The 112415-nt window shown below is 64.0% G+C and carries 110 protein-coding genes, 2 tRNA genes and 1 pseudogene (2 of these 113 cut by a window edge); 60 read left to right on the top strand and 53 right to left on the bottom strand.

Annotated features, from left to right (window positions below):
• On the bottom strand, positions 1–275 hold the 5' portion of the coding sequence (locus HMP06_RS07725; protein ID WP_176496572.1) for a UrcA family protein. 79 nt of this gene lie to the left of the window's left edge; the window shows 275 of its 354 coding nt (coding positions 1–275); it begins with the start codon at positions 273–275; its stop codon lies off the left edge, out of view.
• 115 nt (positions 276–390) lie between these two features.
• Between HMP06_RS07725 and gcvA the strand changes: the two genes are divergently transcribed.
• The 3 genes from gcvA (at position 391) to HMP06_RS07710 (ending at position 5444) form a co-directional block, all read left to right on the top strand.
• Positions 391–1317, top strand: a complete 927-nt coding sequence (gcvA, locus tag HMP06_RS07720; RefSeq protein ID WP_176496571.1) for a transcriptional regulator GcvA — start codon at positions 391–393, stop codon at positions 1315–1317.
• 45 nt (positions 1318–1362) lie between these two features.
• Entirely contained in the window at positions 1363–3609 is a 2247-nt protein-coding gene (gene parC / locus HMP06_RS07715) for a DNA topoisomerase IV subunit A (RefSeq protein ID WP_176496570.1), read from the top strand.
• Between the two features lie 95 nt (positions 3610–3704).
• Positions 3705–5444, top strand: coding sequence for a putative bifunctional diguanylate cyclase/phosphodiesterase (locus HMP06_RS07710; protein WP_176496569.1), 1740 nt, complete (start codon positions 3705–3707; stop codon positions 5442–5444).
• Here the strand turns inward: HMP06_RS07710 and HMP06_RS07705 are convergent.
• Genes HMP06_RS07705 through HMP06_RS07690 form a run of 4 tightly spaced genes read right to left on the bottom strand, consistent with a single transcriptional unit; the run spans position 5414 to position 8342 of the window.
• Entirely contained in the window at positions 5414–6628 is a 1215-nt protein-coding gene (locus tag HMP06_RS07705; RefSeq protein WP_176496568.1) for a CCA tRNA nucleotidyltransferase, read from the bottom strand. The genes HMP06_RS07710 and HMP06_RS07705 overlap by 31 nt on opposite strands.
• On the bottom strand, positions 6616–7215 hold the full coding sequence (locus HMP06_RS07700; protein WP_176496567.1) for a CoA pyrophosphatase: 600 nt from the start codon (positions 7213–7215) through the stop codon (positions 6616–6618). Before HMP06_RS07700 ends, HMP06_RS07705 begins: the two co-directional genes overlap by 13 nt.
• Complete coding sequence (locus HMP06_RS07695; RefSeq protein ID WP_176496566.1) at positions 7212–7793, bottom strand: DUF1285 domain-containing protein; 582 nt, start codon at positions 7791–7793, stop codon at positions 7212–7214. Before HMP06_RS07695 ends, HMP06_RS07700 begins: the two co-directional genes overlap by 4 nt.
• 36 nt (positions 7794–7829) lie before the next feature.
• Positions 7830–8342 carry a GNAT family N-acetyltransferase gene (locus HMP06_RS07690; protein WP_176496565.1) on the bottom strand — a complete coding sequence of 171 codons (513 nt, stop codon included), beginning with the start codon at positions 8340–8342 and terminating at the stop codon, positions 7830–7832.
• A gap of 99 nt (positions 8343–8441) precedes the next feature.
• On the opposite strand from HMP06_RS07690, the gene HMP06_RS07685 reads away from it, so the two are divergent.
• Genes HMP06_RS07685 through HMP06_RS07675 form a run of 3 tightly spaced genes read left to right on the top strand, consistent with a single transcriptional unit; the run spans position 8442 to position 9825 of the window.
• Positions 8442–9074, top strand: a complete 633-nt coding sequence (locus tag HMP06_RS07685; RefSeq protein WP_176496564.1) for a glutathione S-transferase family protein — start codon at positions 8442–8444, stop codon at positions 9072–9074.
• 59 nt (positions 9075–9133) lie between these two features.
• Positions 9134–9505, top strand: coding sequence for a dihydroneopterin aldolase (locus tag HMP06_RS07680; protein ID WP_176496563.1), 372 nt, complete (start codon positions 9134–9136; stop codon positions 9503–9505).
• Complete coding sequence (locus HMP06_RS07675; protein WP_176496562.1) at positions 9502–9825, top strand: Rossmann fold domain-containing protein; 324 nt, start codon at positions 9502–9504, stop codon at positions 9823–9825. Before HMP06_RS07680 ends, HMP06_RS07675 begins: the two co-directional genes overlap by 4 nt.
• A 9-nt stretch (positions 9826–9834) precedes the next feature.
• Here the strand turns inward: HMP06_RS07675 and HMP06_RS07670 are convergent, their stop codons facing one another.
• Positions 9835–10545 carry a hypothetical protein gene (locus tag HMP06_RS07670; RefSeq protein ID WP_232089913.1) on the bottom strand — a complete coding sequence of 237 codons (711 nt, stop codon included), beginning with the start codon at positions 10543–10545 and terminating at the stop codon, positions 9835–9837.
• Positions 10546–10911: 366 nt separating this feature from the next.
• Here HMP06_RS07670 and HMP06_RS07665 point away from each other — a divergent pair, with 366 nt between their 5' ends.
• The 5 genes from HMP06_RS07665 to HMP06_RS07645 all read left to right on the top strand — a co-directional run bounded on the left by HMP06_RS07665 (position 10912) and on the right by HMP06_RS07645 (position 14005).
• Entirely contained in the window at positions 10912–11574 is a 663-nt protein-coding gene (locus tag HMP06_RS07665) for an energy transducer TonB (protein ID WP_176496561.1), read from the top strand.
• 64 nt (positions 11575–11638) lie between these two features.
• A complete protein-coding gene (locus tag HMP06_RS07660) occupies positions 11639–12427 on the top strand; it encodes a MotA/TolQ/ExbB proton channel family protein (protein WP_176496560.1) in 789 nt (262 codons plus the stop codon).
• A 95-nt stretch (positions 12428–12522) separates the two neighbouring features.
• Positions 12523–13005: an ExbD/TolR family protein gene (locus tag HMP06_RS07655; protein ID WP_176496559.1), complete on the top strand. Its 483-nt coding sequence runs from the start codon at positions 12523–12525 to the stop codon at positions 13003–13005.
• Between the two features lie 30 nt (positions 13006–13035).
• Entirely contained in the window at positions 13036–13464 is a 429-nt protein-coding gene (locus tag HMP06_RS07650; RefSeq protein WP_176496558.1) for an ExbD/TolR family protein, read from the top strand.
• A gap of 181 nt (positions 13465–13645) precedes the next feature.
• Positions 13646–14005, top strand: a complete 360-nt coding sequence (locus HMP06_RS07645; RefSeq protein ID WP_176496557.1) for a tetratricopeptide repeat protein — start codon at positions 13646–13648, stop codon at positions 14003–14005.
• A 43-nt stretch (positions 14006–14048) separates the two neighbouring features.
• Here HMP06_RS07645 and dcd read toward each other — a convergent pair whose 3' ends face one another.
• From dcd to HMP06_RS07610, 7 genes are all read right to left on the bottom strand, one after another.
• The gene (dcd, locus tag HMP06_RS07640) at positions 14049–14603 is read right to left on the bottom strand and encodes a dCTP deaminase (RefSeq protein WP_176496556.1); all 555 of its coding nucleotides are present in this window, start codon (positions 14601–14603) and stop codon (positions 14049–14051) included.
• A gap of 109 nt (positions 14604–14712) precedes the next feature.
• Positions 14713–15870, bottom strand: coding sequence for a serine hydrolase domain-containing protein (locus tag HMP06_RS07635; RefSeq protein ID WP_176496555.1), 1158 nt, complete (start codon positions 15868–15870; stop codon positions 14713–14715).
• Between the two features lie 10 nt (positions 15871–15880).
• Positions 15881–16345, bottom strand: coding sequence for a cytidine deaminase (locus HMP06_RS07630; protein WP_176496554.1), 465 nt, complete (start codon positions 16343–16345; stop codon positions 15881–15883).
• A complete protein-coding gene (locus tag HMP06_RS07625; protein ID WP_232089912.1) occupies positions 16342–17031 on the bottom strand; it encodes a GH25 family lysozyme in 690 nt (229 codons plus the stop codon). The genes HMP06_RS07630 and HMP06_RS07625 overlap by 4 nt, the downstream gene beginning before the upstream one ends.
• A gap of 28 nt (positions 17032–17059) precedes the next feature.
• Positions 17060–17542, bottom strand: a complete 483-nt coding sequence (locus HMP06_RS07620; protein WP_176496553.1) for a UPF0262 family protein — start codon at positions 17540–17542, stop codon at positions 17060–17062.
• A 120-nt stretch (positions 17543–17662) separates the two neighbouring features.
• Positions 17663–17974, bottom strand: a complete 312-nt coding sequence (locus HMP06_RS07615; RefSeq protein ID WP_176496552.1) for a hypothetical protein — start codon at positions 17972–17974, stop codon at positions 17663–17665.
• The gene (locus HMP06_RS07610; protein ID WP_176496551.1) at positions 17971–18168 is read right to left on the bottom strand and encodes a hypothetical protein; all 198 of its coding nucleotides are present in this window, start codon (positions 18166–18168) and stop codon (positions 17971–17973) included. Before HMP06_RS07610 ends, HMP06_RS07615 begins: the two co-directional genes overlap by 4 nt.
• 90 nt (positions 18169–18258) lie before the next feature.
• Between HMP06_RS07610 and HMP06_RS07605 the strand changes: the two genes are divergently transcribed.
• Both HMP06_RS07605 and HMP06_RS07600 read left to right on the top strand, forming a co-directional pair.
• Complete coding sequence (locus HMP06_RS07605; RefSeq protein ID WP_176496550.1) at positions 18259–18876, top strand: S24 family peptidase; 618 nt, start codon at positions 18259–18261, stop codon at positions 18874–18876.
• Positions 18877–19122: 246 nt separating this feature from the next.
• Positions 19123–20661, top strand: a complete 1539-nt coding sequence (locus HMP06_RS07600; RefSeq protein WP_176496549.1) for a PAS domain-containing sensor histidine kinase — start codon at positions 19123–19125, stop codon at positions 20659–20661.
• Positions 20662–20756: 95 nt separating this feature from the next.
• On the opposite strand, the gene HMP06_RS07595 is transcribed toward HMP06_RS07600, so the two are convergent.
• Complete coding sequence (locus tag HMP06_RS07595; protein WP_176496548.1) at positions 20757–20939, bottom strand: hypothetical protein; 183 nt, start codon at positions 20937–20939, stop codon at positions 20757–20759.
• Positions 20940–21122: 183 nt separating this feature from the next.
• Here HMP06_RS07595 and HMP06_RS07590 point away from each other — a divergent pair, with 183 nt between their 5' ends.
• From HMP06_RS07590 to HMP06_RS07580, 3 genes are read left to right on the top strand one after another with little or no spacing between them, the layout of a single operon-like run.
• A complete protein-coding gene (locus tag HMP06_RS07590; protein WP_176496547.1) occupies positions 21123–21335 on the top strand; it encodes a hypothetical protein in 213 nt (70 codons plus the stop codon).
• A gap of 44 nt (positions 21336–21379) precedes the next feature.
• A complete protein-coding gene (locus tag HMP06_RS07585) occupies positions 21380–23368 on the top strand; it encodes an autotransporter assembly complex protein TamA (RefSeq protein WP_176496546.1) in 1989 nt (662 codons plus the stop codon).
• Entirely contained in the window at positions 23365–27531 is a 4167-nt protein-coding gene (locus HMP06_RS07580) for a translocation/assembly module TamB domain-containing protein (RefSeq protein ID WP_176496545.1), read from the top strand. Before HMP06_RS07585 ends, HMP06_RS07580 begins: the two co-directional genes overlap by 4 nt.
• Here the strand turns inward: HMP06_RS07580 and HMP06_RS07575 are convergent.
• From HMP06_RS07575 to HMP06_RS07565, 3 genes are all read right to left on the bottom strand, one after another.
• Positions 27525–27929, bottom strand: a complete 405-nt coding sequence (locus HMP06_RS07575) for a PIN domain-containing protein (RefSeq protein ID WP_176496544.1) — start codon at positions 27927–27929, stop codon at positions 27525–27527. The genes HMP06_RS07580 and HMP06_RS07575 overlap by 7 nt on opposite strands.
• A 301-nt stretch (positions 27930–28230) precedes the next feature.
• Positions 28231–29070: an ATP-grasp domain-containing protein gene (locus HMP06_RS07570; RefSeq protein WP_176496543.1), complete on the bottom strand. Its 840-nt coding sequence runs from the start codon at positions 29068–29070 to the stop codon at positions 28231–28233.
• Between the two features lie 2 nt (positions 29071–29072).
• The gene (locus HMP06_RS07565) at positions 29073–30497 is read right to left on the bottom strand and encodes an aldehyde dehydrogenase family protein (protein ID WP_176496542.1); all 1425 of its coding nucleotides are present in this window, start codon (positions 30495–30497) and stop codon (positions 29073–29075) included.
• Between the two features lie 119 nt (positions 30498–30616).
• Between HMP06_RS07565 and HMP06_RS07560 the strand changes: the two genes are divergently transcribed.
• Positions 30617–31591, top strand: a complete 975-nt coding sequence (locus tag HMP06_RS07560) for a quinone oxidoreductase family protein (protein WP_176496541.1) — start codon at positions 30617–30619, stop codon at positions 31589–31591.
• 208 nt (positions 31592–31799) lie between these two features.
• On the top strand, positions 31800–32681 hold the full coding sequence (locus HMP06_RS07555; RefSeq protein ID WP_176496540.1) for a DMT family transporter: 882 nt from the start codon (positions 31800–31802) through the stop codon (positions 32679–32681).
• A 54-nt stretch (positions 32682–32735) separates the two neighbouring features.
• Here HMP06_RS07555 and HMP06_RS07550 read toward each other — a convergent pair whose 3' ends face one another.
• On the bottom strand, positions 32736–33542 hold the full coding sequence (locus HMP06_RS07550; protein WP_269473426.1) for a restriction endonuclease: 807 nt from the start codon (positions 33540–33542) through the stop codon (positions 32736–32738).
• 125 nt (positions 33543–33667) lie between these two features.
• On the opposite strand from HMP06_RS07550, the gene HMP06_RS07545 reads away from it, so the two are divergent.
• Complete coding sequence (locus tag HMP06_RS07545) at positions 33668–35020, top strand: IS1380 family transposase (protein WP_176495742.1); 1353 nt, start codon at positions 33668–33670, stop codon at positions 35018–35020.
• Between the two features lie 611 nt (positions 35021–35631).
• Here the strand turns inward: HMP06_RS07545 and glnA are convergent.
• From glnA to map, 3 genes are all read right to left on the bottom strand, one after another.
• On the bottom strand, positions 35632–37053 hold the full coding sequence (gene glnA / locus HMP06_RS07540; RefSeq protein ID WP_176496538.1) for a type I glutamate--ammonia ligase: 1422 nt from the start codon (positions 37051–37053) through the stop codon (positions 35632–35634).
• Positions 37054–37166: 113 nt separating this feature from the next.
• Positions 37167–37505 (bottom strand): P-II family nitrogen regulator, encoded by a 339-nt coding sequence (locus HMP06_RS07535; protein ID WP_176496537.1) that lies wholly within the window; start codon positions 37503–37505, stop codon positions 37167–37169.
• 291 nt (positions 37506–37796) lie between these two features.
• Entirely contained in the window at positions 37797–38621 is an 825-nt protein-coding gene (gene map, locus HMP06_RS07530) for a type I methionyl aminopeptidase (protein ID WP_176496536.1), read from the bottom strand.
• 65 nt (positions 38622–38686) lie between these two features.
• Between map and HMP06_RS07525 the strand changes: the two genes are divergently transcribed.
• Complete coding sequence (locus HMP06_RS07525; RefSeq protein ID WP_176496535.1) at positions 38687–39442, top strand: competence/damage-inducible protein A; 756 nt, start codon at positions 38687–38689, stop codon at positions 39440–39442.
• A 17-nt stretch (positions 39443–39459) separates the two neighbouring features.
• Positions 39460–39804 carry a hypothetical protein gene (locus HMP06_RS07520; protein WP_176496534.1) on the top strand — a complete coding sequence of 115 codons (345 nt, stop codon included), beginning with the start codon at positions 39460–39462 and terminating at the stop codon, positions 39802–39804.
• A gap of 37 nt (positions 39805–39841) precedes the next feature.
• On the opposite strand, the gene HMP06_RS07515 is transcribed toward HMP06_RS07520, so the two are convergent.
• From HMP06_RS07515 to HMP06_RS07500, 4 genes are all read right to left on the bottom strand, one after another.
• Entirely contained in the window at positions 39842–40393 is a 552-nt protein-coding gene (locus HMP06_RS07515) for a surface lipoprotein assembly modifier (protein ID WP_269473425.1), read from the bottom strand.
• Between the two features lie 33 nt (positions 40394–40426).
• Complete coding sequence (locus HMP06_RS07510; protein WP_176496533.1) at positions 40427–41161, bottom strand: tetratricopeptide repeat protein; 735 nt, start codon at positions 41159–41161, stop codon at positions 40427–40429.
• 18 nt (positions 41162–41179) lie between these two features.
• On the bottom strand, positions 41180–42706 hold the full coding sequence (locus tag HMP06_RS07505; RefSeq protein WP_176496532.1) for a transferrin-binding protein-like solute binding protein: 1527 nt from the start codon (positions 42704–42706) through the stop codon (positions 41180–41182).
• 147 nt (positions 42707–42853) lie between these two features.
• The gene (locus HMP06_RS07500; RefSeq protein WP_176496531.1) at positions 42854–43741 is read right to left on the bottom strand and encodes a hypothetical protein; all 888 of its coding nucleotides are present in this window, start codon (positions 43739–43741) and stop codon (positions 42854–42856) included.
• A 254-nt stretch (positions 43742–43995) separates the two neighbouring features.
• Between HMP06_RS07500 and HMP06_RS07495 the strand changes: the two are divergent.
• A pseudogene (locus HMP06_RS07495) lies at positions 43996–45144 on the top strand (IS3 family transposase).
• A 90-nt stretch (positions 45145–45234) separates the two neighbouring features.
• On the opposite strand, the gene HMP06_RS07490 reads toward HMP06_RS07495, so the two are convergent.
• Positions 45235–45308: transfer RNA gene (locus HMP06_RS07490), tRNA-Gly, on the bottom strand.
• 123 nt (positions 45309–45431) lie between these two features.
• On the opposite strand from HMP06_RS07490, the gene HMP06_RS07485 reads away from it, so the two are divergent.
• Genes HMP06_RS07485 through HMP06_RS07475 form a run of 3 tightly spaced genes read left to right on the top strand, consistent with a single transcriptional unit; the run spans position 45432 to position 48450 of the window.
• Positions 45432–46583 (top strand): acyl-CoA dehydrogenase family protein, encoded by a 1152-nt coding sequence (locus HMP06_RS07485; protein WP_176496530.1) that lies wholly within the window; start codon positions 45432–45434, stop codon positions 46581–46583.
• Between the two features lie 13 nt (positions 46584–46596).
• Positions 46597–46845 carry a hypothetical protein gene (locus HMP06_RS07480; RefSeq protein ID WP_176496529.1) on the top strand — a complete coding sequence of 83 codons (249 nt, stop codon included), beginning with the start codon at positions 46597–46599 and terminating at the stop codon, positions 46843–46845.
• 3 nt (positions 46846–46848) lie between these two features.
• Positions 46849–48450 carry a carboxyl transferase domain-containing protein gene (locus HMP06_RS07475; protein ID WP_176496528.1) on the top strand — a complete coding sequence of 534 codons (1602 nt, stop codon included), beginning with the start codon at positions 46849–46851 and terminating at the stop codon, positions 48448–48450.
• A gap of 17 nt (positions 48451–48467) precedes the next feature.
• Here HMP06_RS07475 and HMP06_RS07470 read toward each other — a convergent pair whose 3' ends face one another.
• Positions 48468–48887: an endonuclease domain-containing protein gene (locus HMP06_RS07470; RefSeq protein ID WP_176496527.1), complete on the bottom strand. Its 420-nt coding sequence runs from the start codon at positions 48885–48887 to the stop codon at positions 48468–48470.
• A 98-nt stretch (positions 48888–48985) separates the two neighbouring features.
• On the opposite strand from HMP06_RS07470, the gene HMP06_RS07465 reads away from it, so the two are divergent.
• The 4 genes from HMP06_RS07465 to HMP06_RS07450 are packed head-to-tail and all read left to right on the top strand — an operon-like array spanning position 48986 to position 53306.
• Entirely contained in the window at positions 48986–49459 is a 474-nt protein-coding gene (locus HMP06_RS07465) for a nuclear transport factor 2 family protein (RefSeq protein ID WP_176496526.1), read from the top strand.
• Between the two features lie 41 nt (positions 49460–49500).
• The gene (locus HMP06_RS07460) at positions 49501–50109 is read left to right on the top strand and encodes a lysophospholipid acyltransferase family protein (RefSeq protein WP_176496525.1); all 609 of its coding nucleotides are present in this window, start codon (positions 49501–49503) and stop codon (positions 50107–50109) included.
• A gap of 42 nt (positions 50110–50151) precedes the next feature.
• Entirely contained in the window at positions 50152–52107 is a 1956-nt protein-coding gene (locus HMP06_RS07455) for an acetyl/propionyl/methylcrotonyl-CoA carboxylase subunit alpha (RefSeq protein WP_176496524.1), read from the top strand.
• Positions 52104–53306, top strand: coding sequence for a CaiB/BaiF CoA transferase family protein (locus tag HMP06_RS07450; RefSeq protein ID WP_176496523.1), 1203 nt, complete (start codon positions 52104–52106; stop codon positions 53304–53306). Before HMP06_RS07455 ends, HMP06_RS07450 begins: the two co-directional genes overlap by 4 nt.
• Before the next feature lie 178 nt (positions 53307–53484).
• Here HMP06_RS07450 and HMP06_RS07445 read toward each other — a convergent pair whose 3' ends face one another.
• The 4 genes from HMP06_RS07445 to hflK form a co-directional block, all read right to left on the bottom strand.
• Positions 53485–55152, bottom strand: a complete 1668-nt coding sequence (locus tag HMP06_RS07445) for a helicase HerA-like domain-containing protein (RefSeq protein WP_176496522.1) — start codon at positions 55150–55152, stop codon at positions 53485–53487.
• Positions 55153–55255: 103 nt separating this feature from the next.
• Positions 55256–56800, bottom strand: a complete 1545-nt coding sequence (locus tag HMP06_RS07440) for a Do family serine endopeptidase (RefSeq protein ID WP_176496521.1) — start codon at positions 56798–56800, stop codon at positions 55256–55258.
• 111 nt (positions 56801–56911) lie between these two features.
• Complete coding sequence (hflC, locus tag HMP06_RS07435) at positions 56912–57775, bottom strand: protease modulator HflC (protein ID WP_176496520.1); 864 nt, start codon at positions 57773–57775, stop codon at positions 56912–56914.
• Positions 57772–58920, bottom strand: coding sequence for a protease modulator HflK (gene hflK / locus HMP06_RS07430; RefSeq protein ID WP_176496519.1), 1149 nt, complete (start codon positions 58918–58920; stop codon positions 57772–57774). The genes hflC and hflK overlap by 4 nt, the downstream gene beginning before the upstream one ends.
• A gap of 70 nt (positions 58921–58990) precedes the next feature.
• Here hflK and HMP06_RS07425 point away from each other — a divergent pair, with 70 nt between their 5' ends.
• From HMP06_RS07425 to HMP06_RS07415, 3 genes are read left to right on the top strand one after another with little or no spacing between them, the layout of a single operon-like run.
• Positions 58991–59953, top strand: coding sequence for an Mrp/NBP35 family ATP-binding protein (locus HMP06_RS07425; RefSeq protein ID WP_176496518.1), 963 nt, complete (start codon positions 58991–58993; stop codon positions 59951–59953).
• Complete coding sequence (locus tag HMP06_RS07420; protein ID WP_176496517.1) at positions 59953–60381, top strand: CoA-binding protein; 429 nt, start codon at positions 59953–59955, stop codon at positions 60379–60381. The genes HMP06_RS07425 and HMP06_RS07420 overlap by 1 nt, the downstream gene beginning before the upstream one ends.
• A gap of 8 nt (positions 60382–60389) precedes the next feature.
• On the top strand, positions 60390–60953 hold the full coding sequence (locus tag HMP06_RS07415) for a hypothetical protein (RefSeq protein ID WP_232089909.1): 564 nt from the start codon (positions 60390–60392) through the stop codon (positions 60951–60953).
• 123 nt (positions 60954–61076) lie between these two features.
• On the opposite strand, the gene HMP06_RS07410 is transcribed toward HMP06_RS07415, so the two are convergent.
• The 4 genes from HMP06_RS07410 to HMP06_RS07395 form a co-directional block, all read right to left on the bottom strand.
• The gene (locus HMP06_RS07410) at positions 61077–62363 is read right to left on the bottom strand and encodes a homoserine dehydrogenase (protein WP_176496516.1); all 1287 of its coding nucleotides are present in this window, start codon (positions 62361–62363) and stop codon (positions 61077–61079) included.
• Positions 62364–62465: 102 nt separating this feature from the next.
• A complete protein-coding gene (locus tag HMP06_RS07405) occupies positions 62466–63434 on the bottom strand; it encodes an isopenicillin N synthase family dioxygenase (RefSeq protein ID WP_176496515.1) in 969 nt (322 codons plus the stop codon).
• An 84-nt stretch (positions 63435–63518) separates the two neighbouring features.
• A complete protein-coding gene (locus HMP06_RS07400) occupies positions 63519–64022 on the bottom strand; it encodes a hypothetical protein (RefSeq protein WP_176496514.1) in 504 nt (167 codons plus the stop codon).
• A gap of 64 nt (positions 64023–64086) precedes the next feature.
• The gene (locus tag HMP06_RS07395) at positions 64087–64455 is read right to left on the bottom strand and encodes a DUF3597 domain-containing protein (protein ID WP_176496513.1); all 369 of its coding nucleotides are present in this window, start codon (positions 64453–64455) and stop codon (positions 64087–64089) included.
• A 158-nt stretch (positions 64456–64613) separates the two neighbouring features.
• Between HMP06_RS07395 and HMP06_RS07390 the strand changes: the two genes are divergently transcribed.
• The 4 genes from HMP06_RS07390 to HMP06_RS07375 all read left to right on the top strand — a co-directional run bounded on the left by HMP06_RS07390 (position 64614) and on the right by HMP06_RS07375 (position 67741).
• A complete protein-coding gene (locus HMP06_RS07390) occupies positions 64614–65819 on the top strand; it encodes a multidrug effflux MFS transporter (RefSeq protein ID WP_232089908.1) in 1206 nt (401 codons plus the stop codon).
• A gap of 97 nt (positions 65820–65916) precedes the next feature.
• On the top strand, positions 65917–66276 hold the full coding sequence (locus HMP06_RS07385) for a DNA primase (RefSeq protein ID WP_176496511.1): 360 nt from the start codon (positions 65917–65919) through the stop codon (positions 66274–66276).
• Positions 66277–66536: 260 nt separating this feature from the next.
• Positions 66537–66971 carry an ExbD/TolR family protein gene (locus HMP06_RS07380; RefSeq protein WP_176496510.1) on the top strand — a complete coding sequence of 145 codons (435 nt, stop codon included), beginning with the start codon at positions 66537–66539 and terminating at the stop codon, positions 66969–66971.
• 92 nt (positions 66972–67063) lie between these two features.
• Positions 67064–67741, top strand: coding sequence for a hypothetical protein (locus tag HMP06_RS07375; protein ID WP_176496509.1), 678 nt, complete (start codon positions 67064–67066; stop codon positions 67739–67741).
• A gap of 71 nt (positions 67742–67812) precedes the next feature.
• Here HMP06_RS07375 and HMP06_RS07370 read toward each other — a convergent pair whose 3' ends face one another.
• Entirely contained in the window at positions 67813–67953 is a 141-nt protein-coding gene (locus tag HMP06_RS07370; RefSeq protein WP_232089907.1) for a hypothetical protein, read from the bottom strand.
• Between the two features lie 120 nt (positions 67954–68073).
• The gene (locus HMP06_RS07365; protein WP_176496507.1) at positions 68074–68253 is read right to left on the bottom strand and encodes a hypothetical protein; all 180 of its coding nucleotides are present in this window, start codon (positions 68251–68253) and stop codon (positions 68074–68076) included.
• A gap of 58 nt (positions 68254–68311) precedes the next feature.
• Between HMP06_RS07365 and HMP06_RS07360 the strand changes: the two genes are divergently transcribed.
• The 6 genes from HMP06_RS07360 (at position 68312) to proC (ending at position 72613) form a co-directional block, all read left to right on the top strand.
• Positions 68312–69022, top strand: coding sequence for a Crp/Fnr family transcriptional regulator (locus HMP06_RS07360; RefSeq protein ID WP_232089906.1), 711 nt, complete (start codon positions 68312–68314; stop codon positions 69020–69022).
• Positions 69023–69505: 483 nt separating this feature from the next.
• Positions 69506–70258 carry a TlyA family RNA methyltransferase gene (locus HMP06_RS07355; protein ID WP_176496506.1) on the top strand — a complete coding sequence of 251 codons (753 nt, stop codon included), beginning with the start codon at positions 69506–69508 and terminating at the stop codon, positions 70256–70258.
• A gap of 77 nt (positions 70259–70335) precedes the next feature.
• Positions 70336–70893: a TspO/MBR family protein gene (locus tag HMP06_RS07350; protein WP_176496505.1), complete on the top strand. Its 558-nt coding sequence runs from the start codon at positions 70336–70338 to the stop codon at positions 70891–70893.
• Positions 70894–70912: 19 nt separating this feature from the next.
• Positions 70913–71179 carry an accessory factor UbiK family protein gene (locus HMP06_RS07345; RefSeq protein WP_176496504.1) on the top strand — a complete coding sequence of 89 codons (267 nt, stop codon included), beginning with the start codon at positions 70913–70915 and terminating at the stop codon, positions 71177–71179.
• A 109-nt stretch (positions 71180–71288) separates the two neighbouring features.
• A complete protein-coding gene (locus HMP06_RS07340) occupies positions 71289–71801 on the top strand; it encodes a YbjN domain-containing protein (RefSeq protein WP_176498414.1) in 513 nt (170 codons plus the stop codon).
• A gap of 32 nt (positions 71802–71833) precedes the next feature.
• Entirely contained in the window at positions 71834–72613 is a 780-nt protein-coding gene (proC, locus tag HMP06_RS07335; protein ID WP_176498413.1) for a pyrroline-5-carboxylate reductase, read from the top strand.
• A 153-nt stretch (positions 72614–72766) separates the two neighbouring features.
• Here the strand turns inward: proC and HMP06_RS07330 are convergent, their stop codons facing one another.
• On the bottom strand, positions 72767–73255 hold the full coding sequence (locus HMP06_RS07330) for a MarR family winged helix-turn-helix transcriptional regulator (RefSeq protein ID WP_176496503.1): 489 nt from the start codon (positions 73253–73255) through the stop codon (positions 72767–72769).
• Between the two features lie 66 nt (positions 73256–73321).
• On the opposite strand from HMP06_RS07330, the gene HMP06_RS07325 reads away from it, so the two are divergent.
• Both HMP06_RS07325 and HMP06_RS07320 read left to right on the top strand, forming a co-directional pair.
• Complete coding sequence (locus HMP06_RS07325; RefSeq protein WP_176496502.1) at positions 73322–74455, top strand: branched-chain amino acid aminotransferase; 1134 nt, start codon at positions 73322–73324, stop codon at positions 74453–74455.
• A gap of 96 nt (positions 74456–74551) precedes the next feature.
• Positions 74552–74626 (top strand) — tRNA-Gln (locus HMP06_RS07320).
• 150 nt (positions 74627–74776) lie between these two features.
• Here HMP06_RS07320 and HMP06_RS07315 read toward each other — a convergent pair.
• Positions 74777–75790: a YncE family protein gene (locus tag HMP06_RS07315; RefSeq protein ID WP_232089905.1), complete on the bottom strand. Its 1014-nt coding sequence runs from the start codon at positions 75788–75790 to the stop codon at positions 74777–74779.
• A 185-nt stretch (positions 75791–75975) separates the two neighbouring features.
• On the opposite strand from HMP06_RS07315, the gene HMP06_RS07310 reads away from it, so the two are divergent.
• The 5 genes from HMP06_RS07310 to HMP06_RS07290 are packed head-to-tail and all read left to right on the top strand — an operon-like array spanning position 75976 to position 83302.
• The gene (locus tag HMP06_RS07310; protein ID WP_176498411.1) at positions 75976–76653 is read left to right on the top strand and encodes a response regulator transcription factor; all 678 of its coding nucleotides are present in this window, start codon (positions 75976–75978) and stop codon (positions 76651–76653) included.
• A complete protein-coding gene (locus tag HMP06_RS07305; RefSeq protein WP_176496501.1) occupies positions 76646–77977 on the top strand; it encodes a HAMP domain-containing sensor histidine kinase in 1332 nt (443 codons plus the stop codon). The genes HMP06_RS07310 and HMP06_RS07305 overlap by 8 nt, the downstream gene beginning before the upstream one ends.
• Positions 77941–79254 (top strand): TolC family protein, encoded by a 1314-nt coding sequence (locus tag HMP06_RS07300; RefSeq protein WP_232089904.1) that lies wholly within the window; start codon positions 77941–77943, stop codon positions 79252–79254. Before HMP06_RS07305 ends, HMP06_RS07300 begins: the two co-directional genes overlap by 37 nt.
• Complete coding sequence (locus tag HMP06_RS07295; RefSeq protein WP_232089903.1) at positions 79251–80285, top strand: efflux RND transporter periplasmic adaptor subunit; 1035 nt, start codon at positions 79251–79253, stop codon at positions 80283–80285. The genes HMP06_RS07300 and HMP06_RS07295 overlap by 4 nt, the downstream gene beginning before the upstream one ends.
• Positions 80282–83302: an efflux RND transporter permease subunit gene (locus HMP06_RS07290; RefSeq protein ID WP_176496500.1), complete on the top strand. Its 3021-nt coding sequence runs from the start codon at positions 80282–80284 to the stop codon at positions 83300–83302. Before HMP06_RS07295 ends, HMP06_RS07290 begins: the two co-directional genes overlap by 4 nt.
• Here HMP06_RS07290 and HMP06_RS17900 read toward each other — a convergent pair.
• From HMP06_RS17900 to HMP06_RS07255, 7 genes are all read right to left on the bottom strand, one after another.
• On the bottom strand, positions 83299–83991 hold the full coding sequence (locus tag HMP06_RS17900) for a phosphatase PAP2 family protein (protein WP_232089902.1): 693 nt from the start codon (positions 83989–83991) through the stop codon (positions 83299–83301). The genes HMP06_RS07290 and HMP06_RS17900 overlap by 4 nt on opposite strands.
• A complete protein-coding gene (locus tag HMP06_RS07280) occupies positions 83991–86288 on the bottom strand; it encodes a TonB-dependent receptor (RefSeq protein WP_176496499.1) in 2298 nt (765 codons plus the stop codon). Before HMP06_RS07280 ends, HMP06_RS17900 begins: the two co-directional genes overlap by 1 nt.
• A gap of 226 nt (positions 86289–86514) precedes the next feature.
• Positions 86515–88830, bottom strand: coding sequence for a TonB-dependent receptor domain-containing protein (locus HMP06_RS07275; protein WP_232089901.1), 2316 nt, complete (start codon positions 88828–88830; stop codon positions 86515–86517).
• Between the two features lie 49 nt (positions 88831–88879).
• Positions 88880–89848, bottom strand: a complete 969-nt coding sequence (locus HMP06_RS07270) for a FecR family protein (RefSeq protein ID WP_176496497.1) — start codon at positions 89846–89848, stop codon at positions 88880–88882.
• Positions 89838–90362 carry an RNA polymerase sigma factor gene (locus HMP06_RS07265; RefSeq protein ID WP_176496496.1) on the bottom strand — a complete coding sequence of 175 codons (525 nt, stop codon included), beginning with the start codon at positions 90360–90362 and terminating at the stop codon, positions 89838–89840. The genes HMP06_RS07270 and HMP06_RS07265 overlap by 11 nt, the downstream gene beginning before the upstream one ends.
• A gap of 169 nt (positions 90363–90531) precedes the next feature.
• Positions 90532–91410 carry a glycosyltransferase gene (locus tag HMP06_RS07260; protein WP_176496495.1) on the bottom strand — a complete coding sequence of 293 codons (879 nt, stop codon included), beginning with the start codon at positions 91408–91410 and terminating at the stop codon, positions 90532–90534.
• A gap of 149 nt (positions 91411–91559) precedes the next feature.
• The gene (locus HMP06_RS07255) at positions 91560–92768 is read right to left on the bottom strand and encodes a hypothetical protein (RefSeq protein ID WP_176496494.1); all 1209 of its coding nucleotides are present in this window, start codon (positions 92766–92768) and stop codon (positions 91560–91562) included.
• Between HMP06_RS07255 and HMP06_RS07250 the strand changes: the two genes are divergently transcribed.
• Positions 92704–93306, top strand: a complete 603-nt coding sequence (locus tag HMP06_RS07250) for a class I SAM-dependent methyltransferase (protein WP_176496493.1) — start codon at positions 92704–92706, stop codon at positions 93304–93306. The two genes, HMP06_RS07255 and HMP06_RS07250, sit on opposite strands and share 65 nt — an antisense overlap.
• 345 nt (positions 93307–93651) lie before the next feature.
• Here the strand turns inward: HMP06_RS07250 and HMP06_RS07245 are convergent, their stop codons facing one another.
• Positions 93652–93792 carry a hypothetical protein gene (locus HMP06_RS07245; protein WP_176496492.1) on the bottom strand — a complete coding sequence of 47 codons (141 nt, stop codon included), beginning with the start codon at positions 93790–93792 and terminating at the stop codon, positions 93652–93654.
• Between the two features lie 213 nt (positions 93793–94005).
• Here HMP06_RS07245 and HMP06_RS17980 point away from each other — a divergent pair, with 213 nt between their 5' ends.
• Entirely contained in the window at positions 94006–94131 is a 126-nt protein-coding gene (locus HMP06_RS17980; protein ID WP_269473409.1) for a hypothetical protein, read from the top strand.
• Between the two features lie 467 nt (positions 94132–94598).
• A complete protein-coding gene (locus tag HMP06_RS07240) occupies positions 94599–97574 on the top strand; it encodes a TonB-dependent receptor domain-containing protein (protein ID WP_176496491.1) in 2976 nt (991 codons plus the stop codon).
• A gap of 64 nt (positions 97575–97638) precedes the next feature.
• Here the strand turns inward: HMP06_RS07240 and HMP06_RS07235 are convergent, their stop codons facing one another.
• Positions 97639–98700: a hypothetical protein gene (locus HMP06_RS07235; RefSeq protein WP_232089900.1), complete on the bottom strand. Its 1062-nt coding sequence runs from the start codon at positions 98698–98700 to the stop codon at positions 97639–97641.
• A gap of 37 nt (positions 98701–98737) precedes the next feature.
• On the opposite strand from HMP06_RS07235, the gene HMP06_RS07230 reads away from it, so the two are divergent.
• The 3 genes from HMP06_RS07230 (at position 98738) to HMP06_RS07220 (ending at position 103204) form a co-directional block, all read left to right on the top strand.
• Positions 98738–100018 (top strand): aspartyl/asparaginyl beta-hydroxylase domain-containing protein, encoded by a 1281-nt coding sequence (locus tag HMP06_RS07230; RefSeq protein ID WP_176496490.1) that lies wholly within the window; start codon positions 98738–98740, stop codon positions 100016–100018.
• Positions 100019–100071: 53 nt separating this feature from the next.
• Positions 100072–101544: a tetratricopeptide repeat-containing sulfotransferase family protein gene (locus HMP06_RS07225; protein WP_176496489.1), complete on the top strand. Its 1473-nt coding sequence runs from the start codon at positions 100072–100074 to the stop codon at positions 101542–101544.
• A gap of 199 nt (positions 101545–101743) precedes the next feature.
• Positions 101744–103204 (top strand): amino acid permease, encoded by a 1461-nt coding sequence (locus HMP06_RS07220; protein WP_176496488.1) that lies wholly within the window; start codon positions 101744–101746, stop codon positions 103202–103204.
• On the opposite strand, the gene HMP06_RS07215 is transcribed toward HMP06_RS07220, so the two are convergent.
• Entirely contained in the window at positions 103201–103590 is a 390-nt protein-coding gene (locus HMP06_RS07215) for a type II toxin-antitoxin system death-on-curing family toxin (RefSeq protein WP_176496487.1), read from the bottom strand. The two genes, HMP06_RS07220 and HMP06_RS07215, sit on opposite strands and share 4 nt — an antisense overlap.
• 3 nt (positions 103591–103593) lie before the next feature.
• A complete protein-coding gene (locus HMP06_RS07210) occupies positions 103594–103839 on the bottom strand; it encodes an AbrB/MazE/SpoVT family DNA-binding domain-containing protein (protein ID WP_176496486.1) in 246 nt (81 codons plus the stop codon).
• A gap of 89 nt (positions 103840–103928) precedes the next feature.
• Here HMP06_RS07210 and HMP06_RS07205 point away from each other — a divergent pair, with 89 nt between their 5' ends.
• The 3 genes from HMP06_RS07205 (at position 103929) to HMP06_RS07195 (ending at position 107024) form a co-directional block, all read left to right on the top strand.
• Positions 103929–104879: a cation diffusion facilitator family transporter gene (locus HMP06_RS07205; protein WP_176496485.1), complete on the top strand. Its 951-nt coding sequence runs from the start codon at positions 103929–103931 to the stop codon at positions 104877–104879.
• Between the two features lie 242 nt (positions 104880–105121).
• Positions 105122–106287, top strand: a protein-coding gene (locus HMP06_RS07200) for an IS3 family transposase (RefSeq protein ID WP_176496016.1) whose coding sequence is annotated in 2 segments (ribosomal slippage) — positions 105122–105374 and positions 105374–106287 — 1167 coding nt in all. Because the reading frame shifts where the segments join, the coding sequence is not laid out codon by codon here.
• Between the two features lie 254 nt (positions 106288–106541).
• Positions 106542–107024, top strand: coding sequence for a hypothetical protein (locus HMP06_RS07195; protein WP_176496484.1), 483 nt, complete (start codon positions 106542–106544; stop codon positions 107022–107024).
• 292 nt (positions 107025–107316) lie between these two features.
• Here HMP06_RS07195 and HMP06_RS07190 read toward each other — a convergent pair whose 3' ends face one another.
• The 3 genes from HMP06_RS07190 to HMP06_RS07180 all read right to left on the bottom strand — a co-directional run bounded on the left by HMP06_RS07190 (position 107317) and on the right by HMP06_RS07180 (position 110051).
• Positions 107317–107994, bottom strand: a complete 678-nt coding sequence (locus HMP06_RS07190; protein WP_176496483.1) for a DUF4893 domain-containing protein — start codon at positions 107992–107994, stop codon at positions 107317–107319.
• 74 nt (positions 107995–108068) lie between these two features.
• On the bottom strand, positions 108069–108854 hold the full coding sequence (locus HMP06_RS07185; protein WP_176496482.1) for a 3-hydroxybutyrate dehydrogenase: 786 nt from the start codon (positions 108852–108854) through the stop codon (positions 108069–108071).
• Positions 108855–108875: 21 nt separating this feature from the next.
• On the bottom strand, positions 108876–110051 hold the full coding sequence (locus HMP06_RS07180; RefSeq protein ID WP_176496481.1) for a patatin-like phospholipase family protein: 1176 nt from the start codon (positions 110049–110051) through the stop codon (positions 108876–108878).
• Between the two features lie 137 nt (positions 110052–110188).
• Between HMP06_RS07180 and ypfJ the strand changes: the two genes are divergently transcribed.
• Positions 110189–111103, top strand: a complete 915-nt coding sequence (gene ypfJ / locus HMP06_RS07175; RefSeq protein ID WP_176496480.1) for a KPN_02809 family neutral zinc metallopeptidase — start codon at positions 110189–110191, stop codon at positions 111101–111103.
• 37 nt (positions 111104–111140) lie between these two features.
• A protein-coding gene (locus HMP06_RS07170) for a hypothetical protein (protein ID WP_176496479.1) crosses the window boundary here: on the top strand, positions 111141–112415 show its 5' portion. Its footprint extends 210 nt past the window's final position; 1275 of the gene's 1485 nt are visible here — the first part of the coding sequence; its start codon is at positions 111141–111143; the stop codon falls past the right edge of the window.

Genomic DNA, 112415 nt, shown 5'->3' with positions numbered 1-112415 from the left:
GCGAGGACCTGCGCGCGCTGTACCGACACTTGCGCGGTTGCGGCGCGCAGGCAGCGGATTTCCTGCAGCCGCGTGAAGAGGCCGAGTTGCTGGTCCTCTGCGCATAGCGCGCGCAACGCTACCTTGATGCGCCGGTCGAGTTCCTCCTTCCCGGCGTATCGGGTCAAATCTAGGTCGGCATAATGGATCCGGGCGGTCCGCGGGATATCGCGCTCGGACGCAGCCAGCGGCGCGGACACTGACAATGCGGCGAGGGTGAAGAGCAACTTCGACATGAGGCATATCCTTGCAATCGAGGAGTGTTTGGCGCCGCCGCCCCAATGCGCCCGGCAAAGTCGTTACGCCAACAAATCGTTTTGCATGATATACAAGCCTTGCTTATAAGAGCGCGTGCGCAACCTTCCGCCCCTTGCCGCCGTTCGCGTGTTTGAAGCCGCTGCGCGCCACGGTAATTTCACGCGCGCCGCCGAAGAGTTGGGGATGACGCAGGCGGCGGTTAGCTATCAGATGAAGCTGCTGGAGGAGCGACTCGGCGCGCCGCTGTTCATGCGCGCTGGGCGGGGCATTGTGTTGACCGAAGCGGGTAGCCGCGCGGCACCGCATATCACCCGCGCGTTCGATGCGATTGATGCCGCGTTCGGGTCGGTTCGGGCCGATGATGCCGCAGTGCTGACGATCTCTACCTTTAACAGCGTCGCCAATAGCTGGCTGGCGTGGCGGTTGGGCGGATTTCAGATGGAGCATCCGGCGATGGCGGTGCGGCTGACGACGTCGGATGCGGTGGTCTCGTTCGCGTCGGAGGAGGTCGATGTCGCAATCCGTTCGGGGGCGGGTGGATGGCCCGATCTGGTTGCGCACCGGTTATTTCCGATGGATTTTACCCCGATGTGCAGCCCGGGTTTCCTGGCGCAGCACGGCCCGTTGACACCGCGCGACTTGATCGATTTGCCGTTGATCGATCGGCAGAAGCGGCGCTGGAGCATCTGGTTCGAACAGGCCGGCGTGCCCGCCCCGGCACAGGCACCGCGCGCCGGGATCCGGCTCGATACCGAAGCGAATGAAGGCCATGCCGCGATGGCGGGGCAGGGGATTGCGTTGCTGACCCCGTTCCTGTGGCATCACGACGTCGCGCAAGGGCGGCTGGTGCGGCCGTTCGATCAGGTGTCCGAACGGGGAAGCTGGTGCTGGCTGGTGTATCCTGAACGGCGGCGCACTGTCGCCAAGGTCCGGCAGTTTCGCGACTGGTTGCTAGAAGAGGTCGCGCGCAACGCCCCGCCGCGGCCGCTCGGCGCGCGGCGCGATTCGGATGTTGCCTAAGCGGAAGGATAGACGCGGCTGCCCGCGGCCTGCTACCCGAATGCCATGCCGACCGACCTGACCGATCCGTTCCAAGCCATTGTCGATGCCCCGTTCGATAGCGCGCTCAGCGACCGCTACTTGGTCTATGCGCTGTCGACGATCACGGCGCGGTCGCTGCCCGATGTGCGCGACGGGATGAAGCCGGTGCATCGCCGCTTGCTTTGGGCGATGCGGCAGCTGCGGATGGACCCGAGCACGCCGTACAAGAAATCGGCGCGCGTCGTCGGCGAAGTGATCGGTAAATATCATCCGCATGGCGACAGCTCGGTCTATGACGCGATGGTCCGGCTCGCGCAGGATTTCTCGGTGCGCTACCCGCTCGTTGAGGGCCAAGGCAATTTCGGCAATATCGACGGCGATAACGCCGCCGCCTTCCGCTATACCGAGGCGCGTCTGACGCAAGTCGCAATGGATTTGATGGCCGGGCTCGACGAAGACGCCGTCGGCTTCAAACCGACCTATAATAATGAAGAGCAGGAACCCGAGCTCTTCCCCGGAGCCTTCCCCAACCTGCTAGCAAATGGTGCGGCGGGAATCGCGGTCGGCATGGCCACGAATATCCCGCCGCACAATGCCGCCGAACTGTTCGATGCGGCAATCATGCTGATCGACCAGCCCGAGGCGGACAACGCGGCGCTGCTCGAGCATATCAAGGGCCCGGATTTCCCGACCGGCGGCCTCGTCGTCGATAGTCCGGCGGCGATTGCCGAGGCCTACGCCACCGGGCGTGGCGGTTTCCGCTTACGCGCGCGCTGGCATGTCGAGGATTTGGGCCGGGGCACCTGGAATGCGATCGTCACGGAAATTCCGTACGGCATCCAGAAGGGCAAATTGATCGAGCAGATCGCGGCACTCGTCAACGACAAGAAACTGCCGATCCTGGCCGACATTCGCGACGAATCGGACAGCGAGATCCGCATCGTGATCGAACCGCGCAGCCGCACGGTCGATGCCGACATGCTGATGGAAAGCCTGTTTCGGATGACCGATCTGGAAGTGCGCTTCAGCCTCAACCTCAACGTTCTGGATGCGACGCGCACGCCGCGCGTGATGAGCTTGCGGCAAGCGTTGCAGGAATGGATCGCGCACCAGTTCATCGTGCTGCAGCGGCGCACCGCGCATCGGCTGTCCAAGATCGCCGACCGGATCGAGCTGCTCGACGGGTATATCGTCGCCTATCTCAATCTCGACCGCGTGATCGAGATCATTCGTACCGAGGATGAACCCAAGCCGGTGATGATCGCCGAGTTCGAGCTCAACGACCGCCAGGCTGAGGCGATTCTCAACATGCGGCTGCGCAGCTTGCGGCGGCTCGAGGAAATGGAGTTGCGCAAGGAGCGCGAAGGACTGGAGGCAGAACGCGCCGGGCTCGACGCCCTGCTCGGCAGCGATGCGCGGCAGCGGACGCGGCTGAAGAAGGATTTCGCCAAGCTGCGCGAGCGCTACGGCCCCGAAACCAAACTCGGCAAGCGGCGCACGACGGTGGCGGAGGCGGCCCCGGCGCGCGACATCCCGCTCGACGCGATGATCGAGCGCGAGCCGATCACCGTGATCCTGTCGCAACGCGGCTGGATTCGAGCGATGAAGGGGCATCTCGATGCGGCCGGCCTTGCCGCACTAAAGTTCAAGGATGGTGACGCGGCGCTGTTCGATTTTACCGCGCAGACCACCGACAAGATCGTGATCGCGGCGGAAAACGGGCGGTTCTTCACACTGGGTGCCGATAAATTGCCCGGTGGGCGCGGGTTTGGCGAGCCGGTGCGGCTGATGATCGATCTCGACGGCGATGTCGGTATCGTCGGCATTTTCCGCGCGAGCATCGCCGAGAAACTGCTCGTCGCAGCGAGCGATGGGCGCGGTTTTCTCGTGCGCAGCGCCGATATTCTTGCCGAAACCCGCAAGGGTAAGACCGTCGTTACGCCAAAGCTCGGCGCGAGGCTCAAGATCGTTCGTCCGGTCGATCCGGAGGCGGATTATGTTGCGGCGATCGGCGACAATCGGCGCTTGCTTGTGTTCCCGCTCGCCGAGCTGGCCGAATTGTCACGCGGGCAGGGCGTGCAACTGATGCGTTTCCGCGATGGGGGCCTGTCGGATGCGACGACCTTCGTTTTTGCCCAAGGGCTAAGCTGGCCGATGGGGGGGGACAGCGGGCGGACCCGGACCGAGACAGACCTCGGCCCGTGGCGGGCCGCACGCGGGGCTGCGGGGCGGATGCCGCCCAATGGCTTCCCCCGCGACAATCGCTTCTGACGCAAAATCGCTAGGACCTGTGTCAGGTGACACAAGTCCCTGAGAAACCTGTGCGTTGAGCGGGTTCTTAACGAATCGCGGGTAACGCAGGGGAAATGGCGCTCAAGTCGCATCCTGCTTTGGCCTCCTCGACTGCAGCGTTCGCGCTGACAGGCGATGATTCGCAGGCTGCGACGGTGATGATGGCATCGCGCGCAATCAATCTGTTGCCGATCCCAGCCGCGCTGATCGCATTGGCGGACAGCGGCAGCGTCACCGACGCCAAACCGGCGGTCGTTATCCTCACGGCGAACCGCGCGCACGATATCGCAGGCCTGGGCGGCGGTGAGCGCCGCCGCTCGTTGGTTTCGCAGATCGAAGCCCGGATCATCACCTTCATCCACGGCGACTCGCTCCGCGCGGAATTTCAGGTCGAGTATGGCGATGCGGTGGAATGCCGCTATTATCAGGCGACACTCGCCCGCCTGACGCGCAATCCGGAGCAGCGCTGCATGCTGGTGCTGATCGATCAGACGGCCGAGCTGCGCACCGAGCACAATCTCCGCCGCGAGATGCTGACCGACAGCCTGACCGGACTGCCCAATCGCGCCGGGTTCAGCGATCGTCTTGAGACCCTTCTGGCCGATCCAGAGCGGCGCGCGTGCTATGCGGTGCTGGTGGTCGATCTCGACCGGTTCAGTCGCGTCAACGCCTGCCTTGGATCGATGACGGGCGACGAGTTGCTCATCACCGTGGCACGACGGCTGAAGGGGGCGTTGCGCTCGCAGGATGTGCTCGCGCGCACCGGTGGCGATGAATTCGGCATCCTGCTGACGCTGGACGACGGCGTGGGCGATGCGGACCAGGTCGCACGACGCCTACAGGCTGCGCTCGCGACACCGTTCCGCCTTTCCGATTTCGAGATTCGCGTTGCGTGTTCGATCGGCATCGCCTTTGGCGGACCCGCGATCGACGACAGCGAAGAATTGATTCGGCACGCCCAGTTCGCGGTCAAACGTTCCAAGGGCACCGGTAAGACCGAGGCGTACCAGACCCAGGCGTTCGACCTTGCACGCGAACAATTCGGCATGGAAACCGCACTGCGTCGCGCGATCGAGCGTGGGCAGATGCGGCTGACCTATCAGCCGATCATCGATCTTTCCACCGGCCAGCTCGTTGCATTCGAATCCCTTGCGCGGTGGCGTGGCGAGGATGGCACCGAACATTCACCTAACGATTTCATACCGGTAGCGGAGGAATCGGGCCTGATCGTGCCGCTCGGGCGCTGGGCAATCCAGGAGGCGGCCGCGACGCTGGCGCAATGGGATGCGCGGCTGGGCGGCAATTGCGGGGCGAAGCTTGCGGTCAATCTGTCCGCCATTCAGCTTCAGCGCGACGTGATCGCACCGGTTGTGCAATCGGCCCTGGCGGTCAACGGGCTCGATGGATCGCGCTTCACGCTCGAATTGACCGAGAGCGCGCTAGTCTCCGATCCGGATCGTATCGCCGGGATCATGCACGCCCTGAAAGACCTCGGCACGACGATTGCCATGGACGATTTCGGTACTGGCTATTCGAACCTCGCCTATCTGCAGAAACTGCCAATTGACGTGCTCAAGATCGACCGCAGCTTCGTGACGGGCATGTTGTCGGACCGCGACAAGATCGCCATCGTTCGCGCCATTTTGTCGCTGGCGCAAGCGCTCGGCATGCAGACGACGGGGGAGGGTATCGAAAGCAACGAACTCGCGCAGACGCTGGCGGCACTCGGCTGCACCTACGGCCAAGGCTATCTCTACGCGCGGCCGCTCGAAGCGGAAGCGGCCTATGCTATGGTGGTGGAACGCTTGAACTGAGCGACCGCATCGTCGGCGATTTGGTTTGTACGATCGGCATCGGGAAAGCCTTCGGCGATCCATTGATCTTCGACCAGCTTCAACAACCGCGCGACATCCGGTCCCTTGTCGACTCCGCGCGCGACGATGGCGCCGCCACCGAGCGGAAAACCGGGGGCGGTCCAATCGCGGATGAACTGCGCACGCTCCGCATCCGCGGGATGGGCGATCAGCCAGCGGTCGAGCGCGCGCTCTCGGCCCAGACGGTACACGAGCTCTTGGGGCGCGGGCACGTCGGGGAGCAGGGCCGAGACGATTCGCTTGCGCTGCAGCGTAGACAGCTTCAGCCGCGCCGCGACATCCTCGCCGATCTTGGCATCGCGTGGCAGGATAGCGGCGAGGCGGCGGATCGGGTCGCGATCGACACCCGCCGCCAACTCTCCTGCCGCGACACGCGCGAACGCTTCTACTCCGGTGAGCACGATTTCAGGCAGTACCGGCAGCAAAATACCGCGCCCGACCATGAGCATCAGCGTCGCCACTGCGCCGGGGGCGACCAGCAATTTGAGCAATTCCGCAGCGATCCGCTCGCGCGACAAGGCCATTAGATCGTTCGCGCGGGTAGCGCAGGCTTCCAGTCCTGCGGCATCGGGCACATCGCCGAACCGCGCGTGGAAACGAAAGAAGCGCAGGATACGCAAATGATCCTCGGCGATGCGCTGCAACGGATCGCCGATGAAGCGCACGCGGCCTGACGCCAAATCCGCGCGCCCATCAAAATAATCGAACAGCTCGCGTGTCACGGGATCGGCATACAGCGCGTTGATCGTGAAATCGCGCCGCGCCGCATCCTCGCGCCAATCGTCGGTGAAGGCGACCGTCGCGTGGCGCCCGTCTGTCGCGACGTCGCTGCGCAGCGTGGTGATTTCGACCGGTTTGCCGTCGGCGAGGACCGCCGTAATCGTCCCGTGGGCGAGGCCGGTCGGCACTGCCTTGATCCGCGCGCCACGCAAACGGTCGAGCACCTCTTCGGGGGAATGCCGCGTTGCCAGATCGACGTCGGATACTTCGATTCCAAGCAGCGTATCGCGCACCGCGCCGCCGACGAAGCGCGTCTGGCCATGCGTCGCGCCCAGTACATCGCAAAGTTCGCTCAGGCCCGGCCGCGTCTGCCACGTGGCATCGGGCAGGGTTAGGTGCTCCATCGCAGCCGTCGCGAGAGATTGACGATCATCGCCGCGGTCGCGCCCCAGATGCGGTGTTCGTCCCACAGGATCTCATAATAATGGCGGTTGCGGCCCTGCCATTCCAGGCTCGCTTCGACATGGTTGCCCGAATCGAGCAGGAAGCCGAGCGGCACTTCGAAGACTTGGGCGACTTCCGCGGCGGCGGGCGTGAAGATCAGATCGGGCGGCACGACGCCGATCACCGGCGTCACTTCGAACCCGGTGATCGTGCGATAGCGATCGGCCTCGCCGACCAGCGTTACGCGGTCGCGCGGCAGGTCGATTTCCTCCTCCGCCTCGCGCAAAGCGGCGGCGGACGGGCTGGCATCGCCCGGATCGATCCGACCGCCCGGAAACGCTACCTGACCGGCATGGCGCGACAGTGTATCGGTACGCCGCGTGAGGATCACGCCGGGTTCCGTGCGATCGGTGACTGCAACCAGCACCGCCGCCTGCGCCAGCGGGGTGACCACCGTGTCGAGATCAGCATGATCGCCGGTCAGCAACACCGTGTCCCCTTCATGCGCAAGGTCGAGCGCATGCCGTAGCCGATCGACCAGCGTCACGCAGGAGCGTCCGTGGCGGTCGGCTCGATCGCAAAGAATTGTCCAGCGCTCCACACGCCCGGGGGCGTGTCGGCCCCATCGATCGCGCGCTGCGCCAGTTCGTAATAGACCGTTCGCGCGATCACGGCGTCGAGCCCGCCGCGCACATGCAGATAGGGACGCGGGCCGTCCTCGCCTGCTTCGAACCGCAAGGGGTGCGCGGCATCCGCTGTAACGAGATCGCCGGTGTTGAGCCGGAACGTGAGCGTGCCGTCCTGCCCGGTGCCGCTCGCCTTCAGTTCGACCGCGACGAACGGGGCATCCTCGACCACGATGTCGAGCTTCTCGACCGGGGTGACCAGAACGTACGTGCCATCGGCCTCGCGCCGCAGGATCGTCGAAAATAGCCGCACCATCGCCTCGCGCCCGATCGGCGAACCCTGGTGATACCAAGTCCCGTCGCGCGCGATGCGCATTTCGCTATCGCCGCAATGCGTGGGGTTCCAGCGCTCGATCGGCGGCAGTTTGCGCTCTTCGGCGAGGCGCGCGATGTCGGCGAGCGACAAAGCGGCAAGGTCGGGGATCGGCTCCATCGGCATCCGCTCGCGGTAGGGCAGGCGGCATGCGAGGTAAAGTCAGGCAAGTACCGTAATTCGTGGCCCCAGCAATCCTGCGCCTTCCGGCACAGCGCGCCCACGCGCGAGCAGGCGGTGGCGCTCGACTGGGCCGGGGATGCGCCACTGTGCGGTGCGCGACGCGTCGAAGCCGAAGAACCGCCCATAATATTCAGGATCACCGATCAGGGTGATGGCCTCGGCCAACCCCGCCGCCTCGGCCGAATCGAGCGCATGAGCGGTCAGTGCGCGGCCGATGCCGCCTTGTTGCCGGGCAGGCTCGACCGCGACCGGCCCGAGCTGGATCATCGGCACATCATTTCCGTCATCGCCCTCGAAGCGGATCGGCCAGCATTGGATCGTGCCGACCAGCGCGCCGCTCTCCATCGCCGCAAAGCTGAGCTCCGGTATGGCCGCCACGCCGGCCCGGATCTGATACGCAGTGCGCAAATGTCGATCAGCACCAAAGGCTCGGTCGAGCAACTGCTCCACCAGATCCGGGGCGATATCGGCAATCGGCACGAATTCGATCACGGGCGTTTCCTTTTCCGCGATTGGCCGGCCCCATAGACCGCGCGGGCCGCGCGCTTTAGCCTGCACGCCTGTTAACGCAAGCCGAATGGAGGTGCCGCCATGAAACTCTATGACGCCGTCTGGGCCCCGAGCCCGCGCCGGGTGCGGCTCTACCTGGCGGAAAAGGGGATCGAAATCGAGCGCGTGATGGTCGATCTGCGCAGCGACGAGCAACTCGGCGACGCCTATTTGCGGATCAATCCGCGCGGCGCGGTGCCCGCCCTCGAACTCGATTCTGGCGAAGTGATTTGCGAATCGTCGGCAATTTGCCGCTATTTCGAGGCGTTGCAACCGCCGTCTCCGCTGTTCGGCGAGACAGCGCTGGACATTGCGCGGATCGAATCGTGGACCCGCCGGATCGAGCAGGAGGGCTATGCCTCGGTCGTCTACGTCCTGCGCAACCAGCGTGAGGCGTTTCGTGATCGTGGAGTCGCGGGCAAATGGCCCGCCGTCCCGCAAATCCCCGAACTGGCGGAGCGCGGCACTATCCTGTGGCATGCCTTCATCACTGCGCTCGACAGGCATTTGGCCGGGCGCGCGTGGATCGCGACCGATGCCTATAGTTTCGCGGACATCTCCGCGCTCATCACGGTAGACTTCGCCAAAGCGGCCAAGCTGGCGGTGCCCGAGGGCCACGCAAACCTCCACCGCTGGTATAAAGCGGCGGCGGCGCGACCGAGTTCTGCCGCGTGACGGTTTCCCTTCCCGGTACATCTGCTATGGCGCGCGCCGATACCGATGGAAGGCTCGCTTTGAACGACCGATTGACGCTGAACGTACACGACCTCGAAGTGCTGGTCCTGACCGGCATCTATTCGGAGGAGACGCACCTGCCGCAGCCGCTGCGGATTTCGCTGACGGTCGATCTCGACGTGCCCGCGCGATTCGAGCCTGATACGCCACTCAGCGAATCGAAGAATTACCTCGACCTCAAACATGCCGCGACCACCGCGCTGCCCGTGGGCGTGCATTTTAAGCTGGTCGAAGCGGTCGCCGATCACATTTGCGAAACGCTGTTTCTGCAGGACAAGCGCGTGGCGCGGGTCGAGTTGACGATCGTCAAGCTCGCCATTGCCGAGGCCGGCGAAGCGATCGGCATCACGCTGGTGCGGAACCGCCGTTGAGGGACGCGCTTGAGGCGGTGCTGGCGGGCAGGGCGGCTTTGGCGTTCCCGCGCGCCGCCGCGGATCTTGCGGGACTGCGTGCAGCGGCGGGCGAGTCCGAGTTGCTGCTGCTGATCATCACGCCTGATGTTCCCGCCATCGACCGAGCGATGTTGCTCGCGGCGGTCGGTCCGCTCGCGGTCGATCTCGCGCCTGATGTGCGGATCGCCGCAATTGTTGTTGCGCCGGATGCTACGGTTGCCGACGTGGCGGAGGCGGCCGGGTTTCTGGCGACCGCCGAATCGACGACCGGCCAGACGGTGCGCATCACGCCGCGTTAAGGGATGGCGCTACTGCCGCTCGCCGCGATCACAGGCGCCCAGCGATTGCACCACCAGCGCATAATCCTCCCGCGCGATGTCCGCGTCGGGGCCGGTCGACTTCACCACGGCGTCGGGCAGGGCCGGGGGCAGGGTGCAGGCCAGCCGATACCATAACAACGTATCGCGCGGCGGCGGCGGACTGCCTTCGCCCGCCACTTCGCCAAGCGCGACCCACCAGCGCGGCGGCTGGCCGTTCTGGCGGACGATGCCGAGCGAGATCGGGCGGCCATCGGCAGTCGACAGGAAAATTTGGGTTTCACCCTCGCCCGGAATATTGCCGGGCGTGTGGAAAGCGTTGCCGATTCCCGTGATCGTCTGCGGCGCATCGGGGGCGAGCGTTTCGCGCACGATTCGGCGGGTGAGCACGTCGCCACCCGGCGTCCAGCCGCGTTGCCCGTCGGAGCGCACGAGCTGCATCTGGCCGACTGTACCAGCGACGCTGCGCGCAAAGAGGAGAACGCGGGACTTGCGATAGCGGGGCGGACGGCCGCGCGCGTCGAGCGGAACGTCGATCGTATAGCCAACCCGTGTGGCAACCGCATTAGGCGCGCGAATCAGCGCCAGCACGTCGGCCTCTATATAAAGTCTCGCTTCACCAGGCTGAAGATCGGGGGCGTTGATCGGTTTTAGCCGGATTTCGCTGCGGACAGTCGCGTCGATGACGACAGGTGCCGCCACGACGAGGTCGGCATAGTCCGCATACGGCGGGGCAGGCAGTGCAGATTGTTGTGGTATTGTAACAGTTTGCTGGCCACAGAGGGCGCTTGTGGGAAGGGCCGCGAGAAGTGCCGCCAGCGCTGATTTAGGAACGTAGATCATTGCTAAGCGTTACTCGTCCGTGGAATTTTTATATAGAAATAATTCTGCCACGCGCTGGTTGTACGTTTGTTGCGTGAGACAAAGCGTTTGCGTCGTGGTTTTGAGCGCGATAGAGGTTGGGCCTGTCCAGGATATAAAGTCGCCCAAGTGACAAGCCGGATTACGATAGAACGTGACGGATCGGCCTTGAGCCGTCGTGCCGGAAAAGAGGAGTTTCGTTTCTGAATGGCTTACGCTGATCGCAATACAGGTGGCAGCCGCATCGTCTCGATCGTGATCGTCTCGATCGTCGTTGCGGTGCTCTGCTATGGATTCGTCAACGGTTTGACCTTCTCCTACGTGAAGAAGATGACCGAAAAGCTTAACACGTTCGACGTGGTCGAGCCTCCACCCCCGCCGCCGGAAACGCCGCCGCCACCGCCGCCGGAGCAGCCTCAGTTGCAGACTCCGCCGGTTGTGTCGCCGCCGCCGATTGTGCGGGTGCAGTCGCCACCACCGCCGGTGTTTAACCAAACCCAGATTCCGCCGCCGTCTCCACCCCAGCCGCTGGCTGCGGCGCCGGCCCCGGTTCCTGTTCCCGCTCCGCCTGTTATCAGCCGGGCGGCAGGCGCAAAGGGTGACCCGTCTGCGTGGGTTACCACGGACGATTATCCCTCCGACGCCCTTAGCGCCGAAGCCCAGGGTACGTCGCGGATCAAATGGGAAATCAACACTGCCGGGCGTGTCGAAAATTGCGTCGTCGTCGCTTCGAGCGGCAATTCGTCGCTCGATCGTGCAGCGTGTTCGAACATTACCCGCCGCGGTCGATATACGCCCGCCCAGGATGCATCGGGCAAGCCCATGCGATCGTCTTCCGGCCGTAACGTCGTTTGGCGTCTGCCCGAGTAATTAATGCCAGTTGTGCGGTACGCCCGTCGGCTGCCCCAATTTTTTCGAGAAGGAACCACCTCTGATGTCCACGCAAATCCTCGCCGCCGGTGCCAGCGCCGCCGACCAATTCGGCGTTTTCAACGCTCTCGCCCAGGGTGGCGCGCTGACGATCGTCACCGCCAGCATCCTCGGCATCATGCTGTTCGGTTCGCTGTACATCCTGTTCACGAAGCTGTTCGAGCAGCAGAAGATCATCAACCAGGGGCAGCGCGTTCGCTCGACCTTCTGGACCGCAAACTCGCTGCGGGAGGGTGCTGCCAAGCTCGAGAAGAATTCCGCTTACAAGCAGATCGTCGACGACGGCATCTATGCGCAGGAGCAGCATTCGCGTCTGACCGATCCGGTCGAAGCGCATGATTGGGTCCACGGCTCGCTCGCACGGTCGGAAGCCGCGATCAACTCGCAGCTCGGTGGCGGTCTTGCCTTCCTCGCGACCGTCGGCGCAACCGCACCGTTCATCGGTCTGTTTGGTACCGTCGTCGGCATTCTGCGCGCTCTGATCAAGATCGCACAGTCGGGCGATGCTTCGCTCGATAAGGTTGCAGGCCCGGTCGGTGAAGCACTGATCATGACCGCAGTCGGTCTGGTCGTCGCGGTTCCCGCAGTGCTCGCCTACAACTTCCTGCAGCGCCGCAATAAGGGCATTTCGGAGCGCCTCAGCGCCTTCTCGAACGACGTGCTCGGCTATCTCGCATCGGACGGCGCAGTTCGTCCGGTTGTTGCCGGCAAGCCTGCTGCTGCCAAGCCCGCTGTTGCAAAGCCCGCGACGACGACCGCTGGCCAAGCCGGTGGTGTGCAGACGCGCGTATAACAGCCTATGAACGGGGTCGCCGAGCCGGCGACCCTGCTTCCCTCGTTGTCCGGATCGACCGGGCGGCATGAACGACACGAATAGGATGGCCTTTCATGGCGATTAGTGCAGGCGGCGGCGACGACGACGCCCCAATGTCCGACATCAACACCACGCCCCTGGTGGACGTCATGTTGGTGATGCTCATCATCTTCCTGATTACGATCCCTGCGATCGTTCAGACGGTGAAGGTGAAGCTGCCAGATGTCCGCTACATTCCGACGGAAACCAAGCCGGAGAACGTCTCGCTTTCGATTACGAAGGATGAGGGCGGCAATTGCTTGGTTTTCTGGGGTGAGACGCGCGTGACGCATGAGGAACTCCTCAAGCGCTCGACTGACAAGCTCAAGGAAATCGTCGACAAGGCTGGCGGCGCGGACAAGCTGACCACCGATGATCTGCCCGAGGCACACATCCGTGGTGACGTCGATACGCCGTACCGCTGCATCGGTGGCGCGATCTACACGATGCAATCGGCTGGTTTCGCCAAAGTCGGCTTCATTTCGCAGCCGCCTGCCGTTGGCGGTACCCCATCGTAATGCGTGCGCTAGCACCAAGGAGTAATTGATATGGCAATCAGCACCGGTCGCGGTGATGACGAGCCAATGATGGACATGAACACGACGCCGTTGATCGACGTCATGCTCGTGCTCCTCATCATGTTCATCATCACCATCCCGATCCAGACGCACGCGGTGAAGGTCGATCTGCCGATCAATGACCCGAACCAGGTGAAGCCGCCGATCGACCCGCAAAAGAACAAGATCGTCATCCAGCCGGACGGCGTCGTCCTGTGGAATGGTGCTCCGACCGACGGTGCGACGCTGCAGCAATATCTTGTTGCGACCAAGGCGTTGAACCCTGAACCGGAGCTGCACTTCCAGCCCGATCCCGCGGCGCGGTATGAGAAGGTCGATCAGGTCCTGGCGATCATCAAGCGGTCCGAAGTGACCAAGCTCGGCTTCATCGGCAACGAGCAGTTCCGCAACGATTTCTAATCGTCAGCGTCCCATATCTGCAGATCAGGGCGGTCCTTCGGGGCCGCCCTTTTTGTTTGTGCGGTGCTCCTCCGGGCTAAGGAGAAGTCCTGATCCAAAGGCTCTTGCCTCCTTTTCATATAAGTGACACAACACTGTCACAAATATGAAACCGTATCGTCACGGAAGGATTGGAGGCTTTATGAAAATCGCTCGCTTTGGCTGCATCGCCGTCGCCGCCGCACTTTTCGGCTCCACCGCCGCTATGGCCGATGAAGGCAATGGCGCGGTCCAGATCATGCAGGGTGATTACGCGTCCGCAGAGCGGATCATCCAGGCGCAAGCCAAGATCTTCCCGGGCGACCCGGACCTGCTGCTGAACCTGGCGTCGGTCTATCGCCACACCGGACGGGCGAGCGAAGCGCGTGTGCTGTATCGCGCGGTGCTGGCGCGGCCCGATGAATTGATGGACCTGGCCAACGCCGCAGAGCCGCGCACGGCGCATACGCTGGCCAAGGTTGCGCTTGGCAACATGGACACGACGCAGCTTACCGCACGCTGATGCAGCGACGCCGCGCGCGTGTCGCGCGGCGGATTGCCGTGTGTCAAAGCCGGGGCAAGGTTACGCCACGTTGGCCCATATACTTCCCCGCCCGGTCGGCATAGCTAACCTCGCACGGCTCATTGCCCTGCAGGAACAGGAACTGGCAGGCACCCTCATTGGCGTAGATTTTCGCGGGCAGCGGCGTGGTATTCGAGAATTCGAGCGTGACGTGCCCCTCCCAGCCTGGCTCGAGTGGGGTCACGTTGACGATGATCCCGCACCGCGCATAGGTCGATTTGCCGAGGCAAATGACCAGTACGTCGCGCGGCACCCTGAAATATTCCACCGTACGCGCCAAAGCGAAGCTGTTCGGCGGGATGATGCACACGTCGGTCTTGCGGTCGACAAAGCTGTTGGCGGCGAAGTCCTTCGGATCGACGATGACGCTGTCGATGTTGGTGAATACCTTGAACTCGTCCGAGACCCGCGCGTCATAGCCGTAGGAGGACAGGCCGTAGCTGATGCAGCCGTCACGTTTCTGGCCATCGACGAACGGCTCGATCATGCCGGTTGCGAGCGCCTGCTCGCGGATCCAGCGGTCGGACAGGATGGACATTGATGGGGCTCCCTCTGGCTACGGCTTTTTGCCGTTGCGGGACGATTGGGCAAGCGCAGTTTATCGATGATCCGCGCGATGGGGTCGACGGACGTTCAGGAGGGTCGCATCAGGGGCGCGTCCAAGGTTGATCGCCATATTCCCAACGCCAGGGCGCACCGGTTTCGCCAAGGATGCGGCGCACCAGCGCCGGAAACATCGCCTCCGCCCGGACATCATTCGACAGGATGACGACGCAGCGCGCGCCGCGTTCCAGACAAACCCAGATGTTGCCGGTCGAGTCATTGTGCCCGCCCTTGTAGAATCCCGCGCCCTGCGGCCCGGTGAAGGTAACGACGCCGAGTCCTGCAGCGAGGCCCTTGACGCGCGCGGCTGGTGGCAGCTCGGGCTGCAGTGTCGGGAACTGGCTCGCGGTTGTGATCGCCAAGTGCGGCCGCAGCATCTCGGCCCGACGCGCCTTGCTCAACCCTTGTGAGCGCATGAAGGCGGCGGCGAAGCGTGCGAAGTCGGCGATCGTCGTGTCCATCGATCCCGCCGCGCGCACCTTGCTGCGCGCGTCATGCGGCTCGACCGTGCCATCTGTCGTCCAGCCATCGGCCAGGTTTGCCGTGAAATCGGGCCGCCAGACCATGCTCGTCGTCTTCATGCCGAACGGCGTGAACACGCGGGTCTGCATTTCCTTGCCAAGGTCGAGGCCAAGCCCCTGTTCGAGCACGAATTGCAGCAGGATCATCCCATCGCCCGAATATGCGTAGCGGCTGCCGGGCTCGAAATGGATGTGGAGCTTGCGGTCGGGTTCGAGAAAACCGAAATTGGCGAAGCCGGCCCCGTGTTGCAGCAGGATGCGCGGGGTCAGTTTGCGCCAGCGCTCATCCCCCTTAAGCCCGCTCCAATCGGCGTAGCGCTCTCCTGCGTCGGCATAGTCGGGCAGCGGTTTCTTCAGATAGGTGGCGATCGAGGCGTCGAGGTCGATGCGCTTTTCCGCAGCCAATTGAAGAACGGTATAGGCGAACACCGCCTTGGTGAGCGAAGCACCGTACATTACGGTATCCGACGTCAGCGGGTCGCCCGTGGCATTGCGCGCGCCCCAGGTCCTGACCGAGACGATCTTGCCACGATCGATCAGGGCGAGCGCAATGCCCTGCGCGCCCGTCTCCGCCATGCCGGCACGCACCTCTGCATCGAGCGTGGCGAGCCGGACTTGCGCGCCGACAGCGATGGGCGAGAGCAGGAGTGCCGCCACGAGAAATGCCGCCGATACCCGCATGTCTTCCCCCCTACAGAATGGCGCCCAGTCCCAGATCGGCCGGACCGAAAGCGTGCGGCAACAATTCCGACAGGGCGTAGCGTTCGATCGCATCGCCCTCAGCCGCGCCACAATAGACTGTCACGTCGCGGCCGCCCATTTGCGCTGCTTCGTTGATCACCTGGCGGCAGCGCCCGCACGGGCCGACCGGGGCGGTGCCGGTCGGACGCCCTGCATTGTCCATCGCCCCGCCGATCACCCCGATCGCGACCACGCTGCGCAAATCACCTGCGCTGCTGACGGTGGCAAGCGCGACCGTCTCGGCGCAGAGCGACAGGCCGTAGCTGGCATTCTCGAAATTCGCCGCCGTCACGATCCGCCCGTCGGCCAACAGCACCGCGGCACCCACCGCGAAGCGCGAATAGGGGGCGTGGGCGTTCAGCGCCGCGCCGCGTGCCGCCGTGATCAGGGTCCGGCCGATTTCGTCTTCAGTCATGGTGCCACCACATTCCAATGGACCGGCCCTTCGATCCCGTCGATTCGCCGGATGCCACTCGCTTGCCACATCCGCCACGGTCGTGCCGGATATTCCGGCGGGAAGAAATCCTGCACCGCCCAGACCGGGCGCGGCAACGCCGCCGTCACGCCGTACGCCGCCTCGAATGGCTTGCTGACCTTGAGCAGCACGGGCTTGCCGGTATGCGCCTCGACCATCGTGAGATAGCGGCGGAGCTCATCGAGCACGACGCGCGGTTCGGGGCGCGAGGTGCAATCCATTGCGAAATCCACCTCGACCGCAGCGGGCAGGGCGTCCGGCGTGCGCGGTACGGTGGTGTTGAAGTTATTGGCCTGGTCGGCAGCAAGCTTGCAGAGCGAGTAGCTGTGGATCGCACCGCGGCGCATGCCGGTTTCATACACTCCGGCCCAATTCGCCTCGAACCGCGGATCGCGGATGTTGGCCCCGCTGGTCGCGCGGACATACGCGAAATCCGCACCGCCCTTGTGCACCGCCCACCAATCGACCGGGCCGTTTGCGTCGGATACGTCGACGCCCTGGAACGGAAAACGGTCCGACGGACGCCAGCCATGGACCAGCGTCATCAGCGCGACGACGGCCAGCGCGGCGGCTACGATCACCGCCAACACCAGGCCGAGCCGGCTGTTCCACAGGCGGACACTCACCGCTTCGACCCCCGCATTCCGACCCAAATCACGCTTTGATGTGCAACACGCAGATCAGCGTGAACAACCGGCGGGCGGTGTCGAAATCGATCTCGATCTTGCCCTCCAGCCGCTCCTGCAACAGCGCCGCCGCTTCGTTGTGGATGCCGCGTCGCGCCATGTCCACCGTCTCGATATGGTCGGGTGTCGCATTTCGAATCGCCTGGTAATAGCTGTCGCAGATCGCGAAATAGTCTTTGATCGGGCGGCGAAAACGCCCCATTCCAAGCACATAGGTTTCGAGGTGCGTATCATCCTCGCGGTGGATCGCGATGCCGAGCCGCCCTTCCTCGACCGCGAGCTCGATCTTGTACGGCCCGGTATAGCCATCAGGATACGCCTTTTGCGGCGCGAATTGATTACCCTCGATCAGATCGAAAATCGCGATCCGGCGCTCTTGCTCGATATCGGCCGAGCGCCACAGGATGGTACGCTCGTCGAGGGTCACGGCAATGATGCGCGGATCGGACATCGCATAGCCGTAGCGGGGGCGGGCGCGGGGGACAATCCATCCGTAAAGTCGCATGAGTCACATCATCGGCGGGTGGTGCGGGCGCTAAACTCACATAGAGTCGCACCGTCGGGATGTTTGTCAGGTCTCGACGGTCAGTGCCTCCACGTGCGCGGTGGCGCGTCCGGCGGCGCGGATGACCGATACGATCGCGAGATCAGCGACGAGATGCCCGCGAATCGGCAAGTCCGCTTCGGGGAGGCCCGCGAGCCAGTGCGCGAAGGCATCGTCGTCGGGGCTGTCGAGCGCGAGGCGGTGACGGGCACCGATAAAGGTGGCGCTTGCCCAGCGCGAGGATTCGGCCAGCAAGAGCGTGACCGCGCACCCGGCCCGGCGCGCATCGCGCTCGATCGCGCGGCGGACCAGCGTTCCGGCATCGGGTCCGCGGCTCATGGCCGTTGCTCCGGCGGCGCGGCAACGTGCGCGGCGAGGAACGCCTCGATCCGCCGCACCATGCGCGGCCCCGGCTCGCGCCCGCGCCGCAGATCGTCGACCAACCGCGGATCGCTTACTGCCAGACGCCCGAACTTGGTCCGCGGCATTGCGGTGGCCTTTAGATAGCGATCGATCTTCACCAACACCGACATGCCCTTCGCTCCTTCGATTCGCTCTATTGTTCTTGATCTGTTCCATTTTCCAACTTGTCTAGGAAATTTCCTATTGCTATCGTGTCGGATATGGACGGGAGCGATCCTCGCGCGCGATTACAGGCGCTGATCGATGCCGACGGGGTCGGCTATGCCGCGCTGTCGCGGATGCTGCGGCGCAACGACGCCTACCTGCAGCAATATGTGAAGCGCGGCACCCCGCGCGTGCTGGCCGAGCGCGACCGGGCGTTGTTGGCGGCCTATTTCCGGGTGGACGGGGCCGAGTTAGGCGGACCGGCGACGCCGCGCATGACGACGATTCGGCGGCTGGATGTCGAAGCCTCGGCCGGGCCGGGGGCGCTGTCGGGCGATGATCCGAGTGCCGCGCCGATGCTGCTCGACCCGCGCCTGATCGAGACGCTGGGGCTGGACCCGGCGCGCGCGGCGATGCTGCGCGCGCGCGGCGATTCGATGGAGCCGACGATCGCCGATGGCGATCATATCGTGGTCGATGAACGCGATGTGCGGGTGACGGCGAGCCCGGCAGTGTTCGTGCTGCGGGTTGAGGGCGCGCTTTTGGTGAAGCGGGTCTCGCGCGGGGTCGGAGTGTTGCACGTCGTGAGCGATAATGCGGCCTATCGGCCGTTTGTGACCGCCAGCGCCGATATCATTGGTCGCGTGGTGTGGCTGTCGCGGGTTTTGCGGTGAGAGCGTTGTTGTCTGGTGGTGGGGAGCATGCCTGCGTGACGCCCAGGCACGGGCTCGCGACTGGCAGAGAGTGGCGGGATCTCAGATCAAGATGCTGCAGCCACAATATTGTTACGCAACTGTTATGATCCTCTTGAAGGCATGATCGGTGCAATAGCCTCGTGCAGCGCGAATTTGGCACGTTAGGCGAATACCTGCCAGGTACCACCGATGGACAGTGTACCAGTTTATGCCTATCGGTGTATTATGGTCACGAGTGATAGCAGCATCGAAGCCGTTTCAGAGGTCGACGACTTAAAGCAGCGGCTTGATACGTTTATTGTTGCTGGCGAAACGACTCATATGGCAATGACGTTGACTAACGCTAAAGTAAAAGACAGTCCTATTGTCTTTGCAAATGATAGTTTCTTGAAGCTGACCGGTTACACGCGTGAAGAGGTGCTGGACCGCCCGATTATCGAGATCCTTACGGATATGACCGATTCGGCGGCGACCAAGAGAATCGAGACTGCGCTAGCGCAGGGGTTTGATGGCACTTTGGAAATAGAGTGCCGGAGAAAAGATGGTAAAATCTTTCTCGCTGCAATTTACATGAGCGCCATCCGCGATAAAGCCGATAAAATCGATCAACACTTTATTTCGTTGGTCGACTTATCGCGGCATGTTGAAAAACTGGTTCAGCAGCGGAATGATTTGTACGCAGTTTATCGGCATGCTCCGGGATTTATTTCGACATCCAACGGGCCAGACCATCGATTTACCTTCGCGAATGAATCCTATTTAAAGCTCGTGGGTCGGCGGGGGTTGGACGGGCAGACCGTGGTCGAAGCGCTGCCCGAGATCGTCGAGCAAGGCTTCGTCGCCTTGCTCGACGAGGTCTATACTACGGGGCGACCGTTCAACGGCCGGGATATGCCGATCTCGCTCCAGCGCAGTGTCGGCGAGCCGCTTGAAATACGCTATGTCGATTTTGTCTATCACCCGGTGCGCAACGCGCAGGGCGTCATCGAGGGCCTGTTCTGCGAAGGACAAGACGTTACGGATCGTCATCGCGCGCTGGACGAAGTCACCGCGCTCCAGAATGAACTGATCCACATGTCCAGAAACAGCGCCATGGAAACGATGGCGAGCACGCTGGCGCATGAACTTAATCAGCCCTTGGCCGCAATCGCCAATTACACTGCCGCCTGTCGACACCTGGTCGATAACTCCACAGAGCGCGCTGGCGCTCTTGTCAATGCGTTGGTCGCCATCGGCGAAAGTACGATGCGAGCGGGCGACATCATTCGTCATTTGCGGGACATGACCAAGCGAGGCCACACCGAAAGAACGCTCTTCGACCTTAAGGAAGCCATCCGCGAGTGCCTCCAGTTCGTTCGTGTTAGCGCTGGAGAGGGTGTCATCCTCGACGACCAGAGTGTCGGAGGCGTGGAACTCGAGGCTGACCGTATTCAGGTCCAGCAGGTCGTAATGAATCTTTTGCGGAATGCCTGCGAAGCGGCGGTGTCCTCGCCACAAGCGCGGGTCACAATCTCGACGACGATCGCTGGAGGTGTTGTGACCGTTTCGGTCCACGATAACGGACCCGGGGTGCCGGACTCGGTGGCTCGGTCAATGTTTAACGGTGTTCAATCCGCCAAGAACGACGGGATGGGTATAGGCCTTTCGATCTGTCGGACAATCATCGAAGCGCACAATGGCCGCATCTGGCTGCAATCCAGCGGCAGCGGCGGCTCCTGCGTGTCCTTTGCGCTACCGCAAAAAGTTGCACAAGCGATCGCGTAACGGACGGGGATGGTGCGACATCTGGTTGCACACGGGACGGGCCACTGAAAGTGGGTCAGCATCCAAGATCGGCGGCCGAACCCCCGAATTCGGCGTCATTTTCGCAAATCCAGCAACCACATTAAACACGAAATCACTACGCCAGCCCCAAGCCCGATCAGAAACCCGCGCGTCGGGCCGATCACGGTGAACAGGCCGATGGCGGTGCCGAGGATCGAGCCGATCGCGATGAGCGCGCCGCCGGCGAGGGGGTAGCGGGGTGGGGAGGTGCGTGCCATGATTCGCGCTCTGCCATGTCCCGCAGCAGGACGCCAGCGTCCCATGGCGGGAGCGGCGGGCCATGCTGCGAGAGGGCATTAACCGCTACGACCCGCCGCTCCGCGTGATTTCCCGCGATCTGGCATGAAGCGTGATGGACTGCCCGCGTCGCCCACGCCCGGGCGCGTTCTCGCGGAGTTTCAATGTCGTACATGCCGTATCTCGCCGACCGGGCCGAACTGACCGATGCCACCGATTTGATCACGATGTTTGGCGACGAAGCCGGGCTGGAGGCGGCGGCGCGGGCGGACCGGAGCCGCGATCTGGGCAATTACCTGCATTTCTGTCGCTGGCGGCAAATCGAGCGGCTGATCATCCTGCTCTCGGTCGAGCGCGCGGTCGGCACGGTTCATTGATCCGAAGCATTGCCGGAGTCGCGCCGTCCCCCTAGGACGGGGGCATGGCGTTGTCGGTCGAGCGGCGGGGCGCGTTGCTGGTCGCCGTCGGAATTTTTTATGTTGGATGCGCCCCGATCGGTGCCGCGGCGCAAGTGCGCCCGGCCGATCCGTCTGCTGCGCGGCCTGCGGCGACCCCTTCCACATTGGGCCAGCTCGATCCGCAATCGCCGATGGCGGCGTTGCCGGGGCTGGGCGTCGCCTGGCCCGATCTGTCGAAGGCACCCGAGGAACCCGTTGATCCGCAGGCGCAGACCGCGCTGACCGGCGACACGCGCTATGACTATCGCGTCGACGGCATCGATGCGGTGGCGAGCAGCTTGCTCAAGGACCGTTTCGCACAGCTTTCGACGTTGAAGGCCAATGTGAAAGAGAGCGCCAACGCCGCGCAGCTCGACCGCCGTGCACGCGAAGATGCCACGCTGCTGACGACGCTGCTGCGATCCGAGGGCTATTATGACGCACGGGTGGCGACGCGGATCGAACCGAACGCAACGCGGCCGCTGGTTGTGCTCGATGCCGAACCGGGCGTGCTCTATAAATTTCAGGGTGTGACCGTCGCAGGGATAGAGGCGGCAGGGGACAAAGCCGACGCGTTGCGTAAGTCCTTTGGCGTGGCGGCGGGCGATGCGGTCAATTCGGATGCGGTTGCCGCGGGCGAGACGAGCTTGCGCAACAGCATTGCCGATGGCGGCTTCCCCTTCGCGGTGATCGGCGATTCGCAGATCGTGGTCGATCGCGCCGCGCGCACCGCGACGCTCGACATGGCGGTGGTGCCGGGCGGGGTTCGGCGCTTCGGAATGGTAACGATGACGTCGGGCAGCAAGCTGTTCGATGCGCGGCACGTGCAGGACATTGCGCGCTTCACGCCGGGCCAGCCGTATGATGCGTCGGCTTTGGTCGATTTGCGGCGCGCGCTGATCCAGACCGGGCTGGTCTCGACGGTCAAGGTCGAGCCGGTCGAGGGCAAGGAAAGCGGCACGGTCGATATCGCGGTCGGGCTCGAACCCGCGCCGCCGCACACGATTGCGGGGCAGCTCGGCTATGGCACCGGCGAGGGCGCGCGGGCGGAGGTGAGCTGGACGCATCGCAATCTGTTCCCGCCCGAGGGTGCGCTGACGCTGCGCGGGGTGCTCGGCACGCGCGAGCAGCTTGCCAGCGTGATCTTCCGGCGTAACAATTTCCATGGGCGCGACCGGATTTTGACCGGGTCGCTGACCGCGTCGAACCTGACGCGCGATGCCTATCAGGCGCGCACCTTTGCGCTGGCGGGGAGTCTGGAGAAACAGACCAACATTTTCTTCCAGAAGAAATGGACGTGGTCGTTGGGCGGCGAAGTGCTGGCGTCGGAGGAGCGCGACGTCGACGCCTCGACCGGCGCGCCGCGGCGGCGGACCTATTTCATCGGCGCGTTGCCGACGACGCTCAGTTATGACGGATCGGACGATCTGCTCGATCCGACGCGGGGGTTCCGGCTCAGCGGGCGGTTGTCGCCGGAGCTGTCACTGGAGGGCACTGCATTCGGCTATGCGCGGGTGCAAGTCGATGCGAGCGCGTATCGCACGGTGGCGACCGGTGCGGTGCTCGCCGGGCGTGTGCGGCTGGGGACGATCGCGGGCGCGCCGCGCGATGCGGTGGCGCCGTCGCGGCGGTTCTATGCCGGTGGCGGGGCTTCGGTGCGCGGTTATAGCTATCAGGGGATCGGCCCGCGCGACCCCAACAACGTGCCGATCGGCGGGCGCAGTCTTGCCGAATTCTCGATCGAGGCGCGGGTCAAGGCGTTCGGCAATTTCGGCCTGGTACCGTTCCTCGACGGCGGCAACATCTCGACCGGCACCTTGCCGAGTTTCAGCGACCTGCGCTTCGGCGCGGGTGTCGGCGTGCGCTACTATTCCAATTTCGGGCCGATCCGCATCGATGTCGGCACACCGCTCAACCCGCAACGCGGTGATGCGCGCGTCGCGGTCTATGTATCGCTGGGTCAAGCGTTTTGAGCGAGGACGCGGCCCCGCCCGCACCGGCGCCGATCAAGCGCCGCCGCTGGGGGCGGATTGTTGTCGCAGTGCTGGTGGCGCCATTGCTGCTGGCGCTCGCCGCGCTGGGCCTGATGGACAGCAGCATCGGCCACCGTTTCCTGACCGACAGCATCGCGGGCATGAAGCCGTCCAACGGCTTGCGCTACAGCATCGGGCGGATCGACGGATCAATCTACGGTAAGGCGGCGCTGATTGATGTGCGCGTGCGTGATCCCAAGGGGCTGGTGTTCTCTGCGCCGCGCGCCGAGCTCGACTGGGCACCGCTGCGGTACTTCGTCAACCGGCTCGATATCACGAGCCTGCACGTGCCGCGCGCGACGCTGGCGCGGCTGCCCGAGCTGGTGCCATCGGGCAAGAAAGGCCCGATCCTGCCGGGCTTCGACATTCGCATCGGATCGCTGGCGATCGACCGGTTGATCGTTGCGCCTGCCGTTACGGGCGTACAGCGTACCGGGCGCATCCGTGCGCGCGCCGACATCCATGCTGGCCGCGCCTTGGTCGATCTGGCGGCGGTGGTGGCGGGGAGCGACATGCTGCGCGTTAAGCTCGACGCGGAACCCGATCGCAACCGGCTCGAACTCGACGCGCACGCGCGCGGCAGCGCTACGGGCGTGCTTGCGAAGCTGTCGGGCTTTGCCAAGCCGATCGCGCTCGATGTTTCGGGCAAGGGGACTTGGGCGGCGTGGCGGGGGGCTGCGGTGGCCGATGTCGGTACAGTGCGACTGGCCGATCTGACGGTGTCCAATCAGGCGGGCCGCTATGCCTTGTCGGGCGTGCTGACGCCATCGCCGCTCGCCAAGGGCAAGCTGCAACGGCTGACCGCGCCGCGCGTGCTGGTGCAGGGCGGCGGTACGCTGGTCGAGCGGCAGTTGACGGGGACGTTGTCGCTGCGGTCCGCCTCGCTCGCGGTGACGGCTGACGGGACGCTCAACCTGGCGGAGAGCGCCTTTCGCACCGTGCGGCTCCACGCGACCTTGCTCCAACCGTCCGCACTGTTCCCCAACATGACCGGGCGCGCGATCGAATTGCGCGCGATCCTCGACGGGACGTTTGCGACTTCCGCGTTCGATTACCGCCTGACCGCGCAACGCTTCGCGTTCGATAATACCGGTTTCGAGGATGTGCGCGCGGCGGGGCGCGGGCGTTTTTCCAAGGCACCGGTGCTGGTGCCGATCCGCTTCACCGCTGCGCGCGTGACGGGGGTGGGTGACGTGGCGGGCGGGATTTTACGCAATTTGACGCTCGACGGCGTGCTGCGCGTGACGTCGAAGCTGGTCACCGGCGATGATCTGAAACTGTCATCGGACAAGTTGAACGGGCGGATCAACTTGCTGCTCGATCTCACTGATGGTCGCTATGATGTTGGAATCAATGGCGGTCTTGGCCGGTACATGATCCCCGGCCTGGGCCTGGTCGAGGTTAAGACCACGCTCAAGGTCGTGCCGGGCCCGGGCGGGCGGGGGACGCGCGTGATCGGGCAGGGCACCGCGCAGATGCTGACGCTCGAAAACGCCTTTTTCCGCTCACTGGCGGGCGGGCTGCCCAAGCTGGTGACCGGGCTGGAGCGCACCCCCGATGGCGTGCTGCACCTCAACAATCTGGTGCTGACCGCGCCGCAGATCCGCATCACCGGCAACGGTATCCGGCGGCGCGACGGGACGTTCCATTTCGAGGGCGTCGGGCAGCAGGCGACCTATGGCCCGCTCACGCTCAAGCTCGATGGCAAGATCGATCGGCCGACGCTCGATCTGGTGTTCAAGCGGCCCAACGAGACGATGGGGCTGAGCGATGTCGTCGCGCATCTCGATCCCACCGCAGAGGGTTTCGCCTTCACCGCGCGCGGCGGATCGCGGCTGGGGGATTTTACCGGCAATGGCGCGATCCTGCTGCCCAAGGGGGGCGGCGGGACGATCGCGATCGCCGATCTGGCAGTGAGCGGCACGCACGCCAAGGGTGCGCTGGCGATCGTGCCCGGCGGGTTCGACGGGCGGCTGGCGGTGGCGGGCGGTGGCCTTGGCGGCGAATTGCTGTTCCGCCCGGTCGACGACAATCAGCGGATCGAGGCGCATCTCGACGCGACCGCCGCCAAGCTGGCCGACGCTGTGACGGTGCGGCGCGCGCATCTCGATATGGTGGCGTTGCTCGATCCGGCGGGGACTTCGATCGAGGCGAGCCTGACCGGTGGCGGGTTGCGACGCGGGGCGCTCGTCATCGGGCGCTTCGCGGCGCGCGCGAGCCTGCGCGGCGGGCGCGGCACCGTCACCGCCTCGATCGCGGGATCGCGTGGCCGGGCGTTCGATATTCAGTCGGTCGTCCAGGTGACGCCCGACCGGTATGAAGTGTCGGCGCAGGGGACACTCGACCGCCGACAGTTGAAGCTGGTGACGCCGGCGGTCTTCACGCGCGACGGCGATGGCTGGCGTCTGGCCGCGACCGAGCTCAGCTTCGCCGGTGGTGACGCCAAGCTGTCGGGACGCTTCACCGGTCGATCGAGCGCGATCGATGCTACGCTCGCGCGGATGCCGCTGTCGATCCTCGACATCGGCTATCCGGGGCTTGGCCTCGGCGGCAATGCATCGGGGACACTGTCTTATGCCCAAGGCGGCGGGGCGGCACCGACGGGCAAGATCGAGATGACGGTGCGCGGGCTGACGCGATCGGGGCTGATCCTGTCGTCGCGGCCGGTGGATGTCGGGATATCGGGGCTGCTATCGGCCGACCGGATGGCCGCGCGGGCGATTGCGGCGACGGGCGGCAAGACCGTCGGGCGGGCGCAGATGCTGCTGACCTTGCCCGGCGGGGGCGATCTGGCGACGCGGGTGGAGAATGCCGGGGTGTTCGGGCAGCTCCGCTATGACGGCGCGGCCGATACACTGTGGCGGCTGACCGGGGTCGAACTGTTCGATCTGACCGGACCGGTCGCGATCGGCGCAGACGTCGGTGGAACGGTCGCGAACCCGCAGATCAAGGGCGTGGTGCAAGCGAATGGTGCCAAAATCGAAAGCACGGTGACGGGCACGGTGCTCACCAACGTGCAGGCGAGTGGTGAGTTCGCCGGATCGCGCCTGACACTCAGTCGTTTTGCGGCGGACGCGGGCAAGGGTGGGCGCGTGACCGGCACGGGCAGCTTCGATTTTGCCGCACCCAAAGGGATCGGGCTCGACCTGACGGTGCAGGCCGACCGCGCCGTGATGATCGCGCGTGACGATATCGGCGCGACCGTCACCGGGCCGCTGCGCTTCCAGTCGGATGGGGCGGGTGGCACGATCTCGGGCGATTTGCGGCTCGACAAGAGCCGCTACCGGCTCGGCCAGGCAAGTGCGGCGAGTGCGGTGCCGCAGCTCAACATTCGCGAAATCAACCTGCCCGGCGGCGGTGGCGTCGAGGAGGACGACAGCCCGCGCGTGCCGTGGACACTGGCGATCAAGGCGCGCGCGCCGAACCAGTTGCTGGTGACGGGGCTTGGCTTGCGGAGTGAATGGTCGGCCGATTTGACGATCGGCGGCGCGCCGGACAACCCGGCGATTACCGGCCGCGCCGATCTGGTTCGCGGCAATTATGACTTTGCGGGGCGGACCTTCGCGCTCGAACGCGGCAAGATCCTGTTCGCGGGTGAAGTGCCGGCCAATCCCGCGCTCGATATCGTCGCGAATGCCAATGCGACCGGGCTGAACGCGTCGATCAACGTCACCGGCCCGGCGATCAAACCCGAAATCACCTTCTCCAGCGTGCCGGCTTTGCCGCAGGACGAACTGCTGTCGCGGCTGTTGTTCGGCACCTCGATCACCAAGCTGTCCGCGCCCGAGGCGTTGCAACTCGCCTCGGCGGTGGCGGCGTTGCAGAACAGCAAGGGCGGGCTCGACCCGATCAACGCAGTGCGGCGGGTAACCGGGCTCGACCGGTTGCGCTTCGTTTCGGCCGATCCGACGACGGGGCAGGGGACGTCGATCGCGGCGGGCAAGTACATCACGCGGCGTTTCTATGCCGAGATCGTGACCGACGGCGCGGGCTATTCCGCGACGCAGGTGGAGTTTCAGGTGACGCGCTGGTTATCGGTGTTGTCGAGCATCTCGACGCTCGGGCGGCAGAGCGCCAACGTGCGGGTGTCGAAGGATTATTGAGCGGCGGGGGCGGGCCAGATTTCGAGCTTAAGGCCGGGAATGTCGCGGAAATCGGGGCCGTTGATCGTGATAAGGGTCAGGTCGTGCGTGAGCGCGGTCGCGGCGATGAGGCGGTCGAGGATACGTCTGCGCGAGAAGCCCGTCGCGGCAATGATGTCACGATATCGGTCGGCGACTGGTGCGTGAAGATCAAGCACCGGCAGTATCGTGAGCAACTGGTCCAGCCGACTTCGTCGTAACGCGGCATGGGACGGATCGCGATAGACACCGCCCTCCAGCTCGATCCGCGTGATGATCGAGATGAGCGGAGGTTCGGCCAGTTTCGAGATGGCATCGACTATCGCGGGCGTCCCGTCGCGCCATTCGATGGCGACGTTGGTGTCGATGAGGAACGGCAAAACTATCGCGGGCCGTAGAGGCCCGGGCGGTCTGGGAAAATGTCGGGGTCTCGTATTTCCACCTCACCCACCGGTCCGATCTCTGCCAGCCTTTCAAGAACTTGGGCCCACGTCCGCTTCGTTTCCACATCTTCGGCCGCTGGGCGCATCGTTACAGTCCGACCGTCCCACTCCAGTCGGACCGCTAAACCGACCGGAATGCCAAGCGCATCCGGCAGTACGACTGCTACGTGGTCGCCGCTCTTGAACGTCCTGCTTTCGATCACGCCCATGTCGGCCTCCGTCTGGGCCGAAGTATACGCTAGCGCAGGGCATCCAGCAACGCCGCGGCCAGACGGGCCGGGACCTCGGGTTCGATCCCGACGTACAAATCGGGCTCGATCGCCTCGACCTCAATCAGCGCTAACTCGCCGTCGGCGCGGCGGAGCAAGTCGATGCGGGCGTAGAGCGGGGCGTGGGGCAGGGCGGCTAGGGCCGCGTCGAACACGGCCAGCGCTTCGGTATCGGGCTGGTAACGCGTGAAGCGTCCGCCGAATTGCGGCTGGATGCGGAAGTCGCCGCCGGTCGCGACTTTGCGCGCGGCGTGGCTGAAACGGCCGCCGATTGCGAAGAGCGACAGCTCGCCTTCATCGGCGATGGCGGGGAGAAACGGTTGCAGGATCGCATCGCCGAGCGGTTCCACCGCCTCGCCGCGGCGCAGTCGCACGGTCTGGTGGCTGCCCGCCGAGATTTGCGGCTTCACGACCAGTTCGTCGCAGTCGAACGCATCGAACGCCGCCGCGACGCTGGCATCGTCGGCATGGCCGAAGTGGCTGAGCACGACCGGCACGCCCGCTGCGGCCAGTTCGAGCAGATAGGTTTTGCGTGTGTTCCAGGCGAGCAGCGCGGGCGGGTTGAACAGGGGATGGTCCCCCGGCCACCCCGCGAGCATCGCATCCCAGCGTGTCACATCGAAATGATAGCCCCAGGCGAACAACGCGAGCGTCGCATCGCCTTCCCCCGGCCCCAAGTTCCACGGGCGCGGGCTGAGTGTGATCCCGGCGCTTGCGAACGCCGCGTGGAACGGCTTCGCAAGATCGGTGGCGTCCGCGTCGTAGTGACTGCCCGCGACGGGCATCAGCAGATCGACGCGGGCGCCCACGGTCAGGCGGGCTCGCCGATGATCGCCTTCACTTCCATGAAATCGGCTAGGCCGTATTTGCCGCCCTCGCGGCCATTGCCCGACTGCTTATAGCCGCCGAACGGCGCGCCGCCGCCGCTGGCCCAGCCATTGATCGTGACCATGCCCGCGCGCAGCCGTGGCGCGACTTTCGCCGCCGCCGCCGGATCGCCCGAGATCGTTGCGGACAGGCCGTATTCGGTGTCGTTGGCCATTGCGATCGCCTGTTCGCCGTCGCTGTAGCTGGTGATCGTTGCGACCGGCCCGAAGGTTTCCTCGCGGTAGATGCGCATTTCCGGCGTCACGTCGGCGAGCAGCGTCGGCTTGATGAAGTACCCGGCATTGCGCCCGTCGGGCCGCCCGGTGCCGCCCGTGACGAGCGTTGCGCCTTCGTCGATCGCCGACTGGATCAGGCCCTGGATCTTGTCGAATTGCGCCTTGTTCACGACCGGGCCGATATGCGCCCCCATCACGCTGGCGGCATCGACCGTGGTCGCTTCGAGGATCGACTTCACGACCTGCGTGGCATCTGCAACTTGGCTGGTGTGGACGAGCAGGCGGGTGGGCGCGATGCAGCTCTGCCCGCTATTGGCGAGCACGCCGTGGATCGTCGGGGGCAGGACGGCGGCGAGATCGGCACCCTCCAGCACGACGTTGGGCGCCTTGCCGCCAAGCTCCTGATGGACGCGCTTGACCGTTGCGGCGGCGGCTTGCGCGACCGCAATTCCGGCGCGAGTCGATCCGGTGAAGCTGACCATGTCGACATCTTTATGGCTCGACAGCGCAGCACCGACGCCGGGGCCGTCGCCATTGACGAGGTTGAATACGCCTGCGGGTACGCCCGCTTTGTCTAGGATTTCGGCGAGGATCATCGCACAGCCGGGTGCCTCTTCCGAAGGCTTCAGCACCATCGTGTCGCCCGCCGCGAGCGCGGGGGCGATCTTCGCGCACATCTGGTTGAGCGGCCAGTTCCACGGCGTGATCATCGCGACGACGCCGAGCGGCTCATGCACGACGCGCGCCTTGCCGACCTTTTCCTCGAAGCTGAATTCTTTCAGCGCGGCGAGCGTGCCGATGAAATGGCCGAGCCCGGCGGGGGCCTGCGCGGCGGTGGCAAAGCCGATCGGCGCGCCCATTTCCTCGCTGGTCGCCGCCGCAAGATCGGGGATGCGGAGCTTATATTCGGCGATAATGCGTTCGAGCAGGGCGACGCGGTCCTCGACGCTGGTTTGCGAATAGCTCTCGAACGCCTTGCGTGCCGCGGCGACCGCCTTGTCGACATCGGCCGCCGAGCCGAGTGTGATTTCGCTGACCGGCTGTTCGGTCGAGGGATCGATCACCGCGTGGCGCGTGCCGCCCTCACTCTCGACCCAGGCGCCGTCGATATACTGCTTGAGGTAGCTTTTCATGGCGGCTCTCCTGGTTTCGAAGGTTCGGTACGTGGCCGCTAGATGGCGTGCGGCAGGATCGGTTGCAACCCGAAACGCATAATGGCTAGGGTGCGGCGACAGGTCATGGAGACGAGATGATGGCGCGCGCAGTTTCGATCGAGCGGACCGGTGGGCCGGAAGTGATCGCCTGGGTCGATCTGAATCTGCCCGATCCGGGGCCGGGTGAAGTGCGGATGCGGCACACGGCGGTTGGGCTCAACTTCATCGACATCTATCACCGCAGCGGCGTCTATCCGCTCAAGCTGCCGAGTGGCCTCGGCACCGAGGCGGTGGGCGTGATCGAGGCGCTGGGCGAGGGCGTCAGCGGGGTCGCGGTGGGCGACCGCGTGGGAACGTTTGGTCCGGCGCTCGGCGCCTATGCCACCGCGCGGAACGTGAGCGCGGCGGCGTTGCTGCCGTTGCCCGACGATGTCGATGATACCACTGCCGCCGCCTTGCTGCTGAAAGGCTGCACCACCGAGTTCCTGGTCGAACGCTGTGCGAAGGTGCAGGCGGGGCAGACCGTCTTGGTTCATGCCGCGGCGGGCGGGGTCGGGCATTTGCTGGTCGGCTGGCTCAAGGCGATCGGCGCGACGGTGATCGGTACGGTCGGCAGCGCGGAGAAGGCCGCGCAGGCGACAGGAGCGGGGGCTGACCATGTCATCCTGCACAAGAGCGAGGATGTCGCGGCGCGCGTCCGCGAGATTACCGGCGGTGCTGGCGTGCCGGTGGTGTTCGACGGGATCGGCATGGCGACGTGGGACATATCGCTGGCGAGTGCCGCCGCGCGTGGGCTGATCGTCAGTTATGGCAATGCCGGCGGGCGGGTGACCGGCGTGGACATCGGGTCGCTGGCGACCAAGGGATCGCTGTTCGTGACGCGCCCGACGCTGTTCCATTATTATGCGACACCCGAGGAGCGCGCGGCGGGGACGGCGCGGTTGTTCGAGATGTTGCGCAACGGGGCGATCGTGCCGGAGATTGGGCAGACGTATCCGCTCGAAGATGTGGCTGATGCGCACCGCGCGCTCGAGGCGGGGGAGACGCGTGGGGCGACGGTGCTGACGGTTTAGGCGCGGATTGGGGTGAGCGCGGGTGCGTTTGAGAGGTGCACCACATCCCGTTGGCCCTGAGCCTGTCGAAGGGCTGCGTGCCACACTGACGGCACCGGTTGTGGAGCGAAGGGCTTCGACAGGCTCAGCCCGAACGGGGTTGGGACGGCGACCGATTTCGAGTCCTACGCTCTAGCCAAGCCGCCCCCCATCCCGCAGAGGCACGCCAATGCGCTTTCGTGATTTCCTCTTGCTCGTGTTCGTGTGCCTGACCTGGGGCTTCAGCAACGTGCTGAGCAAGGTGGTGGTCGGCACGTGGCACATTCCGCCGCTGTTTTTTGCGGCGGCGCGCTTTGCGATCGTACTGGCGGTTACGCTCCCGTGGCTGTGGCCGATGCCGCGCCCGGCGTGGCGGATCGTGCTCGTCGGCGCGTTGATGGGCGGCGGGAATTTCGCGTTGCTGTTCCTGGGGCTGAAAACCGCCTCGCCGTCGAGCGCGGCGGTGGTGCTGCAGGCGGGCGTGCCGATCACCACCCTGTTGTCGATCCTGATCCTGGGCGAGCGAATCCACTGGCGGCGCGGGGTCGGCATCACGCTGACGCTGGCGGGGGTGTTGCTGGTTGTGTGGCGGCCGGGCTTTGCGGTGTCGTCGGGGCTGCTGCTGGTGCTGAGCGCGGCGTTTGCCGGGTCGCTCGGCGCGATCCTGATGAAGCAGATGGAGCATGTCGCGCCGTTGCGCTTTCAGGCGTGGGTCGGGTTGACCGCGGTGGTGCCACTCACGCTAGCCTCGGCGGTGTTCGAGCAGGACCAATGGGCGACATCGGTGGCGGCGGGGTGGCCGTTCGTCGCGGCGCTGTTGTTCTCCGCGCTGATCGTGTCGGTGTGCGCGCACACGCTCTATTACGGGCTGATCGCGCGCTATGAGGCGACGCTGCTCGCGCCGCTGACGCTGATGACGCCGCTGACGACAATCGGGTTGGGCGTGCTCATCACCGGCGACCAGCTTGATGCGCGGATGATCGCGGGGGCGGCGCTGGCGCTGCTCGGCGTGCTGGTCGTCGCGGTGCGGCCGAGCCGCGCGCCGATCGTGGAGGCGCAGGAGCGGGGGTGAGGGGGGCGAGACAGCCGAAGCCTTTGGTGCGAACAAGCAGTGCCGCGGAACTGATTACCCAGCTTCTTCCGCAAAATACCCCTCGTCAATGTTTTGCACGATGTATGTGGTTCGCGTCCGCACGCCGACGCCATGCTGCACCATCAGTTGCACCAAGCGCTGCCCGTTAATCAGGACGACGCGTTGCTGCACTCGATTGAGGTAATCGCGGGCCTCACGCGAAAAATCTGACGTCGTTACAAAAACGCCTTTGGTCGCACTCTCCCCTGTCAGGGATCCAATAAATTGCTGTATGTCCGGCCGACCGACAGTATTCTCAGCCGCGTAACGTTTCGCTTGTATATACACAGCATCAAGGCCGAGAGCGTCCTCACTGATCACGCCATCGATGCCTCCATCGCGGCTGGCCTTCGTCAATGTCGACGAACTAAGCTGCCCCCCGCCATATCCCATTGCATTGAGAAGATCCAAAATAAGGCGCTCAAAACGAGTAGGAGAGATTTGACGCAAAATCGCTAAGAGATCGTCTTGCAAGGCTAAATTGAGCAGCGCGCTGGCGCGTTCCATCGTATCTTCCGGAGTTCCGCCTTGCTCGATCGGTTCGATCAGCTTGGCTCTATCTGTAGCGACCCCGCTATTTTCTGAATCTATCCTCGTTCGGTTCTGCCAATTCGAAAATTGGTCGAAACGTCTCAAGTAACTATTGTCGATTCGGATAGGGTTCTCGCCGAGCACTTGCTTGCCCAGAGGAGTAATCACGTGCTGATTGCGGCTTGGCGACGTAAGCAAACCCGCCTTTGACAAATATGTCCGAGCCCAATGGGTCCGGTTTGACAAAAGGGTAACGCGACCACTGGGTATTAGCCCGGATTATTCATCGGGAGCGATAATCGGTGGTGGCGATCGTGGTCTAAGTCTTTGGTTTGGAGTAGAGAAAGGGTGCTTACGCCATCCCTCTGCTCCAGACAGAAAGTGCCACGACCGCCATGGCCGACGATAGTGGGTTCTCCTTCACCTTCCCAGCCATTCGTGGTCGAAAAATCACCGCCGCGTTCGACGGCGGTCGGCTGACGTCGGACGGCGGCGTGCTACTGCTCGCACAGGCCGAGCGGCGGTTGGGGATCGCGGATCGGCTCGCCGCCTGCATCGCTGATCCGCGCGATCAGGGTCGGGTGATCCACCGGGTCGCCGACATCTTGCGCGCCCGCATGCTCGCGATCTCGTGTGGGTATGAAGACGCCAATGATCTCGACGCCCTGCGGCATGATCCAGGGTTCAAGCTGGCGCTCGGCAAACTGCCGGGTGATCCGTTCGGGCTGGCCAGCCAGCCGACGATGAGCCGGTGGGAAAACGCGCCGACTACGCGCGAGTTGATCCGTCTGACCGGTACGCTGGTCGACCTTTATTGCGCGAGCTACCCCGTGCCACCTGCGGCGGTGACGCTCGACATCGATGATACCGTCGACGTCGTACACGGCGCGCAGCAGCTCTCTTTCTGGAACGGCCACTACGGCGAGCGCTGCTTCCTGCCGATCCATGTCTACGACACCGCTACCGGGCGGCCGGTTGCGATGCTGCTGCGCACCGGCAAAACGCCGTCGGGCAAGGAAGTCGCCGGCCATGTTCGCCGGCTCGTGCGACGTATCCGTCGCCACTGGCCCGATACCCGGATCACGCTGCGCGGCGATGGTCATTACGGTCGGCCAGAGCCGATGGCCTGGTGCGAGGCGAACGGAATCGACTACATCTTCGGGCTGCCCGGCAACCGCACGCTCCACGCCGATCCCGTCATCGTTCGGGAAGGCGATGCCTGCGCGACCGACCGGGCATTGCAGGGACTGGTCGAACTAAGGCGTTACGCAGAGACGCGCTACGCTGCGAAAACCTGGGGGAATACCGAACGTCGCGTCGTTGCTCGCATCGAGGCGAGCAGCCTCGGCCTCGACATCCGCCTCGTTGTCACCTCGCTTGCCGAGGGCAGCGCTGAACGGATCTATGACACGCTTTACTGCGCCCGCGGCCAGGCGGAAAACTTGATCAAGCTGCATAAAACGCAGCTGAAGAGCGACCGAACCTCCTGCTGCTCGGCCAACGCCAATCAGATGCGGCTCATCCTTCACACCGCCGCCTACTGGCTGATGTGGGCCGTGCGGCACGCTATGCCCGCAACCGCCACGCTCCGCACCGCCGAGTTCGCGACCATCCGCCTGCGGCTGCTCAAGGTCGCCGCGCGCGTCGTCGAAACCACCAGCCGCATCCGCATCGCCTTCGCAAGCGCCTGTCCCGATGCCGCGCTGTTCCGATCCATCGCGCTCAACTTGCGCACCACGGGACCATGATCGATGCGGCAGTGGCCGCCAAACGAACCCCGCCCATCAACTCCGCCCCAAACTGTGAACCCGCGATGAGACAGGCGCTTGGGACCCATGCGCCCTGCCTGCGGCTACACGACGCCTGCGCTGACCCATCGGCTGAGAAACGCTGCCGGTGAATAGATCAGGTTAGCTGCTCGGCTTCGTCGTCTGTAATTTGAAACTGCGCTTTGATGTGGGGAAGGCAATCAGTTACATTTTTAGCGCCATCGTCAAACAATTTGAGGACGGGGAACATAAGCGTCTCATAATCAGGAATAGGCATTTGGTTGGCGAACCTTCCGCTCTTTGAGGACGTCTGGCGCTGAGTGTGCCGAACTGCTTGAAACGTAGCAACACAGCGTCGTCATTTAGCGCGGCAATTTAAGGCGCGGTGGGACGTCTGTGGCGCAAACCTGAGAGGCGGCAGCTGCGACCCGCGAGAAATAAGAAAGGCGCCCGGATCGCTCCGGACGCCCTTTCTCAAATCAGCGCCGTGGCAAAGCCACGTCGTCGGTCCTCGCTTTGGCGAGGCCGGCCGACAGCTCCTGTGGGGACTTGGCTTCGCCTTGTCCCCACCGGCTGCCGGCGCGGCAGCCTCAGTAGCTGTAGTACATATCGAACTCGACGGGGCTCGGCGTCATTTCCCACCGTGCCACATCGTGCATCTTCAGCTCGATGTACGACTCGATCTGGTCCTTCGAGAACACGTCGCCCTTGAGCAGGAAGTCGTGATCCGCCGCCAGGCAATCGAGCGCCTCGCGGAGCGAACCGCAGACGGTCGGCACTTCGGCCAGTTCTGCGGGCGGCAGGTCATAGAGGTTCTTGTCCATCGCCTCACCCGGGTGGATGCGGTTCTGGATGCCGTCGAGACCCGCCATGAACAGCGCCGCGTAGCAGAGATACGGATTTGCCATCGCGTCGGGGAAGCGCACTTCGACGCGCTTTGCCTTGGGGCCGGTGCCGTACGGAATGCGGCATGAGGCCGAGCGGTTGCGCGCCGAATACGCCAGCAGCACCGGTGCTTCGTACCCCGGAACCAGGCGCTTGTAGCTGTTGGTCGTCGGGTTGGTGAAGGCATTCACCGCCTTGGCATGCTTGATGATGCCGCCGATGAAATACAGGCACATGTCCGACAGACCGGCATAGCCGTTGCCAGCGAAGAGCGGCTGGCCCTTGTCCCAGATCGACAGATGCGTGTGCATCCCCGAGCCGTTATCTTCCTTGATCGGCTTGGGCATGAAGGTGACGGTCTTGCCGTACGCCTGCGCGACATTGTGGCAGACATATTTGTAGATCTGCATGCGATCGGCCGTGACCGTCATCGTGCCGAAGGTCAGGCCGAGCTCGTGCTGCGCGGCGGCCACTTCGTGGTGATGCTTGTCGCAGGGAAGACCCATTTCGAGCATGGTCGAGACCATCTCGGCGCGGATATCGACGGCGCTGTCGACCGGTGCGCACGGGAAATAGCCGCCCTTGGCGCGCGGACGGTGGCCGAGATTGCCGCCGTCATAGCTGGTGCCGGTGTTGGTCGGCAGTTCGATATCGTCGATCTTGTAATAGCTGGTCGAATAGCTGTTTTCGAACTGGACGTTGTCGAACATGAAGAATTCGGCTTCCGGCCCGATGAAGATCGTGTCGCCGATGCCGGTGGTCTTGAGATACGCCTCGGCGCGCTTGGCGGTCGAGCGCGGATCGCGGGCGTAAAGCTCGCCGGTCGAGGGCTCGACGATGTCGCAAACCAGGATCAGCATCGGGGTGGCGGAGAACGGATCGGTCCACACCGCGTCGAGATCGGGCATCAGAATCATGTCGGATTCGTTGATCGCTTTCCAGCCCTCGATCGAGGAGCCGTCGAACATGAAGCCGTCGGTCAGCTCATCTTCGCCGACGACGCCAGCGACCATCGTCAGATGCTGCCATTTGCCCTTGGGATCGGTGAACCGCAGATCGACCCACTCGATCTCCTGGTCCTTGATCATCTTGAGCACGTCGCTCGCCGTGTTCGGTTTGTCAGCCATAGTCCCCACGCCCTTTCGTTATCGATCGTACGCCCGACGGAATCGGGAATCACATTTCACCCGGAGGCCCTTGCTGTCACACTTTGTTGCAGTGCGTCAAACGGGCGGGGCGGTTAAATTGCATCCTCGTCGCGCTCGCCGGTACGGATGCGCAGCACGGTCTCTACGGGTATGACGAAAATCTTGCCGTCGCCGATGCGGCCGGTCTGCGCGGCGGCGGCGATCGCCTCGACCACCTTGTCGGCCATCGAATCCTCGACCACGACTTCCAATTTCACCTTGGGCAGGAAATCGACGACATATTCGGCACCGCGGTACAATTCGGTATGGCCCTTCTGGCGGCCGAACCCCTTCGCCTCGGTAACGGTGATGCCGCTTACCCCGACTTCGTGCAGCGCTTCCTTCACTTCATCGAGCTTGAACGGCTTGATGATCGCTTCGATCTTTTTCACGCGTGCGCAACTCCCATGATGTCGCCGCACCTTACAACAACCGTGCCAGCCACGCGAGGGGCGGAAACGGACGATGCGACAGGTTTACGCCGGGCGCAGGTGCCTAAGTGGCGCGCACCGGGCCGAGTGCTGCTGCATTTTAGGGCAGGGTTGGCGCTTTGGATTATCGATCGACGGCGTGGGCGATGTGTCGCGGCAACGCCGCGCTGTCGGTCGCGGCTGCTGGCCGCGCCGGCCATCCGCGCCGCGATCACGCGGATTTGGCTTTCGCTAAATCCTTGGGCGGCGCGATCAATAAGGCGGCTTGTCGAACCCGCCGGGGCTGAGCGTGAAGATTTCGCAGCCGGTCTCGGTAATCCCGATCGAATGTTCGAACTGCGCCGACAGTGACCGGTCGCGCGTCACCGCCGTCCAGCCATCGTCGAGCAGCTTTACGTCCGGGCGGCCGATGTTGATCATCGGCTCGATCGTGAAGATCATGCCGGGCTTCAGCTCCGGACCGGTGCCGGGCTTCCCGACATGGACGACTTCGGGCGCGTCGTGGAACAATTGGCCCAGGCCATGCCCGCAGAAATCGCGCACCACGCCGTAGCGATGCTTTTCGGCGTGGCGCTGAATCGCGTGGCCGACATCGCCGAGATGATTGCCGGGCTTGGCCGCCTCGATGCCGAGCATGAGGCATTCATACGTCACCTCGACCAGACGCTTGGCCTTGATCGGCACGTCCCCGATCAGATACATTCGGCTGCTGTCGCCGTGCCATCCGCCCAAGATCGGCGTCACGTCGACATTGACGATATCGCCGCTTTTCAATGTCTTGTCGCTAGGGATGCCGTGGCACACGACGTGGTTGATCGAAATGCAGCTCGAATGCGTATAGCCGCGATAGCCGAGCGTGGCGGGGATGCCGCCGCGATCCGCGATGAAGCGGCGGACCAAATCGTCGATCTCGCCGGTCGTCACACCCGGCACCATATGCGGTACCACCATGTCGAGTGCTTCCGCCGCCAATTGCCCGGCAGCGAGCATCCCGTCGAACGCCGCGCGTCCATGAAGTTTGATCGCGCCGGTCCGGCCCGAAGGCGCGTCGGCGGTTACGGTCACATATTCGGTCATGCCGCGCGATATAGCGCAGCGCTTTGCGGTTTGCGAGGGGGCGCGGCGGGTCTATGGGATGGGGTATGACCACACGCATCTGGACGGCCGCGCTCGCGGTGATCGGCGACGAAATCCTGTCGGGCCGCACGCAGGACAAGAATATCGCGCAAATCGCGACCTGGCTCAACGTGCAGGGCATCCGCCTCGCCGAAGTGCGCGTGGTGGCGGACAAGACCGATGCGATCGTCGAGACGGTGAACATCTTGCGTGCGCGCAACGATTATCTGTTCACGACCGGCGGCATCGGCCCGACGCACGACGACATCACCGTCGATGCGATTGCCGAGGCTTTGCAAGTCCCGGTGGTGTTCCACCCCAAGGCGCTCGAAGTGCTCGATTCCTATTATGCGAGTCGCGGCGGGCTGACCGAGCCGCGCAAGCGCATGGCGCGTGTGCCCGAGGGTGCCGACCTGATCGAGAACCGCATGTCGGGCGCGCCGGGGATCCGTGTCGGCAACATCTTCATCATGGCGGGCGTGCCGCATATTACAGCGGGGATGCTCGACGCGCTGACCGGTACGCTCGAGGGGGGGCTGCCGGTGCTGTCGCGCACGATCGGCTGCTGGGTCGCGGAAAGCGAAGTCGCCGATCTGCTGCGGAGCGCCGAAAAGAGCCACGAGGGCGTCTCGATCGGGAGCTACCCTTTCTTCCGCGAAGGCCGCGTCGGCGCGAATTTCGTCGTACGCGCGACCGATGCCGCGCTCGCCGACACATGCATCGCCGATCTGACGCGCGCGTTGGAAGAGATTGGCCGCCCGGTTGTCGCGGGCGGCATTTGAGCCGCAGGAGCAGGACCATGACACGCATTCTGATTGCCGGGATCGCCGCACTGATGCTGACCGCGTGCGACGGTAGCTCGATCGTCAACGGTCCTCCGCCAAAGGCGGATGCCACGCCCAACCCGATGGAAGCGAAGATCGACGCGCTGTCGCCAGCGTTGCAGCAAATGACGATGTTTCGCGCGATCCAGGACGGCAATTTTACCTGCCAGAAGATCGTCCAGATGAAGAAGCGCCCGTCGACCGGCGGCAAGCCGGTGTGGGACGCCGAATGCGACGATCAGGGGCGCTATGTCATCGAGCTCCAGCCCGGCGGCATTTTCTGGGTGAGCGGGGTGCCGCAGCCGAAGAAGCGGTTTTAGTTGAAGCAGCCGCTAGCTTGCAATCGCACCGTTCGGGTCAAAACGCCCGTGTAATGCCAATATCGGCAGCGACCAGACGGTAGTCGTAAATGCTCACGCTCGAGCGATTGCGTTCGTAACTGAAGCGCACAATAGGCGCGAAGCCCCGCACGGAAAACTGCCGGAGCGTCGCGCCGACGGTGGTGCCCAGCCGCCATTCCTCACGCCGGTCGCGGAACAGGCCGAGCCGTGCATCGGCACCGAGGTAGGATATGCTGGCGGTGGTGAACAGCGACGTCCTGCCTGCCTCGCGCCAGATCAACCCCTGCAGCGTGCCCGACGCGGTCGCAAAGCCGGGATCGGCGGCGTTCTGGCGTTCACCCGATACACGCAGGCTGCCGCCCAGACGCTGCGAAAAAGCCCGCTCGAAACCGATCGCGGCGGTGTAGATCGATCCGTCCTGCAGATCGTTCAAACGGTAGTCGGCACCACCATAGCCTGCTTCCACCTCGATTTGGCCGCGTTTCCCGATCGGGCGCAACGCCGAGACCGAGCCGGTGTCGGTGGTGGCGTAGAGCGCATTGCCGTACCAGCGGTAACTGCGTCCGATCGATGGGCGCAGCAGCGTCTTGCCGAGGCCGATCTACAACCCGATCTGCCCGGCGCCCGATATGTCACTGAACGAGGTGTCGCGGTACAGCGTCCCTTGGCCCGGCAGCCGTGCTGTGACACCGAGGTGCGGACGCAGCGGCGCCCGAGCGAAGACTTGCCCGCCCAGCCTTACCCCGATCCCCGAACGCGCGCGCGCATCGTCGGACAGTTCGAACGGCGCGATGATGGTGTCGAGCGTCGTAGCATTCGTCGCGCGGTTGACGTTCGTGCTTGGCGCGAGCGCGACTTCGAGCGATGCCACCAGCGGCTTCGCGGACCGCAGTGCGGCGGCATATTGATCGACGGCCAGGGCAACCTGCGGCGGCAATTTGCCAGCCTGAGCCTGACGCAAGGCGCGGCGGGCACCCGGCAGGTCGTTCAGCCGGGCAAGCACTGCCGCCAGTTCGAGCCGGACCCGCGTCGCATCTGGGCGCTCGTCGAGAATCGCGCGGTAGAGCGTTGCCGCCGCTGCGAGCTTGCCGCGCCGGGTCAGCAACTGTCCGTGGCGAAAACGGGCCTCCTGCCGCACATCAATGTCGGGATCACCCGCGAGCGCGACATAGATCGCCTCGGCATCGGCATCGCCACTGGCGTTGTCCGCCGCCTCGGCGCGGCGCGCAACGTCGAACAAGGATTCGGCGCTCAGCCCGCTGATGCTTTGCGTCGAACCCTGTGCGGGCAAGGACGACGCGGCAAGAACCGCGCCTGCAAGACAGGCGACAAACATTGCGATCGCGCTTGAGGCTTAGCGTTTTTTGCCGACGGCGATGCCCGTCACGCCAAGCGTGCCAAGCGTCGGATCGGTGACGTTGCGGCTGAAAAACGCGCCAAACTCGGCGGCATTCTGGCCATAAAAATTGCCTGTGAAGGTGTTGAAGGTATCGGCGAAACCGGTTCCGGTAATGCTGCCTGAAAAAGTAAGCGGGGCAAGCGTGGTGACCACGCTGGTCGTGCGATCACGCGCGGCGATGGAGAGCGCGCTCGTGAAGGTGCCAGAGCCAAAATTGGCGTCCAGCGTGCTGGTCCCGTCGAGCGACCAGTTACCAGTTGCCGATTGGCCACGACCATAGACGATCCCATCATAACTCGCGCTGCCGGTTCGCGGCATTTGCGCGCTCGGTGTCCCTATGCCGAACACGGCATAGCTCTGGTTGCTTACGCCACGCGCCTCGGTCACGATCACATCAGCGAAGCTGGTATAAGTGAGCGCGAGTTTGGTATTGCCAGCCCCCGGATTGAAGAAGGTCGCGGCGACAGTGTCGGTGGCGTTGAACTGTCCGGCTGGGCCGGTTGTCGCATAGGCAGTGGTGACTGCGTTGCTGTTTGCCGCCACGATCTGGCCCGGCCCGAATTTATACGCCAGGGCCGCAGCATTGGTCGGATTGGACGGGAAGTAACTATAGGTCTGCGTAGCGGGATCGTAGACGATGTATGTGTCGCGATTTGGCCCGGCGAGAAATTGTGGGGCATAGACGATCCCGTCGAGCCTCGTCGTTGCCGTTAGCGTCGCAAGGCCGGGCACGGTCGCAAAAATCGCCGGGTCCCTGATGCCGGTCAGCACACCAGTGGCGTAGCCGCCGGTTCCATCCGATGTAGCGAAGGCGGCGCCGACCTCTTCGCCGGTCGGACCATAAAAGCGCCCGTTCAGTGCGCCCGAATAGGTGCCGAAGCCGGTGAGGTTGATCGTCCCTGCGAAAACGTTGGCACTGCTCGACAGTGTTGCGGCGATCGAAAAGGTGCCCGAGCCGGTGCGGACCGGGCGGCCAGCAATGTAATAATCCTCACGGTAATCGAGCGTGCCGCTCGCGCTGATCGCGCCGGTCGCGAGGTTGACCGTCATCAACCCGCGGCCACCGAAATCGGTTAGATTGGGAAGGTCCGCGTCGGCGGCCGACCCGAACATCGCGACATTGTATCCGGCCATGCCCGTGCGCGGCAGTGCGGCATCGGCGGTGCGAATACCGAAGGCGGTGTCGGTGAAGACATAGCCCGATCCCCCGGCAACGTTCCGAACCGAATACCAGCGCCTGCCCTGGACATATTGCGTGGTCGGCAGGACGCGGTCGTAAAAGAAGGTGTTGCGGTTGGGGCCGGCGAAGGTGTCGCCGCCCGGAATGCCGCCGAAAGACGCCGAGCGGTCGGCAGCGACCAGCGTGTAAGCGCGCGTGGTTGCATCGTAATTGACGACCAGAGGCGTGGCGCTGGCGCTGCTGTCGGAAAAGGTGCCGGTGGTAGCGTTTGTCCCCGATCCGCCGGTAAGCAATGTCCGCAAGGTGGCGGCATCATTGTCGAAAAAGGCGTTGACCGTTGGGGCGGTGACCGTGGTGTTCAGCGTCGTGACGCTGCCCCCGCGACCGGTTAGCGCGCCAACAACGACACGGCCGTCGCTTTGTCGCGCGGAAAAGGCTGCGCCGATCTCCTACGCGGCGGGGCCATAGAGCTTTCCGTCGATCTGGCCGATGAAAACGCCGAAATCGTTGAACTGGAAGTTCCCGGTGAAGCTGTTCGAGGCACTCGAGAGACGCGCCTGGCTCGAAAATGTGCCCGATCCGCTGATCGCCGCCGTCGAGGTTCCGTTGGTGAGGACGGTGCCGCTCGGGAAGTCGATCTGGGTCAGGCCTTGGCCGGTAATGCCGAAAACGTTGTTACCCGTCGTCTCGACCCCAAGCAGATCGACGGCATATTCGGCGCGGCCGGTACGCGGTACCGCCGTGTCGGGCGTCCGCACCCCGAATGCCGTCGCATCGAAACTGCCCGAGATCGTGCTCGTACCATTGATGGTGCGCTGCCAGAAACCGCCTGCGACATATTGATAGGTGAAACGCCCCGAGGTGCCCGGCTTGGTAACCGTCAGCGAATCAGTGGTCGAGCCGTTGCGCTTCACATAGACTGCTGTCGTCGCGTTAGATTGTGCGGCGTCGAGATCAGCCGGCAGGAAGGATTGGCTCCGCCCGGCGACCGTGACGGTATAGCCGCGCGACGCCAAATCGTAACGAACGGTCGCGGTCGCTTGCGCAGCGGTATTGGTCGGTGCCGCGCCGCTGGTCGGGAAACTGACGGTACCGGTCGCGGCATCGTTCGCGAAATCTTCGCTTGCGACCAGCGTGATGAGCGATGGATTCGACGTAGGACCCGATGGGGTAGGCGTTGGAGTAGGAGCGGGCGTTGGTGACGGAGCGGGCGTGGGTGTCGGTGACGTCGGTGGCGTCGGGGTGGAATTGACGGGGCCGGCACCGCCGCCACTGCCACTGCACGCGGCCAGCTGCATCACGAGAAGCGAGACGCCCGCCAGCTTGATCACCTTCATGTGTCCCCCCCGGGAAACGCTTGAATTTACGGCACAATGATATTGCCGAAGCGAGCGTCTCTCAACCAAATTAATGGGGATAGCGAAAATAAATGTCGGGCTGTGGGAGGGCGTGTGCCCAGTAGAGTCGCATCGCGCCCCTAACCGAGCGGCGTTGCTCTACGTCGCGCGATCGTAGCGCGTCTTTGACAATCTGAGCTGCTGCCGGTTTCGTGGACACCGAGATAAGGTGTTTTCGGAACCGGAGGGTGTAAATGCAACGACGGAAGTTCAGCCGAGAGTTCAAACTCGAGGCGGTGAAGTTGGTCCGCGATCGGGGCGTGGCGGTGGCCCAGGCTGCCCACGACCTGGACCTGCACGAGAACGTGCTGCGCAAATGGGTCCGCGAAGCGGAAGCCGATCCCCAATCGGCATTCCCCGGCAACGGCCAGATGAAGCCGGAGCAGCAGGAGATTGAGCGGCTGCGCCGCGAGTTGGCCCGGATGAAGGCCGAACGCGACATCCTAAAAAAAGCCGCGGCCTACTTTGCGAGGGACTCGATATGAGGTTCGGGTTCATTGCAAAGCATCGAGGGGATCTGGCCGGTGTCGTGGATTTGCGAGGCGCTCGATGTCTCGCGCAGTGGCTTCCACGCCTGGCTTGTGCGGGCGCCGAGCGCCCGGTCGCGCAGCGATGAAGAGTATGCAGGGAAGATCCGCGCCAGCTTCATCTCCAGCTACCGGACTTATGGTGCGCGTCGCGTCTGGCACGATCTCTTGGCCGAAGGCCTCGTCTGTGGCCTGCATCGTGTCGAGCGGCTGATGCGCCTGCACGGGTTGATGGCACGCCCGCGCCGCCGGGGCCTTCCCAAGGACGATGGTGTGCGCTCGGTTATTGCCGGCAATGTGCTCGATCGGCAGTTCAACGCCGACGCGCCCAACCAGAAGTGGGTTGCCGACTTCACTTACATCTGGACCGCCGAAGGATGGCTGTACGCAGCCGCGGTGATCGACCTGTTCTCAAGGCGGGTGGTCGGCTGGTCGATGAGCGACACGATGACGGCGCAGCTCGTCACCGACGCGCTGGTCATGGCGATCTGGCGGCGTGGCAAGCCCGATGCGCTGCTGCACCACTCGGACCAGGGCAGCCAATATACCAGCGAGCAGTTCCAGCGACTGATGGCCGACAACGGGGTCACATGCTCGATGAGCCGCTCCGGCAATGTCTGGGACAACGCTGCGATGGAGAGCTTCTTCTCCTCGCTGAAGACCGAACGGATCGCGCGCAAAACCTACCGCACGCGCAATCAGGCAAGGCAGGACGTGTTCGATTACATCGAACGCTTCTACAATCCCACGCGCAGGCACTCGACCTTGGGTTATCTCAGCCCCATGGACTTCGAGAAGCAGGCTCATGTAGCCTAACTCGGTGTCCATGGGACCGGCAGCAGCTCAATCCGCCGTTTTCGGTACGTGGTCACCTAACTGTTCGGCCGGGACACCAACGTATGCGCTTGGAGCGGGTGAAGGGAATCGAACCCTCGTCACTTGCTTGGGAAGCAAAAGCTCTACCATTGAGCTACACCCGCGATTGGGGGCGCTTGCCACATTCAACGCCGGGTCGTCAACGCAGCTGTAGTGCTCTTACGCTTTGCCGTGACACACGCTATCGAGGGCGAAAGGCCCGCAGCAAGGGCGCGTTGGAGAGTGTGATGATCGCCGAGATGGACTTTGCGTTGGGCGAAACCGCCGACATGATTCGCGATACGACGCAGCGTTTCGCGACCGACCGGATCGCGCCGATCGCGGCGAAGGTCGATGCGGAGGATTGGTTTCCCCAAAATCTTTGGCCCGAAATGGGTGCGCTGGGCTTACACGGCATTACCGTGTCGGAGGACGATGGCGGCCTCGGGCTCGGCTATCTCGAACATGTCATCGCGTGCGAGGAAGTGTCGCGCGCCTCTGCCTCTGTCGGCCTCAGCTATGGCGCGCATTCCAACCTGTGCGTCAACCAGATCGCGCGCTGGGCGAACCCGGAGCAGAAGGCGAAATATCTGCCCAAGCTGATTTCGGGCGAGCATGTCGGCAGCCTCGCCATGTCCGAATCGGGCGCGGGGTCGGACGTGGTCGGCATGAAGCTGAAGGCCGACAAGGTGCAGGGCGGGTACGTCCTTAACGGCACGAAGTTCTGGATCACCAATGCCGCTTATGCCGACACGTTGGTGGTCTATGCCAAGACCGGCACCGGCAGCGGCGGCATCACCACCTTCCTGATCGAAAAGGATATGCCAGGCTTCGCGATCGGGCAGAAAATCGACAAGATGGGGATGCGTGGGAGCCCGACGGCGGAACTGGTGTTCACCGATTGCGAGGTTCCGGACGAGAACATCATGGGCCCGGTCAATGGCGGCGTCGGCGTGTTGATGTCGGGGCTCGATTACGAGCGCACCGTGCTGGCGGGCATCCAGCTCGGCATCATGCAGGCGTGCCTCGACGTGGTCGTGCCCTACGTGCGCGAGCGGCAGCAGTTCGGCAAGCCGATCGGCGCATTCCAGCTAATGCAGGGCAAGATCGCCGACATGTATGTCGCGCTCAATTCGGCCCGGGCCTATGTCTACGCGGTCGCGCGGAGTTGCGACGCGGGCAAGACCACGCGCTTCGACGCGGCGGGCGCGATCCTGCTGGCGAGCGAAAATGCCGTGCGCGTGGCAAACGAGGCGGTGCAGGCGCTCGGTGGGGCGGGCTATACCAAGGATTGGCCGGTCGAGCGGTTCTACCGTGACGCGAAGCTGCTCGACATCGGGGCGGGGACCAACGAGATCCGCCGTATGCTGATCGGGCGCGAGTTGATTGGGGCAAACTAAGGAGGGGTGGGGGATGATCGGCTTGGCGGCAATGATATTCGCGTTCTTTTTTGGCATGCGCACTGAGAGGCTTGGCTTACGCCCGTTCCTGATTGTCGCCGTTGTCGCAATTGGTTTGGCTTATGCGTCAATGGCGGTGATGAAAGTTCCGGTGGGCGTAGCCTACGTCTATCAGGCCCTCTTTCAGTTGGTTGTCATGGGCGCTCTCTTTGCGATTGGTTATTTCGTTGGACGCAGGACGAACCGTGACAAACTTGATTAAATTATGACAGCCCCGATCCTTACCTCCGCGCTCTCCCCCGAGAGCGAAACCTTCCGCGCCAATGCCGCGCACAACCGCGCGCTGGTGGAGCACCTCCGCGCCGATGTCGCGCAGGCTGCGCTCGGCGGAAATGAGAAGAGCCGCGAACGCCACACCGCGCGCGGCAAGCTCCTTCCGCGTGAGCGGGTGGAGCGGTTGCTCGATCCAGGCTCGCCGTTTCTTGAGATCGGGCAACTCGTGGCCAACGGGCTGTACGATGATGATGTGCCCGGTGCTGGCGTGATCGCCGGGATCGGGCGCGTCTCGGGGCGGCAGTGCATGATCGTGTGCAACGATGCGACCGTGAAGGGCGGCACCTATTATCCGCTGACCGTCAAGAAGCACCTCCGCGCGCAGGAGATTGCCGAGGCGAACATGCTGCCGTGCATCTACCTCGTCGACAGCGGCGGGGCGAATTTGCCGCATCAGGCCGAAGTCTTCCCCGATCGCGACCATTTCGGGCGGATCTTCTTCAACCAGGCGAATATGAGCGCCAAGGGCATCCCGCAGATCGCGTGCGTGATGGGGTCGTGTACTGCGGGCGGCGCGTACGTGCCCGCCATGTCCGACGAGACGATCATCGTGCGCGGGCAGGGGACGATCTTCCTCGCCGGCCCGCCGCTGGTGAAGGCCGCGACGGGCGAAGTGATTTCCGCCGAGGAACTCGGCGGCGCGGACACGCACGGGCGCAAATCGGGCGTGGTCGATCATGTGGCGGAGAATGATGAGCACGCGCTGACGATCGTGCGCGATATCGTCTCGACCTTGCAGCCGCAGGTGCAGGCGCCGGTGAACCTCAAAGAGCCGCGCCCGCCGAAATTCGATGCCGAGGAATTGTACGGCGTGGTGCCGAGCGACGTGCGCGCGCCGTATGACGTGCACGAGATCATCGCGCGGCTGGTCGACGGGTCGGAGTTTCACGAGTTCAAGGCGCTCTACGGCACATCGCTGGTGTGTGGCTTTGCGCACATCTGGGGCATTCCGGTCGCGATCCTCGCCAATAATGGCGTGCTGTTCAGCGAGAGCGCGCAGAAGGGCGCGCATTTCATCGAACTGGCGTGCCAGCGGCGAATTCCGTTGCTGTTCCTGCAGAACATCTCGGGCTTCATGGTCGGTGGCCGCTATGAGGCCGAAGGCATCGCCAAGCATGGCGCGAAGCTCGTCACGGCGGTTGCGACCGCAAGCGTGCCCAAGATCACCGTGCTGATCGGTGGCAGCTTCGGGGCGGGCAATTACGGCATGTGCGGGCGGGCCTATTCGCCGCGTTTCCTGTTTAGCTGGCCCAACAGCCGCATCTCGGTGATGGGCGGGGAGCAGGCGGCGTCGGTGCTGGCCACCGTCCACCGCGATGCCGACTCCTGGAGCGAAGAACAGGCCGAGTTCTTCAAGGCCCCGATCCGCCAGAAATATGAGGACGAAGGCAACCCGTGGTACGCCACCGCGCGGCTGTGGGACGATGGGATCATCGACCCGGCGCAGACCCGCGATGTGCTCGGGCTGGCGTTCGCGGCAACGCTCAATGCGCCGATCCCGGAGCGGCCGAGCTTCGGGGTGTTCCGGATGTGAGGGAGGCCAGCGCCTGCCTAACATTCCTCCCCGAGCGCGTCTCGGGGAGGGGGACCGTCCGACGCAGCCGGATGGTGGAGGGGTGCACGCTCGCCTGCGCGCAGGGCGATGAGACGGAGAACCCCGTCCAGATGTCTCAGAACATCAACCGCCGGAATACGAAGGGTGACAATGCCGCGTTCGGCCATCCAGGCGTCGCGCGCGGCATCCCGCGTTGGTCTGTCTCCCCTGCTATGCGCCTCGCCGTCGACCTCGACGCAAAGCTTGGCCGCGTCGCAATAGAAGTCGAGCGAATAGTCGCCCGCCGCGTGTTGCTTTCGCCAATTATGACCAGCGCCGCGGCGGCGCAGCTGCTGCCAGAGCAACACCTCGGGCAGCGTCAGTTCATGGCGCAATTGGCGCGATCGGTGCCAAGCTTTGCCGGTTCCCCTGATCATCGTGCTTGCTCCCCCAAGCGCCGCGCCAACCCCTCCACCATGCTTCGCATGGTCCCCCTCCCCGAGACAAGCTCGGGGAGGAATTAGAAAGAAGGCTCATGCCCCTGATCCTCGCCCTCCTCGCCCAAATCACGCCCGTCCAGCCGATGCCCAAAGGCACCGGCCTTCCCCCGCCCGCCAGCGAGGAAGGGCAGGTGATGGCCCCGGTCAACGCCGTTTTTGCCGCGATCGCCGCAAGCGATGGGGAGCGGCTGCGGCCGATGGTGCGCGCCGATGGCAATCTGACGGTCGCGACCGAGGCGACGGATGGCACGCGGAAAATCGTCCACCGCTCGATGAACGAGTTCATCACGGGCCTGAAACCCGGCGGGCCGCGGCTCGAGGAACGGCTGTACAATCCCGCGATCGAAATCGACGGCGACGTCGCGTTCGTGTGGGGCCGCTACACCTTCTACATCGACGGCAAGCTGCACCATTGCGGGTTCGATCTGTTCGATCTGGTGCGCGAAGACGGTGCTTGGAAGATCGCCAACATCACCTATTCCAGCCGCACGACCGGCTGCGAAGCCTGAACGCCGACCCGCACAGCCGGGCAACCGCCGGGAGGGGCGCAATGTATCAGGATCCACCACCGGCGCTCATGTCGCGGCTGCTGCGCCGCCTGTTGCTCTGGTACTTCCGCTCGCGCGGCTGGACGATTGTGGGTGCGGCGCCCGCCGACCGGCGCTGCGTCATCATCGCGGTGCCGCACACCTCGAACTGGGATTTCATCAATTATCTCGGCGTCATCGACGGGCTGGGCATCAAGGCGCATTTCATGGCGAAGCGCAGCCTGTTCCGCTGGCCGCTCAACCGCTTCATGACCGACATGGGCGGCGTGTCGGTCGATCAGGCGGGCGGCAAGAACTATGTCGACGCGATGGTCGCCGAGTTCGCACGGAGGAAAGAATTCATGCTGACGATCGCGCCCGAGGGGACGCGCGGCGCGGTCAAGCAATGGCGCACCGGCTTCTATCACATCGCGGTCGCGGCGGGCGTGCCGATCGTGTGCGGGATGATGGATTATGACAAGAAAACCGGCGGGCTTGGCCGTGCGATCATGCCGACGGGCGATTATGCCGCCGACATGAAGCTGATCTTCGAAGCGTATCGCAACGTGCGGCCCCGCCACCCCGAACGCGCGATCACCGATCTGTCGGTGATGACCGCGGGCAAGCAATGATGCCCGATTTGCGCCGATCCTGTTTCCATTTAGGCAGTAGCGATGACTGATACCAAGCCGATCACTTCCCTGCTGATTGCCAATCGTGGCGAGATTGCGTGCCGCATCATCCGCACTGCGCGGGCGATGGGGATTCGCACGGTCGCGGTGTATTCGGATGCCGATGCCAAGGCGCTGCACGTGCGGCAGGCGGATGAAGCGGTGCATATTGGACCGTCCCCGGCGCGCGAGAGCTATCTGGTGGGGGAGAAGATCATCGCCGCCGCGTTGGCGACGGGGGCTGAGGCGATCCATCCGGGTTACGGCTTCCTCTCCGAGAATGCCGATTTCGCGCAAAGCGTGATCGATGCCGGGATTATCTGGGTAGGGCCGAACCCCGACAGCATCCGCGCGATGGGGCTGAAGGATGCCGCCAAGGAGCGCATGATCGCGGCGGGCGTGCCGGTGACGCCGGGCTATCTCGGTGCCGACCAGTCGCCCGATCGGCTCGCGGCGGAGGCGGCGGCGGTCGGCTATCCGGTGCTGATCAAGGCGGTCGCGGGCGGCGGCGGCAAGGGGATGCGACGGGTCGATGATCCCGCCGAGTTCGCCGACGCGCTCGTCTCGTGCCAGCGTGAGGCGGCATCCTCGTTCGGCAATACGCAAGTGCTGATCGAGAAGTACATTCTCTCGCCCCGCCACATCGAGGTGCAGGTGTTCGGCGACAGCCATGGCAATGTCGTCCATCTGTTCGAACGCGATTGCTCGCTCCAGCGCCGCCATCAGAAAGTGATCGAGGAAGCCCCCGCGCCGGGCATGGACCCCGCCACGCGGGAGGCGATCTGCGCGGCGGCGGTGAAGGCGGCGCGAGCCGTGGATTATGTCGGCGCGGGCACGATCGAGTTTATCGCCGATGCGAGCGAAGGCCTGCGCGCCGACCGCATCTGGTTCATGGAAATGAACACGCGGTTGCAGGTGGAGCATCCGGTGACCGAGGAGATCACCGGCGTCGATCTGGTCGAATGGCAATTGCGCGTGGCGAGCGGGGAGGTTTTGCCGAAGCGGCAGGAGGAGCTGAGCATCAATGGCTGGGCGATGGAGGCGCGGCTGTATGCGGAGAACCCATTGACTGGTTTTCTACCTTCCACTGGCCGCCTCGACCGCTTTTATCTGCCGAATACGATTCGTTCGACACGCTGGCGCGACCCTGTTCGGGGAGCGACGTTCGAGAACGATTATCCTGGCACAGGACGGATCGAGACGGGCGTCGCAGAGGATGGCGAAGTTTCTCCCTTCTACGATCCCATGATCGCCAAGATCATCTGTCACAGCGAGACTCGCCGGGAGGCGGCGCTGGGTCTCGCTCATCTAGTCGGCGACGCGGAGATTTGGCCGCTCCGTACCAATGCGACGTTTCTACATGCGCTGCTGGTTCAGCCGGACTTCACTTGTGGCAACGTCCACACGGGTTTCATCGAACAGCATCACGACGAGGTCGTGTTCGACATGGCCCCCCCGCCGCAATGGCTGCTCGATCCGGTAGTGGAAATACTTGCAAAAATAGGCGACGCAGCGACACCTGTCGGCTTTCGTTTAAATGCGCCCGCACGCAAGACGATTCGAGTGATGGATCGCGGTACTGAATTTGTCGGCAATCTTGATAGCGGCACGACGTACGATCAACGTGCTCATCCTGTCGTTACGGCGTCCGACACTGGCGTGTTCGCCACCCTCCAAGGGACGACGTGGCAGTTCGAAATTCCGCGCTTCTCCGGAACCAGCACTGGCACCGCCGCCGACGGCGCGATCCTCTCGCCAATGCCCGGCCGGATCATCGCGGTCGCGGTGGCTACAGGAGACAGCGTCACCAAGGGCCAGAAGCTCGTCACGCTTGAGGCGATGAAGATGGAGCATTCGCTCGTCGCGCCGTTCGATGGGACCGTGGCCGAACTGAGCGCCGTCGAAGGCGGGCAGGTTCAGGAAGGCGTCGTGCTGGTGCGGCTCGATAAGAGCGCATGACGGGCGCGCTATCCGGCATCAAGGTGCTCGATCTGTCGCGCGTGCTCGCCGGGCCGTGGGCGACGCAGATGCTGGGGGATCTGGGCGCGGAGGTGCTCAAGATCGAGCAGCCGGGGCAGGGCGACGATACGCGCCGCTGGGGCCCTCCGGTTTTGGCCGATGATTCAGGCGATTCGGCCTATTTCCTGTGCGCCAATCGCAACAAACGCTCGCTCGCGATCGATCTCGCGCGGCCCGCCGGTGCCGACCTGATCCGCCGTCTCGCCGCGCAGAGCGATGTCGTGGTCGAGAATTTCCGCGTCGGCGGACTCGCCAAATACGGGCTCGATTATGCGAGCCTCGCGGCGATCAACCCGCGCCTCGTCTATTGTTCGATCACCGGCTTCGGGCAGGACGGGCCGTACGCGCAAAAGGGGGGCTATGATTTCCTGATCCAGGCGATGGGCGGGCTGATGAGCGTCACCGGTGACGCCGACGGCGCACCGATGAAAGTCGGCGTGCCGATCGTCGATCTGTTCACCGGCACCTATGCGACCGTCGCGATCCTCGCAGCACTGCGCCACCGTGATGCGACGGGTGAGGGGCAGCATGTGGATTGCGCGCTGCTCGATACGCAGCTGGCGATGATGTCGAACCAGGCGTCGAACTATTTGAACGGTGGCGCGGTGCCGCGGCGGCTGGGCAACGACCACCCCAACATCGTGCCGTATCGCGATTATGTCTGTGCCGATGGAGGGATCGTCGTGGCGCTGGGGAATGACCGGCAGTTTCGTGATTTCATGGCGATCCTCGGACTGTCGGAAGTGGCGGCGGAGGTGCGTTTTGCGAGCGTCGCGTTGCGGAGTGCGAACCGGGCGGCGCTTCACGCGCACATCGCGCCTGCGGTTGCGACGTGGCGCGCGGATGACCTGATCGCGGCGATGGAGGCGGCGAAGCTGCCCGCCGGAAAGGTGCAGGGGGTGCCAGAGATATTGGCGGACGCCCACGTCGCGCATCGCGAGACGGTTCAGGATATGGCGCGCGAGGATGGCACGGCGATGCGGGTTGTGGGATTTCCGGCGAAGTTGTCGGTGACGCCGGCCGAGTATCGGACTGCGCCGCCGAGGGCGGGGGTTGATACGCGGGCGGCGCTAAGCGAGGCGCTGGGGTTGTCCGTGGATGAACTCGAGGCGCTTGCGGCGGCGGGGGTCATCGCCTGACCTCCACCTTCGCGCTCCACCCCTTTTGCTCCACCCCGGCGAAGGCCGGGGCCCAGTTGCGCAGGGAGAGGTAACGGAGGGCAGCCCTCTCTGACTTCAGTTTCGCAACTCGGCCCCGGCCTACGCCGGGGTGGAGCCTGCAAGGGTTGGCGCTCAAATATGGAGCGCTTTCTGACCCTCAGCGCCCCTTGAACAATCCCCCAAGCACCCCGCGCACCAGCCCGCCAATGATGCCGGCCCCCGCCCCACGCGAAGATCCGAACACCGCCTTCGACACTTCGTTCGCGACCTGACGCCCGACCGCCGACGAAGCCGAGCGAGTGGCCGAGGTGATCGCGCGGTTCCAGGGGGAGTTGGCGGCGGCCTTGGCTTCGGCGGCGACCTGGCGCTCGGCGAGCTTGGCTTGACGCTCAGCCTCGCGCTCTGCCGCCACGCGCTCGCGTTCGGCGGCCTTGGCGGCGACCGCGTCGGTCTTGGCTTGCGCTGCGGCGGCTTTGTCGGCTTCGGTCTTGGCCTTCACCTCGGCGGCAGCGGCGCTCGCTTCCTGCGCCTTGCCCGCCAGGATTTCCTCGGCCGAGTGGCGGTCAATCAGCGTGTCGTATTTGCTGCCGACCGGATCGGTCTGGATCATCACCCCGCGCTCGACCGGGGTGACCGGGCCGACGCGCGAGCACGGCGGCGCGATCAGCGTGCGCTCGACCGGCGAGGGCGATCCGTCGGGCAGCAGCAGCGACACCAAAGCCTCGCCGACCTTCAGCTCGGTGATCGCGGTTTCGACATTCACGCCGGGGTTGGCGCGGAACGTCGTCGCCGCCGATTTCACCGCTGCCTGATCGCGCGGGGTGAAGGCGCGCAGCGCGTGCTGCACGCGGTTGCCGAGCTGCCCGGCAACGGTATCGGGAATGTCGATCGGGTTCTGGGTAATGAAATAGATGCCGACGCCCTTCGAGCGGATCAGCCGGACGACTTGCTCGATCTTCTCGAGCAATGCCTTGGGCGCATTGTCGAACAGCAAATGCGCTTCGTCGAAGAAGAAGCAGAGCTTGGGCTTGTCCGGATCGCCGACCTCGGGGAGGTTCTCGAACAATTCGCTCATCAGCCACAGCAGGAACGTCGCGTAAAGCTTTGGCGATGCTATCAATTTATCGGCGGCGAGCACATTGACGATGCCGCGGCCCTTGTCATCCAGCCCGATGAAATCGTCCATGTCGAGCGCGGGTTCGCCGAAGAAATGCTCGCCGCCCTGGCTGCGCAGTTGCAGCAGCGACCGCTGGATCGTGCCGATCGACTGCTTTGACACATTGCCATAGGTCAGCGTCAGCTCCTCGGCGCGTTCGCCACAGCTCACCAGCATCGCCTGCAGATCGTCGAGATCGAGCAGCAGCAGCCCGTCCTTGTCGGCGACGTGGAAGGCGATCGTCAGCACGCCTTCCTGCACTTCGTTGAGGTCCATCAACCGAGACAGCAGCAGCGGCCCCATTTCGGAAATGGTGGTGCGGATAGGGTGGCCTTGTTCGCCGTACAGGTCCCAGAATTGCACCGGCGTATCGGCATAAGCCCACGCCTCGTCCCCGACTTCCTTGGCGCGCGCGGCGAAAATCTCGTGGTTCTTGGCGGTGGGGGAGCCGGCCATGGCCAGACCCGACAGATCGCCCTTCACGTCGGCGACGAAGCACGGCACGCCTGCGGCGGAGAAGCCTTCGATAATGCCCTGAACGGTGACGGTCTTGCCGGTGCCGGTCGCGCCCGCGATCAGGCCGTGGCGATTGGCGCGCTTGAGTTCGAGGCGCTGCGGGTTCGCGCCGCCGGGGCCTGCGCCAATGAAGATGCTCGTCGTGTCGGTCATGTCGCCCCCGGGAAGATCGCTGCACGATCTATCGCGCGAAACCCCAGGCGGAGGAACAAAAAAATCCCTCCCCCGCGCGTGGGCGTGGGGGAGGGGAATGCACTTACTTCTTCAGCTTGATGCCGATGAAATAGGCCGGGTTGCGGCCGCGAACGATCTGCAGCGCGACTTGCGCGCGGCCCGCCGCCTTGGCCTGCGTGATGGCTGCACCCAGGGCCGCCGCCGTGCCCACGGGAATGCCGTTGACTGAGACAATCACGTCGCCCCGCTTCAGGCCTTTCGATCCCGCGTCGCTCGACGAATCGACATTGGCGATGACGACACCCTGCACCGAGGAATCGACGTTGAAATTCCGCGCGATCTGCGGAGTCAGCGTTTGCACCGTCACACCGAGCGCGTTGGCAGCCGGTTGGCCGACCGACGGCGTATCGCCGTTATCGCCCATTTCGCTGCTGTCATCGGGATTGGTCAAGGCGGCGAGTTGATCCTCGGACGGACGCGTGCCGATGACGGCGTTGATCGTCATCGGACGGCCCTGCCGCACAATGTCCAGCGGAATGCGTGACCCCGGCGTCACGTTAGCCACCAGATAGCTGAGCGATTGATCTGGCGTCACCGGCTTGCCGTTAACCCGCAGCACGATATCGCCTGCCCTCAAACCGGCCTTGTCGGCGGCTTGACCGGGTTCGATCCGACCGACCAATTCGCCCTGATTCTTTGGCAGCCCGAACGAGCCGGCGAGATCGTCGCTGAGCGGCTGAACGCCGACGCCGAGATAGCCGCGCGCGATCGTCGTGCCTTTCATCAGCTTTTCAATAACCGGCTTTGCGTCGACGGCCGGAATCGCAAAGCCGATGCCGATGCTGCCGCCGCCCTGACTGCCCAGGATCTGCGAATTGATGCCGATGACATTGCCCGACAGATCGAACATCGGGCCACCCGAATTGCCCTGATTGATCGCCGCGTCGGTCTGGATGAAGCGGTCATAGGCGCCGCCGCCGGTGACGCGGTGGAGCGAGGAGACGATGCCTGCGGTCACGGTACCGCCAAGGCCGAACGGGTTGCCGATCGCGACGACCCAGTCACCGACGCGCGCCGCTTCCGAATCGCCGAACTTCACGAACGGCAAATTCTTCGCGTCGATCTTCAGCAAAGCGAGGTCCGATGTTGGATCGCGTCCGATCAGCTTGGCGACATACTCCTTGCGATCGACCAGCGTGACGGTGATCGAATCGACCGTCGCGCCCTTTACCCCGGCCGCAGGCGCGACAACGTGGTTGTTGGTGACGACATAGCCGTCAGGCGAGATGATGAAGCCCGAACCGAGCGAGGTCGCCTCGCGCGTGACGGGGCCGCCATTGCCCTGACCCTGTTGTTGGCCGAACATGCCCTCAAAGGGCGTGCCGGCGAAGGGGTTGGGCTGCGCTTGTTGCGTGATGCGCTGGTTGGTCGAGATGTTGACCACGGCCGGCTGCAATTTTGACACGAGATCGGCAAAGCTCATCGGCGCGCCGGGTTTAGGCGCGGTCGCGGCCATCACCGTGGGTTCGTTTTGCGCAGTCTGCGCTCCCCCAACTGTGGGGAGGGCGATGGCGGCGGCAGTGCCGCTCAGCAACAGGGCGGCGGTAATGGCGTAGGCGTAGCGCACGTGGATCGTTTCCTCTCGTCTACCAACTGGCAGCAACCCCGTCGTTGATACGCATGGTTGCTGAACGGCGTTTGAATATGAACGGTTCGACAGCCTTATAGGGGCCGCGGATCAACGCCGCCCCTGGAATTCCTTCAGATACGCATTGTCGGGCGACAGGACCAAGCTTGTCTGACCCTTGCCCTCTTGGGCGAAGGTGAAGCGATAGGATTGCATCGCCCGGTAGAAATCATAGAAATCCGGGTCCTTGTTAAAGGCGTCGGCGTAGATTTGCGCAGCCTTTGCGTCGGCTTGTGCACTGATGATCTGCGCGGTTTGCTGCCCCTGCGCCTGGATCGTCAGCGCTTGCTGCTGGCGTGCGGTGCGCATCCGAGTGAGCGCGCTATCGAACGGCGTGCCGCTCGGCAAATCGGCATGCTTGATCCGCACGTCGACGATTTGGACGCCATATTGCGAGGCGAGGCGCTGAAGCCCGGCGCGGATATTGCCCATGACCTGGGTGCGTTCGGGGCTGAGCAAAGCGGCGAACGGACGCTTGCTGAGCTCGTTACGGAGTGCCGAGCTGAACAGCGGTCGCAGCTGGTCCTTCACGCGCTGTTCGGTGGTCGATGTGCTCCCGGTCGAGATGACGGCCTTCAGCGGGTCAACGATGCGGAAACGGGCATAGGCGTCTACCTCGAGCCGGTTCTGCTCGGTTGAGAGAACTTGCTGATTATCGAGTTCGACGTCGAGGATCCGCTTGTCGACCCAGATTAGCCGATCGAAGAACGGGATGCGCCAGGTGAGGCCGGCACCAGTGCGGCCGAACACTTCATTGGGCTTATATTCGTTGATCGTGCGTACCGGCGTTTGGAGCCGCAGGACGACCGCCTGGCGTGTTTCGGGTACGATCGCGAACGTGCTCGCCGCCAGGATCAGCAGCAGGAGCGCGGCGATGCCGAGGGCAATTGGATTGCGGAAGACGGCGCTGTTCACTGGGCTGCTCCCTGGCTTTGCATAACGGGGGCGACGGGTACCGCATCGGGAACGCTGCGCGTCACGCGCGGCAGCGGCAGATATGGGACCACCCCGGGGGCTTCGATGATGGTCTTATCCGATTTGGACAGCACTTGCTCCATCGTGTCGTAATACATGCGGCGGCGCGTCACTTCGGGTGCGAGCTTATATTGCGCGTAGATCACGTCGAACGCGGCGGCCTCACCCTGTGCCTTGGCGAGGACCTGCTGCGCATAGCCGCGCGCCTTGCTGATGTCGCCCTGCGCCTTTTGTTGCGCGGCCGACACTTCCTTGAAGGCATCGGCGACTTGCGCAGGAGCCTGCGCGCCCTTGATCGCGACGCCTTGAATGCGGATGCCGGCATTATAGCGATCGAGGATTTCCTGCATCGATTGCTGGACTTGCGCCTCCATCGCGTTGCGGCCCGAGCCGATCGCATCGTCGAGCGTCGCGGTGGCGACGACGGCACGCATCGCGCTCTGTGCGGTCGCGCGCAGCGTTTCGCGCGGATCGTCGATCTGGAAGGCGAAGTCCTGCGGGTTCGAAATCTGCCAGCGTACCGAATAATCGAGATCGACGATGTTCTGGTCGCTGGTCAGCATCAATTTGTCGGTCGGCGATTCGGTGCCGGTATCGTCGGGAAAGGTGTCGGTATTGATCGCTGCAACATCGACCTTTGCCACATCGACGAAGGGGGCGGGCAGAGTGAAGCGAATACCGGGTTCGAGCGTACCCGAATAGCGGCCCAACGTCGTGACGACGCCGCGCTGTTGCGGGCCGATCGAATGGAAGCTGGAAAGGCCGATCCAACCGACCAGCACCAAGCCGACGCCGATCGCCCATAATTGCCCTGCGCCCGGCGCGCCGGGGATGCGTGGGCGGCCGCCGCTGCCAAAACCGCCACCGCCACCGCCGGTATTGCGCGCGCGCTTCAGGAATTCGTCGAGGGCGCTCGGGCCTGCGCCAGTGCTGCGCGGCTTGCCTGCGGGCGGTTGCGCCCAGGGGTTGCGGGCACCGCCCGATTTATCGTCGTCGCCGCCTCCACTGCCGCCGCCGCCCCAGGGGCCCTTGCTGTCTGTGGTGTGAATGGTGAGGCGAGGGAACCAGCCCGAAAGGATCGTCATAGACCCACTATAGGGAAGCCGATGCGCGAAAAACAGTGGCAAGCGTGTCCGCTGCGCCTATCTGCGCACGATGAATATGCCGATTTCACTCGAATCCACCCTCGCTGGCGTCGCCGGGACCCGCGCGACCGGCCGAATCGAGGCGGGACGCGCGAGTATCGTCGTGGACGTCAGTGGCCTGGACGAGACCGCGCGTGATACGCTGGAGGCTGCGGTCCACGCGGCGGTGAGCGCGCTGCCAGACGTCGCTACGGTGCGCATCGCGCTGACCAGCCAGCGCACTGCCCGCGTCGTGCTGGCGGTGGCGAGCGGGAAGGGCGGGGTCGGGAAATCCACGGTGTCCGCCAATCTTGCGATCGCGCTGGCGCGCGGCGGGCGGCGCGTCGGGCTGGTCGACGCCGATATCTATGGCCCGTCGCAGCCGCGCCTGATGGGCGTGAGCGACGCCAAGCCGACTGCGCATAACAAGGTGCTCAACCCCGTACCGACCCCGTACGGCGTGCCGCTTCTGTCGATGGGAATGCTCGTCGCCGCCGATCAGGCGATCGCCTGGCGCGGACCAATGGCGGCGGGCGCGCTGACGCAAATGATGGATGCGAATTGGGGCGCGGCCGATACGCTGGTGCTCGATTTGCCGCCGGGGACCGGCGACGTGCAACTCACGATGGTGCAGAAATACCGCCCGACCGGCGCGGTGATCGTGTCCACCCCGCAGGATCTCGCGCTGATCGATGCACGCCGCGCGATCGATCTGTTCGTCAAGGCCGGCATCCCGATCATCGGCCTGATCGAGAATATGGCGGGCTATGCCTGTCCGTCGTGCGGCGAGATTTCCGATCCGTTCGGCACCGGTGGGGCCGAGGCGGCGGCGGCGGAACTTGGCCTGCCGTTTCTCGGGCGGATCCCGCTCGATATCCGCGTGCGCATTGCCTCGGACGCGGGCACGCCGCCCGCCGCCGGGAACGGGCCGGAGGGCGCGGCGTTTCAGGGCGTGGCGGACAAGGTTGCCGCGTGGATCAAAGGAAACGCCTGATGCCGCTCGCCAGCGATGCAGAGATCAAGACGCTGCTTGAGGAAGTGCGCACGATCGCGCTCATCGGCGCGTCGGATCGGCCCGACCGGCCTTCGAACCGCGTGATGCGCAGTCTGCAGGAGCATGGCTACCGCGTGATCCCGATCAACCCGCAAATCACCGGTGAGCATCTCCACGGCGAATTCGTCTTTCGCGACCTCAGCCAGATCGGTGGTCCGATCGATCTGGTCGACATTTTTCGCAATTCCGCTGCCGCTGGCGATGCGGTCGATGAGGCGATTGCGGCGGGCGCGAAGGCAGTGTGGCTGCAGCTCGGCGTCGTCAACGAAGCCGCCGCCGCGCGCGCCGAGGCGGCGGGTTTGAAGGTTGTGATGGACCGCTGCCCGGCGATCGAAATTCCCCGGCTGGGTGTTGCGCCGATCGCCTGAAATCGGCCATGATGACAGCGGAGGTTAGCCCCATGATCCTGCTGTTCCTCGCCGCGCAAGCCGCTTCTGCCCAGTCGGCTCCGGCCGTCGAGCCTGCCCCGACGCGTTTCTCGATTCTCGAACCGGTCGGCACCGAACCGTGCGTGAAGCGCGGCAAGGACGGCAAGGCGCTGAACGGCCCGGACGATATCGTCGTGTGCGGAAAGCCGCTGCCCTCGCAGGCGCTGCCCTATCCCAACGAAGCCGTGCCCAAGGGGCCGGTGCCGTCGAACCCGTACATGACCGGGACGGGAGCGCTCGCGGCGGAGGCGACGCCCTGCGCCGGCATGAGTGGCGGATGCCAGACCGGAATCGATTTCTTCGGCGGCGGCACACAAGTTGTGCGGCTGATCCAGAAAGTGGTCGCGCCCGATTCGTGTTGCGAGCGGCCGGGCGAGGCGAGCGACCTCGGCATGTTGATCACCGATGCCGCGAAGGGCGTCGGCAAGGCGTTCCGCAAGAAGCCCGACAAATCCAAGCGCGTCGCAATCGCGCTCGACGCGCCGCCGCCGACGGGGACGATCCTGCCCTGAATCAAGGGTTCCCAAAAATCCGCTCGGGCTGAGCCTGTCGAAGCCCAGCGCGCAGCAGACAACGTCGGACGTTTGGCGCGCAGCGCTTCGACAAGCTCAGGGCGAACGGGTTGGGGTAAGATGCTATCCCAGAATATGCATCCAAAGCGGCTGCCCAATCAGGCTCTGCGATCCGCGCAGTCGTTCGAGCGCCTGCGCGACGCTGCGCTCCGGCCCTTCGTGCGTGACGATCGCGACCAGCACCGATCCGTCCGCGTGCGCGCCGCGCTGCATCAGGCTTTCGATCGAGACCCCGGCATCGCGCATCGCTGCGGCGATTTCCGCGAGCACCCCGACGCGGTCGGCGACGGTGAAGCGCACATAAGCGCGCCCGCGCCGGTCGCCGGTATCGGCGGGGGCTTGCTCGACCAGCGAATCGGCAGGCATCGCGAAGGCGGGGCCAAATTCGCCGCGTGCGATGTCGATCAGATCGGCGACGACAGCGGAGGCGGTCGGCCCGTCGCCGGCACCCGGCCCCTGGAATAACAGACGCCCGACGAAATTGCCTTCCGCGACCACCGCATTGGTGGCGCCGGTGACGTGCGCGAGCGGGTGATCGACCGGGACGAGGTGCGGATGGACGCGCTGGAACAGCCCGGCCGGGCCCGATTCTGCGAGCCCCAGCAGCCGCACGCGGTAGCCCAGCGACGCCGCCTCGGCGATGTCGGCGGCAAGCACGTGACGGATGCCGTTCGCCGCGACATCGGCAAAGGCGGGCTGCGTCCCGAAGGCGAGGCTCGCCAGCAGCGACAATTTATGCGCGGCATCGATCCCGTCGATGTCGAAGGTCGGGTCGGCCTCGGCAAAGCCCAGCGCCTGCGCCTCGGCCAGCACGTCGGCAAAGTCGCGGCCTTCCGCCTCCATCTTCGACAGGATGAAATTGCACGTCCCGTTCAGGATGCCGTAGACGCGCTCGATCTCGTTCGCCGCCGCCCCCTCGCGCAGGCCCTTGATGACGGGCACGCCGCCTGCGACCGCCGCCTCGAACTTCAGAGCGACGCTCGCGGCTTCGGCGGCGCGCGCAAGCTCGAGCCCGTGATGCGCCAGCATCGCCTTGTTGGCGGTGACGAAGCTCTTCCCCGCCGCCAGCGTCGCGCGGGCTAGCGCGAGGGCAGGGCCGTCGGACCCGCCGACCAACTCAACCACCACATCGGCATCGACGTTGGCCAGCGCCGTCGTGTCATCGATCCATGCGAAGCGCGTCATATCGACGCCGCGATCCTTCGACCGGTCGCGCGCCGAAACCGCGACGATCTCGATCGGCCGCCCCGCGCGCCGCGCGATCAATGCGCCATTGGTGTCGAGCAAGCGGATCACGCCGCCGCCGACGGTGCCGAGCCCGGCGAGCGCGATGCGTAGCGGTTTGGTCATTCGCTTCCTTCCGTCACCCCGGCCTCGTGCCGGGGTCCACCAATCAACGAGCGCTTCGCTAGCGGAGGATTGGACCCCGGCACAAGGCCGGGGTGACGTGATTTACGCCTTTACCAGCCCGATCTCGACCAATCGCTCGTGCAGATAATCATGCGCCGTGATCGGCGTCGTATAGCGGTTGGGCCGCTCCGCTGTGATGGTCGAGGGCAGCGTCTCGATCAGGAAATCGGGCGCGGGGTGGAGGAAGAACGGCATCGAGTAACGCGAATGGCCACGGCGCTCGGGCGGCGGGTTGACGACGCGGTGCGTGGTCGAGGGCAGGACGTGGTTGGTCAGCCGCTGCAGCATGTCGCCGACATTGACGACCATCGCGCCCTCGGGCGGCTTGATCGCGAGCCATTCGCCATTCTTGTCGAGCAGTTCGAGCCCGGCTTCCTCGGCCCCGAGCAGCAGCGTGATGAGGTTGATGTCCTCATGCGCCCCGGCGCGCACGCCCGGTGCATCGGCGGGAATCGGAGGGTAATGCAGCAGCCGCAGCACCGAATTGCCGTCGCGCACGGCATGATCGAACCAGTCGGGTGCCAGCCCAAGGTGCCGCGCGATCGCCGACAGCAAGCGGTCGCCCGCGGTGTCCAACGCGGCGAACAGCTCGATGAAGGTCTCCTGGAAACCCTCGGGCTGATCGGGCCAGACATTCGGCGACATCTGCGCTTCGAAGCGGTGGCCCTTGGCGAGCTCACGCCCGACGTGCCAGAATTCCTTCAGATCGACATGCGTCGCGCCCTTGGCGATTTCGGTCTTGAACGGGGTGTAACCGCGTGCGCCGCCACCGCCGGGCGCGAAATAGGCGCGCTTGGTGTCCTCGGGCAGCGCGAAGAAAGCTTCGGTCATCGCCCAGGCGCGCGCGATCAGATCGGCGGGGACGCCATGATCCGAGATGACCGCGAAACCGAAGCGTTCGAACGATCCGCCGAGGGCGGCGGCAAAGGCGGCGGGATCGGCGGCTTCGTCGTTGAGCGAGAGCGGCGGCACTTGCGCGGCCTGCGAAGGGGCGGTGGCGATATCGAGCATGATGGTACGTCCGTTACGCTGGGAAAGCGCCGTGATACCGCCAAATGTCACCAACGCCCACCCCTGGCCGCACGTCTGTCCTGATCATTCGACCGTGATGACGCCGTTCGAGTTCCCCGGCCCGTCGGGCGTAAGGTCAAGCGTGAAGGGCTTGCTCTCGTCGGTCTTGCCGGTCAGCCCATTGCCCTTGTCGCTCAGCGTGAAGCCCGCAGCGCTCAATTTGCCCTTGAACCATGCGCGCACCGCCGCCGGTGCGGCCGGGCTGCTGAAGGCGACGCGAACGCGTCCCTCATCCTTCTCGCCGCCCTTGTCGCGCACATCGACGTTCATGCTGCTGATGGTCGAGCCGGGATAGAGATGCACGCCATTCATCTCGAAATTGTCGGCGTCGAGCTTGAGCTTTGGCAGCGTCACCTTGCCCTTGAAGAAGGGCGTGTCGATCACCGCTTCGCCGTTGCCGTCGATGCTGGCACCGGCGGCATTGCCGTCCGAACTCGAACTGTTGATCGAGAAAGACGAAACCTCCTTGCCATCGCCGCACGCCGCGAGCGAGACTAAGACCAAAGCACAAAGCGTGGGGCGAAGCATGGCGAGCCTTTCGTGTAGCATAAATATAATACACTAAAGGCTCGCCGCTGCTTTCGTCAAGGCATTATGAGGCGAGGTTCGCCATCACGTGCTTGTGCAGCCAGACGTTCATCGTCGCGCTGTCGTCGGTATCGCCGTCATAGCCGAGTTCCTTGGCGAGCGACGTGCGGTTCTCGCGGCTTGGGTCGAGATCGAGCACCTTCATCAGATCGACGATCGAGGTCTGCCAATTGAGCGGCTGGCCCTTTTCGGCGGCCTTTTGCGTCAGGATCGCGGTGACGTCGGTCGGGGCTTTCGGCGCCACCGGCGCGGCTACAGGCGCGGCCGCGGCTGCTGTAGTTGCGGGCGCTGCTGCCTGGGGCGCCGGTGCTGCGGCAGCGGCCGCGGGTTGCTTACCCCAGATCGCATCCTTGATCATGCCGAATACGCTCATCGTAAATTCCTCTCCTGATGGAAACCACAGAATGGTCCGCGAACAAGACCGTTCCGTGACAGTTGTGACAGGCGCCCATTGAGGTGCAAGTTTTGCGGGGTGACCTCGGCGGCAGGGTGGGGCATTGGCACGCGATGTCTGCCTCCGATCATCCCCCCATGCAGGATTCGCCGCCGATCCGGTTGGTCGAATTCGTGCCGCTGATCGCCGCGTTAATGTCGCTCGGCGCGCTCGGCATCGATACGATGCTGCCGGCCTTGCCCGACATCGCGCGGCGGCTGGGCGTTGATGCGATTCGCCAGGGTCCATTGATTCTGACGGTATTTGTTGTCGGGCTTGGCATCGGGCAGTTGATCCACGGCCCGCTGACCGATCGTTTCGGGCGGCGTCCGGTCCTGATCTGCGGGTTGATCGGCTACATTGTCGGCAATCTGCTGGCCGGACTGGCGGGGAGCTTCACGCTGTTGCTGATCGCCCGCTTCGCGAGTGGTCTTGCGATTGCGGCGAGCCGCGTCGTGACGATCGCGCTGATCCGCGATTGTTTTTCGGGCCGCGCGATGGCGCAAGTCACCAGCCTTGCTTTCATGGTGTTCATGGCGGTGCCGATCGTCGCGCCGAGCATTGGGCAGGGCATCCTGTTGGTCGGATCATGGCGGCTGATCTTCGAAGTGATCGCGGGCGGCGGGGTTTTGTGCCTGATCTGGTTCGCGGCGCGCATGCCCGAAACGCTGAAACCCGAAAATCGCTTGCCGCTGTCGATCCGCGCGACGTGGGCAGGCTGGCGCGAGACGGCGGCGGATCGCTATTCGCTCGGCTACACCCTCGCCGCAATGGTGTGCCAGGGTGCGATCTTCGGCTATCTCTCCTCGATCCAGCCGATCATGGCGCAAGTGTTCCGCCAGCCGGCCTGGCTTGGCGGGGTGTTCGCGGCGTCGGCGGGCACGATGGCGGCGGCGAATTTGCTCAATTCGCGGATCGTGATGCGCGTCGGGATGCGGCGCATTTCGCAGATCGCGCTGGTGGTGATGATCGTGTCGTCGTCGACCGGGCTGATCGTCGGGCGGCTAGGCGCTGAACCGCTGATCGTGTTCGTGGTCGTCCAAGCGATCACCATGGCGTGTTTCGGCCTCGCCACCTCCAACATGTCAGCGATGGCGATGGAGAATATGGGCGGGATCGCCGGGACCGCGTCGAGCGTGCAGGGCTTTGTCGGCATCACCTTCGGCGCGGTGATCGGCTGGGCGATCGGGCGCAGTTTCGATGGGACCACCGGCCCGATGCACGCCGGTTTCCTCATCGCCGGCCTGTTCGGTCTTTTGATTGCGGCAATCGTCGAACGCGGACGGCTGTTTCGTCCAAGCTGAGCGCAATTCTTGAGGGCGGTCGGGAACCGAAGGGGTCGATCGCGGTTCGATCGTCATGCCGCCCAGTGCAAGAAACCCGGCGGCCGGGAGACAGATGATGAGCATCGGTGGACATCAGATTCCGGGCGTCGGCACCGGCGATGACGGCTTTGACGAGGAAGGCTATGACGAGAGCCAGCGCGCTGAAATCCTCGAGGTTACGCGCGACGGGCCGAGCGACGGCACGCTGCTGACCGATCTCGCGCCCGACATCGCATCCGAGAATGACGACGACGATGATGATGATGAACTCGACATGGAAGACGACGATCTCGGCGAGGAGGATGATGACCTCGACAGCGAGAAGGACACCGACGAGGATGACCAGGACGAAGACGATGTTCAGGACGAGCTCGACGACGACAGTGTCGAGGATGACGAATTGAACGACCGCGACGACGCTGCACTCCGTCCCTAGTCGGCGCGGCGGCCGGGTTGCCCCGGCCGCCACGCACTGGGCAGGCTCCCCACGCCGGGGAAGTGCGCCATACCGCGCTCGATCCGCGTTTCTAATGCTCTATCGACACCCCTGCTTACTCTGCGCGCTATAGCCGCGCCGAGCGCTCCTCCAACGCAATCGCGGTGCTGCGCGAGGGGGAGAAACGGACCTGGAAATACGACCCTTGCTCAACCGAGAGAGTATGATACGCTGTATCATCACCTGACGGGAGATAGCCAATGCGTGCTCGGTCCTTCGCCCCCACTTATGTTCGTCAGCCTGAACCGATGATGTCGTTGAATATGACGCCGTTGATCGACGTGCTGCTCGTCTTGATCGTGATGATGATCCTGACCGTCCCGATCATGACGCATAAGGTGCCGATCGACCTGCCGCAGGCCGGACCGACCAATCCCGGCCCGCACACCGTCCACCGGCTCGACCTCGCGGCGGACGGGCGGCTGGCGTGGGATGGCGTGGCGATTGCCGACGGGGCGCTTCCCGCCCGGCTCGCGGCGCTGAAGAACGAAGTGGACGCCGACTTGCACATCGCCGCCAATGCCGACGCGCGTTATGAGCGCTTCGATCAGACGCTTGCGACGATCAAGCTGGCGGGCATCACGCGGCTCGGCTTTGTCGGCAACGAGCGCTTCGCGCGCTTCGACGCGCGCTGACCCGCACTGCAGATTGCAGGGAACGGGCCGCAGAGCGCATCGTTGAGGCATTTCGATCCGTACCACGTTCCATTTCCGGCGAGTAGCATATCATGCCGCGTATCCCGTTCCTGTTCGTTCCCCTGCTGTTCGTCGCGGCATGCTCACCCGAGGTTGCGACTCCTAACAGCGCGGTCGATATCAACATGGCTGCGGTGCAGGCGCAGGATGCGGTCGATGCCTATGGGGCCAATAACGCGGACGCTGCGCCCGTCGAAATTGCCGAGCCCGACGCGCCGCGAGACGATGAAAATGCAGCGGGCAATGCGCTCGCACCGCTTGATCCGCCGGCACCCGGCACGCCCGGCGGTTTGCCCGACGACCGGACGCCTCTGTCCGAAGCGGCCTTCACACCCGACAGTGCGCAGGGTGCCGCCAATGTCGTGCAATCCTATTACGCGCTGATCGGCGAGGGCAAATATCGGGAAGCCTTCGCGTTGCGCGACGGCAGTGCGGCCGGGCCAAAGACTGCCGAAGCTTTCGCCGCCGACTTTGCGCGCTACAGCGAGTATCACGCCAATGTCGGTGGACCCAGCGCGATCGATGCCGGCGCGGGTCAGCGCAATGTCACCGTGCCGGTGCAGGTCTATGCGCGCTTGAAGCACGGCAAGGCGCCGGTTTATCAGATCGGCGCCGTCACCCTGCACCGTACCGACGTCGATGGCGCGAGCGCGGAACAACGGACGTGGCATATCCGTACCGTCGCGCTAAAGGACGGCCCCAAGCGCTAGGTCGGCTGCGTTGCTAGGGTTTGGCGCGTTTCTGTGCCTGGTCGGCGCGGCGGCGTTCCTGTTCAGCGGCGTCACTCACCCTTCATGACATTGGCGAGCAGCTCGAGATCGGCACTGTTTACCGCGACGCCCGTCGCATCGGTGTCGGCTGGGCTGACCATCGTATTGGTCGTCGTGGCGGGCGGCCCGAAGCCGACAGTGTCCTCCGCCATCCACAGAATTCCCGCGGCCCATAGCAAAGCGGACCAGCGACTGAGGAAGAGTTTTCGGAACGGCACGCCATTATGGCTATCATGGCCATGTTAAGGTTCCCCTGCGTGTCATGCTGAACGCTACGGGGATTCTGCCTCAGGCTCGCTTTCGGCGAGATCCGCCGCTTTCGTCATGCGCTGCGCGGATTGTCGCGCCGCGTCAGGAGTCAGCGAGGTGGCCAGGCCATCAGGACCGTCCAGCACGACAACGCCATGCTCGGCAGCGGCGCAGATGGGCGTATCATGCTGTATTTTGGCCATTTTTAGTCTCCCACTGGACAGAACGTGATGCCGATGCGCATGTTCCGAGCGGGGAGTAATGATGTATACCAGCCTTTTCCTGAAGACCCACCGCACCCCCGTTTTGGAGGCGGCGGAAGTGACTGCGCTTGAATCTGCCGTTGGCCGCACCGCGACATTCGCCGCGCGGCAGATCATGGTCCGGCAGCAGGTTCCGTTGACGCAATGCACCTTGCTGCTCGAAGGCTTTGTCGAGCGCTATCGCGACACGCCCGAGGGGCGGCGGCAGATTCTGGCGATCCATGTTCCCGGCGATTTCGTCGATTTGCACTCCTATCCGCTCAAACGGCTCGAACATTCGGTCGCGGCGCTGACGGACGTGAAGGTGGCGTTCTTTCCGCACGTCGCGATCCGTGCGCTGACCGAGCAGTCGGCGACGCTCACCGAACTGCTATGGCGGTCGACGCTGATCGACGCCGCGATCAATCGTGAATGGATCGTCTCGGTCGGCGCGCGCAGCGCGGTGGTCCGGCTCGCGCATCTCTTTTGCGAAATGTATGTTCGGCTCGAGCGGATCGGCATGGCACCGGATCGCACCTTCGCGCTTCCGCTGACACAGGTCGATCTGTCGGATGCGACCGGCCTGACCGCGGTCCATGCCAACCGCATGCTGCGGCAGCTCCGCGAACAGGGCCTTGTCGCGTTTCGGCACGGCGAGGTCGAAATTCTCGATTGGGATGGTCTGCGTGCGTTTGCGGACTTCGACCCGGCCTATCTGTTCTTCGACTGAGCCGCCCTGCGGAAGTTTAGCTAAAGTTAGGCGTACATCGTATTCTCGCGGGTGGCCCGGCCGGGCTGCCATGCCGTTGCGATGTAGGACATACGTGGACGCTCCCGACGCTCAGCCCGGCAGAAAGGCTCCCCAAAAATCCTTACCAAGGGGCGCGAAATAGGGTGGAGAGACGTGACCGCCCGTGCTCTAGGGGGACGCCGCGCGGTCACGCCTCCCGCCTCCAAATTTATTCCTACCTAATCGATAGGCAATGCCCTTGCGGCAAGCGGAATGCGGCGTGCGACGATCCGAAACGGCCGGTTCCACTGGTCGCAAATGGGGCCGGATCGGGCGCTGCCAGGGTGCTGCGACTCAGGGGCAGTGCTGCTGCGACAGCAGGAGCCCAAGGCCGCAGGGCCCGCTTTCTTCACTCTGGGCTCATCCCTGCGCGGGAGCACATGGGGCTTGCACTCCGCGCCCGCTTCGCGTTGGAAGCTGCGCATGGCCAAGATTCGCGTTGACCAACTCCTCGTCGACCGCGGTCTCGTTGAAAGCCGCACGCGTGCGCAGGCGCTGATCATGGCCGGGCTGGTGTTCGCGGGCACGCGCAAGATCGATAAGCCGGGGCAAGCGATCGCCGACGATGTCGTGCTCGACGTGCGCGGGCGCGATCATCCATGGGTGTCGCGCGGCGGAATCAAGCTGGCGCACGGTCTCGACGCTACGGGCTGGGACGTGACTGGTCTGGTCGCGATCGATGTCGGCTCCTCGACCGGCGGGTTCACCGACGTGCTGCTTCAGCGCGGTGCGGGGCGTGTCTATGCGGTCGACAGCGGCACCAATCAGCTTGCGTGGAAACTGCGGCAGGATGACCGAGTCGTCGTGCTCGAACAAACCAGCGCACGTATCCTGACCGATGCGCATATCCTCGAGCCGGTTGACCTCATCGTGTGCGACGCGAGCTTCATCGGCCTCACCAAGGTGCTCGAACGCCCGATCACTTTCGCCAAGCCCGCCGCGCGCCTGCTTGCGCTGATCAAGCCGCAATTCGAGGCGGGCCGCAGCGAAGTCGGCAAGGGCGGCGTGGTGCGCGATCCCGCAATCCACGCGCGCGTCTGCGAAGAGGTCTCGGCCTGGATCGTGGCGCAGGGGTGGCGCATCGACACGCTGGTTGAAAGTCCGATCACCGGCCCCGAGGGGAATATCGAATTTCTCATCGCCGCAACGCGGGACAATGTCCCGCTGGCCGCTTGAAAATAACCGACCACGGCGCGGCGTCTTGCCATATAGTGCAGTGCCGCATTTGTGGATTCGAACCGGGGGCATAACGCTTGAGAGAAGTAGCATCGAAGCAGCAATTGCAGCTGTCGTTCCTCCGCTGGGCCATGGTCACGGTGCCGGCCGTCGTGCTGCTCGGCTTCGGCGCGGCACGGCTTGCGCCGTCGGGCGCCGAAAACCTGTGGTACGCCGCGATCATAAAGCCTGCGGTCACGCCGCCCGACTGGGCGTTTCCGGTGGCGTGGACCGGGATCTACATCCTGCTCGGCCTGTCGCTGGCGATGATCATCCACGCGCGCGGATCGCGGCTGCGTGGCCTCGCGATCACGCTGTTCGTGGTGCAATTGGTGGTGAACCTCACGTGGTCGCCGATTTTCTTCGGCATGCATGAAGTGACCTTGGCGCTCGGCATCGTCGGCGCGATGTTCGTGCTGACGGGGGTGATGGCGCTGGTGTTTGCACGGATCCGGACTGTCGCGGCGCTGATGTTGGTACCGTATCTCGCCTGGTTGCTCTTTGCCGGCTATCTCAATTACCAGATCATGGTCCTGAACCCCGGCGCGGAAACCCTTGCGCCGTCCTCTTCCTCTTCCCAAATCATCAAGCTCTGAAGCGACTGGATTTTTTAGCATGCAAGCCGACAACAAGATTTTCGACGATCTGGTGAAGTTCCTTAACGGTGCGGCGGGGACGCTCGCCGGGGTCGGACGTGAGGCCGAGGCAGGCACACGCGCGCGTGCCAAGGAATGGATCGGCGGGCTCGATTTCGTCAGCCGTGAAGAATTCGACGCGGTCAAGGCAATGGCGGCTGCTGCGCGCGATGACGCCGACGCTTTGCGCGCACGGCTCGATGCGTTGGAGGCGAAGGCCGCCAAGAAGCCGAAGGCCGAAGGCTGAGCTTGGTCTTGTCCACAGCTTTTTCTACAGGTTTGCCCACCGCGGCCTTGTTCCCATGCCGTCTTCGCGCCACCATTGCGTGCGAGACGGTGCGTGGAGGCAATTCGTGATGCTCGACGAAGCCGATTATGATCGCGACGACGCCGCACCCATCGACATGCTCGAGAGTTATTTCGCGGCACATGGCTGGGAGCATGAGCGTCAGGACGACGAGGTCATCGCCAAGGTCAAGGGTAGTTGGACGCAATATGAGCTCCGCGCGTTGTGGCGTGAGGAGGACAGCGTCATCCAGTTCCTCGCCTTTCCCGACATCCGCGTAGCCGACGACCGGCGCGTCGCGATCTACGAAGCGATCGGGCTGATCAACGAGCAATTGTGGGTCGGCCATTTCGAATTGTGGTCGTCGAGCGGGATCCTGCTCTACCGTCACGCCGCGATGATCGAGGGCCCCACCGATTCTGGCGGTGGCACGATGTCGCTCGGCGCTGCCGAATTGCTGGTCGAAAGCGCGATCGACGAGTGCGAGCGCTTTTACCCGGTCTTCCAGTTTGTGCTGTGGGGCGGAAAGACTCCCAAGGAAGCGCTCGCCGCCGCGATGACCGAGACGCAGGGCGAAGCGTGACCGCCGCGCCGACGCGCATCGAGCGCGTCTGGATGATTGGCTGCGGCAACATGGGCGGCGCGATGCTGCGCCAGTGGATCGCGAGCGGGACGCTGTCGGGCGATGCGGTCGATGTCGTCAATCGCAGCGACCGTGCCTTGCCGATAGGAGTGCGTCAGGCGCGCGATCTGCCCGACGGGCCGCTCCCGGATGCCGTCATCCTGGCGATGAAGCCGCAGCAGTTGGACGAGGTCGCCGATCGCTTTGCCGAGCGCCTGGCCGATGTTTCGATGCTGGTGTCGATCCTCGCCGGTGTCGAGGAACCCGCGCTCGCGCATCGCTTTCACGCTGGTGCGGTAATCCGCGCAATGCCCAACCTGCCCGTCGGCATCGGCAAGGGCGTGGTCGCGCTGGATAGTTCGAGCACCGATCCCGCCGCCCGCGATGCCATCGCAACGCTGATGGTGCCGCTTGGCTTGGTCGAATGGGTTGCGCCCGCGCAGTTCGATGCGGTCACCGCGCTCGCCGGCAGCGGCCCTGCCTTTCTCTACCGTTTCATCGATGCGCTCGCCGCCGCTGGCGTCGCGCAAGGGTTACCCGCGAATCAGGCGCAGCGCCTCGCACTCGCCACGGTCGAGGGGGCAGGGTTGCTTGCAGCGGCGGCGGATGTCGGCCCGGGCGAACTGGCCGAGCGGGTGGCCAGCCCCGGCGGATCGACGCGTAAGGGCCTTGATGTGCTCGATGCCGGGGATGCGTTCAACACGCTGCTCACCGAAACCATCGCTGCCGCCACCCGGCGCAATGCCGAGATGGCAGCCGCCGCGCGCGGCTAGAAAATCGTGTGCTCGATCGAACGCACCCTCTTCCGTTCGCCCTGAGCTTGTCGAGGGGCAGGGTGCCACATGTTCGGCACCAGCCTTTGCGCGCAGGGCTTCGACAAGCTCAGCCCGAACGGGTTAGGGAGCGTTGCGCTTTCGCAATCCACCCTAGTCGCGAAGCCCCGAGAGCCGGGCGAGATCGGCGTCGCCGATCATGCCCTCCAGCACCGACCAGAAGCCGCTCACCGCAGTTTGACCGGCGCGCGCATAAGCCGCCGCCCAATGCTGTCGCACGGTTTCGAACAGTTCATATTCCAGCTCTACGCCCGCATCGGACAGCCGCAGCAAGCGCTGCCGCCGGTCGCGCTCGCCGATCCGCGTCTCGACCAGATCGCGATCGACCAACTCGTTGAGCACGCGGCCCAGCGATTGCTTGGTGATGCCGAGCAGCCCGAGCAGCGCGCTGACCGTCAGATCGGGATGGCGGGCAATGAAATACATCGCGCGGTGATGCGCGCGGCCCAGGCCCATTTCCGCCAGACGTGCTTCGGTCGACCGCGCGAGGGTGCTTTGCGCGAAATACATCAATTCCATGCCGCGCCGGATCTCGGTTTCGCGGAGGAAGAGCGGTGAAGCGGAAGCGATTGCAGTGGCCATTGTTGACCGCGTTTGACGCCTCCCGTACACCCCTTCAACCCCAAAATTTGTAACAGAATGTCGCACATGCTGCAGAATCTACACCGCGCCGCCGAACCAGAGATTGCCGCCGACGGCACGCCCACCTTCGCGGTGGAGCCGAGCGCGTCGCCGCTTGCGGTGAACGAGCGCGCGGCCTTGCTTGCCAACCCGGGTTTTGGGCGTGTCTTCACCGATCATATGGCGACGATCCGCTATAACGAGGCGCAGGGCTGGCACGACGCGAAGATCGTCGCGCGCGCGCCGTTCCAGCTGGATAGCGCGTCGGCGGTACTGCATTACGCGCAGGAGATTTTCGAGGGGCTAAAGGCCTATCGCCTGCCCGATGGCGGTGCGGCGCTGTTCCGTCCGGAAGCAAACGCGGCGCGCTTCCGCCGCTCCGCGGAGCGCATGGCGATGGTGCCTTTGCCCGAGGACCTGTTCGTCGAATCGGTCCGCGCGATCGTGCGGCAGGAGGCGGATTGGATCCCCGATATCGACGGCGGCGCGCTGTATCTGCGCCCCTTCATGATCGCGAGCGAAGTGTTCCTCGGCGTCAAGCCGTCGACCGAATATCTCTACGCGGTTATCGCTTCCTCGGTCGGGGCCTATTTCAAGGGCGATGCGCCCGCTGTCACGCTGTGGGTGTCGCAGGATTACACCCGCGCCGCGCCCGGCGGCACCGGAGCGGCCAAATGCGGCGGCAATTATGCCTCCAGCCTGATCGCGCAGGCCGAGGCAACGCGGCAGGGCTGCGATCAAGTGCTGTTCCTCGACGCGGTCGAACGCCGCTGGATCGAGGAACTGGGCGGCATGAACATCTTCTTCGTGTTCGACGACGGCAGCATCGCCACCCCGCCGCTGACGGGCACGATCTTGCCCGGTATCACCCGCGATTCGCTTCTCACGCTTGCGCGGGACATGGGGCTGACGGTGCGCGAGGAGCCCTATGCGATCGACCAGTGCCGCGCCGATGCGCAAAGCGGTCGGCTGATCGAAGCGTTCGCCTGCGGGACCGCGGCGGTCGTCACGCCTATCGGCACGATGAAGCTGAAAGACGGCCAGTTCCAGATCGGCAGCGGCGGCCCCGGTCAGACCACCGGGCGCTTGCGGCAAGCGCTGATCGACATCCAGCGCGGCCATGCGAGCGATCCGCATGGCTGGCTCGACCGGGTAATCTGACGCCCGGCCTGGGGGAAGTTGCGGAAAAGCGCCATTCCCCCTTTTCAACCGCGCGCGAGCACCCTAAAGCCCGCGCTCCCGGCCTCGCCGGGATGTTGGGGCGTCGCCAAGTGGTAAGGCAGCGGCTTTTGATGCCGCCATTCGCAGGTTCGAACCCTGCCGCCCCAGCCAAGCACATTGGGATTATCCGCCAATGTTGCTCTGGCGATGCAGTGGCTCATCGGGTCCCCGATAAACCGCATCAAATTGTGCCAACGCGCTGTCCGGAAGATGGTAGCGGTCGATTGCGTAATACGATACCCAATGCTGCGTCGATGCTTTTCACCCGCGCTTGATCACCACGATATGGAATGAGCCCGTAACCGGCACCGGTCGTCCGCCCGCGATGGCGGGTGCGGCGAAGCGCGCGGTCGGCAGATAAAGCGTCCCGCTGGACGGATCGAGCGCGCCGGTGCGTGCCCCAATTTCGGTCTTGATTGTCCTCGCAACAGGGGCACCTTCGCCCGCGCCCAACGTGATGACCGATAGCACGCCGTCCTTGCCGCACGGAATGAAGGCAATCCTTCGCGCCGTGTCCATGATGACCGCATCGGGACCCAGACCGATGGGAATCAGCTTCACCAGCTTACCCGTCTTTGTGTCCACCAAAGCGGCCTTGGCATTGGCGCAGGCGCTTAGGAGATAGCCGGTCTTTGCATCGAAACCGAGCCCGGTTGGACCGGTGCAGCCCGGCAGCGCGATCGCGCGACCGGCTTTTCCGGTCGCGAGGTTCGCGGTTTCGATTTCATTCTCATCCTCGTTGTTGACGTAGAGCGTATCGTTCGCGCCGAGCACACCGAACTCCAGCCCCGGCTTCAACACGATCGTGCCGGTGACTTTTGCGGTCGCGACATCGATCAGCGAGACGGTGCCGGCCTTGGCATTCATCACTACCGCGCGCTGTCTGGCAGCATCGTAAAAGGCGGCATCGGGGTCGCTGCCCACGGCGATCTTCGCGCGCTCGCTTCCGTTGCGCAGGTCGAACAGGCGCACGCTATCATCGCGTCCGCTCGTCACCAGCAGGGTCGTGCCGCCGGGGATCGGGACCACCGCATGGGCCTTCATGATTGCGCCGAACGAGCGCACCGCGTCCCCATGAAGCGGATCGATTTCGGTCACGACATCGCCATGCGCGACATAGACCCGGTGCGTTTCTGGATCGACCTCCACATAGTCCCATCCGCCATCCGGACCGGCGATGGCGTGCTCGATCGCGTAACGCGGCGCGGGGGCGGCAGCGACCGCGTTCCCCGCGGCAAAGATGAGCAGCAGGCGCTTGGCGAAAGGCGGCATCATAGACCCTTTTTCGTGCCGGGGACCGGCGTCGCGAACGTGCCTGACGCCACGGCGAGGGGCGAGCCGAAATCGCGATCCGTCGGCAAGGTTGGGATCTTTCATAAATCGCCGCGGTGACGTGCCTCGTTAACAAACATTGGGAAAACCAGTGGGGATCGGATCGCAGCGCGCGCTATGATGAAGCGATGGATGTGCTGCTCGCCGAAGATGATCTCGAAACGGCGGGCTTCGTCGCTGACGGGTTGCGTGCGCTGGGGCATGAAGTGACACACGCCACGACCGGCGATGGGGCGTTGAAGGCGGCGACGGAGGGTAGTTTCGACGCCGTCATCCTCGACCGAATGCTTCCTGGTCTCGAGGGGCTCGAAGTGCTGCGTCAGTTGCGTGCGCGGTCCAACCGGGTGCCGGTGTTGGTGCTTACCGCGCTTGGTGGCATTTCCGATCGGGTCGATGGACTGGATGCCGGGGCGGACGATTACCTGGTCAAGCCGTTCGCTTTGGTCGAACTGGCCGCGCGGCTGAACGCACTTGCGCGTCGCTCGTCGGGGGCAGACCCCGCGACACGCTTTGAGGTCGGCGATGTCGTGCTCGATTTGTTGCGGCGGGACGTGACGCGCGCCGGACGCCCGGTTCTTTTACAGCCGCGTGAATTTGCGCTGCTCGAACAATTGATGCGTCACGCCGGCCGGATCGTAACGCGCACGATGTTCCTCGATCTGGTCTGGGGGTTTCACTTCGATCCGCAGACCAACATCGTCGAAAGCCATCTCAGCCGCTTGCGCACCAAGCTTCGCGAGGGTTTTGCCGACGATCCGATCGAGACGATCCGTGGATCGGGCTATCGGATGCGCATCGATGCTTAAGGTTCGGTCCAGCGCCGCCTACCGTATCGCTTTCGCTTACTCTGCCGCCTTCGCGCTGGCGGTCGTGTTGCTCGGCTTCACGATGTATTTGGTCGCCGACGCGGATTTTCGACGTCAGCAGGACGGGCTGGTCCGGCAGGAAGCGGCGAACCTCGCACAAGAATATGACGATGGGGGACTCCCCGATATCGCCAGTGCGATCGCCACCCGCGAGGCCGGAAGTTCGATCAAAGCCTTTGGATACGCCTTGTTCGATCGCTCGGGCCGCCGCATCGCGGGGGCGCTCGATACGGCCCGGCCGGCGCACGGGCTTGGCACAATCGTCTTCCGCGATCCGATCGAGGGCCTGGACAGCGCGCGTGCCGAAACGCGCGATCTGCGTGGTGGATATCGCCTGGTCGTGGCGCGCGATACCGAAATCATGGAGGGTATCGATCGCACGATCGTCCTCCTGTTCGGCGGCGCGTTCGTCCTTGTGATCGCGTTCGGCGTGGTGGGTGCGTTGGTGTTGGGGGGCTATCTGCAACGGCGGCTCGACGGGATCAGCGGGGTCGCGCGCGCGATCATGGCCGGGGACATGGCGCAGCGTGTGCCGGTCGGCGGGCGCGCCGACGAATTCGACGCCGCCGGGGCCGCGCTCAACACGATGCTCGACCGGATCGGGCAGTTGATGGACAATCTGCGCCAGGTGTCGAGCGACGTCGCGCACGATCTGCGCACGCCGCTGCTCCGCCTGCGCAATCAGCTAGAACACGTCGGCACGGTCGAAGGTGCCGCAGCGCGCGCAATCGAGCAGGGCGATGCGGTGCTCGCTTTGTTCGCCGCCTTGCTGCGGATTGCCGAAGTGGAGGGCGGGGGGCTCGCGCGGACGTTCGTGCCAGTCGACCTCAGCTTTCTCGCGACCGAGATCGCTGAGAGCTTCGCGCCGGCCTTTGACGATGGCGGGCGGTGCCTGATCTGGTCAGTTGCGCCCGACATCACAGTGCTGGGCGACCGTGAACTGATCGCGCAGGCGCTCGTGAATCTGCTCGACAATGCGCGGCTGCACACCCCGCCGACGACGCGGATCGAGGTTAAGATGATTGCCGACGATACGATGGCGCGACTGTCGGTATGCGATGATGGGCCGGGTGTGCCGGTTGCCGATCACGCGCGCATCCTGCAGCGCTTTGCGCGCGGCGAGGCGAGCCGGACGACGCCCGGTAATGGGCTCGGCCTTAGCCTGGTGGTGGCGGTTGCGGCGGCGCACGGCGGCACGGTTGCGGTGGCCGACAATGATCCCGGCCTGTGCGTCACGCTGACGCTGCCGAGGGCGGCGCGATGAAGCGGCTGTTCCTCCCTTTGCTGCTGCTGGGCGGATGTGCCGCCTACACCCCCGATCCGCTCGCGACGGCGCCCGCCGCGCACGCCGATCTGGCACCGGTCGACATCGATCTGGCGCAGCCGCTCGACGGCACTGCCGTGGCGACGCTGGCGGTGCTCGCCAATCCCGATCTGCGTGCGGCGCGGGCGCGCGCCGGGATCGCCGACGCGCAGGTGTTCGCCGCCCGGCTGCTGCCCGATCCGACGCTGAGCATCGGTGTGAGCCAGGTGCTGGCCGGTCCCGATCCGTTGCTCGATTTGACGAGCGCGCTTGGCTTCGATCTCAACACGCTGCGCACGCGCGGCGTCCGCCTTGCCCAGGCGCGCGCCGCGGCGCAGCAAGTGCGGCTCGATCTGGCGTGGAGCGAGTGGCAAACGGCGGGCCAAGCGCGGCTGCAAGCGGTGCGGATCGTCGCGCTGGAACGCAGCGTCACGCTTGCTGCCGCGTCGCGCGACACCGCGCGGTCGCTGCTCGACCGCATCACGCGCGCGGGGGGGCGCGGCGATATCGCGGCGGACCAAGTGCAGACCGCTCGGCTCGCCGCCGCCGATGCCGAGGTCAAGGCGCGCACCAGCGAGAAAGACCTCGCGACTGCTCGGTTCGAACTGACCCGGCTGCTGGGTTTGCCGCCGACCGCGATCTTGCGCCTCGCTCCCGTGGGCGACCGCGACCGGCCGCTCGACCCGACAAAGCTGTTCGACACCGCTCGCACCAATCGGACCGATCTGCGCGCGCTTGAGGCAGGCTATGCCGCGCAGGAAGCCGCAGTGCGCAAGGCGGTGCTCGATCAATTCCCGACGCTTGGTCTCAGCATTGCTTCGAACCGTGACACGGCGGGCAATGTCATCGTCGGGCCCTCGGTCGATTTGACGCTGCCGCTGTGGAACCGCAATCGCGGCGGGATCGCGATCGAGCGCGCGACGCGCGCCGCGCTCAAGACCGAGTATGACGCACGGCTGTTTCAAACGCGCGCGCAGATCGCCGCAGCCGTAGCCGGGATCACGATCGCCCGGCGGCAACGCGACGCGGTGCTGCGCGATGTGCCCGCCGCCCACCGTTATGCCGAGGCGACGCGGCGCGCGGCGACGCGCGGTGATCTGTCGATGGCGACCGCTGAGATTGCCGAACAGGCCGACCGCGACAAGCAGGTGCTGCTCCTGCAAAGCGAGCAGGACATTGCCGAACAGATGATTGCGCTGGAATTGCTCACCGGCACGCTGAGGGAGGCCTGGACGTGACCCGGAAGTCCACGGTTCTGCTGATGGCGTTTCTGCTCGGTGCCTGTTCGGGTGCCGTCGAAGAGGAAGAGGCTGCGACCGCGCCGGTCGCACTCGTCACGCTCGGTCGGGCGGAACCGGGTACGCTGGCCGAGCAGGTGACGCTCTACGGCGCGGCCGAGGCGGGGCCCAGTGGCAAATTGACGGTGTCGGCGCCGGCGGAGGCGACCGTCGTCGCGATCGTCGCCCCGGTCGGATCGCGCGTTGCCGCCGGCGCTGTGATCGCGCAGCTCGCCGCCTCGCCGACAACGCGTGTCGATCTCGTCAAGGCGTCGAGCGACGCGCAGGCTGCCAACGCCGCACTGGCGCGCGCGGAGCGGCTGAAGACCGATGGTCTGGGCAGCAATGCCGAAGTGGAAGCAGGGCGCGCGGCCGCGACCAGCGCCAACGCTACGCGCGCGGCGATGGCCGCGCGCACCGGCGGCCTGACGCTCCGCGCGCCCGCCGCCGGAATCGTGGAGACGGTGACGGCGGCACCGGGCGACCTCGTCCAGCCAGGCGCGTCGATCGCGTCGATCACACGCGCGTCCGATCTGCGCGCCCGCTTCGGGGTCGATCCCGCGCTCGCCCGCAGCTTGCGTCCGGGCACGGTGCTGCACATCACCGCCAGCGGCGGCGCAGCGGCATTCGATGTGCCCGTCGAGACGGTCAATCCGGCCGCCGACGCGCAGACTCGGCTCGCATCGGTGTTCGCGCGCCTTCCCGCCGCCACAGGAATCGGCTCTGGCCAGACGCTTAGCGCAACCACCGACGGAACCCCGCGCAGAGCGGGCAGCGCGCAGCTGACCATTCCCTACGCCGCTTTGCTCGACGACGGCGGACAGTCCTACGTCTATGTCGTGGCCGGCGGGGTTGCGCATCGCCGTGACATCACCGTCGGAGCGGCGCGCGGCGACCGGGTCGCAGTGTCGGGTGCGGTGCGGGCGGGGGAGGCGGTGGTCGTCGCTGGGGGAACCGCGGTCGAAGATGGCATGAAGGTGCGGACCAAGTGATCTCGGCGATCGAGCGGCACGCGCGCGCCTTGTGGCTGGCGGCGGTGCTGGTCGTGCTCGGCGGGGTGTTTGCGGCGACGCATCTCCCGGTCAGCCTGTTCCCGCATATCGATTTTCCGCGCGTCGTCGTCTCGATCGATGCAGGCGAGCGCGACGCGACGCAAATGGCGGCGGAGATCACGCGCCCGATCGAGACCGCGCTGCGGAGCGTTCCCGGCGTCACCCGGATCCGCTCAACGACTAGCCGCGGCACCGCCGAGGTTGCGCTCGATTTTCCGTGGAAGCAGGATATGGTCACCGCGATGCTCGCGACGCAGGGTGCATTGGCATCCGCGCTGCCCGATTTGCCTGCGGCCACCCGCTTCGAAGTGCGCCGCTCCGATCCGACGATCTTTCCGGTCTTGGGGATCGCGCTCACCTCACCCTCGCTGGACCAGAATGCGCTGCGCCAGATCGCCGAGTTGCAAGTCCGCCCGGCACTCGGCGCGGTGGAGGGTGTGGCGGGCATCGACATCCTCGGCGGTGCGCCGCGCGAGCTTGCCGTCGATGTCGACCCAGCCAAGGCGCAAGCGCTCGGACTTTCGCTGGATGCGATTGCTGCCGCATTGGGCAAGGCAAACAGCGTCACCGGCGTGGGGCGGCTGGAGGACCGCCACCGGCTCTACCTTGTCCTGGCGGAAAATCGCCTGAGAGGGATCGCCGATATCGCCGCGACTCCGGTAAAGGCCGGTGGCGCCGCGAGCGCCGGGCTCGTGACGCTGGGGCAGATCGCCGAGATTCACCCGTCGGTTACGCCAGGTTTCACCAAAGTCTCGTCGGGCGGGCGCGATGCGGTGCTCGTCAATATCCGCCAATCGCCAAACGGCGATAGCGTGCGGATCGTGCAGGAGGTCGATGCGCGGCTGAAAGCCTTGGGGTTGCCGCCCAGCGTCATGGTCACGCCCTTTTACGATCAGTCCGAACTCGTCTCCGCCGCCGCCGGTGCGGTGCGCGATGCGATCCTGCTCGGCGCGGTGCTGGCGGGCGTTGTGTTGTTCGTGTTCCTGCGCTCGGCGCGGCTGATGCTGATTACCGGGCTGATGCTGCCCGCCGTGCTCGCGGGGACATGCCTGTTGCTGTTCGCGTTCGGCATGAGCTTCAACATGATGACGCTGGGCGGGATGGCGGCGGCGGTCGGGCTGGTGGTCGACGATGCCGTGGTCATGCTCGAACATATCATGCGGCGCTTGCAGGAGGGGGCAGCCAAGGTCTCCGACGCCGCCGCCGAGATGGCGCGTCCCTTGTTCGGATCGACCGCCGCTACGATCGTCGTGTTCACGCCGCTCGCCTTCGTCAGCGGCCTGACCGGCGGGTTCTTCAAGGCGCTGGCGCTGACGATGGTCGCGGCGCTCGGACTGTCGTTGCTCTTCGCCCGCTATCTCCTGCCGCTGGTCGCCGCGCGCTGGGTCCGTGCAGCGGACATTGCGGCGGCGGACCGCGCGGGGGCTTCGCTCCAGCGGCTCGACCGGATCAATGCCCGCGCCGCCGAACGCGCACTCGCGCGACCGGGATTGTTCGTCGGCCTGCTCGGGATAGGCATGGCCTTGCTCGGCGTTGCGGCGTGGAGCCATGTGCCGTCGGGTTTCATGCCCGCGATGGATGAAGGCGGGTTCATCCTCGACTATAAAGCGCAATCGGGTGCTGCGCTGTCGGACACCGACCGGCTGCTGCGCCAGGTCGAGCAGATCATCACCGCCACGCCCGAGGTCGCGAGCTATTCGCGGCGGACTGGCGTGCAATTGGGCGGGGGCCTGACCGAGGCCGATGAAGGTGATTATTTCATCCGCCTGAAAGGCGGGTCGCGCCGCCCGATCGAAGCGGTGATGGCCGGTATCCGCCAGCAGGTGCAGGCGAGGGTCCCTGGCCTCGAAATCGAGACCGCACAGTTGATGGAAGATCTGATCGGCGATTTGACCGCGGTGCCGCAACCGGTCGAGGTCAAGCTGTTCGGCGACGATCCTGCCGCGCTGAAGGATGCCGCCAAGCGCGTCGGCGTGGCAATCGGCAAGGTTTCGGGCATCGTCGAAGTGGTCGATGGATTGCGCGTCGCGGGCGATGCGTTGGTGGTGAAGGTCGATCCGGCGGCTGCGCTCCAGCACGGGCTCGATCCGGCAGCGGTGTCGAGCCAGCTCGATGCGCTGATCGGCGGCGCGACCGCGACCAATTTGCGGATCGGCGAGCAACTCGTCACCGCGCGGGTCCGCGCGCCGCTTGCGCTGCGAAGCCGCGCAAGCGATTTGGCGCAGCTACCTTTGGTCGCGCCCGACGGGCATGTCGTGCGCGTCGGGCAGGTCGCCAGCGTAACGGTCGCCGCCGGGCAGGAACAAATTACGCGCGAAGATCTCGCACCCTTCATCGGCGTGACGGCGCGGCTCGAGGGGCGCGATCTGGGCTCGGGGATGCGGGATGTGCGCCGCGCAGTGGCCGCGCTGCACCTGCCCGCCGCGATCCGTGTCTCCTATGGCGGGCTCTACGCGCAGCAGCAGCAGAGTTTTGCCGATTTGACGATCGTGTTCGTCGCGGCGCTGCTGCTGACCGCGCTGCTGCTGACCTTTCTTTTCGAACGGCTGACCTGGACGCTGGCAGCGATCACGACGGTGTTGCTCTCGGCGGCGGCGGTGCTGTGCGGGTTGTGGCTTACCGGGATCGAGCTCGACATCTCCGCGCTGATGGGGCTGACGATGGTGATTGGGATGGTGAGCGAGCTCGTCATCTTCTTCCTCGCCGAATTGCCGCGCGACGGGGCGATCGATCTCGCCGAATTGCGCGAAGCGGGGGAGAAGCGGCTGCGCCCGATCCTGATGTCGGCGCTGATCGCAATCTTGACGCTTGCGCCGCTTGCGCTGGGGGTCAGTCGCGGGGCCGGGCTGCAAAAGCCGCTGGCGACCGCGATCATCTTCGGGCTCAGCGCGGCGGTGCCGTTGGTGCTGCTGTTCCTCCCCGCGATGATCGCGGTGCTGACGCGGCGGCGGGCCTAGCGCTGCGCGATGCCGGCCGCGACGAGTTCTCGGCGCGCCTTGCCGAACGCGGTGCGGAACGCCGGCTTCGCCATCAACCGTTCGGCGATCAGCAGACCGAGCATTTGCCCGGCGCTCACGTCGCTGCGGAAATGCTGTTCGCACACGATCCGGCTCTGGGCGTAGCGCGCCGCACGCGCGAGCAGCGCTTCGGCCTTTTCCGGGACCAGCCGCGCCAGCGTCTCGCCCATCGAGAAGGCCATCGACGTGTGGCCACTGGGATAGCTCGACAGCGGATCCTCGTTGCGTTTGCACGCCTTGAGCGTCGGATCCGACACATAGGGCCGCGCGCGGCGGAAATGATCCTTGCCGCGATCGATCGTCTCCTTCTCGCTCGCCCGCACCAGCGCCATCAGCGCGGCGGTTGCGGGTAAATGCGCGAGATCGAATTTGGGGCCGAGCACGACCGCGAAGATCGAGGCATTCTTGGTATCGCCGTCCAGCCGCGCATCGGCCTCGGTCGCCGCCGTGCGGTTTTCAAACGCGCGCAACTCGACCAATTCGGCGGCTGCCTGGACGCTGTCGGCGGCGGGCGGCGGGGGCAACACGAGCGCTGGATCGAGATCCCGCGCGGTGAGCAGCGATTGGGTCTTCGGCGCAGGGGCCGCAGCGAGGCAGAGCAACGCTGCGGCGATCAATCCCCGCTGCATCAGAATTTGTACGTCACCTGGCCGGTGATCGCACGGCCCGGCTGGTAATAGATTTGCGACGTGTTGGCGTTGAGCGGCGTGCCCGAGATCTGGTTGATCTTCTGCGAATCGAGCAAGTCGGTCACGTCAAGCCCGACACGGAATGGCCCGATGTCGTAGCTCGCGGCCAGATTGACCGTATTGTACGGGCTGATCCGCGTGACGTTCGCCAGATCGGCATATTGCGCGCCGGTCCATTTGTCGGTGACCGAGAAACGGTAGGGGCCGTGCTTGAACAAGACGCCGCCCGCGGCGGTCGACAGCGGTGCCTTGGCGATCGTAGTGCGCGGTACGATCAGATTGGTGACCGGGTTGGTGTAGACCACCGTCTTGGCATAGTTGCGCGAGGCGTTGGCGAAGACCGCGAGGCCATTGCTGAACGCATAGGTTACTTGACCCTCGACACCCTTATACAGCGCGCCGCCGATATTGGTAAAAATCGTCCCCAACCCCTGACCCGAGGTATCGGTATAGCTGAAGAATTTGTTGGTGAAATTGATGACGTAGACGTCCGCATCGATCGACAAATGGCTGCCGTGATAGACCGCGCCGACTTGATAATTGGTCGATTTCTGCGGCTCGACGTTCGAGAAATTGGTGTTTGCGACATAGAGCTGGCTGAGCGGCGGGGCGAGGAAGCCCTTGGCATATTGGCCGTAGACCGACAGGTTCGAGGTCGGCTGATAATTGATCGTCACGAACGGCAGATCGGCGGTGTAATCGTTGGAATTCCGCTGCGCATAGCGTGTCGTCTGATTGTACGCCGCATCGATCTTCCGGCCGAAATCGACATGCTTGAAGCCAGGCGTAATCTTCAGCCCCGCGATCGGGCGCAGCTCGAGCTCGGCGAATTCCTCGGTATGGTTGCCCTGCGAATTCTGATCGAACTTGATGTAGAGCGGTGTGACCTGGCCTGGATTCAGCCCGGTCGCCGGTGCCGTCACAGCCTTCTCGACATAGTTGAAGGCGCCGGTCGTCAGATCGACGTCGCGCTGCTGGCGATACGTGTTGCTGAATTCGAGCCATGCGCCGACGGTCAGCGTCGCGAAGCTGGTCAGGTCGGCGCGCAGCTTGATGATGTCGCCGAATACACGGTATTTGTTGGTCTTGGTGTAGCCCGGGATATTGCCGATGATCTTCGTTTTTCCATCAGCGGCAACGGTGTTGTAGATCGCGCCGGGAAGCGTTGTCACATCGTTCGCGGACAGCGTCTCGTTGTCGTAATAATAGGTGAACGCGCGGTTTTCTAGCACGATGCCGGGGGCGAGATTGGCCTCCAGCTTGATGAGCTCGAAATCGGTCGTCTTTACCGTGCGGTTATAGCCGTAATATTGCGACGTCTTGGGATCGTTGTTCAGCGCGTAATATTTGCCGAACAAGGCCTGCTGCGCGAGCGTCGATCCGTCGTTATCGGCCTGGTTGAAATGGTTTTTGTTATAGGTGCCGAGCAGCGTCAGCGTCACGTCGGGGCCGATCGGAACGATAACCTTCCCGAACAAATTGTAATTCTCATATTTCGAAAAGCTCGAACGGCCATCGCTATGGACATATTGGCCGGTGAACACCGCGCTGGCGCCACCGAGTTTGTCGATCTTGCCGGTCTGCACGATCGCGCGGCCAAGATAGGTGTTGAAGCTGCCGTAGGTCGCTTCGAGCGAACCGCCGAACGTGTCCCGCGTCGCGCGGCTGAACAGGTTGAAGGTGCCGCCGAACGTCGCCTGACCCAATTGGCTGGCATTGCCGGGGCCGCGATCGACGACCAGCGTCTCGATCGTGTTCGATGGGAAGAAGGTCGTCGAATGGTGGGTCGGGTCGTTGGTGTCGCCGAACGGCACGCCGTCATAGGTGATGTTATATTCGCCGTCCTGGAAGCCGCGGATCTGCGCCTTGGATTCGGACAGGCCGATGCCATTATTGCCGCCATAGTTGGACACGCTCGGCGTGATCAGCGCGATCTGGTTGAAATCGGCGGTCGCCGGCAGCGAATCCTCGATGAACGAGCGCGACACGATCGCTTGCGGTTGCGTCGTCTTGAGCGAGGCCGTGACGGGCGCGAGCTCGTTGGCCTTGGTCGCGGTCACGACAATGTCGGAGCCTTCGGCGATGGCGTCCTGTTGCGTCTGATCTGCGGTAATTGGCGCGGGAGCGGATGGCGCGGCAGGCGCGGTCGCGGCGTGGGCGGCACTGGCGGTCAGCGCAGCAACAAGCGCGAGCGCACTGCTGCCCCGGCGCATGCGCGCCGTGGTGAGGTTCAACATGATGATTTCCCTTTGGCGGCGTCTGTCCCGGTGCCACCTGCGCTATGAGCCGCCCGTGACAGTTTCGTTGCGAAACCGTGTCAATTGCGAGATTGGGAAATTGTAACGTCGAGGTGCCGACACGGTCGTCATGACGAGCGGTCTGAGTCGAGCGCAGGAGATCAGTTACGTCGTCGAGCCACCGCGGTGCCCCGAGATCGCCGTCCAAATTCGGTAGCCGGTGACGCTAAAAGCCTATCGTGAATCCGAGCCGGACATTTCGTGGTGGCAGTGGAGTCGTTTGTTGTCGTGTGGCCAGGATTGTAGGATTGCCCAGCGCGAAGCGGTTCGCGCTCGCATTGGCAAGATTGTCACCGCTCAAACTGACATCAAGCCCCTGCCAACGCCAACCCAACTGCGCGTCGATGACTGCATATTTGCCTTGGCTGACGTCGAGAAAATCCCCCGTGCCTAAGACCGAACGGCCGACATAGCGGCCGAACAGGCTAATGCTAAACCGGGATTCGCTATCATGCGTCCAGCTATAGGCCAGGCCCGCATTTCCGGAAAAGGCCGGCGTCTCGGGCAAGCGACGGTTTTCCCGGACGGATGACTGCGCGATCGGACCGTCAACAACGTTATAGCTGTAAAACAGCGCGAAACTAGCATGCAGCCCTCGGACCGGCGCCCAATCGCCGGTGGCCTCAAACCCGGCAATTTCGGCGTTGCCGACGTTTGCAGTATAGGGCTGACCGCGCCGATTGTAGAGATCGGCCTGAATATCCCGCCACCGCGCATAGGATATTGCGGCGCTCAGTTCGAGACCGGTCTCGCCACAGCGTTGCTTGCGCAGCCCTAATTCCCCCACGATTATCGAGTCCGAGCGAAAGTCGAGCACCCGGCCAACCCCGGTTGCGACCGCCAGCCCGCCGGTGCGATATCCAGTCTGAAAGCGTGCGAAAACTGCAGTGCGCTTTGCGACCAGCCACGAGACAGCGAGGGTCGGGTCGATACGGCGTGTGGCGCGCCCGCGGATAAAACTGTCGTTGCGCGGGCGCGTCGAAGGCTCGCCATCGGTGCGCGCTGCGGTCGCGCGTGCGCCGAGCGTGATCGACAAGCGATTGCTCGCTGGCCACGTTGCTTCCCCAAAGGCCGACACGCTGTCGGTCACATTGGTCACCCCGATAACGTCAAGAGGTTCGTTGGGAGGCCCCAGAGTGCGTGCCTGAATGTCGCGGTTATGAAGGAGCGACACGCCTAGCAGCCAACCGACTTTTCCCGGCATGGCGCGCGATAGCCGGGTTTCCTGGACAAAGAGTGCCGCCGATTGCGCATTTGTATAGAGGCTCGGCCCGATGCTGCCGATTGCCCGTGTCGCGTCGAACACATCTGCGGTTTGCAGATCCACATATCCACCCGCCGACAGGAGCTCGAGCCCACTGTCCCAACGTTTGCGCACGATCCCGCGAAGCAGGGTGATGTCGCTGCTATAGGGCTGCGCGAGGCGCGCCCGACGATCGAGCGCGCCTACCGTGCGTTCGGCATATTGGGCATCGGTGGCAACGATACGTTGCTGTACCGCGCCCGCTTCGATGCTCCAGCCATCGCCCGGATCAATCGCCAGCGTTGCTCGGCCACCGAACGTATCGGTGCGGTTGACGTTCGAGAGCTTGCGCAATCGGTCGCCGATGAAGCCCCCGTCGCGGTTACGATAACCGATCACGCGCAGGCCGACCCGGTCGCGCAGGACTGGGACATTTGCGACACCTGCCGCATCGAACCCGGCTGCACCGCCTTGCGTTGCTGTAACACCGCTGCTGAACGAGGCGCTGAAGCGCGACAGATCGACCGGGTTGGGGGTCAGTCGGATGATCCCGCCGATCGCGCCTGCCCCATAAAGCGTCCCTTGCGGCCCTTCGAGGACTTCGACGCGCTTCATGTCGTACAAATTCAGGCCTGGCTCAGGGCCTGAATAGCCCAGCGGGACTTCGTCGAAATACAGGCTCGCAGTCGATTGCGTCGCCCCGTTGAAGCTGCTGTCGGCGATGCCGCGGATGAAGATTTTGTTGCGGCCAATGCCCAATTCGGTGTTCTGCAGGACCGGGGTCGCGCGTGCCACGTCATCGATCGTGAGTGGCCGCGTGGTGAGAGCGCCCGGCGAAAACCCGCCGATCATGATCGCGCTGCCGGGGAACCGCAGCAGTGTTGAGTTTTGCTTGCTGGCGGTCACGATGATGTCGCTGCCGATTGTCGGTTCCAGATTGCGGCGCGCAACGATGCGTGGCGCCAACGGCGTGCGTGGGAGACGTTCGATCCGATAGCTGCGCGCATCGATCGCGACGGCGCGGAAGCCCGTGCCCTTTAACAGCCGCCGCAAGGCGTCGCGCGGGGCCATCCGGCCGGTCAGGCCCTTGGTGCGGACTCGGTCCAGGTCGGATTCGGTGCTGACGATATCGAAGCCACTTTGTCGGGCCAGATCGTTCAGCGCTCGGTCGAGCGGTTCGGGCGGGATCGCGATCCGCGGGTCGTCGGCGCGGGCCGCGACCGGGAGCGCGACGAGCATCAGAAAGGGACACAGCCCCCGGATCAGGACCGGGCGAAACGCAGATCGTCTATCGTGGCGAGATGACCCACCGCTCGCCATCGTGATGCCACTCAGCCCCAACCAAAGCCGCGAGATGCGGCACGTCCTGCCCCGCCTTGCCAGACAGACGAACCATGCCGGTAAACGGGCGCTGCGACAAGCTGGGGTGGACAAAAAGCGTGGCGCCGTCGATCCGCCGGATTGCGGTGGAGACGCGCCCGAACGGTTCGCCTGAGAATGACACCGCGCGATCACGCCAGAGGCCGACCTTGGCAACATCGATATTGGTCACCGCGATTTGTCCCAAATCCTCGCGCGCGGTGATCGCACCGCCAGCGTGTAGCGTGACGGCGTCGCGCTTCGGCTGGAACAGCACCGAGCCTTCGGCAACTTGCACGTCGAGCCGTGCGCCGTCGCGCGCGACATTGAAGACGGTGCCGAGATCCTGCACCGTCATGCGTCCCGAATGCACCGTGAAGGGGTCGCGCGGATCGTGGCGGACGTGAAAGGTCGCCTCGCCCGCCTCAAGCGTCGCAACACGCGGATTGGAATGGTCCAGCAGCAACCGGGTCGCGCCGTTGAGTTCGATCCGCGTGCCATCGGTCAGCGCGATATCCCGTCGCTGACCCGGTTTGGTTTCCACCGCATAAGGTGCGCTGCCGCTATTCAAACCGGTCGGTACAAGGATGAGAGTCAGGCTGGCCGCCGCCGCGACCACCACGCCGCCGCCCACCCATGCCCAAGCGCGACGCGACGGCAGCATTGATCTTTGCGGAAGGTGCGGCTGGCGCGCGACCGGCGCGGCCGGAGCCGGATAGAGGTCGGGGTGTTCGGCCAGCAAGGACATATCGAGCGTGATCGCGTCGAACGCCTCCGCATGGGCGGGATCAGCCTCCAGCCACGCAACGAAAGCACGCCAGTCGACATCATCCATACTGGCCTGGCGCAAATGCCAGTCGATAGCGCGATCGACAATAGTGGCGGCCTCACTTGCCAAGATGTGATTTCCCTTCATCTGGTAGACGATGCAGATCGACCAATTCCGCCTTGTCCGCGACCTCATGCATGTGAATCTCGTTGGCGGCGCGTCGCAATAGTTTTTCGATTCCGCTGACCGTCATGCCCAGCCTCTCCGCAATCTGCTTTTGCGGCACACCCTCGACGCGGTACAGGCGCAGCGCGGCACTCATCCGTGGAGGCATTGCGGCCAGTGCGGCCTCGATCCGTGCCAGCCGCTCGCGCCCGAGCAAGGTGCGCTCGGCGGTCGGCTGCTCCTCGGCACCGGGTTGCACATTGAGCCACGCGGTGTCGCGCGCTCCAGCGCGGACCGCTGCAATCCTACGATCGGCGGCGAGGTTTGCGGCCATTCGGTAGAGATAGGCGGCCGGCTGCGCGATCGGCTGTACAGGGGATTGGGGCGTATTTTGGTCGAGCTTCAGCCACATGTCCTGCAGCGCGTCCTCTGCATCCGCGCGATTGCCGAGCCGCGCGATAAGCAGTCGCAGCAGCATTGGCTGCTCTGCCAGAAAAACTGCCTTGAGCCCCGCTTCGCTCACCGAAATGCAAGACTGTGCTGCATCGTCAATGGTAAAGCGCCGAATGGTCGTCCCCGCAAGCCCTTCCGGAACCCTGTCCACAAACCGTTGGTTTCACTCTTGTACGACGTCATCATTCGCCACGTCACGTCGGTTGCGGAATCCCGTCCGAAAAGTCGGATTGTGCGTAAAATTGGCGCTCGCGAATGCGGTCGCTGGTCAAGCGGCGGGCGGCTAGCCGCCGCGCCAGAAAATCGTAGAAAAACCAGTCGCGCGCCGGGCCGGGTGTCGTATGATACAGAATACGCTCGATCAGCGTCCAGCGGATCGAATCACGATCACGCTCGCGATGCGACGGTGCGCACCACAATGTGTCACCATAAGCGAGCGGTCCAAGCTTTGCCATGCGGTGCATGATCTCATGATCTTCAAGCACATAGCCCCAAAGCGCGGCATCGAACCCCCCCACCTGCCGAAGCGCGTCGGTATGGAAAACCTGCCCCGCGCCGCCGGTATGGCATTGTCCAGGCAACAGGCTTGCCGCGCGCGCGATGCGAGCGGACGCCGCTTTATGGTCGTCGGCCGTTGCGTCGGATGCGACGAAATACGCACCTCCGGCAATTGCGCCCTTGGCTTCGAGCAAAAGCTCCGCCTGCCGTAGATAGTCTGTCGGGTAGATCGTGTCGGCGTCGCACGTCGCAACGAAACGCGTGCGTGTTCGCGCCACGCCGCTCTGCAACGCATTCACCTTGCCGGGTCGGTGATCGATCACCAGCGTGAAGGCGAGGCCGAGCCGCCGGCACGTGGCCGCAGCGACATCCGCACTGCCGTCGGTAGAGGCATTGTCGATGAGGACCAGCTCGAACGGCACGTCTTGGGCAGCGAGGCTTACGATCGTTGCATCAAGCAGGGCCCGCTCGTTGAAGAACGGGATCAGGACGGTCCAGCGCGGGACGGGTTTGGACGCCGCAACCATCTCCCAAGGCGAGTTCCAGGCCACAACATCAATCGATTGGTGCAACATCCGCGTATTCCCGTGGTGCCCCCCTGAGGGCGAGTGGCAACGTAAGGAGTGCGCGCCGCCAGAAGCGCAAACTTGGGTCGCGACCGGAGTGGTCGACACGGACTCCTCGCTTTTACGACGACGCGGCCGAGCGAAAACCGGACAGAAATTTATGCTTCTGGAACTATTCTATATTTCGCGCGCGCCGTCGCGGTGGACGCTCGTGCGGCCGCTGACGCCGACCGGGCAGGTTCTCTGGCAAATAGCTGTGCCAGTAACAGCAGGACCAGTTCTGCCACCAGCGTCAGCAGCGCCACGCCGGCAATCACTGCGGCGATTTTTTCATCCGGCCCCAGGAACAAGGCAACGCATCCCGCGAAGGCGAGGTCCTTGTTCGGAATGATCGGAAGCCGACACACCACCATTCGCGCGGTCGTCAGCAGTAGCAACGAACGCATCGGCACCTCCGGCATCGCGAAATGCCAGGTTGCCGCGACGAGCAGGCTATAGGCAATCGTCCGAAAACCGAGCGCAGCGACGATCGTCGGTATGCCCGAGCTGCGCATCATCTGGCGGCGCAATCCGATCATCAGCAACGGGAAGGCGGCGAAGGCGACAGCAAGGAGCACAACCTCGCCGTCAAGCTTTGCACCGGCAAGCGCTTGCAACCGGTCGCGCATTACAAACAACAGGGCGAGCGTCGCGGCATTGTTGACCAGCGCCGACACGATCGCCACGTCGAAAACGAGCGCGACTGCGGCTCGCGCGTTGCCGATGTGCCGTCCGAGCCAGGCGAGGAACAACGTATCGCCCGCATAGCCGAACAGCAGCGTATTGAGAGCCTGTTTCCGCAGCAGCGGCGGCAGCGTTTCGGGGCCGGTCCCGAGCAGACGGCGCATCATCCAGCAAAGTGCCAGCGGTTCGACAAACATGCACGCAACGAACGTCGTCCAGAAGCCGAAACCGCTCGTAGCAATGGCCAAGACCGGGGCGAGCCCCTGCTGACGCAAGGCAGCCCCGACGAACGCCAAAGACGCAAGCGTCGCCGCAAGCCCCAGGATGGCGATGATGGTCGGCTGCAGACGTCGAAAATCAACCAGCAACCGTTGATACCACCTCGTCATGCTGCGCAAATCCCCGTCATCTGCCGGTATGACGGTGCCGAAGGGGCCAACCCGCACAGACGGGTCAACGGTCGCCGTCATATTCTCCACCCAGGCAACTGCGCGCGCAGAACGATCGCTTGAAAATAGCCAGTGCGGAAAAGGAGCGGCGGCACCGTCTTGGAACATTAGGTCAAACTGGGACGAGCCAATGTTAAAACGAATTTCGCAGGGGTTGGATCGATGGTCGGTTCGGCGGCGCCAGTTCGACGGCACGGCCGAGACACTCGATTCGCTTTACACCAAGCCCGATCCCTGGAAGCTCGGTAGCCGCGAGCAGGCGCGCTTTGAGGGAACCAACGCCCTGATCGCTCAATTTTGTCCGCCGCTCGCGTCGATCCTCGAGGTCGGCTGCGGGGAGGGGTATCAGACCCGCTACTTCAGAGGAATCGCCGACCAAGTAACCGGGATCGATATCTCTGCAACCGCGCTGGCGCGCGCGCGCGTCGCCGTTCCCAAGGCGGTTTTTCTGGAAGGCACTCTGCCGTCATTTCTGCCGCTCCTCCGACATCGAAACTACGACCTCGTCACGCTGTGCGAAGTGCTGATCTATGGGAACGATCCAGCGACGCTTATCGCTGCGGCGCAAAGTTGTGGTGCCGCAGTCATCATCACGAGTTACGAGCCGCAATCCCACAGCCTTTCCCAACTATGCTCCGGCAGTGACTGGTCCGAACTCCCGGAAATCAGTTCAGGCCGGAAACGATGGAAGGCGTATCTCTGGAGATCGAACGCTTCGACAAAGCTAACCTGACGTCCAGCTCCCGGTGGCTCAATCTACATCTCATTCTGAGATGCCAGCGCACGCTCGCGATGGGCGTTCTCATCTATGTGTGGTTTCGCCGAAAAACGAATTTTCGCGTGTGTCCCGAAAATCAACGTCTGAACGAGCGTGCAGATTCGGGTGGCGATTACGCTCAAATAAAGGTCCGGGTTTGGGTCGTCGCCGCTCTTAATCTCCCGGGCAATAAGCGTAGCTTATAAAGTCCGAAATCGTCGAAGTATTCGATCAGCGCGGTGCCCGAAGGTCCGACAAATACTCCGACGCCGGCTGCACCCCAGGGACAAGTACGTGCTCGCGCGCTCTCGTGCACGCGACCTACAACAGGCGCCGCTCGGTTTCGTAGATATCGTCCACTTCCGCCTCATCGGCCGCGTCAGCGCCGCGTTCATCGAGCGGCAGAACACCCTCGTCGCAAGCGATCACCGCGACGGCCCTGAATTCCAAGGCCTTGGCCAAGCTCCTTTGCGCTGTGGTGATCTGATCTCCGCCATCCAGCGCGGCGACCGCAGCACGGGATGATCGGGGCGGCCGTGGTTAAGGCGGGCGAACAGCAGGAAATTGCCGAACGCGGGCTCGTCGCCGAAATGTGCCTGTGACCCTCGACGATCGCTTGGCCTCGCCCGTTCATACCTCCATTCGTCAGAGGGTGGTGAGGCGATCTTCGTCCCGATGGACCGCGCGGCCGATCACCGCTCGATCTTTCTCGACCGGCGGATTTCCCGGGCGGCCGAGCAAAGCATGGCGCTGCCGGTCGCCAGCTTTCCCGCGCCAACAGACAGTACCGGCTGCATTTGACAATCCTATCATTCGCATCGCCGTGGCGGATGATGGGAACCGCCGTGGACTTGGTTCGGGGCACGAAATCGAGTGATCCCGGTGTGATGCGCTGGCCGTGCAGGACCGGGGTGTGCCAACGCCGCCGATCCGCAGCACCTGCGCGGAGCAGGATCGATAGACGTCGTGGCTGGATCACTGTCAACATCAGGCAAACTCTATTAAATCTTTTTAAAACATATATATAATGGCGGAACCATCGGCTGACCGGTGTGGCTCTTTTGTTACAAGGCGCGGATAAAGAGGCCATACCGGCCAAAAATCCCGCCCCCTCCCTTTACAAAAATGCGGCTACTCAATTAGGACAACACAGCATAAAGTTTAAGCTGCAGGGTTTGAGCTATGGTCCACAACGTTGGGCCATCTGTGGGGTGCCGGACGGGTCAAGTGATTGATCTCGTGCCGGTTGATCAAATAAGGGGATTTTTATGAAAAAGACTGCAACCTCGCTCGCGCGTTTGAGCGTCGGCTCGGCTATCTCGGTCTTGGCGTTCGCTAGCTTTGCGTCATCGGCTTCCGCGCAAGTCGCGCCAGCCCCGGCCGCGACCGCGGAAGAAGATACGCCGAACGTCGACATCGTCGTGACCGGTACGTTGATCCGTAACCCCAATCTGACCTCATCGTCGCCGATCAAGATTTTGAACGACAGTGAAATCACGAAGCGCGCGCCGAACACGGTGGAAGAATTGCTTCGTGGCCTGCCGGGCGTTTCGCCGGGCGTTGGTTCGCAGGTCAACAATGGCTCGAACGGCACGAACACCGTCGATCTTCGCGGCCTCGGCGTGCAGCGCAACCTGGTCTTGCTCGATGGCAGCCGCATTGTTCCGTCGCTTGCCAATGGCGCCACCGATCTCAACGTCATTCCGCTGGCGCTGATCGAGCGTGTCGACCTGCTGACCGGCGGCGCGTCGACCACCTATGGCGCGGATGCCGTATCCGGCGTCGTGAACTTCATCACCAAGCGTAACTTCACCGGTGTCGACGTTCGGTTCGCGAACAAGATCCTGGAAACCGGCGATGGCTATTCGTTCCGCGGCGACATCACCGTCGGTGCCAACTTCGCCGACGATCGCGGCAACGCCGTTCTGAGCTTTGGTTACACCAAGGTTGACCCGGTCTATCAGATCCAGCCCTTCTCGCTTTTCGGCATCAGCAGCACCACCGGTCGCGCCTCGGGTGCGTCGTTCACGTCGGTGCCGACCACGATTTCATTCCCCACGCAGGATCTCCAGGTGTCGGGCGGAACGTTGGTCCCGCAGTATCAGGGCTTCAACTTCAATCCGTACAACATTTTTCAGACTCCGCTCATCCGCAAGAGCATTTACGCAGCGACCCATTATGATGTCGCCGATGGCGTGGAATTCTACGCGCGCGGCATGTTCTCGCAGAACACTATCCAGTCGATTATCGCGCCGTCGGGCATCTTTGGCAACGCACTGACGATCCCGGCTAATAACCCGTATCTGAACTCGACGATCCGCGACCAGCTCTGCACGGCGAACGGCATTGCACTTGGCGCAACCTGCAACACGAATACGGCGATCCCACTGCCGGGCGTGTATCGCCGCCTTGTTGAACTCGGGCCGCGCGTTAGCACGTACCAGAACAATTTGTACGATGCGCGGATCGGCACGAAAATCGACATCTCGAAATCCACGAGCCTCGATATCTCGGCATCCTATGGTCGCAGCGAACAGACATCCACCCAGTCGGGCTATGTCATTACGCAGCGCGTCCAGCAGGCGCTGAACGCCACCAATACAACGACGTGCATCGATACGACGGGCAATTGCGTCCCGGTCAATCTGTTCGGAGCAGCTGGTTCCATCACTCCGGCACAGGTCGCCTATCTACAGGCGCAGAGCACGATCCGCATTAATACCGAACTGTATCAGGCACGTGCGGTTCTGTCCGGTGACTTCGGCAGCCTCCTGCCGACGTCGGATAAGGCGATCAGCTATGCGGTCGGTGCGGAATATCGTAAGTATAAGTATGATCGCATCCCGGATGCGTTCGCGCAGGATCCTTCGGCACTCGGTGGTGCCGGCGGCGCAACGCTTCCCTTCACGGGCGGATACGACGTCAAGGAAGCGTTCGCCGAGTTGATCGCGCCGCTCGTGACGGACAAGCCGTTTTTCAACGACCTAACGCTTGAAGCTGGCATCCGCTATTCGTCGTACAGCGTCCAAGCGGCTGGCAGCCCGAAGTTCAACACGACGACCTATAAGGGCGGCGCGACGTGGGAACCGGTCAAGGGCGTTCGCTTCCGCGGCAACTATCAGCGTGCCGTGCGTGCGCCGAACATTGGTGAATTGTTCGCGCCGACGGTTACGGGTCTCACTAACGTGACGACCGAACCCTGCGTCGGTGCTGCACCTTTGACCAACGCGAATCTCCGGGCAATCTGCCTCGCGCAGGGTGCGCCGGTGGCTTCGATCGGGTCGATCCAGGATCCGTCCGCCGGTCAGGCAAACGCAACGGGTGGCGGCAATCCGGCGATCAGGCCTGAAAAGGCCGATACGTTCACGGTCGGCGCAGTTTTCACCCCGAGCCAGATCGTCCCTGGCCTGTCGATCGGCGTGGATTATTTCAATATCAAGGTGAACCAGGCGATCACCTCGGCACTGCCTAGCGATGTGCTCGGCGCTTGCTTTAATAATATTACGGCAGCGTCCGCGACCTCGGCCGCATGTACCTCGATCCGACGTAACCCAGCCAACGGTCGTTTGAGTGGGCCGACCGCGACGACCTTCGGTCTGCCGACCCCGTTGACCAACAATGGTCGCTATGCGACCGACGGGATCGACCTGACCGCCGATTACGGGCATAAGTTCGGTGAGTTCGGGCTCGACCTCAGCTTCCGCGGAACTTGGACCGATAACCTGAAGTTTGCCGCTTCGCCGACCTCGGTAACGCGTGACTGCGTCGGGTATTTCAGCGTCAATTGCGGGCCAAGCCTGGGCCAGATCATGCCGGAGCTGTCGTGGCAGCAACGCACGACCCTGTCCGCTCGCGGCGTCAGCCTGTCGGTGTTGTGGCGGCATCTCGACTCGGTCCAATATGAGGGCCAAGCTGCTGATTTCGTTGCTCGCGGGTATACGGCCGCAAACCGCAATCTGTTCAGAGGTGTCGTAACCAATGCCGCAGGTGCGAACTCGGCACTTGCCGGTCAGACGGTCGATTTCAACCGCATTCCGGCATACAACTATATCGACCTGACCGTGCAGTTCGAGGTCGCCAAGGAGTTCGTTTTGACGCTTGGGGTGCAAAACGCATTCAACAAGCAGCCTCCAGTCGTTGGTGGCCAGGCCGGTTCGACGGCGGCGGGATCGGGCAACATCTTCCCATCGACGTACGACCCGCTCGGTCGCTCGTTCAACGCGGCGGTGCGCGTCAAGTTCTGATCGGCTAGTATACCGGTCAGCAGGATCAGGGGCGGCTTTCGGGCCGCCCCTTTTTTGTGCCGGTTTATTGGGTCGAAAGCAGGGGGTTTGGCGCGATCAAGGCGATTCCCGCACTGTGCGCGACCTTGTCCGCCCAGGCGACGACCATTGCCAGTTCCTCGGCATAGTTTTGCGCGGCTGCGCGTTGGTCCGCCTTGCGCGCCTCGGCATCGAAATCTCCACCCGATTTCGCGTGCCGCGTGAAAACCGCTTGAACAACTGCCTCGCGTTCGGCGGCTGTGGCCCTCACCCCAAACAGGGTGTCCACGGCTGTCAGTGCCTCCATCGGGCGCGCCAGCAGTACCTCGCTTTCCAGCGTACGGACGCGCATCGGCCACCGTTCGACGAGCTTGGCAAACACCGCATGTTGCGCCAGCCATCCCGTGGCGGCGACTTGCAGGTCGGATTGCAGGAAGATGTCCTCCGGCGCGAAGCCCAGATCGACCAGCCCTTCCTTCATGAATTTTGCGAGCAGATCGCGCACCCACAATCGGCCCCACAGCCCTTTGCCGGCGATCGAACCGAGATACGCCTCAAGCGGCGCGTAGAGCAGGAGCGCGGCGGCGTCGGGGCGGTCAGCCAGCATGGCCAGTGCCAGTCCATTGACGACGTTGGACGGCTTGATGACGCATACCTCGCCGGCCTCGAACGGTCGTGCGAGCGTTGCCAGGCCGTCTTGCAGAACGGTGCGAATCTGTGCGGGGGCGCCGCCCCGATGTCGCCAGCCGACAAGATCGTTCAACAGGACCGGCTCCTTCAAGCTGAACGCGCGCCCCGGCCGATCATACGCATTCGCGACAAGCGTCGAGCAGCAATAGGCGGAGTGAAAAATGAAATTCACCCGCTGATCAGGTAATGCGGGAGCGAGATCGACGCGCCGAATGATCAGCGGATCGCCGAGATCGGGCAGTTCGGCATCGGTCAAAAAGGCGGCGCGACGCCGACGGTCGCGGTCGACCGAGATGAAATGGATCGCATCGTGACCCGGATCATAACGATGCGCCAGCCATTCTGCGGGAAGCCGGACTTGCTCGGGCACTGTCGTCATTCCACCATCCTCGTAGCGCAGCGGCGCGAGATCAAGCACGCTTGCCCGCCTTGGACCATTATGCTTTGATCGCGTCATGGCACACCCTGACGCGGCGATTGAGGCAATATTGCGAGAGGCGTCAAGGTTGCGGCAACAGGGCCAGACGCACCGCGAACGCGCCTTGCTGGAAGACGCACTGGCCGCGCATCCGGCGGACCCTGCGATCCACAACGCCCGTGGTCTGCGTGCGCTAGCCGATCAGGCGTTCGACGCTGCGGTCACCAGTTTTGCCAATGCGGTAGCAGCCGACCCGACCGAGCCTGCGCTACGCCTCAACCTCGCCGCTGCATACCGGGCCAAGGGCGACGTGGTTGGCGAGCGCCAAAGTCTTCAGGACACGCTTGATCTCGACCAGTTGCATTTCATGGCACGCCTTCGTCTTGCCGAGTTGTTGCAGCGCGAAGGCGATCTCTCCCATGCAGCGCCGCACTGGAGCGCGGTCCTGCAAATCGTCCGCAATCTTGCCGAGCGCACCGATGCGATCCTTGAGATCGAGCGTCGTGCGACCCGTTTCTTGGATGAGCATAACGCGGCGTATGCACGGGCGCTGGAGGTTGAGCTCGGTGGCCCGCTGGCCGATACAGAAACGTCCTATCGTTTCAAAGCGTGTGCCGAACACACGCTTGGTCGGCGCAAGATCTATCATAATGAATGCGCGGGAGTGCATTTCCCCTTTCTGCCTGCCGACGAGTTCTTCGACCGTGCGCATTTCCCATGGCTCGCGGAACTGGAAGCTGCGGCGCCGCAGATCCGCGCTGAAGCTCTTGCGCTGATCGCGAACGGCACATCCGCGATCCGGCCCTATGTCCGGCTGGACGCCGGGACGCCCCAGAACAAATGGAGTTCTCTGGACGATTCGCTTGAGTGGAGCGCTTGCTTTTTATGGGAGCAGGGGGCGCAGAACGAGGCGATATGTGCCCTCTGCCCCGCAACCGCGGCGGCGCTTGCGCGCGTGCCGCAGACGGAGATTCCGGGCAAAGCGCCGTCGGCGTTCTTTTCGATCCTGCAGGCAAAGGGCAAAATTCCACCGCATACCGGCGTTACGAATACGCGCGCCATCGTACATCTTCCGCTCGTCGTGCCCGAAGGATGCGGGTTCCGGGTCGGCGGGGAAACGCGGGCATGGCGCGAAGGCGAGGCCTTCATCTTCGACGATACGATCGAACATGAGGCATGGAATCACAGCAGCGAACCCCGCGTCGTGTTGATTTTTGACGTCTGGAATCCGCATTTGACGGTGGCGGAACAGGAACACCTTAAAAAGCTCTTCGCCGTTGCCGATCTGCGCAATGCGCCCAAAGCGTTTGGTTCGTAGCTCCGCGATCGGTGCTGCCTAGCAATCCCGCAAGCCGGTCGGTAGGAGGTGTGATGTCCGGCGCATCATCGAGCGAATTGTTAAAAATCGCGGACGCTCATGTCCGCTGCGGTGAGTGGCAGCAGGCAATTCCGTTTTTTCAGGCAAGCCTGGCGATCGACGGTGCCCAGCCCGATGCCTGGTTCAATCTGGCATGGGCGCAGCGCGCCGTCCGCTCGTTCGACGACGCCTTGCAGTCATATCAGCAAGCGATCGACCGTGGTGTGTCGCATCCGGAGGAAGCGCATGTAAATCGCGCGGCAATCCTCTCGGACCATCTCGATAGCCCACAGCGCGCACTTGCCGAGCTTGAGGCAGCATCCCGCGCTAATCCGTTTTTTGTCCCGGCGCTGCTCAATCTCGGGAATCTTTATGAAGATCTAGGCGAGTCCGATCTCGCGGGCGCGGCCTATGGCCGCGCGTTGGACGTTCACCCCGGCAATGGTCGCGCGCACGCACGGATCGCGATGATCGACCTCGCTGTTGATCAATCAGCGGGCGTCGTCGATCGACTGCGCAAGGCGCTCGACCGCACAACCACGCTGGAGGACCGCGCAGAGGTGCTCTTTGCGCTCGGCACAGCACTTGATAACGCAGCAGATTATGATGACGCATTCCAAGCTTTTGAAGCGGCTAACTGGATTGCCCGGTCGATTGCTCCGCAGCGGTATGACCCGATCGCACAGGAAGATCTCGTTGATCGGCTGATCGCGGCGTATCCTGCCGATCGACCGCTTTCTGTGGGGGGCTCGTCCCTCAACGCCCCAATTTTTGTCTGCGGCATGTTCCGGTCTGGTTCTACTTTGCTGGAGCAGATTCTCGGACGCCACAGCGCGGTTCGTTGTGGCGGTGAGTTAGAGGCAATTCCAGCGCTCGCCGGCAGGCTTCTCCCGTATCCCGAGGCAGCGGCTGCGCTCTCCGCCGAACAGGCGTCCGCGTTGCGCGCCGAATATCTGAAAATAGTCCCCGCTACTGGTATAATGACGGACAAGCGGTGCGACAATTTTCTGCACATTGGCCTGATAAAGACACTCTTTCCGGAATCTAAAATCGTTCATGCGCGCCGTAATGCGCTCGATACATTTCTATCAATTTACTTTCTTCATTTCGGTGAAGCCATTACCTACGGTAACGACCTTTCTGAAATACTACATTTCTACCGCCAATATCTTCGGCTTATGGCCCATTGGCACAGAGTTTTTTCAGTTGATATTATCGATTTTGACTATGACCATCTTGTTGCCGAACCAGATAAGGCGATATTCGACCTGATCGGGGCGCTCGGTCTTCCGTGGGAGGATCGTTGTTTGGTCGCCGGTAGCTCGGCCAATGTGGTACGGACCGCCAGTGCATGGCAAGTTAGGTATCCCGTACATCGCCGGTCATCCGGCCGGTGGCAGCGTTACCGGCACCATTTGGAAGGGGTCGTCACGGCACTTGCACAAATGGAAGAAGACTTCGCGTCGCGGCCTACGAACGCCTGCTAGGGGCGATCAACCCACAACCGCACCCGGGCGACGTCATCGGCGTATAGACTTCATACCGTTGTTTCGGGGTGCTGCGCGTGCGGCCTTCGCGCTTTGCATCTGCTGCGCGATCCGAATTTCGGCTCGCGCGGGGTTTCCACGATCGGGCGTCGCGCGCTAAGCCCGTTCGCGAACGGCGCAGATGCCGAGCGGGGGACGCATGGCCGATTTGTTGCGCAGGAAAATCATCGCCTTGGGTGACGACCGTCCGGTCGAGCACCGGCTGGCGCGGACCTTGTCCTGGCCGCATCTCGTCGCGCTGGGTGTCGGCGCGATCGTCGGCACCGGCATCCTGACGCTGATCGGCGTCGGGGCCGATCGTGCTGGGCCGGCGGTGCTGGTCAGCTTCGCGGTGGCAGGCGCGATCTGCGCGTGCGCGGCGCTCTGCTATGCCGAAATGGCGACGCTGATCCCGGCTTCGGGCAGCGCCTATACCTATAGCTATGCGGTGCTGGGCGAGGTCATCGCCTGGGTCGTCGGGTGGAGCCTGATCCTCGAATATTCGCTGGTCGTCTCGGCGGTCGCTGTCGGCTGGTCGGGCTATGCCGTCGGGTTCCTGCACGGCTTTGGTGAGCGGATCGGCGTGCCGCTCGATCTGCCGTGCGCGCTGACGCATGGGCCGGTGCTTTCGGGGTCGGTGTGCGGGCATGTCGTCACCGCGACCGAATATGGCATCAACCTGCCCGCGATCTTCATCATCGCGGTCGTTGCCGCATTGCTGATGCGCGGCACGCACGAGAGTGCGCGGATCAATTCGGTGCTGGTCGTGATCAAGATCATCACGCTGATCCTATTCGTCGCGGTCGCCTTGCCGCATTTCGATGTTGCCAATTTCCACCCGTTCGCGTCGCACGGCTTCGGATCGACCCCGGGGGAGGGCGGGGTGAAATATGGCGTGATGGGTGCGGCTGCGATCATCTTCTTCGCCTTCTACGGCTTCGATGCGATTTCGACCGCAGCGGAGGAGGCCAAGAACCCCGAGCGCGATCTGGCGATCGGCATCGTCGGGTCGATGGTGGTGTGTACGGTGATCTATATGGTCGTCGCTGCCGCCGCGATCGGCGCCGCGCGGCCCGATGTGTTCGGCAAGAGCGCCGAGCCGCTCGCCTTGATCCTGCGCCAGATCGGGCAGGGGACGATCGCCGAGATCGTCGGCGCGGCGGCGGCGATCGCGCTGCCGACGGTGATTCTCGGCTTCCTCTACGGGCAGAGCCGCATCTTCCTGGTGATGGCGCGCGACGGCTTCCTGCCGCAGAGCCTCGCCAAGGTATCGACGCGCGGCACGCCCGCGCGGATCACGCTGGTGACCGCGGTGTTCGTCAGCGTCATCGCCGCGCTGACCCCGCTCGACGTCATCGCCAGCCTCGCCAATGCCGGGACGTTGTGCGCGTTCGTCGCGGTCGCGGCCTGCGTGATGGTCTCGCGCCGCCGCGACCCCGCGATCCGCCGCCCGTTCCGCACGCCAATCGTATGGGTGATCGCCCCCGCCGCGATCCTCGGCTGCTTGTATCTGTTCACCAGTTTGCAGGAAGTGACGCAGGTCTCGTTCCTGGTGTGGAACGCGATCGGGCTGGCGGTGTATTTCGTCTACGGTCGCGCGCGGGCGGTGGCGGCGGACTAAGCCGCCACGATGTGCGCGCGGAACCAGGCGGTGAGGGCGTCGACCGTCAGTTCCCCTGCTGCCAACGCGAGAAAGGTCGTGACGAGTTCCACGTCGCTGCAATCGAGCTGGAATCCGTTCAGCACGAGAAAGGTTTCGCTGACCACCGCCGCCGTGCGCTTGTTGCCATCGACAAAGGGATGGTTGCGCGCGATCCCGAAGGCGTAGCTTGCCGCGAGATCGGCCACGTCGGGTTCGCCATAGGCGACTAGATTGAGCGGGCGCGCCATTGCGCTGTCGAGCACATTGGGGTCGCGCACGCCGATCGCCCCGCCATGCTCGGCAAGCTGCTCTTCATGCGCGGCGAGCGCGACCGCGCGGTCGACCCAGATCCAATCCGCGGCCACGCCTTACTTGGCCAATTCCCGCAGCGCATTGCGGCGACGCTTCATCACATCGCGCGCGGCCTCCATCTGAGCGGCGAAGCCATCGTCGTGGCGGCGCAAGCCGATACCCTCGGGGCTATCGGTCACATCCACCAGATCGCCGAGTGCCACGCCCATCTTGGCGAGCGTCTCCTTCGGCAGGATAACCCCAACCGAGTTTCCGATCTTGATGAGTTTCAGCGGTTTGGCAGGTGTGAAGGGTGCGTTCATACGCATGTTATAACACCCAGCGTCTGAAAGACAAAGGGTGACACGGAACACCCCTGCCGCATACAGCACCCCGACAGGGAGCCTCCACCATGTCCGCGTCCAAGCAAGACGGTTCAAACATCGTCGTCATCGCCGCGTTGCTCGCCAATCTCGGCATCGCGGTCGCCAAGTTCGTCGCGGCGTCGATCACCGGATCGTCGTCGATGCTGACCGAGGGGTTCCACTCGGTCGTCGACAGCTTCAACCAACTGCTGCTGCTCTACGGCCAGCATCGCGGGCGGCGCCCGCCGGACGAGGCACATCCCTTCGGCTATGGTCGCGAGCTGTATTTCTGGAGCTTTGTGGTCGCAATCCTGATCTTCGGGGTCGGCGCGGGTGTGTCGATCTACGAAGGCTGGGCGCATTGGAAAGACCCGGAAGACCTGCGCAATCCGCTGGTCAATTACATCGTGCTCGGCGTCGCGTTCGCGCTGGAGGGCGGGTCGTGGTTTCTCGCCGTGCGCGAATTCTCCGCCGCCAATCGCGGGCGCGGCTGGTGGGCGGCGGTGCGTCAGTCGAAGGATCCGGCGGGCTTCATCGTCCTGTTCGAGGATTCCGCCGCGCTCGCCGGACTGCTCGTCGCGGGCGTGGGCGTCTGGGCGAGCCATGCATGGAACGATCCGCGCATCGACGGCCTCGCCTCGATCGTAATCGGCCTCATCCTCGGCGTCGTCGCGGCGTTGCTGGCGCGCGAAGCGAAGGGCTTGCTGATCGGCGAAGCAGCCGATCCGGCCGTCGTTGCCCAAGTCCGCGCGATCGTCTCAGCGCGCCCGGAAATCACGGCGGTCAACCACGTCCGTACGCTCCACACCGCCCCGCAAAGCATCTTCGTCGCGATCAGCGCCGATTTTCGCGACACGCTGACAATGGGCGACGCCGAGACGCTGATCGAGGAGATCGAGACCGAACTGAAAGCCGCCGAGCCGCGGCTCTCGTCGATCTACATCCGCCCCGAAAAGCAGGAAAATGCGGCGCTCCTGCCGACCACGCCGCGCGCATAGCGAGACTGACGGCGCGCCGGCTACGGCGATTGGACTGTGGCTGAGCAGCTTTTGTCAGCTGGTTGCCGCTCACGCGGATTATGATTGCTTCCGCCCCATCTGCGGACGTTCCCAAGCGCGGAAGCATGCCGCATGAAACCGATGCGCTTCGATCCGCTATTTACCCTGCTCACCCTTGACGTGACCCCCGTTTTTTCCTCCAGTTGGAGCTAGAGTCCGACCCCGGAAGAAGGGACGGACAGATGAAGCGGAAGCAGTTTTCGGAAGAGCAGATCATCGGCATCCTGAAAGAGGCCGAGGCTGGCGCGGTGGTGACGGATCTGTGCCGGCGCTACGGGATGTCCAGCGCGACCTATTATGCGTGGAAGGCCAAGTTCGGCGGTCTGGAGGTGTCCGATGCGAAGCGGTTGCGGGCGCTCGAGGAGGAGAACGCCCGTCTCAAGCGGTTGCTGGCGGACACGATGCTCGACAACGCGGGTCTGAAGGACCTGCTATCAAAAAAATGGTAACGCCTGCCGCGAAGCGGGAAGCGGTCGCGCATCTCCAGACGGCGCTGGGGATGAGCGAGCGGCGGGCGTGTGCTGTCGTCGGGGCGGATCGCAAAAGCATGCGGTATCGCTCGTGCCGGGCGGATGATGGCGACCTGCGGTCGCGTCTGCGCGAGTTGGCGCAGCAGCGCCGGCGGTTCGGCTATCGGCGGCTGCATATCCTGCTGCGGCGCGACGGCATGACGATCAACCGCAAGAAGACCCAGCGGCTCTACCGCGAGGAAGGTCTGACGGTGCGACGCCGAAAGGGCCGCAAGCGCGCCGTCGGTGCGCGGGCACCGGCACCCGTGTTGGCGCTGCCCAACCAGCGCTGGAGCCTGGACTTCGTCCACGACCAGATGGCCACGGGGCGGCGGTTCCGCATCCTCAACATCGTCGACGACGTGACGCGCGAGTGTTTGCGAGCGGTGCTCGACACGTCGATCTCGGGCAAGCGGGTGGTGCGCGAGCTGGGTGATCTGATCGCCGAGCGCGGTGCGCCCAGGATGATCGTCAGCGACAACGGGACCGAACTGACCTCGAACGCGGTTCTCGCGTGGTCGGGCGATGCTTGCGTCGAGTGGCACTATATCGCCCCGGGAAAGCCGACGCAGAACGGGTTCGTCGAGAGCTTCAACGGTCGCATGCGCGACGAGCTGCTCAACGAGACGCTGTTCTTCACGGTCCGCCAGGCGCGCTCGATCCTCGCGCGCTGGGTCGATGACTACAACACCGAGCGGCCACATTCCTCGCTCGGCTACGCCACACCGGCGGCCTTTGCCGCCGACCTCGAAAAGCAACGGGCGGGTTTAAACCCGCCCGTTGCTTCGCCCGCGCTCCTGCGCGACAAAAACGGTCGGTCTCTGGCTGCCGCTGGATGAAAGACGGGGGTCACGTCACCCTCGGCGTGGCATCGTACGTCGTGTACGATGGCCATCGTGGCGGCGACCCAACGATCGTGATGCTTTGCTACATCCTGACCACCGCAGCCGTCATGGTTCTGGACCTCCTAACCCGTCTGTTTAGGCGCTTCGTGCCTAACCGGAGAGGCGTTCGCGTCCGCTAGCGCTCAGAAGCAGACCTTGCCCGCCTAACGGCTTGCTCCTTGCTTCCGATCGGATCACGGTGGGGATTGATGAAATACGTGACCGTTTTCGATGCTGCCGCCCAGCCCATGCGGAACTGGGGCTTTCCAGCATTTGGTCTTATTTTCGTGGTCATAGGTCTTGTGCTGGTCTTTAGGCCAGTATGGGTGCCGTTCGGTCATAGATGGCTACGACGAGGACTGTTCCCGTGGCTGTATCTCTTGTTCGCCACTGGCTGGACCATCGTTTCAGGCTTGACCGTGGGCCTCGATAGCTACCGGGCCGTTCAAGCGCTCAAAACGGGGGACTACAATGTGGTTGAAGGCCCCGTTGTGAATTTCACGCCGATGCCCATGGAGGGACACGCAGACGAGCAGTTCGACGTTGGCGGGGTGCACTTCGCCTACTCGGATTATGGCGTGACCGCTGGCTTTAACAACTCAGCTTCGCATGGCGGGCCAATCCGCTCGGGCTTGTTGGTGCGGATCGCTTACAAGGATGGCGAGATACTACGTTTGCAGGTGCAGCGCTGAAGTCCGCTTTCCACCACCGTCAGCCAATCGTCAGAGGGAGGCCACATTTGGGAACGCATTGCCAGACTTACGGGCGTCTACTCAGCGTGGAAGCCGATCCCCTTTCCGCCGATTGTGGCGGCGATTGCTGGGGCTGCGTTGGTGAACTCGAAGCCGATGGTTGGCCTCCATCCGCGAGGAAGGTGGCGAAGGAGGTGGCCGAGGGCTGGCGCAACCCAGATGGATCACCCAAGCCACCTCAGGAATGACGAACGGCAGCTTGCCACCACGTCCCGACATCACCGCCCGACCGCTACGGCTTAGGCACAATCTCCACCACATCGAGCAGCGATTCAAACCGCGGCTGCGGCAGCACCAGCCGCCAGCGGCGTGGGCCGATCCGCTCGACGTAGCCGGCCAGGTCGCGATTGGCGTCCTGCCCGTAATTGAGCGGCTTGGTCTCGTCGCCCAATACCATCGTGCCGAGAAACACTGCGCGGGACCCCGAATCCGGGAAGATCAGCCCGACCGGCCGCTGCGCGCCCGAGACCTTATAAAGGCTTGAAACATCGCCTTCGTCCCGCACCATGCAATCGACCGCGGGGTAGGTCGTGAGATTGCGCATCGCGGTGCCGTTGGCGCCCAGCTTGAACACGCGGCAGCGATATGCCCCAGCGGGCGGGGCTGCGGTCGGCAAAACACGATCGGGGTCGAACAGCGACGGATCGGCGCGCAGCACCGCCAGCCCGTCCGCCGACGTGACCTTCCCCAGCGCAACGACCCACGCCTGCCGCCACCCGCGTAGCCGGGCGCGGTCCGCCGCGGTGGCAACCCGGCGCCAGTCGGCCACGGTTTCGCCTCCCGGCGGCACGGCGCGCGACGGCGCGATGCGGACCTCGATCTTCTTGTCGCTGTCGCCGCCACAGCCCACGATGAGGGGGGCGGACAGGGCACACAGGGCAGTTCCGAAAATTCGGGTCAAGGGGTTCAAGGCGCTGATTCTTTCGTTGCGACCGTAATCCAACACACCACGGCCATGGAAAGTTGCCAAGCAGCACTTTGGTCTTAGGCGGCGGTCCACCCGCCATCCACGGACAGGTTCGCCCCGGTGATCGACTTCGCCTCGTCGCGGCACAGGAACAACGCGAGCGCCGCCACCTGATCCACCGTTACGAATTCCTTGGTCGGCTGCGCCTCGAGCAGCAAGTCATTGATGACTTGCTCGCGCGTCAGCCCGCGTGCCTTCATCGTGTCGGGGATTTGCCCCTCGACCAGCGGCGTCCAGACATAGCCGGGCGAAATGCAATTGACCGTAATGCCATGCGTCGCCGTCTCCAGCGCAATCGTCTTGGTCAGGCCCGCAATGCCGTGCTTGGCCATCACGTACGCCGATTTGTTGGGCGAGGCGACGAGCGAATGTGCCGAGGCGGTCGAGATGATCCGGCCCCATTTCGCCGCCTTCATGTGCGGCACCGCCGCCTGGATCAGATACCAGGCCGAGGTCAGGTTGATCTTGATGATCGCCTCGAACTTGTCCGCCGGGAAATCCTCGATCGGCGCGACATGCTGGATGCCGGCATTGTTGACGATGATGTCCGGACCGCCGAGCTCGGCATGGCAGCGCGCGACCATCGCCGCGATCTGGTCGGGCTTGGTCATGTCGGCGGAATCGTACAGCGCCTTGGCACCGCTCGCCGCTTCGAGCTTGGCGCGCTCGGTTTCGATCGCCGCGGCATCGCCAAAGCCGTTGATGACGACGTTCGCGCCCTCGGCGGCGAATCCCTTGGCATATTCAAGCCCGATGCCCGAGGTTGAGCCGGTGATGATGGCGGTCTTGCCCTTAAGGAACATGCGAAATCTCCGTGGGGTCGGTCAGGGGATGGGAAGAGGAGTCGGCTTCACCGTCAGATCGAACGCCGCGCTGGTGCCGGTTTCGATGTTGTGCGCCACCAATTGCGCGTTTGCCATCGTCTCGGCCACAGCTTGCTGCCCCGCCTCCCAATGTTCGCGCATCGTGCGGGCGGAAAATTCGAAGTCGCGGCTGCCGCCCTCCCACGCATTGGCGCGGTAGATCAGGTGGACGAGGTTGACCGGATCCTCGTTCGATTGCGCGCGCAGCGCCACCACGTCGGGGTCGTCATGGAGCTCTGCGGGCAGTTTCGCGATCACCTTGCGCGCGAGCTCGCGGTCCTTGCGGACGCGCATCACCTGGTCGGACACTTGCCGCGTGCGGCTGGAGAAGCGGATTTCCTTTTCGCGCGCCATCACGTCCATGATCGTGCGCGGGCGCTCGGTCGCGGCGGAGAACAGATCGATCTGGAACGCGAGCAGCGCCCCGGTCTGATGATCGAGCACATGCGTCAGCGGCGTGTTCGACACCAGCCCACCGTCCCACCACAGCCGCCCGTCGATCTCGACCGGCGGCAACCCGGGCGGCAACGCGCCCGACGCCATGATGTGGCGCGCATCGATCTTCGTGTCGGTCGTGTCGAAATAATGGAAATTGCCGCTCTCGACGTCGACCGCGCCGACCGACAGGCGGACCGGACCGTTATTGAGCAAATCCCAATCGATCAACGAGTCGAGCGTCGCCTTAAGCGGCGCGGAATCGTAGAAGCTCATCGCTTCGGGCGTTCCGGGCACGGCGAACATTGGCGAAACGAAGCGCGGGCTGAAGAACCCCGGCACGCCCGCCGCCAGCACGAACCCTGCCGACCATTCGTGCAGGAATTCGCGCATCTGGTCGTTCATGAAAATCGGGAAGCTGGGCAGCGCGGAACTCATCTTGTCCCAGAACGCGCCGAGCCGCTCGACCCGGCGCTCGGGCGGGTTGCCCGCCACGATTGCCGCGTTGATCGCACCGATCGAAATTCCAGCTACCCAGTCGATTTCGATCCCGCTCGACGCGAGGCCTTCGATTACGCCCGCCTGATACGATCCGAGCGCGCCGCCGCCCTGCAGCACCAGCGCGACACAGTCGGGGAGGGGCAGGGGGGCCTTTACGCCCTTCGCCAGCCGCTTCGGTTTGATCGGGTTTATATCGGCCATAGAGTTTTCATGCCTGTGTTGCAGTGCGGGATCAACGTTCGTTTTGCGCTTTGGCTGCGTCATCGCAAAAGCCGTTGCAACTCCACGCCGCCCCACGCATTCATGCCGCAGCGGAAACGACCCTGGGACTATCGACCATGCGCCTCGACGATTTCGATCCGAACATTAATGTAGAGGATCAGCGCGGTCAGGGGGGCGGCGGCTTCGGATTTGGCGGCGGCGGCGGTGGCGGCGGCTTGCTCTTTGGCCTGTTGCCCCTGGTGTTCAGCCGCTTCGGCTGCGGCGGGGTCGCGGTGTTGCTGGCCGTGATCTTCTTCTTCGGTGGCGGTCTCGGCATGCTTGGTGGCGGTGGCGGGAGTCAGCAATCCGCGCCGAGCGCGCAAGTCGGGCAGCAGCAAGCCGGGACCGACGCCGCCTCAAGCTGTGCGATCAACCCCGCGAGCAAGGCGGCGTGCAATGCCTTCAGTTCGGCCGACCGCACCTGGGCGAAGCTGCTCGGCCCGCGTTTCGAGGCACCGAAGCTGGTCTTCTACGGCGGCAGCGGCCGCTCCGGTTGCGGGGCCGCGCAAAGCGCGATGGGGCCGTTCTATTGCCCGCGCGACCAGGGGATCTATCTCGACACGACGTTCTTCGACGAACTCGCCAACCGCTTCGGCGCGAAGGGCGATTTCGCGCAATATTACGTGATCGCACACGAATTCGGCCATCATATCCAGCATTTGACCGGAGCCGCCGATCAGGTCGCGCAAATCCAGCAGCGCGGCAGCGAAATCGAGGGCAATCGCGCCTCGGTGAAGCTTGAGCTGCAAGCCGATTGCTACGCTGGCGTCTGGGCCGCACAGAATAAGGATCGGCTCGATCCGGGCGATATCGAAGAAGGCATGACCGCCGCCCAGGCGATCGGCGACGACACGCTGCAAAAGGAAACGCAAGGCCGCGTCGTCCCCGACAGCTTTACGCATGGGACTTCTGCGCAGCGCATGACATGGCTGCGCAAGGGCCTCGACACTGGTGACCCGAACCAGTGCGACACGTTCTCGGGCGCGATTTGAGCGAACAGTCTGCTGAGTGCGGGGGGAGTGTGGTGCTATGCTGGTTTCGACGATGATGTCTATGCTGCTGTCGGGCGCTTCGCCGACTGAACCTGCCCCAGCTTCATCACCATGCACTGCGGCGCTTGCAACCGAATGGCCCGCTCTGGTTGCAGAATTGCGTCAGCCGTGGCGTCTGATCTCGTTAAGCGAGTTCGATGTGCCACCTGCTGGTACGCCATTTGAGGACGGTTTGGGACCTTTGAGCGAACGCCAGCAAGACAGCCTCGCTCGCGCCCTTTCCCTAAGGACTATCTGTGCCACCGCCTCCGAAGCGGCGACGCCGACAAGGTTGCTAGACGCCGAACTATCGCTCGCTTTAGGAGAGTTGGCGCGCGCTTCGACGGCCTTGGATGGCGTAACCGTGCCGATTGGGAGTTCATATTTCACGCTGTTTCAAGTTCTGAAATTGCGGGCCGCAGTGGGCGGCAAGAATGTTGCGCGCTCGTCGGCTGCGCGTGCGGAGGCAATGGCCGCGCATGATGCGGTAATGCGTACCGCGCCCGGCTGGGTCGCATTACCGCGTATTGTCTTGAAGGGCACCACGATCGATATGTACCGCGCGCCCGCATCGAGGCAGGCAGAATTGATCGCGTGGCCCGTCAAATCGACATTCCCGAACCGTGTGTCGTTGACTGGGCTGGGGGATGATGAGCCTGATCGGTTGGACGCGAGGATTTTTGGTTGCGGCGTTTCGAACGGCGTGGATAGGGATTTCCTTGAGCCTGTTCGAACGGACTCGAGCGACAGCGCTCTGATAACATTGGCGACCGGGATCTTTTCCGATCAAACGATGATATCGCAGCTCGCCGAGGATGAAGACACCTTTGGTTTTGGGGACGATTGCACTGCGCTGGATCAGGTCCTTCCAGGCTTTGCCGGATCATACAGCTTCGTCGGCAATGAATTTTCCGGCATGAGTCCGAACGAAGCTCAGCTTGAAATCATGCAGCGGGGATCGGTTGCGCAACGTGCGGCTGCACGACGATTCATTGTTGCGCATCCGGGCGACGTCCATCCGTCCGCGCTGATTCAGGTGATTAGCGAGTTGGTAGCGCTCGGTGATTTTGAACGCGCGGCGTTTTGGTATTACGTTTGGCAAATTAGGAGCGAACCCTGGGCGCGGCTCGGATCGCGCGACGGCGATGCCGCGCTGCGCGGCGCAATCCGCGCTACGCTTGGCCCTGCGATCAATGGTTGGGCTGGGAGCGATATGATCGCGATGACAAACCTAATGAAACAGGCGAGCACGTTTGAAGCGCGCGCGCCCGTC

The sequence above is a fragment of the Sphingomonas sp. HMP6 genome (assembly GCF_013374095.1).
Lineage (GTDB): Bacteria > Pseudomonadota > Alphaproteobacteria > Sphingomonadales > Sphingomonadaceae > Sphingomonas.
This window is presented reverse-complemented; position numbering and strand designations above follow the sequence as displayed.

What these genes read in the sequence shown, in the direction of transcription:
- parC (WP_176496570.1), top strand. Translation starts at nt 1,363, where the DNA reads ATGCCGACCGACCTGACCGATCCGTTCCAAGCCATTGTCGATGCCCCG.
- HMP06_RS07710 (WP_176496569.1), top strand. Translation starts at nt 3,705, where the DNA reads ATGGCGCTCAAGTCGCATCCTGCTTTGGCCTCCTCGACTGCAGCGTTC.
- HMP06_RS07705 (WP_176496568.1), bottom strand. Translation starts at nt 6,628, where the DNA reads ATGGAGCACCTAACCCTGCCCGATGCCACGTGGCAGACGCGGCCGGGC.
- HMP06_RS07695 (WP_176496566.1), bottom strand. Translation starts at nt 7,793, where the DNA reads ATGCCGATGGAGCCGATCCCCGACCTTGCCGCTTTGTCGCTCGCCGAC.
- HMP06_RS07685 (WP_176496564.1), top strand. Translation starts at nt 8,442, where the DNA reads ATGAAACTCTATGACGCCGTCTGGGCCCCGAGCCCGCGCCGGGTGCGG.
- HMP06_RS07665 (WP_176496561.1), top strand. Translation starts at nt 10,912, where the DNA reads ATGGCTTACGCTGATCGCAATACAGGTGGCAGCCGCATCGTCTCGATC.
- HMP06_RS07660 (WP_176496560.1), top strand. Translation starts at nt 11,639, where the DNA reads ATGTCCACGCAAATCCTCGCCGCCGGTGCCAGCGCCGCCGACCAATTC.
- HMP06_RS07655 (WP_176496559.1), top strand. Translation starts at nt 12,523, where the DNA reads ATGGCGATTAGTGCAGGCGGCGGCGACGACGACGCCCCAATGTCCGAC.
- HMP06_RS07650 (WP_176496558.1), top strand. Translation starts at nt 13,036, where the DNA reads ATGGCAATCAGCACCGGTCGCGGTGATGACGAGCCAATGATGGACATG.
- HMP06_RS07645 (WP_176496557.1), top strand. Translation starts at nt 13,646, where the DNA reads ATGAAAATCGCTCGCTTTGGCTGCATCGCCGTCGCCGCCGCACTTTTC.
- dcd (WP_176496556.1), bottom strand. Translation starts at nt 14,603, where the DNA reads ATGTCCATCCTGTCCGACCGCTGGATCCGCGAGCAGGCGCTCGCAACC.
- HMP06_RS07635 (WP_176496555.1), bottom strand. Translation starts at nt 15,870, where the DNA reads ATGCGGGTATCGGCGGCATTTCTCGTGGCGGCACTCCTGCTCTCGCCC.
- HMP06_RS07630 (WP_176496554.1), bottom strand. Translation starts at nt 16,345, where the DNA reads ATGACTGAAGACGAAATCGGCCGGACCCTGATCACGGCGGCACGCGGC.
- HMP06_RS07620 (WP_176496553.1), bottom strand. Translation starts at nt 17,542, where the DNA reads ATGTCCGATCCGCGCATCATTGCCGTGACCCTCGACGAGCGTACCATC.
- HMP06_RS07615 (WP_176496552.1), bottom strand. Translation starts at nt 17,974, where the DNA reads ATGAGCCGCGGACCCGATGCCGGAACGCTGGTCCGCCGCGCGATCGAG.
- HMP06_RS07610 (WP_176496551.1), bottom strand. Translation starts at nt 18,168, where the DNA reads ATGTCGGTGTTGGTGAAGATCGATCGCTATCTAAAGGCCACCGCAATG.
- HMP06_RS07605 (WP_176496550.1), top strand. Translation starts at nt 18,259, where the DNA reads ATGGACGGGAGCGATCCTCGCGCGCGATTACAGGCGCTGATCGATGCC.
- HMP06_RS07600 (WP_176496549.1), top strand. Translation starts at nt 19,123, where the DNA reads ATGGTCACGAGTGATAGCAGCATCGAAGCCGTTTCAGAGGTCGACGAC.
- HMP06_RS07595 (WP_176496548.1), bottom strand. Translation starts at nt 20,939, where the DNA reads ATGGCACGCACCTCCCCACCCCGCTACCCCCTCGCCGGCGGCGCGCTC.
- HMP06_RS07590 (WP_176496547.1), top strand. Translation starts at nt 21,123, where the DNA reads ATGTCGTACATGCCGTATCTCGCCGACCGGGCCGAACTGACCGATGCC.
- HMP06_RS07585 (WP_176496546.1), top strand. Translation starts at nt 21,380, where the DNA reads ATGGCGTTGTCGGTCGAGCGGCGGGGCGCGTTGCTGGTCGCCGTCGGA.
- HMP06_RS07565 (WP_176496542.1), bottom strand. Translation starts at nt 30,497, where the DNA reads ATGAAAAGCTACCTCAAGCAGTATATCGACGGCGCCTGGGTCGAGAGT.
- HMP06_RS07560 (WP_176496541.1), top strand. Translation starts at nt 30,617, where the DNA reads ATGGCGCGCGCAGTTTCGATCGAGCGGACCGGTGGGCCGGAAGTGATC.
- HMP06_RS07555 (WP_176496540.1), top strand. Translation starts at nt 31,800, where the DNA reads ATGCGCTTTCGTGATTTCCTCTTGCTCGTGTTCGTGTGCCTGACCTGG.
- HMP06_RS07545 (WP_176495742.1), top strand. Translation starts at nt 33,668, where the DNA reads ATGGCCGACGATAGTGGGTTCTCCTTCACCTTCCCAGCCATTCGTGGT.
- glnA (WP_176496538.1), bottom strand. Translation starts at nt 37,053, where the DNA reads ATGGCTGACAAACCGAACACGGCGAGCGACGTGCTCAAGATGATCAAG.
- map (WP_176496536.1), bottom strand. Translation starts at nt 38,621, where the DNA reads ATGACCGAATATGTGACCGTAACCGCCGACGCGCCTTCGGGCCGGACC.
- HMP06_RS07525 (WP_176496535.1), top strand. Translation starts at nt 38,687, where the DNA reads ATGACCACACGCATCTGGACGGCCGCGCTCGCGGTGATCGGCGACGAA.
- HMP06_RS07520 (WP_176496534.1), top strand. Translation starts at nt 39,460, where the DNA reads ATGACACGCATTCTGATTGCCGGGATCGCCGCACTGATGCTGACCGCG.
- HMP06_RS07510 (WP_176496533.1), bottom strand. Translation starts at nt 41,161, where the DNA reads ATGTTTGTCGCCTGTCTTGCAGGCGCGGTTCTTGCCGCGTCGTCCTTG.
- HMP06_RS07500 (WP_176496531.1), bottom strand. Translation starts at nt 43,741, where the DNA reads ATGAAGGTGATCAAGCTGGCGGGCGTCTCGCTTCTCGTGATGCAGCTG.
- HMP06_RS07485 (WP_176496530.1), top strand. Translation starts at nt 45,432, where the DNA reads ATGATCGCCGAGATGGACTTTGCGTTGGGCGAAACCGCCGACATGATT.
- HMP06_RS07480 (WP_176496529.1), top strand. Translation starts at nt 46,597, where the DNA reads ATGATCGGCTTGGCGGCAATGATATTCGCGTTCTTTTTTGGCATGCGC.
- HMP06_RS07475 (WP_176496528.1), top strand. Translation starts at nt 46,849, where the DNA reads ATGACAGCCCCGATCCTTACCTCCGCGCTCTCCCCCGAGAGCGAAACC.
- HMP06_RS07470 (WP_176496527.1), bottom strand. Translation starts at nt 48,887, where the DNA reads ATGATCAGGGGAACCGGCAAAGCTTGGCACCGATCGCGCCAATTGCGC.
- HMP06_RS07465 (WP_176496526.1), top strand. Translation starts at nt 48,986, where the DNA reads ATGCCCCTGATCCTCGCCCTCCTCGCCCAAATCACGCCCGTCCAGCCG.
- HMP06_RS07460 (WP_176496525.1), top strand. Translation starts at nt 49,501, where the DNA reads ATGTATCAGGATCCACCACCGGCGCTCATGTCGCGGCTGCTGCGCCGC.
- HMP06_RS07455 (WP_176496524.1), top strand. Translation starts at nt 50,152, where the DNA reads ATGACTGATACCAAGCCGATCACTTCCCTGCTGATTGCCAATCGTGGC.
- HMP06_RS07450 (WP_176496523.1), top strand. Translation starts at nt 52,104, where the DNA reads ATGACGGGCGCGCTATCCGGCATCAAGGTGCTCGATCTGTCGCGCGTG.
- HMP06_RS07445 (WP_176496522.1), bottom strand. Translation starts at nt 55,152, where the DNA reads ATGACCGACACGACGAGCATCTTCATTGGCGCAGGCCCCGGCGGCGCG.
- hflK (WP_176496519.1), bottom strand. Translation starts at nt 58,920, where the DNA reads ATGACGATCCTTTCGGGCTGGTTCCCTCGCCTCACCATTCACACCACA.
- HMP06_RS07425 (WP_176496518.1), top strand. Translation starts at nt 58,991, where the DNA reads ATGAATATGCCGATTTCACTCGAATCCACCCTCGCTGGCGTCGCCGGG.
- HMP06_RS07420 (WP_176496517.1), top strand. Translation starts at nt 59,953, where the DNA reads ATGCCGCTCGCCAGCGATGCAGAGATCAAGACGCTGCTTGAGGAAGTG.
- HMP06_RS07415 (WP_232089909.1), top strand. Translation starts at nt 60,390, where the DNA reads ATGATGACAGCGGAGGTTAGCCCCATGATCCTGCTGTTCCTCGCCGCG.
- HMP06_RS07410 (WP_176496516.1), bottom strand. Translation starts at nt 62,363, where the DNA reads ATGACCAAACCGCTACGCATCGCGCTCGCCGGGCTCGGCACCGTCGGC.
- HMP06_RS07405 (WP_176496515.1), bottom strand. Translation starts at nt 63,434, where the DNA reads ATGCTCGATATCGCCACCGCCCCTTCGCAGGCCGCGCAAGTGCCGCCG.
- HMP06_RS07400 (WP_176496514.1), bottom strand. Translation starts at nt 64,022, where the DNA reads ATGCTTCGCCCCACGCTTTGTGCTTTGGTCTTAGTCTCGCTCGCGGCG.
- HMP06_RS07395 (WP_176496513.1), bottom strand. Translation starts at nt 64,455, where the DNA reads ATGAGCGTATTCGGCATGATCAAGGATGCGATCTGGGGTAAGCAACCC.
- HMP06_RS07390 (WP_232089908.1), top strand. Translation starts at nt 64,614, where the DNA reads ATGCAGGATTCGCCGCCGATCCGGTTGGTCGAATTCGTGCCGCTGATC.
- HMP06_RS07385 (WP_176496511.1), top strand. Translation starts at nt 65,917, where the DNA reads ATGAGCATCGGTGGACATCAGATTCCGGGCGTCGGCACCGGCGATGAC.
- HMP06_RS07380 (WP_176496510.1), top strand. Translation starts at nt 66,537, where the DNA reads ATGCGTGCTCGGTCCTTCGCCCCCACTTATGTTCGTCAGCCTGAACCG.
- HMP06_RS07375 (WP_176496509.1), top strand. Translation starts at nt 67,064, where the DNA reads ATGCCGCGTATCCCGTTCCTGTTCGTTCCCCTGCTGTTCGTCGCGGCA.
- HMP06_RS07370 (WP_232089907.1), bottom strand. Translation starts at nt 67,953, where the DNA reads ATGGCGGAGGACACTGTCGGCTTCGGGCCGCCCGCCACGACGACCAAT.
- HMP06_RS07365 (WP_176496507.1), bottom strand. Translation starts at nt 68,253, where the DNA reads ATGGCCAAAATACAGCATGATACGCCCATCTGCGCCGCTGCCGAGCAT.
- HMP06_RS07360 (WP_232089906.1), top strand. Translation starts at nt 68,312, where the DNA reads ATGATGTATACCAGCCTTTTCCTGAAGACCCACCGCACCCCCGTTTTG.
- HMP06_RS07355 (WP_176496506.1), top strand. Translation starts at nt 69,506, where the DNA reads ATGGCCAAGATTCGCGTTGACCAACTCCTCGTCGACCGCGGTCTCGTT.
- HMP06_RS07345 (WP_176496504.1), top strand. Translation starts at nt 70,913, where the DNA reads ATGCAAGCCGACAACAAGATTTTCGACGATCTGGTGAAGTTCCTTAAC.
- HMP06_RS07340 (WP_176498414.1), top strand. Translation starts at nt 71,289, where the DNA reads ATGCTCGACGAAGCCGATTATGATCGCGACGACGCCGCACCCATCGAC.
- proC (WP_176498413.1), top strand. Translation starts at nt 71,834, where the DNA reads ATGATTGGCTGCGGCAACATGGGCGGCGCGATGCTGCGCCAGTGGATC.
- HMP06_RS07330 (WP_176496503.1), bottom strand. Translation starts at nt 73,255, where the DNA reads ATGGCCACTGCAATCGCTTCCGCTTCACCGCTCTTCCTCCGCGAAACC.
- HMP06_RS07325 (WP_176496502.1), top strand. Translation starts at nt 73,322, where the DNA reads ATGCTGCAGAATCTACACCGCGCCGCCGAACCAGAGATTGCCGCCGAC.
- HMP06_RS07315 (WP_232089905.1), bottom strand. Translation starts at nt 75,790, where the DNA reads ATGATGCCGCCTTTCGCCAAGCGCCTGCTGCTCATCTTTGCCGCGGGG.
- HMP06_RS07310 (WP_176498411.1), top strand. Translation starts at nt 75,976, where the DNA reads ATGGATGTGCTGCTCGCCGAAGATGATCTCGAAACGGCGGGCTTCGTC.
- HMP06_RS07305 (WP_176496501.1), top strand. Translation starts at nt 76,646, where the DNA reads ATGCTTAAGGTTCGGTCCAGCGCCGCCTACCGTATCGCTTTCGCTTAC.
- HMP06_RS17900 (WP_232089902.1), bottom strand. Translation starts at nt 83,991, where the DNA reads ATGCAGCGGGGATTGATCGCCGCAGCGTTGCTCTGCCTCGCTGCGGCC.
- HMP06_RS07280 (WP_176496499.1), bottom strand. Translation starts at nt 86,288, where the DNA reads ATGTTGAACCTCACCACGGCGCGCATGCGCCGGGGCAGCAGTGCGCTC.
- HMP06_RS07275 (WP_232089901.1), bottom strand. Translation starts at nt 88,830, where the DNA reads ATGCTCGTCGCGCTCCCGGTCGCGGCCCGCGCCGACGACCCGCGGATC.
- HMP06_RS07265 (WP_176496496.1), bottom strand. Translation starts at nt 90,362, where the DNA reads ATGCTGCTGCGACTGCTTATCGCGCGGCTCGGCAATCGCGCGGATGCA.
- HMP06_RS07260 (WP_176496495.1), bottom strand. Translation starts at nt 91,410, where the DNA reads ATGTTGCACCAATCGATTGATGTTGTGGCCTGGAACTCGCCTTGGGAG.
- HMP06_RS07250 (WP_176496493.1), top strand. Translation starts at nt 92,704, where the DNA reads ATGTTAAAACGAATTTCGCAGGGGTTGGATCGATGGTCGGTTCGGCGG.
- HMP06_RS17980 (WP_269473409.1), top strand. Translation starts at nt 94,006, where the DNA reads ATGGACCGCGCGGCCGATCACCGCTCGATCTTTCTCGACCGGCGGATT.
- HMP06_RS07240 (WP_176496491.1), top strand. Translation starts at nt 94,599, where the DNA reads ATGAAAAAGACTGCAACCTCGCTCGCGCGTTTGAGCGTCGGCTCGGCT.
- HMP06_RS07230 (WP_176496490.1), top strand. Translation starts at nt 98,738, where the DNA reads ATGGCACACCCTGACGCGGCGATTGAGGCAATATTGCGAGAGGCGTCA.
- HMP06_RS07225 (WP_176496489.1), top strand. Translation starts at nt 100,072, where the DNA reads ATGTCCGGCGCATCATCGAGCGAATTGTTAAAAATCGCGGACGCTCAT.
- HMP06_RS07220 (WP_176496488.1), top strand. Translation starts at nt 101,744, where the DNA reads ATGGCCGATTTGTTGCGCAGGAAAATCATCGCCTTGGGTGACGACCGT.
- HMP06_RS07210 (WP_176496486.1), bottom strand. Translation starts at nt 103,839, where the DNA reads ATGAACGCACCCTTCACACCTGCCAAACCGCTGAAACTCATCAAGATC.
- HMP06_RS07205 (WP_176496485.1), top strand. Translation starts at nt 103,929, where the DNA reads ATGTCCGCGTCCAAGCAAGACGGTTCAAACATCGTCGTCATCGCCGCG.
- HMP06_RS07195 (WP_176496484.1), top strand. Translation starts at nt 106,542, where the DNA reads ATGAAATACGTGACCGTTTTCGATGCTGCCGCCCAGCCCATGCGGAAC.
- HMP06_RS07185 (WP_176496482.1), bottom strand. Translation starts at nt 108,854, where the DNA reads ATGTTCCTTAAGGGCAAGACCGCCATCATCACCGGCTCAACCTCGGGC.
- HMP06_RS07180 (WP_176496481.1), bottom strand. Translation starts at nt 110,051, where the DNA reads ATGGCCGATATAAACCCGATCAAACCGAAGCGGCTGGCGAAGGGCGTA.
- ypfJ (WP_176496480.1), top strand. Translation starts at nt 110,189, where the DNA reads ATGCGCCTCGACGATTTCGATCCGAACATTAATGTAGAGGATCAGCGC.